This is a genomic window from Microbacterium sp. (genome assembly GCF_031179285.1).
In the GTDB taxonomy this organism is placed as follows: domain Bacteria; phylum Actinomycetota; class Actinomycetes; order Actinomycetales; family Microbacteriaceae; genus Microbacterium.
In genome coordinates, this window is record NZ_JAPSHY010000009.1 from 1 (window position 1) to 110,473 (window position 110,473).

The 110,473-nt window shown below is 68.6% G+C and carries 114 protein-coding genes (1 of these 114 cut by a window edge); 71 read left to right on the forward strand and 43 right to left on the reverse strand.

Features of this window, described 5'->3' with window-relative positions:
• The first annotated feature begins 196 nt into the window (after positions 1-196).
• The 3 genes from RIN18_RS07410 to RIN18_RS07420 are packed head-to-tail and all read left to right on the forward strand — an operon-like array spanning position 197 to position 2,641.
• Entirely contained in the window at positions 197-1,069 is an 873-nt protein-coding gene (locus RIN18_RS07410; protein WP_309103319.1) for a sugar ABC transporter permease, read from the forward strand.
• Complete coding sequence (locus RIN18_RS07415; RefSeq protein ID WP_309103320.1) at positions 1,066-1,956, forward strand: carbohydrate ABC transporter permease; 891 nt, start codon at positions 1,066-1,068, stop codon at positions 1,954-1,956. Before RIN18_RS07410 ends, RIN18_RS07415 begins: the two co-directional genes overlap by 4 nt.
• 1 nt (position 1,957) lies before the next feature.
• Entirely contained in the window at positions 1,958-2,641 is a 684-nt protein-coding gene (locus RIN18_RS07420; protein WP_309103321.1) for an alpha/beta hydrolase, read from the forward strand.
• Between the two features lie 7 nt (positions 2,642-2,648).
• Here RIN18_RS07420 and RIN18_RS07425 read toward each other — a convergent pair whose 3' ends face one another.
• The 3 genes from RIN18_RS07425 to hisD (RIN18_RS07435) are packed head-to-tail and all read right to left on the reverse strand — an operon-like array spanning position 2,649 to position 5,472.
• Complete coding sequence (locus tag RIN18_RS07425) at positions 2,649-3,389, reverse strand: aldolase/citrate lyase family protein (protein WP_309103322.1); 741 nt, start codon at positions 3,387-3,389, stop codon at positions 2,649-2,651.
• The gene (locus RIN18_RS07430; RefSeq protein WP_309103323.1) at positions 3,389-4,147 is read right to left on the reverse strand and encodes an SDR family oxidoreductase; all 759 of its coding nucleotides are present in this window, start codon (positions 4,145-4,147) and stop codon (positions 3,389-3,391) included. Before RIN18_RS07430 ends, RIN18_RS07425 begins: the two co-directional genes overlap by 1 nt.
• Complete coding sequence (gene hisD / locus RIN18_RS07435; RefSeq protein WP_309103324.1) at positions 4,144-5,472, reverse strand: histidinol dehydrogenase; 1,329 nt, start codon at positions 5,470-5,472, stop codon at positions 4,144-4,146. Before hisD (RIN18_RS07435) ends, RIN18_RS07430 begins: the two co-directional genes overlap by 4 nt.
• 96 nt (positions 5,473-5,568) lie before the next feature.
• Here hisD (RIN18_RS07435) and RIN18_RS07440 point away from each other — a divergent pair, with 96 nt between their 5' ends.
• The 4 genes from RIN18_RS07440 to RIN18_RS07455 all read left to right on the forward strand — a co-directional run bounded on the left by RIN18_RS07440 (position 5,569) and on the right by RIN18_RS07455 (position 9,782).
• Positions 5,569-6,567, forward strand: coding sequence for a LacI family DNA-binding transcriptional regulator (locus tag RIN18_RS07440; protein WP_309103325.1), 999 nt, complete (start codon positions 5,569-5,571; stop codon positions 6,565-6,567).
• Positions 6,568-6,723: 156 nt separating this feature from the next.
• Complete coding sequence (locus RIN18_RS07445) at positions 6,724-7,704, forward strand: ester cyclase (RefSeq protein ID WP_309103326.1); 981 nt, start codon at positions 6,724-6,726, stop codon at positions 7,702-7,704.
• A 30-nt stretch (positions 7,705-7,734) separates the two neighbouring features.
• On the forward strand, positions 7,735-8,904 hold the full coding sequence (locus RIN18_RS07450; RefSeq protein WP_309103327.1) for a hypothetical protein: 1,170 nt from the start codon (positions 7,735-7,737) through the stop codon (positions 8,902-8,904).
• A 65-nt stretch (positions 8,905-8,969) separates the two neighbouring features.
• Positions 8,970-9,782: a nitrilase-related carbon-nitrogen hydrolase gene (locus tag RIN18_RS07455; RefSeq protein ID WP_309103328.1), complete on the forward strand. Its 813-nt coding sequence runs from the start codon at positions 8,970-8,972 to the stop codon at positions 9,780-9,782.
• Here the strand turns inward: RIN18_RS07455 and RIN18_RS07460 are convergent.
• Positions 9,776-10,726, reverse strand: coding sequence for a LysR family transcriptional regulator (locus RIN18_RS07460; protein WP_309103460.1), 951 nt, complete (start codon positions 10,724-10,726; stop codon positions 9,776-9,778). The genes RIN18_RS07455 and RIN18_RS07460 overlap by 7 nt on opposite strands.
• A 76-nt stretch (positions 10,727-10,802) precedes the next feature.
• On the opposite strand from RIN18_RS07460, the gene hisD (RIN18_RS07465) reads away from it, so the two are divergent.
• Positions 10,803-12,119 (forward strand): histidinol dehydrogenase, encoded by a 1,317-nt coding sequence (hisD, locus tag RIN18_RS07465; RefSeq protein ID WP_309103329.1) that lies wholly within the window; start codon positions 10,803-10,805, stop codon positions 12,117-12,119.
• Positions 12,120-12,175: 56 nt separating this feature from the next.
• On the opposite strand, the gene RIN18_RS07470 is transcribed toward hisD (RIN18_RS07465), so the two are convergent.
• Genes RIN18_RS07470 through RIN18_RS07480 form a run of 3 tightly spaced genes read right to left on the reverse strand, consistent with a single transcriptional unit; the run spans position 12,176 to position 14,716 of the window.
• Positions 12,176-13,297, reverse strand: coding sequence for a thiolase family protein (locus RIN18_RS07470; RefSeq protein ID WP_309103330.1), 1,122 nt, complete (start codon positions 13,295-13,297; stop codon positions 12,176-12,178).
• Positions 13,290-14,387, reverse strand: a complete 1,098-nt coding sequence (locus RIN18_RS07475) for an AMP-binding protein (RefSeq protein WP_309103331.1) — start codon at positions 14,385-14,387, stop codon at positions 13,290-13,292. Before RIN18_RS07475 ends, RIN18_RS07470 begins: the two co-directional genes overlap by 8 nt.
• A 47-nt stretch (positions 14,388-14,434) precedes the next feature.
• Positions 14,435-14,716, reverse strand: coding sequence for a hypothetical protein (locus RIN18_RS07480; protein ID WP_309103332.1), 282 nt, complete (start codon positions 14,714-14,716; stop codon positions 14,435-14,437).
• A 77-nt stretch (positions 14,717-14,793) separates the two neighbouring features.
• Between RIN18_RS07480 and RIN18_RS07485 the strand changes: the two genes are divergently transcribed.
• Both RIN18_RS07485 and RIN18_RS07490 read left to right on the forward strand, forming a co-directional pair.
• Positions 14,794-15,387, forward strand: a complete 594-nt coding sequence (locus RIN18_RS07485) for an XRE family transcriptional regulator (RefSeq protein WP_309103333.1) — start codon at positions 14,794-14,796, stop codon at positions 15,385-15,387.
• A 72-nt stretch (positions 15,388-15,459) separates the two neighbouring features.
• Entirely contained in the window at positions 15,460-15,987 is a 528-nt protein-coding gene (locus RIN18_RS07490) for a GNAT family N-acetyltransferase (RefSeq protein WP_309103334.1), read from the forward strand.
• On the opposite strand, the gene RIN18_RS07495 is transcribed toward RIN18_RS07490, so the two are convergent.
• Both RIN18_RS07495 and RIN18_RS07500 read right to left on the reverse strand, forming a co-directional pair.
• A complete protein-coding gene (locus tag RIN18_RS07495) occupies positions 15,971-16,459 on the reverse strand; it encodes a GNAT family N-acetyltransferase (protein ID WP_309103335.1) in 489 nt (162 codons plus the stop codon). The genes RIN18_RS07490 and RIN18_RS07495 overlap by 17 nt on opposite strands.
• A 188-nt stretch (positions 16,460-16,647) precedes the next feature.
• Positions 16,648-17,388, reverse strand: a complete 741-nt coding sequence (locus RIN18_RS07500; protein WP_309103336.1) for an alpha/beta hydrolase — start codon at positions 17,386-17,388, stop codon at positions 16,648-16,650.
• A 75-nt stretch (positions 17,389-17,463) separates the two neighbouring features.
• Between RIN18_RS07500 and RIN18_RS07505 the strand changes: the two genes are divergently transcribed.
• Positions 17,464-18,162: a YafY family protein gene (locus RIN18_RS07505; RefSeq protein WP_309103337.1), complete on the forward strand. Its 699-nt coding sequence runs from the start codon at positions 17,464-17,466 to the stop codon at positions 18,160-18,162.
• A gap of 206 nt (positions 18,163-18,368) precedes the next feature.
• Here RIN18_RS07505 and RIN18_RS07510 read toward each other — a convergent pair whose 3' ends face one another.
• Positions 18,369-18,935, reverse strand: coding sequence for a TetR family transcriptional regulator (locus RIN18_RS07510; protein WP_309103338.1), 567 nt, complete (start codon positions 18,933-18,935; stop codon positions 18,369-18,371).
• Positions 18,936-19,013: 78 nt separating this feature from the next.
• Between RIN18_RS07510 and RIN18_RS07515 the strand changes: the two genes are divergently transcribed.
• The 6 genes from RIN18_RS07515 to RIN18_RS07540 all read left to right on the forward strand — a co-directional run bounded on the left by RIN18_RS07515 (position 19,014) and on the right by RIN18_RS07540 (position 24,612).
• A complete protein-coding gene (locus RIN18_RS07515; protein WP_309103339.1) occupies positions 19,014-19,589 on the forward strand; it encodes a dihydrofolate reductase family protein in 576 nt (191 codons plus the stop codon).
• A gap of 26 nt (positions 19,590-19,615) precedes the next feature.
• Entirely contained in the window at positions 19,616-20,404 is a 789-nt protein-coding gene (locus tag RIN18_RS07520; RefSeq protein WP_309103340.1) for an ABC transporter ATP-binding protein, read from the forward strand.
• Complete coding sequence (locus tag RIN18_RS07525) at positions 20,392-22,269, forward strand: hypothetical protein (protein WP_309103341.1); 1,878 nt, start codon at positions 20,392-20,394, stop codon at positions 22,267-22,269. The genes RIN18_RS07520 and RIN18_RS07525 overlap by 13 nt, the downstream gene beginning before the upstream one ends.
• A 74-nt stretch (positions 22,270-22,343) precedes the next feature.
• Positions 22,344-23,144 carry a GNAT family N-acetyltransferase gene (locus RIN18_RS07530; protein ID WP_309103461.1) on the forward strand — a complete coding sequence of 267 codons (801 nt, stop codon included), beginning with the start codon at positions 22,344-22,346 and terminating at the stop codon, positions 23,142-23,144.
• A gap of 114 nt (positions 23,145-23,258) precedes the next feature.
• A complete protein-coding gene (locus RIN18_RS07535; RefSeq protein ID WP_309103342.1) occupies positions 23,259-23,630 on the forward strand; it encodes a helix-turn-helix domain-containing protein in 372 nt (123 codons plus the stop codon).
• 1 nt (position 23,631) lies between these two features.
• On the forward strand, positions 23,632-24,612 hold the full coding sequence (locus RIN18_RS07540) for an SRPBCC family protein (protein ID WP_309103343.1): 981 nt from the start codon (positions 23,632-23,634) through the stop codon (positions 24,610-24,612).
• Positions 24,613-24,836: 224 nt separating this feature from the next.
• On the opposite strand, the gene RIN18_RS07545 is transcribed toward RIN18_RS07540, so the two are convergent.
• Both RIN18_RS07545 and RIN18_RS07550 read right to left on the reverse strand, forming a co-directional pair.
• Positions 24,837-25,226 carry a DoxX family membrane protein gene (locus RIN18_RS07545; RefSeq protein WP_309103344.1) on the reverse strand — a complete coding sequence of 130 codons (390 nt, stop codon included), beginning with the start codon at positions 25,224-25,226 and terminating at the stop codon, positions 24,837-24,839.
• Positions 25,227-25,276: 50 nt separating this feature from the next.
• A complete protein-coding gene (locus RIN18_RS07550; RefSeq protein ID WP_309103345.1) occupies positions 25,277-25,834 on the reverse strand; it encodes a TetR family transcriptional regulator in 558 nt (185 codons plus the stop codon).
• Between the two features lie 37 nt (positions 25,835-25,871).
• Here RIN18_RS07550 and RIN18_RS07555 point away from each other — a divergent pair, with 37 nt between their 5' ends.
• Positions 25,872-27,155, forward strand: a complete 1,284-nt coding sequence (locus RIN18_RS07555) for an FAD-dependent oxidoreductase (RefSeq protein WP_309103346.1) — start codon at positions 25,872-25,874, stop codon at positions 27,153-27,155.
• On the opposite strand, the gene RIN18_RS07560 is transcribed toward RIN18_RS07555, so the two are convergent.
• The gene (locus RIN18_RS07560) at positions 27,113-27,886 is read right to left on the reverse strand and encodes a ribonuclease H (protein ID WP_309103347.1); all 774 of its coding nucleotides are present in this window, start codon (positions 27,884-27,886) and stop codon (positions 27,113-27,115) included. The genes RIN18_RS07555 and RIN18_RS07560 overlap by 43 nt on opposite strands.
• A 129-nt stretch (positions 27,887-28,015) precedes the next feature.
• Here RIN18_RS07560 and RIN18_RS07565 point away from each other — a divergent pair, with 129 nt between their 5' ends.
• A complete protein-coding gene (locus RIN18_RS07565) occupies positions 28,016-28,663 on the forward strand; it encodes a GrpB family protein (protein WP_309103348.1) in 648 nt (215 codons plus the stop codon).
• Here RIN18_RS07565 and RIN18_RS07570 read toward each other — a convergent pair.
• The 3 genes from RIN18_RS07570 to RIN18_RS07580 all read right to left on the reverse strand — a co-directional run bounded on the left by RIN18_RS07570 (position 28,660) and on the right by RIN18_RS07580 (position 31,349).
• The gene (locus RIN18_RS07570; protein WP_309103349.1) at positions 28,660-28,923 is read right to left on the reverse strand and encodes a hypothetical protein; all 264 of its coding nucleotides are present in this window, start codon (positions 28,921-28,923) and stop codon (positions 28,660-28,662) included. The two genes, RIN18_RS07565 and RIN18_RS07570, sit on opposite strands and share 4 nt — an antisense overlap.
• A 92-nt stretch (positions 28,924-29,015) precedes the next feature.
• Positions 29,016-30,170: a thiolase family protein gene (locus RIN18_RS07575; protein ID WP_309103350.1), complete on the reverse strand. Its 1,155-nt coding sequence runs from the start codon at positions 30,168-30,170 to the stop codon at positions 29,016-29,018.
• 21 nt (positions 30,171-30,191) lie between these two features.
• Positions 30,192-31,349, reverse strand: a complete 1,158-nt coding sequence (locus RIN18_RS07580; protein WP_309103351.1) for an acyl-CoA dehydrogenase family protein — start codon at positions 31,347-31,349, stop codon at positions 30,192-30,194.
• 127 nt (positions 31,350-31,476) lie between these two features.
• On the opposite strand from RIN18_RS07580, the gene RIN18_RS07585 reads away from it, so the two are divergent.
• The 5 genes from RIN18_RS07585 to RIN18_RS07605 all read left to right on the forward strand — a co-directional run bounded on the left by RIN18_RS07585 (position 31,477) and on the right by RIN18_RS07605 (position 36,648).
• Positions 31,477-32,058 (forward strand): TetR/AcrR family transcriptional regulator, encoded by a 582-nt coding sequence (locus tag RIN18_RS07585; RefSeq protein WP_309103352.1) that lies wholly within the window; start codon positions 31,477-31,479, stop codon positions 32,056-32,058.
• A 165-nt stretch (positions 32,059-32,223) separates the two neighbouring features.
• On the forward strand, positions 32,224-35,016 hold the full coding sequence (locus RIN18_RS07590) for a hypothetical protein (RefSeq protein ID WP_309103353.1): 2,793 nt from the start codon (positions 32,224-32,226) through the stop codon (positions 35,014-35,016).
• 167 nt (positions 35,017-35,183) lie between these two features.
• The gene (locus RIN18_RS07595) at positions 35,184-35,528 is read left to right on the forward strand and encodes a metalloregulator ArsR/SmtB family transcription factor (RefSeq protein WP_309103354.1); all 345 of its coding nucleotides are present in this window, start codon (positions 35,184-35,186) and stop codon (positions 35,526-35,528) included.
• Positions 35,528-36,028: an SRPBCC family protein gene (locus tag RIN18_RS07600; RefSeq protein WP_309103355.1), complete on the forward strand. Its 501-nt coding sequence runs from the start codon at positions 35,528-35,530 to the stop codon at positions 36,026-36,028. Before RIN18_RS07595 ends, RIN18_RS07600 begins: the two co-directional genes overlap by 1 nt.
• On the forward strand, positions 36,028-36,648 hold the full coding sequence (locus RIN18_RS07605) for a dihydrofolate reductase family protein (protein ID WP_309103356.1): 621 nt from the start codon (positions 36,028-36,030) through the stop codon (positions 36,646-36,648). Before RIN18_RS07600 ends, RIN18_RS07605 begins: the two co-directional genes overlap by 1 nt.
• A gap of 13 nt (positions 36,649-36,661) precedes the next feature.
• Here the strand turns inward: RIN18_RS07605 and RIN18_RS07610 are convergent, their stop codons facing one another.
• The 8 genes from RIN18_RS07610 to RIN18_RS07645 form a co-directional block, all read right to left on the reverse strand.
• Complete coding sequence (locus RIN18_RS07610) at positions 36,662-37,453, reverse strand: CoA ester lyase (protein WP_309103357.1); 792 nt, start codon at positions 37,451-37,453, stop codon at positions 36,662-36,664.
• Positions 37,453-37,938: a MaoC family dehydratase gene (locus tag RIN18_RS07615; protein WP_309103358.1), complete on the reverse strand. Its 486-nt coding sequence runs from the start codon at positions 37,936-37,938 to the stop codon at positions 37,453-37,455. Before RIN18_RS07615 ends, RIN18_RS07610 begins: the two co-directional genes overlap by 1 nt.
• Positions 37,935-40,037, reverse strand: coding sequence for an acetyl-CoA carboxylase biotin carboxylase subunit (locus RIN18_RS07620; protein ID WP_309103359.1), 2,103 nt, complete (start codon positions 40,035-40,037; stop codon positions 37,935-37,937). The genes RIN18_RS07615 and RIN18_RS07620 overlap by 4 nt, the downstream gene beginning before the upstream one ends.
• Before the next feature lie 5 nt (positions 40,038-40,042).
• Complete coding sequence (locus RIN18_RS07625) at positions 40,043-41,620, reverse strand: carboxyl transferase domain-containing protein (RefSeq protein WP_309103360.1); 1,578 nt, start codon at positions 41,618-41,620, stop codon at positions 40,043-40,045.
• Between the two features lie 289 nt (positions 41,621-41,909).
• Positions 41,910-42,236, reverse strand: a complete 327-nt coding sequence (locus tag RIN18_RS07630) for a hypothetical protein (RefSeq protein WP_309103361.1) — start codon at positions 42,234-42,236, stop codon at positions 41,910-41,912.
• Positions 42,237-42,246: 10 nt separating this feature from the next.
• Positions 42,247-42,567: a protealysin inhibitor emfourin gene (locus RIN18_RS07635; protein ID WP_309103362.1), complete on the reverse strand. Its 321-nt coding sequence runs from the start codon at positions 42,565-42,567 to the stop codon at positions 42,247-42,249.
• Entirely contained in the window at positions 42,542-43,612 is a 1,071-nt protein-coding gene (locus RIN18_RS07640; RefSeq protein ID WP_309103363.1) for a M4 family metallopeptidase, read from the reverse strand. Before RIN18_RS07640 ends, RIN18_RS07635 begins: the two co-directional genes overlap by 26 nt.
• Before the next feature lie 90 nt (positions 43,613-43,702).
• Positions 43,703-44,530: an NAD(P)H-binding protein gene (locus tag RIN18_RS07645; protein ID WP_309103364.1), complete on the reverse strand. Its 828-nt coding sequence runs from the start codon at positions 44,528-44,530 to the stop codon at positions 43,703-43,705.
• Between the two features lie 235 nt (positions 44,531-44,765).
• On the opposite strand from RIN18_RS07645, the gene RIN18_RS07650 reads away from it, so the two are divergent.
• Entirely contained in the window at positions 44,766-46,277 is a 1,512-nt protein-coding gene (locus tag RIN18_RS07650) for an SDR family NAD(P)-dependent oxidoreductase (RefSeq protein WP_309103365.1), read from the forward strand.
• 368 nt (positions 46,278-46,645) lie between these two features.
• On the opposite strand, the gene RIN18_RS07655 is transcribed toward RIN18_RS07650, so the two are convergent.
• The 3 genes from RIN18_RS07655 to RIN18_RS07665 all read right to left on the reverse strand — a co-directional run bounded on the left by RIN18_RS07655 (position 46,646) and on the right by RIN18_RS07665 (position 48,955).
• Positions 46,646-46,906, reverse strand: coding sequence for a hypothetical protein (locus RIN18_RS07655; RefSeq protein ID WP_309103366.1), 261 nt, complete (start codon positions 46,904-46,906; stop codon positions 46,646-46,648).
• A 254-nt stretch (positions 46,907-47,160) separates the two neighbouring features.
• On the reverse strand, positions 47,161-48,267 hold the full coding sequence (locus RIN18_RS07660; RefSeq protein WP_309103367.1) for a HAMP domain-containing sensor histidine kinase: 1,107 nt from the start codon (positions 48,265-48,267) through the stop codon (positions 47,161-47,163).
• A gap of 10 nt (positions 48,268-48,277) precedes the next feature.
• Positions 48,278-48,955, reverse strand: coding sequence for a response regulator transcription factor (locus RIN18_RS07665; protein WP_309103368.1), 678 nt, complete (start codon positions 48,953-48,955; stop codon positions 48,278-48,280).
• 102 nt (positions 48,956-49,057) lie between these two features.
• Between RIN18_RS07665 and RIN18_RS07670 the strand changes: the two genes are divergently transcribed.
• The 3 genes from RIN18_RS07670 to RIN18_RS07680 are packed head-to-tail and all read left to right on the forward strand — an operon-like array spanning position 49,058 to position 51,863.
• Positions 49,058-49,735 (forward strand): M15 family metallopeptidase, encoded by a 678-nt coding sequence (locus RIN18_RS07670; RefSeq protein ID WP_309103369.1) that lies wholly within the window; start codon positions 49,058-49,060, stop codon positions 49,733-49,735.
• Positions 49,732-50,874, forward strand: a complete 1,143-nt coding sequence (alr, locus tag RIN18_RS07675) for an alanine racemase (RefSeq protein WP_309103370.1) — start codon at positions 49,732-49,734, stop codon at positions 50,872-50,874. Before RIN18_RS07670 ends, alr begins: the two co-directional genes overlap by 4 nt.
• Positions 50,871-51,863, forward strand: coding sequence for a D-alanine--D-alanine ligase (locus RIN18_RS07680; RefSeq protein ID WP_309103371.1), 993 nt, complete (start codon positions 50,871-50,873; stop codon positions 51,861-51,863). Before alr ends, RIN18_RS07680 begins: the two co-directional genes overlap by 4 nt.
• Positions 51,864-51,876: 13 nt before the next feature.
• Here RIN18_RS07680 and RIN18_RS07685 read toward each other — a convergent pair whose 3' ends face one another.
• Both RIN18_RS07685 and RIN18_RS07690 read right to left on the reverse strand, forming a co-directional pair.
• A complete protein-coding gene (locus RIN18_RS07685) occupies positions 51,877-54,363 on the reverse strand; it encodes a DUF3516 domain-containing protein (protein WP_309103372.1) in 2,487 nt (828 codons plus the stop codon).
• Between the two features lie 123 nt (positions 54,364-54,486).
• Positions 54,487-55,338: a sigma-70 family RNA polymerase sigma factor gene (locus tag RIN18_RS07690; RefSeq protein WP_309103373.1), complete on the reverse strand. Its 852-nt coding sequence runs from the start codon at positions 55,336-55,338 to the stop codon at positions 54,487-54,489.
• 93 nt (positions 55,339-55,431) lie between these two features.
• On the opposite strand from RIN18_RS07690, the gene RIN18_RS07695 reads away from it, so the two are divergent.
• Complete coding sequence (locus RIN18_RS07695; protein WP_309103374.1) at positions 55,432-56,208, forward strand: NAD(P)H-binding protein; 777 nt, start codon at positions 55,432-55,434, stop codon at positions 56,206-56,208.
• A gap of 165 nt (positions 56,209-56,373) precedes the next feature.
• Positions 56,374-57,885 carry a sodium/proline symporter PutP gene (gene putP / locus RIN18_RS07700; RefSeq protein ID WP_309103375.1) on the forward strand — a complete coding sequence of 504 codons (1,512 nt, stop codon included), beginning with the start codon at positions 56,374-56,376 and terminating at the stop codon, positions 57,883-57,885.
• A 115-nt stretch (positions 57,886-58,000) separates the two neighbouring features.
• Here putP and RIN18_RS07705 read toward each other — a convergent pair whose 3' ends face one another.
• On the reverse strand, positions 58,001-59,038 hold the full coding sequence (locus RIN18_RS07705) for an FUSC family protein (RefSeq protein WP_309103376.1): 1,038 nt from the start codon (positions 59,036-59,038) through the stop codon (positions 58,001-58,003).
• Between the two features lie 85 nt (positions 59,039-59,123).
• On the opposite strand from RIN18_RS07705, the gene RIN18_RS07710 reads away from it, so the two are divergent.
• Together RIN18_RS07710 and RIN18_RS07715 are read left to right on the forward strand one after the other, a co-directional pair.
• Entirely contained in the window at positions 59,124-60,188 is a 1,065-nt protein-coding gene (locus RIN18_RS07710) for a DUF998 domain-containing protein (RefSeq protein ID WP_309103377.1), read from the forward strand.
• A gap of 84 nt (positions 60,189-60,272) precedes the next feature.
• Positions 60,273-60,728 (forward strand): SRPBCC family protein, encoded by a 456-nt coding sequence (locus RIN18_RS07715; protein ID WP_309103378.1) that lies wholly within the window; start codon positions 60,273-60,275, stop codon positions 60,726-60,728.
• 72 nt (positions 60,729-60,800) lie between these two features.
• On the opposite strand, the gene RIN18_RS07720 is transcribed toward RIN18_RS07715, so the two are convergent.
• Complete coding sequence (locus RIN18_RS07720) at positions 60,801-62,144, reverse strand: FtsX-like permease family protein (RefSeq protein ID WP_309103379.1); 1,344 nt, start codon at positions 62,142-62,144, stop codon at positions 60,801-60,803.
• Positions 62,141-62,893 (reverse strand): ABC transporter ATP-binding protein, encoded by a 753-nt coding sequence (locus RIN18_RS07725; protein ID WP_309103380.1) that lies wholly within the window; start codon positions 62,891-62,893, stop codon positions 62,141-62,143. The genes RIN18_RS07720 and RIN18_RS07725 overlap by 4 nt, the downstream gene beginning before the upstream one ends.
• A 124-nt stretch (positions 62,894-63,017) precedes the next feature.
• Between RIN18_RS07725 and RIN18_RS07730 the strand changes: the two genes are divergently transcribed.
• From RIN18_RS07730 to RIN18_RS07750, 5 genes are all read left to right on the forward strand, one after another.
• Positions 63,018-63,941 (forward strand): histidine kinase, encoded by a 924-nt coding sequence (locus RIN18_RS07730; RefSeq protein ID WP_309103381.1) that lies wholly within the window; start codon positions 63,018-63,020, stop codon positions 63,939-63,941.
• Positions 63,875-64,273: an ATP-binding protein gene (locus RIN18_RS07735; protein WP_309103382.1), complete on the forward strand. Its 399-nt coding sequence runs from the start codon at positions 63,875-63,877 to the stop codon at positions 64,271-64,273. Before RIN18_RS07730 ends, RIN18_RS07735 begins: the two co-directional genes overlap by 67 nt.
• A 3-nt stretch (positions 64,274-64,276) precedes the next feature.
• On the forward strand, positions 64,277-64,942 hold the full coding sequence (locus tag RIN18_RS07740) for a response regulator transcription factor (RefSeq protein WP_309103383.1): 666 nt from the start codon (positions 64,277-64,279) through the stop codon (positions 64,940-64,942).
• A gap of 88 nt (positions 64,943-65,030) precedes the next feature.
• A complete protein-coding gene (locus tag RIN18_RS07745) occupies positions 65,031-65,267 on the forward strand; it encodes a hypothetical protein (RefSeq protein ID WP_309103384.1) in 237 nt (78 codons plus the stop codon).
• A gap of 92 nt (positions 65,268-65,359) precedes the next feature.
• Complete coding sequence (locus tag RIN18_RS07750) at positions 65,360-68,239, forward strand: AAA family ATPase (RefSeq protein WP_309103385.1); 2,880 nt, start codon at positions 65,360-65,362, stop codon at positions 68,237-68,239.
• A gap of 202 nt (positions 68,240-68,441) precedes the next feature.
• Here the strand turns inward: RIN18_RS07750 and RIN18_RS07755 are convergent, their stop codons facing one another.
• The gene (locus RIN18_RS07755; RefSeq protein WP_309103386.1) at positions 68,442-68,714 is read right to left on the reverse strand and encodes a hypothetical protein; all 273 of its coding nucleotides are present in this window, start codon (positions 68,712-68,714) and stop codon (positions 68,442-68,444) included.
• 105 nt (positions 68,715-68,819) lie between these two features.
• Between RIN18_RS07755 and RIN18_RS07760 the strand changes: the two genes are divergently transcribed.
• The 11 genes from RIN18_RS07760 to RIN18_RS07810 all read left to right on the forward strand — a co-directional run bounded on the left by RIN18_RS07760 (position 68,820) and on the right by RIN18_RS07810 (position 79,994).
• Positions 68,820-69,023, forward strand: a complete 204-nt coding sequence (locus tag RIN18_RS07760) for a cold-shock protein (RefSeq protein WP_102193879.1) — start codon at positions 68,820-68,822, stop codon at positions 69,021-69,023.
• A gap of 182 nt (positions 69,024-69,205) precedes the next feature.
• Positions 69,206-70,237: an iron-siderophore ABC transporter substrate-binding protein gene (locus tag RIN18_RS07765; protein ID WP_309103387.1), complete on the forward strand. Its 1,032-nt coding sequence runs from the start codon at positions 69,206-69,208 to the stop codon at positions 70,235-70,237.
• Positions 70,234-71,280, forward strand: a complete 1,047-nt coding sequence (locus RIN18_RS07770) for an iron ABC transporter permease (protein ID WP_309103388.1) — start codon at positions 70,234-70,236, stop codon at positions 71,278-71,280. Before RIN18_RS07765 ends, RIN18_RS07770 begins: the two co-directional genes overlap by 4 nt.
• A gap of 47 nt (positions 71,281-71,327) precedes the next feature.
• Positions 71,328-72,341: an iron chelate uptake ABC transporter family permease subunit gene (locus RIN18_RS07775; RefSeq protein ID WP_309103462.1), complete on the forward strand. Its 1,014-nt coding sequence runs from the start codon at positions 71,328-71,330 to the stop codon at positions 72,339-72,341.
• Positions 72,338-73,138 (forward strand): ABC transporter ATP-binding protein, encoded by an 801-nt coding sequence (locus RIN18_RS07780; RefSeq protein WP_309103389.1) that lies wholly within the window; start codon positions 72,338-72,340, stop codon positions 73,136-73,138. Before RIN18_RS07775 ends, RIN18_RS07780 begins: the two co-directional genes overlap by 4 nt.
• On the forward strand, positions 73,128-74,081 hold the full coding sequence (locus RIN18_RS07785) for a siderophore-interacting protein (RefSeq protein WP_309103390.1): 954 nt from the start codon (positions 73,128-73,130) through the stop codon (positions 74,079-74,081). The genes RIN18_RS07780 and RIN18_RS07785 overlap by 11 nt, the downstream gene beginning before the upstream one ends.
• A 102-nt stretch (positions 74,082-74,183) precedes the next feature.
• Positions 74,184-74,522, forward strand: coding sequence for a metalloregulator ArsR/SmtB family transcription factor (locus RIN18_RS07790; protein ID WP_309103391.1), 339 nt, complete (start codon positions 74,184-74,186; stop codon positions 74,520-74,522).
• The gene (locus RIN18_RS07795) at positions 74,515-75,819 is read left to right on the forward strand and encodes an alpha/beta fold hydrolase (protein WP_309103392.1); all 1,305 of its coding nucleotides are present in this window, start codon (positions 74,515-74,517) and stop codon (positions 75,817-75,819) included. The genes RIN18_RS07790 and RIN18_RS07795 overlap by 8 nt, the downstream gene beginning before the upstream one ends.
• A gap of 195 nt (positions 75,820-76,014) precedes the next feature.
• Entirely contained in the window at positions 76,015-76,875 is an 861-nt protein-coding gene (locus RIN18_RS07800; protein ID WP_309103393.1) for an ABC transporter ATP-binding protein, read from the forward strand.
• A 39-nt stretch (positions 76,876-76,914) separates the two neighbouring features.
• Positions 76,915-77,949: an iron-siderophore ABC transporter substrate-binding protein gene (locus RIN18_RS07805; protein ID WP_309103394.1), complete on the forward strand. Its 1,035-nt coding sequence runs from the start codon at positions 76,915-76,917 to the stop codon at positions 77,947-77,949.
• Positions 77,946-79,994 (forward strand): iron ABC transporter permease, encoded by a 2,049-nt coding sequence (locus RIN18_RS07810; protein WP_309103395.1) that lies wholly within the window; start codon positions 77,946-77,948, stop codon positions 79,992-79,994. Before RIN18_RS07805 ends, RIN18_RS07810 begins: the two co-directional genes overlap by 4 nt.
• A gap of 276 nt (positions 79,995-80,270) precedes the next feature.
• On the opposite strand, the gene RIN18_RS07815 is transcribed toward RIN18_RS07810, so the two are convergent.
• On the reverse strand, positions 80,271-81,113 hold the full coding sequence (locus RIN18_RS07815; protein ID WP_309103396.1) for an alpha/beta hydrolase: 843 nt from the start codon (positions 81,111-81,113) through the stop codon (positions 80,271-80,273).
• A gap of 93 nt (positions 81,114-81,206) precedes the next feature.
• Here RIN18_RS07815 and RIN18_RS07820 point away from each other — a divergent pair, with 93 nt between their 5' ends.
• The 5 genes from RIN18_RS07820 to RIN18_RS07840 all read left to right on the forward strand — a co-directional run bounded on the left by RIN18_RS07820 (position 81,207) and on the right by RIN18_RS07840 (position 85,173).
• Positions 81,207-81,770 (forward strand): TetR/AcrR family transcriptional regulator, encoded by a 564-nt coding sequence (locus RIN18_RS07820; protein WP_309103397.1) that lies wholly within the window; start codon positions 81,207-81,209, stop codon positions 81,768-81,770.
• Between the two features lie 62 nt (positions 81,771-81,832).
• On the forward strand, positions 81,833-82,519 hold the full coding sequence (locus RIN18_RS07825; protein ID WP_309103398.1) for a GTP pyrophosphokinase family protein: 687 nt from the start codon (positions 81,833-81,835) through the stop codon (positions 82,517-82,519).
• Positions 82,520-82,601: 82 nt separating this feature from the next.
• Positions 82,602-84,215: a molybdopterin-dependent oxidoreductase gene (locus tag RIN18_RS07830; RefSeq protein ID WP_309103399.1), complete on the forward strand. Its 1,614-nt coding sequence runs from the start codon at positions 82,602-82,604 to the stop codon at positions 84,213-84,215.
• A gap of 38 nt (positions 84,216-84,253) precedes the next feature.
• Positions 84,254-84,739 (forward strand): MogA/MoaB family molybdenum cofactor biosynthesis protein, encoded by a 486-nt coding sequence (locus tag RIN18_RS07835; protein WP_309103400.1) that lies wholly within the window; start codon positions 84,254-84,256, stop codon positions 84,737-84,739.
• Positions 84,739-85,173, forward strand: coding sequence for a molybdenum cofactor biosynthesis protein MoaE (locus RIN18_RS07840; protein ID WP_309103401.1), 435 nt, complete (start codon positions 84,739-84,741; stop codon positions 85,171-85,173). Before RIN18_RS07835 ends, RIN18_RS07840 begins: the two co-directional genes overlap by 1 nt.
• Before the next feature lie 12 nt (positions 85,174-85,185).
• Here RIN18_RS07840 and RIN18_RS07845 read toward each other — a convergent pair whose 3' ends face one another.
• From RIN18_RS07845 to RIN18_RS07865, 5 genes are read right to left on the reverse strand one after another with little or no spacing between them, the layout of a single operon-like run.
• A complete protein-coding gene (locus RIN18_RS07845; protein ID WP_309103402.1) occupies positions 85,186-85,419 on the reverse strand; it encodes a MoaD/ThiS family protein in 234 nt (77 codons plus the stop codon).
• Positions 85,416-85,931, reverse strand: a complete 516-nt coding sequence (moaC, locus tag RIN18_RS07850; RefSeq protein WP_309103403.1) for a cyclic pyranopterin monophosphate synthase MoaC — start codon at positions 85,929-85,931, stop codon at positions 85,416-85,418. Before moaC ends, RIN18_RS07845 begins: the two co-directional genes overlap by 4 nt.
• Positions 85,928-87,181, reverse strand: coding sequence for a gephyrin-like molybdotransferase Glp (gene glp / locus RIN18_RS07855; RefSeq protein WP_309103404.1), 1,254 nt, complete (start codon positions 87,179-87,181; stop codon positions 85,928-85,930). Before glp ends, moaC begins: the two co-directional genes overlap by 4 nt.
• Positions 87,178-87,951, reverse strand: coding sequence for a HesA/MoeB/ThiF family protein (locus RIN18_RS07860; RefSeq protein WP_309103405.1), 774 nt, complete (start codon positions 87,949-87,951; stop codon positions 87,178-87,180). Before RIN18_RS07860 ends, glp begins: the two co-directional genes overlap by 4 nt.
• 53 nt (positions 87,952-88,004) lie before the next feature.
• Entirely contained in the window at positions 88,005-88,736 is a 732-nt protein-coding gene (locus RIN18_RS07865) for a TetR/AcrR family transcriptional regulator C-terminal domain-containing protein (protein ID WP_309103406.1), read from the reverse strand.
• 124 nt (positions 88,737-88,860) lie between these two features.
• Here RIN18_RS07865 and RIN18_RS07870 point away from each other — a divergent pair, with 124 nt between their 5' ends.
• The 4 genes from RIN18_RS07870 (at position 88,861) to RIN18_RS07885 (ending at position 93,573) form a co-directional block, all read left to right on the forward strand.
• On the forward strand, positions 88,861-89,637 hold the full coding sequence (locus RIN18_RS07870; RefSeq protein ID WP_309103407.1) for an ABC transporter ATP-binding protein: 777 nt from the start codon (positions 88,861-88,863) through the stop codon (positions 89,635-89,637).
• Positions 89,637-92,150, forward strand: a complete 2,514-nt coding sequence (locus tag RIN18_RS07875; protein WP_309103408.1) for an ABC transporter permease — start codon at positions 89,637-89,639, stop codon at positions 92,148-92,150. The genes RIN18_RS07870 and RIN18_RS07875 overlap by 1 nt, the downstream gene beginning before the upstream one ends.
• A 71-nt stretch (positions 92,151-92,221) precedes the next feature.
• Positions 92,222-92,980 (forward strand): VOC family protein, encoded by a 759-nt coding sequence (locus RIN18_RS07880; protein WP_309103409.1) that lies wholly within the window; start codon positions 92,222-92,224, stop codon positions 92,978-92,980.
• The gene (locus RIN18_RS07885; protein WP_309103410.1) at positions 92,977-93,573 is read left to right on the forward strand and encodes an SRPBCC domain-containing protein; all 597 of its coding nucleotides are present in this window, start codon (positions 92,977-92,979) and stop codon (positions 93,571-93,573) included. Before RIN18_RS07880 ends, RIN18_RS07885 begins: the two co-directional genes overlap by 4 nt.
• Before the next feature lie 72 nt (positions 93,574-93,645).
• Here RIN18_RS07885 and RIN18_RS07890 read toward each other — a convergent pair whose 3' ends face one another.
• Positions 93,646-94,203 carry a peptide deformylase gene (locus tag RIN18_RS07890; protein ID WP_309103411.1) on the reverse strand — a complete coding sequence of 186 codons (558 nt, stop codon included), beginning with the start codon at positions 94,201-94,203 and terminating at the stop codon, positions 93,646-93,648.
• A 69-nt stretch (positions 94,204-94,272) separates the two neighbouring features.
• Between RIN18_RS07890 and RIN18_RS07895 the strand changes: the two genes are divergently transcribed.
• Together RIN18_RS07895 and RIN18_RS07900 are read left to right on the forward strand one after the other, a co-directional pair.
• Positions 94,273-95,472, forward strand: a complete 1,200-nt coding sequence (locus RIN18_RS07895) for an MFS transporter (RefSeq protein ID WP_309103412.1) — start codon at positions 94,273-94,275, stop codon at positions 95,470-95,472.
• Complete coding sequence (locus RIN18_RS07900) at positions 95,469-95,882, forward strand: RidA family protein (protein WP_309103413.1); 414 nt, start codon at positions 95,469-95,471, stop codon at positions 95,880-95,882. The genes RIN18_RS07895 and RIN18_RS07900 overlap by 4 nt, the downstream gene beginning before the upstream one ends.
• A 29-nt stretch (positions 95,883-95,911) precedes the next feature.
• Here RIN18_RS07900 and RIN18_RS07905 read toward each other — a convergent pair whose 3' ends face one another.
• Positions 95,912-96,307 (reverse strand): VOC family protein, encoded by a 396-nt coding sequence (locus tag RIN18_RS07905; protein WP_309103414.1) that lies wholly within the window; start codon positions 96,305-96,307, stop codon positions 95,912-95,914.
• 133 nt (positions 96,308-96,440) lie between these two features.
• Here RIN18_RS07905 and RIN18_RS07910 point away from each other — a divergent pair, with 133 nt between their 5' ends.
• From RIN18_RS07910 to RIN18_RS07935, 6 genes are all read left to right on the forward strand, one after another.
• Positions 96,441-96,833 (forward strand): TOBE domain-containing protein, encoded by a 393-nt coding sequence (locus RIN18_RS07910; RefSeq protein WP_309103415.1) that lies wholly within the window; start codon positions 96,441-96,443, stop codon positions 96,831-96,833.
• A 1-nt stretch (position 96,834) separates the two neighbouring features.
• A complete protein-coding gene (modA, locus tag RIN18_RS07915) occupies positions 96,835-97,605 on the forward strand; it encodes a molybdate ABC transporter substrate-binding protein (RefSeq protein WP_309103416.1) in 771 nt (256 codons plus the stop codon).
• Positions 97,602-98,390 carry a molybdate ABC transporter permease subunit gene (gene modB, locus RIN18_RS07920; protein ID WP_309103417.1) on the forward strand — a complete coding sequence of 263 codons (789 nt, stop codon included), beginning with the start codon at positions 97,602-97,604 and terminating at the stop codon, positions 98,388-98,390. Before modA ends, modB begins: the two co-directional genes overlap by 4 nt.
• On the forward strand, positions 98,387-99,463 hold the full coding sequence (locus RIN18_RS07925; RefSeq protein ID WP_309103418.1) for an ABC transporter ATP-binding protein: 1,077 nt from the start codon (positions 98,387-98,389) through the stop codon (positions 99,461-99,463). The genes modB and RIN18_RS07925 overlap by 4 nt, the downstream gene beginning before the upstream one ends.
• A gap of 99 nt (positions 99,464-99,562) precedes the next feature.
• On the forward strand, positions 99,563-100,645 hold the full coding sequence (moaA, locus tag RIN18_RS07930; protein ID WP_309103419.1) for a GTP 3',8-cyclase MoaA: 1,083 nt from the start codon (positions 99,563-99,565) through the stop codon (positions 100,643-100,645).
• 95 nt (positions 100,646-100,740) lie between these two features.
• The gene (locus RIN18_RS07935; RefSeq protein WP_309103420.1) at positions 100,741-100,992 is read left to right on the forward strand and encodes a hypothetical protein; all 252 of its coding nucleotides are present in this window, start codon (positions 100,741-100,743) and stop codon (positions 100,990-100,992) included.
• Positions 100,993-101,033: 41 nt separating this feature from the next.
• On the opposite strand, the gene RIN18_RS07940 is transcribed toward RIN18_RS07935, so the two are convergent.
• Together RIN18_RS07940 and RIN18_RS07945 are read right to left on the reverse strand one after the other, a co-directional pair.
• Positions 101,034-102,248 (reverse strand): amidohydrolase, encoded by a 1,215-nt coding sequence (locus RIN18_RS07940; protein ID WP_309103421.1) that lies wholly within the window; start codon positions 102,246-102,248, stop codon positions 101,034-101,036.
• 28 nt (positions 102,249-102,276) lie between these two features.
• Positions 102,277-102,948, reverse strand: a complete 672-nt coding sequence (locus RIN18_RS07945) for a TetR/AcrR family transcriptional regulator (protein ID WP_375163511.1) — start codon at positions 102,946-102,948, stop codon at positions 102,277-102,279.
• 133 nt (positions 102,949-103,081) lie between these two features.
• Between RIN18_RS07945 and RIN18_RS07950 the strand changes: the two genes are divergently transcribed.
• From RIN18_RS07950 to RIN18_RS07975, 6 genes are all read left to right on the forward strand, one after another.
• The gene (locus RIN18_RS07950) at positions 103,082-104,746 is read left to right on the forward strand and encodes an ABC transporter substrate-binding protein (protein ID WP_309103423.1); all 1,665 of its coding nucleotides are present in this window, start codon (positions 103,082-103,084) and stop codon (positions 104,744-104,746) included.
• Positions 104,747-104,810: 64 nt separating this feature from the next.
• Positions 104,811-105,635, forward strand: a complete 825-nt coding sequence (locus RIN18_RS07955) for an ABC transporter ATP-binding protein (protein WP_309103424.1) — start codon at positions 104,811-104,813, stop codon at positions 105,633-105,635.
• Positions 105,632-106,435: an ATP-binding cassette domain-containing protein gene (locus RIN18_RS07960; RefSeq protein WP_309103425.1), complete on the forward strand. Its 804-nt coding sequence runs from the start codon at positions 105,632-105,634 to the stop codon at positions 106,433-106,435. Before RIN18_RS07955 ends, RIN18_RS07960 begins: the two co-directional genes overlap by 4 nt.
• Positions 106,432-107,520, forward strand: coding sequence for an ABC transporter permease (locus tag RIN18_RS07965; RefSeq protein ID WP_309103426.1), 1,089 nt, complete (start codon positions 106,432-106,434; stop codon positions 107,518-107,520). The genes RIN18_RS07960 and RIN18_RS07965 overlap by 4 nt, the downstream gene beginning before the upstream one ends.
• A 1-nt stretch (position 107,521) precedes the next feature.
• Positions 107,522-108,613, forward strand: coding sequence for an ABC transporter permease (locus tag RIN18_RS07970; RefSeq protein WP_309103427.1), 1,092 nt, complete (start codon positions 107,522-107,524; stop codon positions 108,611-108,613).
• A protein-coding gene (locus RIN18_RS07975; RefSeq protein WP_309103428.1) for a glycoside hydrolase family 3 N-terminal domain-containing protein crosses the window boundary here: on the forward strand, positions 108,610-110,473 show its 5' portion. Its footprint extends 383 nt past the window's final position; the window shows 1,864 of its 2,247 coding nt (coding positions 1-1,864); the start codon lies at positions 108,610-108,612; its stop codon lies beyond the right edge, outside the window. Before RIN18_RS07970 ends, RIN18_RS07975 begins: the two co-directional genes overlap by 4 nt.

A 110,473-nucleotide genomic window follows, 5' to 3' on the forward strand; every position in this document is an offset into this window, starting at 1 on the left:
CTCGCCCATCCTCGCGGACGTCACCAACGAGATCCGCCCGATCCTGGTCGAGATCCTCAACGGCAACATCCCCGTCGACGAGGGTCTCGCGCAGATGCAGGCCGCCGGCGAGAAGTTCGCCGGCTGACCCGATCAGCCGACGACTGTGGCCTGAACGCGCTGTTCAGGCCACAGTCCCGTCCAAGGAAGGACGCACATGAAGGCACGTGAGTTCTGGCTGCTCTTCTTCCCGAGCCTGCTGGTGATGGGTGCGCTCCTCGTGCTCCCGCTGGTGCGCACGGTGCAATGGAGCTTCGAAGAGGTCCGCTACGGCACCCCCGGCCTGTTCGTCGGCCTCGGCAACTTCGCCGAAGCCCTCACCGATCCGCGGTTCCACCGGGCGGTGATGTTCACCGTCACCGTCACCGTGGTGACCACCGTCATCCTGCTCGTCGCGGGATACATCATCGCGACGGGGATCAACCGGATCACGACATCTCGCCCGCTCGTCCTCGGCATCATGCTGGTGTCGTACGTGCTGCCGAACCTCGTCGGTGCCGTCGCCTTCTCGTGGCTCTTCGACGACAACTTCGGCGGGGTGGTGAACCGGCTGATCGGGTTCTTCGGCGGCACGCAGGTGCTGTGGTTCACCGACCAGGTGCCCAACGCCATCCTCGTCACCGCGAACACGGTGTGGCACATGCTGCCGTTCGCCATGCTCATCATCCTCGCCGGCCTCCAGGGCGTGCCGGCCGAGCTGAAGGAGGCCGCGAAGATCGACGGAGCGAGCGGACTGCAGACGCATCTCCACGTGATCATCCCTACGATCCGCGGTGTGCTCGGGTTCGTCACCCTGATCACGATCATGGATGTGCTCCGCATGTTCGACAACCTCATCCCGCTGTCTCCGCAGGCGCAGTCCATCGGCAACGAGTCGATCATGCTGTACGTCTACTCGGTCGCCTTCGCGGACGGCGCGGAGCGGCTGGGCCTGGGCAGCGCGATCAACGTGCTCACCATCCTGCTGATCCTCATCATGCTGATCCCGTTCATCCGGGGCATCTTCAAGGAAGCGAAGGCCGAACGATGAGTCTCACCTCCGCCGAGCTCTCCACGAGGGCCATCGTCACCGGCGGTGCGTCCACGCGCAGGCGCGCGGGTCGCCGTCCGCCGGTCATCACGGGCCTGCTCCTCGGCATCCTGTGCCTGGTGATGCTGAGCCCGTTCATCTGGATGACGCTCTCGGTCACCAAGCCGACCGATGTCGCGTTCGCCAACCCCCCGGTGCTCTTCGGCTACGAGGCCACCTTCCAGGCATTCGTCGACCTGTGGGAGACGACCTATTTCGCCGACTACCTCGTCAACACGCTGGTGGTCGCGGTGGTCTCGACCGTCGTCGCGCTGGTGATCGGCATCCCCGCCGCCTATGCGCTGTCGCGGTTCCCGAGTTACGTGTCGGCGATCCTGCTGGTGCTGGCGCTGATCTTCCGAGCGCTGCCCCGCTTCGCGGTCGTGCTGCCGATGTATGACATCAGCCGGGCCATGGGAATCTATGACACGACGTTCGCTCTGGCGATCGCCCTGGTCGCCATCAACCAGCCGTTCACCATCTGGCTGCTGCGCAACTTCTTCGCCGAGATTCCGCGAGAGCTCGATGAGGCCGCGATGATCGACGGCTGCACCAGGATCGGAATGCTGCGTCGGGTGATGATCCCGCTCATGGGTCCAGGCATCCTGACGGCGGGCATCTTCGTGTTCCTCTTCGCCTTCCAGGAGTACCTGACCGCGCTCGTGCTCACCGACACGTCGTCGAAGACCGTTCCGGTGTTCATCGCCACGCAGCTCGGGCAGACGCTGCCGATGCTGCAGCAGGCGGGTGCCGCGTCGATGCTGCTCACCATCCCGGTGTTCGTCATCGCGTTCATCGCGCAGAAGTACCTCGTGGCAGGACTCAGCGACGGCGCCGTGAAGGGCTGACATGCTTCCGCTCGTGCTGCTGGCCGGCATGAACTGCACCCACGAACTTTGGGCGGATGCCGGTCTGGACGAGGCCATCCGCCCAGAGCTCGAGTGCGAGACGATGGACGAGCAGGTGGCGGCGCTGGGTGACGCCCTGCCGGAGCGCTTCGCGATCGCCGGGCTCTCGCTCGGCGGAATCGTCGCGATGGAGCTGGCACTCGCGATGCCCGGACGAGTCGCCGGGCTGTGCCTGATCTCGACGAACGCGAAGGCACCGACGCCCGGCCAACTCGAGGGCTGGCAAGCCTGGACGGACAGACTCGACGCCGGAGAGGATCCGCGCTCGCTGCAGCACAGCATCCTGCCATCGCTGCTCTCGCCCGGCGCGCATCATCGGCCGGACCTCGTCGAGCGGGTGCTCGCGATGGGAGACGCGACGGGAGCAGCGACGCTGCGAGCGCAGCTTCGGATGCAGGCGACCCGGGTGGATCTCCTGGGAAGGCTGTCGTCGCTGCGGATGCCGGCGCTGGTGGTCTCAGGCATAGACGACGTGATCTGCCCGCCGCGCTTCCACACCGAGATCGTCGACGAGATCGAAGGCGCGCGACTGGTCTCGTACGACGCCGGGCATCTGCTTCCGATCGAGCGGCCGCATGAGTTCGGCCGGCTGATCCGCGCGTGGCACGCGCGGTTGCGGGACTGAGCGGGCCTCAGCGCCGAGCGCCTGACAGATCGCGCAGGTGTCCCATGAGGGAGTGGGCGAGGTTGTAGACGACGAGGCCCGCACCGGCTTCGAACGCCGCTTCGGCGGCTTCGCGACTTCCCACGATGTCCATGCGCAGCGACCGCGCCCGGGCGAGCTCGGCGTTGACGGCGGCGATCGCCGCGGGAACCGGTCGGTCGTTCGCGCGTGAGGATGCGGCGAGGTCGGCCGGGCCGACCATGATCCCGTCGAGACGGGGAACCCCGATGATGTCGGCGGCGTTCTCGACACCCGACGGCGACTCGATCATGCCCAGCACGAGCGTGTTCTCGAGGTATCGCTCCCGGTGCGTTTCGGCATCGATCTCGCCGAAACGGCCGGCTCGGCTGTAGGTCGCGAAGCCCCGATGGCCGAGGGGCGGGTAGAGCGCGGCATCGACGACGCGCTCGGCGTCAGCCGCGGTGTCCAGGTGCGGGGCGAGAATCCCCTCGGCGCCCTGATCCAGCACACGCAGGATCTGTCCCGGGTCGTTCTCGCCCACCCGCACGACGACGGGAACACCGTGCAGCGACGCCAGGGCGATGTGATGGCGCAGGGCGATCACATCGGCGGGTCCGTGCTCGCAGTCGATCAGCACGTAGTCGTGACCCGCGACGGCGACCATCTCGACGAGCTCCTCCGACGGCATCCGCAACAGTGCGCCGATGAGTCGCTCGCCGCGGCGGGCGCGGGTGCGAAGCGAATCCATCACGCGACCATTCCGGCCGAGAGATCGATGTCGGCGCCGCACATGCCCGGCATCCCGAGCATCGCCACGACCGCGGCACCCACCTCGTCTTCCGTCACCATGCGACCGAGCGCGGCGCGCGAGACGAACGCCTGTTCCGCGTCGTCGACGCTGGATCCTGAGCGCTCCGCCTCGAGACGGAAATTGCGCTCCATCCGAGGACCGGCGACCGGGCCGGGCGAGAGGGTGTTGACGCGGACGCCGGCCGGGCCGACCTCGAAGGCGAGCGTCGATGTGAGGCCGATCACCGCCATCTTCGATGCGCAATAGGGCGTGCGGTGCGCCAGCGGACGCTTACCCGACACCGAGGCGACATTGATCACGTCGCCGTCGCCCCGCTCGATCATCCCGGGGAGAAGCGCACGGCACATCAGGTACGTTCCCCGCACATTCACGGCGAACACCTCGTCCCAATCCTCGACCGAGACATCGGTGAGGGCCGCGACCGGACCCGGGATGCCGGCGTTGTTGACGAGGATCGACACGTCGGTGCCGACGAGCGCATCTCGCAGTCGATCGACGGATGCCGCGTCGGCGACATCGCAGGACAGCCAGCGTGCGCGGTCGCCGAGTGCGTCGGCCACGGCGGCGAGCTTGCGCTCATCCCGGCCGACGAGGATCACCGAGGCTCCGCGCGCGTGCACTGACCGGGCGATCGCGGCGCCGAGGCCGCTGCCGCCGCCGGTGATGACGGCGTTGCGACCGGTCAGGTCGGTCATCGCGCGCTCGCCTCGACAGCGTGCGCGTCGTCGATCCAGCCGAACGTCTTCCCGGTGTGACGCCAGGCGCGCGCGTCGCCGGAGCGAGCGTGGCCCTCGAAGAACTCCACCCTGGCGGCGCGGCCGCAGATCTCGCCCAGCTTTGCGGAGGATGCGTCGTCGGTGATCTCCTGATAGGTCACCGTGCGCAGGTATTTGCCGACCCAGAGGCCGCCGGTGTAGCGGGCGGCGCCCAGCGTCGGCAGCACGTGATTGGTGCCGATCACCTTGTCGCCGTACGAGACACATGTGTCCTCACCGAGGAACAGCGCGCCGTAGTCGTGCATACGGGTGAGGGCCTCACGGGGGTTCGCCGTGAAGATCTGCACATGCTCGAAGGCGAACTCGTCGGCGATCCGGTAGGCCTCGTCGAGGTCATCGGCCACGATCACCTGACCCCAGTCCCGCCACGCAGGCTCTGCGTAGTCGCGGGTGGGGAGGTTCGGCAGCAGCCGCTCGATCCAGTCGATGACCTGCTCACCCAGTGCGCGCGACGTCGTCACCAGCACGGCCGGGGACTCGGGACCATGCTCGGCCTGTGAAAGCAGGTCGACAGCGGTGAAGAACGGATCGGCGCTCTCATCGGCGACGATGAGGATCTCGGTGGGGCCTGCGAAGAGGTCGATGCCGACCTCGCCGAAGAGCTGACGCTTGGCTTCGGCGACATACGCGTTGCCGGGACCGGCGATGAGGTTGACCGGGGCGATGGTGTCGGTGCCGACGGCCATCGCCGCAACCGCCTGCACGCCACCGAGCACGTAGATCTCGTCCGCGCCGGCCAGCTTCATTGCGGCGATGGTCGCCGCAGGGATCTCGCCGCGGATCGGCGGGGTGCACGCGACGACGCGCGGGACTCCCGCGACCTTCGCGGTGATGATCGTCATATGGGCGGATGCCGTGAGGGGATACTTGCCGCCCGGGATGTAGGCACCGGCCGCCCGCACCGGCACATGCTTCTGGCCGAGCCGTACGCCCGGAAGCGTCTCGATCTCGATGTCGGTCAGCGAGTCGCGCTGCGCCTGAGCGAAGCGGCGCACCTGAGCCTGGACGAACTCGATGTCGGCGATCACCTGCGCATCGAGCGTGCCCATGATGCGCTCGACCTCCTCATCGGAGAGGCGGTACGACTCCGGGCTCCAGTTGTCGAACTGCTCCGCATACCGGCGCACGGCCACGTCGCCGTCTTGCCGGATGTCGTCGATGATGGCGTGCACGCGCTCGGCGACATCCCTCTGCGCGGTGTCCGCGAAGGTCTTCGTCGGTGCGCTCTTCAGGTACTGAGGCATGTCCGGTCCTTTCGTTGCATACGTATGTCGCAATTATGACCGCGTATGCATTCGCGGGTCAAGGGATAGAATCCGATGAGCCCAGGGAGGTGTCTGATGGTGACGAGTCGGGATGTCGCGCGGCTGGCCGGCGTATCGCAGCCGACCGTGTCGCGAGCTCTGCGCGACGACTCGCGGGTCTCTGAGGCGACGAAGGTGCGCGTCAGAGACGCCGCGCGGCTGCTCGGCTATGTGCCCAGCGAGGCGGGTCGCGCACTGTCATCGGGGCGGACCCGACGGATCGGACTGCTTCTCACCGAACTCGACAGCCAGTTCTACTCGCACATCATCGCGCCGCTGCATCGCGAGCTCGAGCAGCTGGGTTATCAGCTCATGCTCCACACCGAGACGGCCGACAACGACACGATCGCCGAGCGTCTGGTGGCCAACGGCCTGGACGGCGTCGTGCTCGCGACCACCATGATGGACTCGGTCGTCCCGCTGAGGCTCAAGGATCGTGGACTCCCGTTCGTGTACTTCAACCGCACGAGTTCGCTGATCGATGCGGATGCCGCCGTCGTCGACCCTGCGCCGGGGTATCGAGACGCGGTCGAGCACTCCGTGCGTCTCGGGCATCGCCATGTCGGGGCCGTCCTCGGACCGCGCAACACGAGCACGGCGCAGAGCCGTGAGCGGGCACTCCGAGCGGCGCTCACCGCGCAGGGCCTGAATCTCGACGAGGCCGACGTACGCAGGGTCGCGTATTCGGCCGAGGCCGGGGAGGCGGCGACGGCGGAGCTGCTCGCGAGCAACCGCGTGCCGACGCTGTTCTTCTGCGGCAACGACGTCATCGCATACGGCGCGCTGAACGCGGCACACCGCGCGGGACTGCGCGTGCCGGAAGACCTGTCGGTGATCGGTTTCGACGATCTGCCCGAGGCCGCCTGGCCGATCGTGGACCTCGCGACGGTCGGCTTCGATATCGCCGGGATGGCACGCGCCGCTGCCGACCTGATCGTGCGACGGATCGAGGATCCGGACGCAGAACTGGAGCGGGAGCGGTTTACCTCATCGTTCCGGTTGCGGCGCACGCTGGCCGCCCCCGCTGTCCGCTGACGATTCGCTCACTGTGCGAGGCGCCGCGTCATCGGGACAGCCGTGTGCCTCACTTGACGCTCTTGCATACCGCTGTGCATACGCATACACTGCCAACAACGACACCCTGCGACCACCGAGGATCGCAGGCGACGATGTCTGAAGGAGTGAAACAGCGTGCCTCTCGATCCGGTCGCCTACCAGCCATACAAAGATCCCGACGACTTCATCCGTGAGGTCACTGACCTCATCTGGGTCGACCGGTCGATCAGCTACATCCGCGAGAACTACGAACCCGACTCGATCGTCCACGGCGCGTACGGAACCTCCACCACGCGCGATGAGGTCATCGAGGGCACGCTGATGCGCATCTCGGCCACGCCCGACCGCACCGGTCAGGCGGAGGACGTCATCTGGGAGGCGCGCGGCGACGACGCCTTCCTGAGTTCGCACCTCGTGCTCTCCGGAAGCCTGCTGACCTCGCAGCACAGCCGCACGATCGCGAACTGCCTGTACCGGCGCGGACGCATGGTCGAGGAGTGGGTCGTTCGTGACACGCTCGCCGGCGCACTAGAAAACGGGGATGACCTCGATGAGCTGGCACGCGCGCAGGCCTTCCGCGGCTACACCGGCTCGTGGACGGAGTCGGCGCCGGCCGACCCGATCGCTGTCGGCGACTCCGGGCCCCGCCCGGATGAGCACCGGTCCGAGGTCGAGACGGTGCTCGACATGATCCAGACCGTCTGGAACGAGCGCGACCTGCAGAAGGTCGAGAAGTTCTTCCACCGTGACCTGGTGCTGCAGACCGTCGGCAATCGCACGATCATCCGCCCCGAGGGCTACCGACGTGCGCTGCTGCGGTTCCTCGAATCGTTCCCGGGCGGTCGGTTCGAGATCCGCGACATCCAGACGAACTACGACGTGCGCTACGCCGGCCTCCGGGTCGCGGTGACCTGGAAATTCGTCGGCGACTACAACGGCAGGCCGAACTACGGACCCCTCACCGGCAAGCCGGTCGACGTGCTCGGCATCTCGCAGTTCACGCTGCATCAGGGCGCGCTGGTCAAGGAAGTGCGCATCTGGGACGACATCGCCCTGCGCGCGCAGATCGCCGGGTCACGCGGAGACGAGCCGGTCGGCCCGTCCAACATCTACTGATCAACGAAAGATCGACAAGGAGAAGAAGAAATGAGTGACGTCATCGTCGACAACCGCGAGGTCATCGTCGACACGACCGAGATCGAGCGACGCACGATCCGCCGCACAGACTGGGTTCCCTGCAACTCGGCGTTCATCGACTGCCGTACGCCGGGGTCGGACCAGAAGGAGAACTATGCCTTCATCGGTGCCGGAGTCTCGCAGAACGCCAGCCAGTACGTGAACCTCGAGGAGAAGCACGGGTTCAACACCGGTGCCGCGGGCATGCCCAACGGCATCTCGAACAACCTGCACCTGCACTTCACGGCGGAGGTCTTCATCAACCTCGGCGGCGAGTTCCGCCTGCGCTGGGGTGTGGACGGCAAGCAGGGCGAGTACGTCAGCCACGACGGCGACGTCATCACCATTCCGACCTGGATCTTCCGGGGGTTCACCAACGAGGGGCCGGACGACGGCATCCTCTACACGGTGCTCGGGCGCGACGACAACGGCGGCATCATCTGGGGTCCGTCGGTGCTTCGCGAAGCGGAGTCCTACGGCTTGCACCTGACGGCCGACAACCGGCTGATCGACACCGTCGCGGGCGATGAGCTTCCGGACGACGTCGCGCTCATCACGCCCATGAAGCAGCACTACATCGACGAGCTCACCGCCTACACGGTCGAGGACATGCGCTCACGGGTGATCCAGCCGGGGGACCGCAGGTATTCCTCCGCGGCGCTGCTGTGCGCTGCGGTCGACGGTGGGCGGGTGGAGCTTGCCACCGTGATCGGCTACGGCATGTCCGAGAACCGCCGCCAGGTGCCGAACGTGCACGAGCCCCACTCGTTCAACCTCGCATGGGTCAAGGCCGAAGCAGGGCAGGGCGTGCTGCGGCACCGCCACGACAAGACGCAAGCGCTGCTGTTCAAGACCGGTCGCTGGGAGGTCACGCTCAATGACGACTTGTTGACGGCCGTGAACCTCGGCCCCGGCGACGCCTTCTCGGTGCCCGAGGGCGCGTGGCGCTCGTACCGCTGCGTCGAGGGGGATGAAACCGGCAGCGGCACGGTGCTCGTCATCAACGGCGGTGATGATCGCGTGTACCTGGAGTGGGCGCCGGAGGTCGTCGAAGCGGCCGCCGCCGCTGACTGGACGATCGACCCCAACGGCTACCTCGCCCCGCTCGGCGTGATGGTGACGGCCACCGAAGACGACTGAGAACGACGATGCGCGAGGAGCCGACGGCTCCTCGCGCTTCGCCGTCTCTGAGGGGAGATGAGAAAGTGACGTCTGCAGATGTCGACGAGGTGCGGGTCGCAGCTCTGTCGCCTGAGATCCTGATCGGCGACCTCGATGGGAATCTCGGCCGCATCCGGGACGCGATCTCGGCCGCAGCCCTTCGTGGAACGCGCCTGATGGTGCTGCCGGAACTCGCGACCAGCGGGTACATGTTCGCGGGTCGCGCGGAGGCCGAGAAGGCCGCGCTCACGTCGGACGATGCGCGCTGGGGTGCGGTCTGCGACGCGATTCCCGAGCGTGCGGTCGTCGTGGTGGGCTATGCCGAAACCGCCGGCGGCAGGCTCTACAACACCGCCGCGGTGCTGACCCGCGATGGCCGACTCGCCGACTACCGCAAGTCGCACCTGTGGGGGATCGAGAAGCTCGTCTTCGACCAGGGCACCGAGGCCGGGATCGTGGTCGACACCTCATTCGGGCGCCTTGGCGTGGCGCTCTGCTATGACAACGAGTTCCCGGAGGTGCCCCGTCGGCTCGCGCTCGCCGGGGCGGATGTGCTCGCACTGCCGGTCAACTGGCCACTGGTGCCGTGTCCCGCGGGCGAGCACGCCCCCGAGCTCATCCAGGCGATGGCCGCGGCGCGGTCGTCGCGGCTGCCGGTGGTGATCGCCGATCGCTGGGGGTCCGAGCGAGGTGTGGACTGGACCGACGGAACGGCCATCGTCGACGAGCAGGGCTGGATCGTCGCTTTCCGCGCGGTGATGGGCGCCACGGCCGTGCTCTCTCTCGCATCCGCGCGCGAGAAGTCCCTGCCCCCGCACAACCACCTCTTCGACGACCGGCGGATGGACATCTACTGATTCGGCGACGGCGGGCGTTCCTGAAGTGGGATGCGCCCCCGGTGCTCGGGCAGGCGCTCGCGCAGCATCTGCTCCGCGAGCTCAGCGAGCCGGTGCGTCGCCGGCGACAGCAGCATCCCCTCGCGTCGAACGAGCGCGATCGTGTCGTGCACCGGCTCGGCAAAAGAGAATGTGCGGATGCCGGAGGGAAAGCCTTCGGATTCGGCGATCGACCGCGATACGACGGTGTCGGCGGTTCCGGCCGCGACAAGGTCGAGTGCTGTCTCGACGTTCTCGACCTCGATCGCGGGATCGATCGTGAGGCCGCGAAGGCGCGCGCGCTCGAGCAGCTGCCGACGCGTGGGATCGTCCCACCCGGCGAACGCGTCGTACAGCACCAGCTTCGCCGCAGCGATCTCGTCGATGGTCACGGGGCCCGCATCAGCGGGTCGCGCCGCCGATGCGTACAGCACCTCGTCGCGGAACAGCGGGCGAACCTCGAGGCCGTCCTCGTCGACGGGAAGCACGAGCAACCCCGCTTCGAGCTCTCCGCTCGCGATCGAGCGCGCCACGTGCGCGGAGTTGATGCCGACGAGCCGCAACCGCACATTCGGGTACCGAAGGTGGAACGTCTCCGCGAGGTCGGCCAGAGCGTAATAGGCCGCGTTGCGGAGCACCCCGAAGGTGCAGGTACCGCGATCGAGAGAGTTCAGAGCGCTGATGGTGTCGATCCCGTTCTGAACAGCGCTCACCGCCTGATTCGCGTGGGGGCGAAGCTCGAGCGCCGCCGCCGTCGGCACGAGCCGCCTGCTGCCCCGCGTGAACAGGGTGACGCCGAGTTCGCGTTCCAGGCGTCCGACGAGCTCCGACACCGACGCTTGCGTCATCCTCAGGTTCGTCGCCGCCGCGGTGAAGGAGCCGTGTTCGAGCGCGGCCAGGAACGCGGTCAGCTGGGTGATGGTCACAAGCAATGGTAAACCCTATGGATCGCGTCGTATCATCAGGCTTGTCGGATATCCGCAACCGATCTAGCCTTCCTGCATGCGCTACTCGACACCAGTCCTCGAACGCCTCGAAGGCTCCTTCCATCACCTGAAGACCCCAGTCGTCGACGCTCCCGCCGCTCAGCGGGATCCCGCGGTCATCGAGACGGTGACCGCGATGCTGGGCGACATTCAGTCGCGAGGCATCGATGCCGTGCTCGACTATGCGCGCAAGCTCGACCGGTACGAGGGCGGCGACATCGAGCTCACAGCCGACCGGATCGCCACGAGCGGCGAGCGCCTCAGCCCCGAGCTCCGCAAGGCCATCGAACTGGGTGCCGAGCGCACGCAGGCGTTCGCGCGCGAGCAGCGTGCGCACCTCAGCGACTTCGAGACGGAGCTCGTCCCGGGACTCGTGACCGGCGCGAGGTACATTCCGGTCTCGCGTGTCGGTGCATACCTCCCCGCCGGGCGTTTCCCGCTCACGGCGAGTGCATTCATGACGGTCGGCGTGGCGAAGGCCGCAGGCGTCCCGACCGTCATCGCCTGCACCCCGCCGCAGCCCGGCGGCGGGGCGAATGATGCCGTCGTCTATGCCGCTCACCTCTCCGGTGTCGACCGCGTCTTCGTGCTCGGGGGAGTTCAGGCGCTCGCCGCGATGGCGTACGGGCTGCTCGGAGACCTCCCCGTCGACATGCTCGTCGGCGCCGGCAACGCCTTCGTCGCCGAGGCGAAGCGCCAGCTCTTCGGAGCGGTCGCCATCGATCTGCTGGCCGGCCCGAGCGAGGTCGCCGTGATCTCGGACGAGACCGCCGATCCCGAACTCGTCGCGGCCGACCTGCTCGGCCAGGCGGAACACGGGCCCAACTCCCCGGCCGCCCTCGTGACGACGTCAGAGGAGCACGGCCGCGCGGTGATCGCCGCCGTGGACCGGCAACTCGAGACGCTGGCGACGGCCGACATCTGCGGTCCTGCCTGGCGCGACTATGGCGTGGTCACCGTCGCCGCAGACCGTGAGACGGCGGCCGCTCTCATGGACGATCTGGCGCCCGAGCACCTCGAACTGCTCACCGCAGACGACTCGTGGTACCACGAGAATCTCCGCAACTACGGCTCGCTGTTCATCGGCCCCTGGAGCACGGTGGCGTACTCGGACAAGGGCATGGCCGGTACCAACCACGTGCTGCCGACGGCGGGCGGCGCCAAGCACAGCGCCGGGCTGTCGGTCTCGCGCTTTCTCAAGCCGCTCACCTACCAGCGCATCGCCCGCGAGGCCACGCCCGAGCTCGCGCACGCGGTGCAGGTGATCTCAGATTCCGAGGGGATGGCAGCGCACAGCGCCACCGCGACGCGTCGCCTCGCGATCTTCGAGTGAGTTCGCCCACGGTTCGGGGTCGCCCGATACTCTCCGCACGGATCCGAGACGGATCTTCATCGCACCACCTGAACGACGGCGGCGATTCCCAGACCGCCGCCCACGGAGGCCGCAGCGACCCCGAGTGACCCGGCGGACGCGCCGCTTCTCGCCAGTCGGGTGTACAGCCTCACGAGAGCGATCGCGCCACTGGCGCCCCAAGGATGTCCGAGCGCCAGGGCACCGCCGTCCGCGCAGACCCGTGGGTCGCCTTCGGCGATGCCGAGACGATCCAGGACGGCGAGGCTCTGTGCAGCGAAAGCTTCAACGATCTCGAACGCTGTGACGTCGGCCACCGAAACCCCCAGCCTGCGCAGAACCTGGTCGATGGCGGGCGCCGCTCCGACTCCGGGGAGCGCGGGGTCGCAGCCGATGACGGCGGATGCGCGTACGGCGAGCCCCGGCGCGACACCCGGGGGAGCGACGACGACCGTCGCCGCACCGTCTCCGATACGGGTAGAGGTACCGGCGGTCACGGAGCCGCCGAGGAACAGCGGAGGCAAGCGAGCCAGCAACGGTTGGGCGCCGCCGATGGCATCGTCGCTTCGGAGCCCGGCAAGTGCCACCAGTTCCGCATCGAAGCGACCCGCGTCGCGCGCAGCACGGGCGCGAGCATGGCTGCGTGCGGCATGATCGTCCTGCCGTCGCCTGGAGATTCCATCATGACGCGCGAGGTCCTCCGCGGCCCTCGTCATGTCGGGGTCGGGAAAGCCATCCGGCGCGAAGGCGGCGCGATCGTACGCCACCCCTCCCACGCTGCGTATCGGGGCTGTGGACGCGCTCTCCACACCCCCGGCGATCCGAACGCGCCGGTCTCCCGCACGGATCGCGGCGACGGCGTCCACGACCGCAGCCAGCCCGCTTCCGCATTGGCGGTCGACCGTCCCGCCCGGTACATCGACACCGAGTCCGCTCGCCAGCGCGGCGACTCGAGCCGGATTGCCCCCCGGGCCCATGCAGTTGCCCAGGAGAACATCCGCGACTTCGAGCGGTGACCGGGCAGCCGATTCAGCGTCGGCGAGAGCGGCGACGATCGTGGGTGCAGCGAGTTCTTCCACCCGCAGCCGCGCCAGGGCTCGTCCTCGAGTGCCGATGGGGGTGCGGCGGGCGGCGATGATCACGGGATCCTCGTCAGACATCAATCCGCGGCACCTCTTTCGCCATCACCCGGCGCACCGCCTCTTGCCGTGCAGGTTTTCCCGAGGAGGTGCGTGGGAGCCGCCCGGCGAACCACTGCCGTGGCATGTGCGCGGGCAACAGCCTACCGCGGGCGAACTCGCGAACCTGCGAGAGGTCAGCGTCGTCTGCGAGTTCGACCAAGGCGCCGACCAAGAAGCCGATGCGTTCCTGCGGCAGGCCGAACACGACGGCATCCACAACTGCCGGAATGGATCGCAGGACTTCTTCGATCTCTTCCGGAACGATGGTCGCGGAGGCGCTCAGGATCGCGTCATCGCCGCGCCCCAGCAATCGCAGCCGACCTTCCCGGAATTCGGCGCGATCGCCGACGGTCGCCCACCCGTTCTCGTGCCGCAGAGGTCCGCCAGCGCCCACGTATCCTGAGGCGACGAACGGTGACTGCACCCACAGCACGCCCTTACGGATGCTCAGTTCCACACCGGGGAACGGCCGCAATCCGTCCCCCTGATCGACCGCGACGAACGAGAGCTCCGCTGCCCCGTAGTACGCGGTGAGGCGGATCCCCGCCGCCCGCGCGCGGTCAGCGAGCGCCTCATCGAGATGAGAGCCACCCACCAGCGCGGCTTTCAATGCCGAGGGAGGACCGGCGTCCAGCACGGCGCGTAGCGCCTGCGGCGTCCCGTGCAGGCATGTGACGCCGCTCTGGACGGCAGATCCGAGCGCCGGCCGGGGGCCGTCCGCGAGGGCGTGCGCCAGCGAGAACAGGGTCAAGGACGCCGACGGAGGTGCCGGCAACGCGACCACGTCGTCAGTGCCCGCCTCCAGAAGTGAGGCGACCGTGCCGAAGGAATCCGCCCACGAGGCGGAGGTGCGAAGAACGATAAGCGGCGAACCGCTGCTGCCTGAGGTCAGAGTCGCCCACGCTGTGCTCGACGGGACATCAGCAGCGGAGGCGCGGGCACTGATCTCCTGCCAGAGGGCTGACGGCCAGCGTGCATCCCCCACGAGGGGAACGTCGCCCGCCGATCGGATCGTCTTCAGCCGGTCAAGGAGGGCGGGTGTACCGCCGTCGACGGGAACGATCATCATCGTTCGCTCCTGTCCCGACTACGCGATCACGGTCTCCTGAACAGTGTTCAGTGTACCTCTCGCGCTCTGCGTGTGTAGAGCGTGCGGCGGATGCTGTGCAGCTGGGGCATGAGGCCGTACACGACGACAGGGACGGCGATGGTGACCAGGATTACGGTGCGGAGGGCCGAGGGGATTCCCGCGAGGAGCTCGCCGAGAAGGAGATTGAGCACAGTGAGCGTCGGAAGCACCGCGACCCAGATCATGAGTGCGAGTTCATGCTTCGTCGGTGGCGGGATCGGCACGGGGGCGGTGGTGCCCTCGGCAGGGGTGAGCGGCATTTGAGACATGGGTGAAGGTTGCCTGCCCGGCTCTTCGGTTGGCAAACCCCGTTGCTGATCCTGGGAAACGAGCCCATACTCGCACCATGAGCGGACACGAGGATGTCGAGGTGGCGTTGGAGGCGGTGGGTCCGCGCCTGAAGTGGTTGCGACAGCAACGGGGACTGACGCTGACCGCCCTGGCGGAGGCGACCGGAATCTCCAAGAGCACGCTCTCGCGGTTGGAGACCGGCCAGCGCGAGCCCAGTCTGAAGCTGCTGTTCCCGCTCGCTCAGGCTCACCGCGTTCCGCTCGATGAACTCGTCGGTGCGCCGGAGGTCGCAGACCCGCGTGTGCGGTTGAAGCCGCGCCGGATCCGCGGTCGTGTCGTCATCCCGCTGACGCCGCACGCGGGCGCTGTGCAGGCATGGAAGATCCTCATCCCGGGCAGCCAGGTGAGATCGCAGCCGCGCACGCACGAGGGGTACGAATGGCTCTACGTGCTCAGCGGAACCATGCGACTCATGCTCGGCAGGCATGATGTGAGATTGGGCCCCGGCGAGGTCGCCGAGTTCGACACGCACGTGCCCCATTGGTTCGGGAGCGCTGACGGTATGCCGGTCGAGGTGCTGAGCCTGTTCGGCCGCCAGGGCGAACGCGCCCGTGTCAGGACGGACGCCGATCACCGAAGCGAGCAGTAAGGATTGCGGGGCCTCAGGCCGGGGAGAGGGCACCTGACCGATCATCGAATCCGGGTATGGGAGAGTGGGGGCGTGCTCGCGGACCTGATTCTCCCCGTCGATCTGCCCGTTCGAACCGGTCGGGTCACGCTTCGCCGGGCAGGCAACGACGACGTGGACGCCCTGGTGGACCTGATCGTCGATGATGCGGTCGCTCGCCGTCGAGGCGACCGCGACGACGACGATGCGGCCTACCGCAACGCGATGGAGGAGATCCTCTCCGATTCGAGCAACGAGCTGGTCGTCGGCGTCGACGCTGAGGGTCGTGTCGTCGCGACGTTCCAGCTGACGCGCATTCCGGGGCTCGCCCGTCGAGGTGCGACTCGGCTGCAGATCGAAGCCGTCCGGGTCAGCCGTGAGTGGCGGGGACGCGGGGTCGGTTCGGCGATGATGCGCTGGGTGATGGACGTCGCCGCCCCGGCAACCGGGTCGTCTCTGGTGCAGCTGACATCCGACGCCGCCCGCGAGGATGCGCATCGGTTCTACGAGAGGCTGGGCATGGCCGCCTCGCATGTGGGATTCAAATACGCGCCGGGTCGACCGGTCACTGAGCGCGTGTGACGTCGCGGGACATGTGCAGGATGGGGTACGGGCGACCGGCTTCGTCGTGATCACTGCGCCCCACGATGACGAACCCGCGGGACGTGTAGAAGTTCACCGCGGCGGGATTCTGCTCGTTGACGTCCACCACGACGACTCCCTCTTCGCGCACCACGTGTCCGATCAGCGTCGAACCGACGCCGCGTCCGCGCATGGAATCGTGCACGAAGAGCATCTCCAGCCTGCGGTCGCTCGTCCCGGCGAATCCGACCGGCCGGCCGTCGATCTCTGCAACTGTCAGTCGGACCGCCGGCAGGTACTCCGACGCCAGAAGCGCTTGGATGGACTCCCGGTCCACCTCGGGGAGGAAGTGGTGCGTCGCGTCGACGGCGCTGCGCCACACGCGTACCAGTGCGGGAAAGTCGTCCCTGTGCCCCGCGCGTAGGGTGGCGGCGGCTTCCCCGAGGTGTTCGGACGGCACTCCGACTGCCATAGCGAGACTCTCTCGACGTGTGATCCGGCGCCCGCCGGAAAGAACGATGTGCGCGAGCCCAATTCTAGGGAGACCTCCCCCGAGGAGAGGCCGAGTACGGGCTCGATCGATACGACGACCCGGCGCACCTCAGTGATGTCATCCGCCAGGACCTGCCTGCGCGGCTGACCCCCAAGCGCCTCTGCACGTCAGTCGGTTCGTGACGCTGCTGACCGGATGACCTCTGCGAGGTCTGCGGGTCGGCTCCACATCGGCCAATGGCCGGTCGGGAGGTCGACGACTTCGAGGGCTTCGAGGTTCGCAAGTTCAGCGAACATGGGATGCCCCTCCCGGGCCATATCCAGCACCGATGCGCTAGAGATCGAGCAGCACACCAGGGTGGTCGGGACGGAGTTGCGGGCGTCGTTGACAAGCTCGACGGGCTGACGAAGCACGGGCCCAGGTTGCGGGACTGCGCGGGTGCGGAAGCGCTCGAGCACCTCGGGGCTGAGGCCGTCCAGACTCGCCTGCTGTGCGAGGTCGTCGAAGGGTGGGAGGGGAAGCTCTTCGAGCTGCTGAGGGAAGTCGGGGGCGAAGGCCATCCCTGGCGCCGCCGGACCTGAGTCGACCCAGACGACGCGACGAACGAGCTCGGGATGGCGGTCCAGGACCACGCTGACCGGGGCGTTGGCCCCGCTGTGGGCGACGAGCGTCGCGGGTTGTTCCGCGGACGCGTCGAGCCGGGCGAGCACGTCGCTGACGGCGTCGACCTGGTCGTCGAGGGTCCTGGTCGAACGCGCAGGATCGTCGCTATCGAGGCCCGGCAGGGTGATCGCGGTGGCCCTGGTGTTGTCGGCGTTCAGATGTTCGAGAACTTCATCCCACGCCCAGGCACCGAGCCAATGGCCGGCGATGAGGACGATGGGTGAGCTGGTCGTCGTAGTTGTCATGGAATCACTTTCTTGGATGATGTGGGCAGGTGTATGTCACTATTTGTGTCTCTGATTTTGCGGAGGTGGTGAGCAGTGAAGCGCGTGGAGCGACTCCAGGCGATCTCGGAGATGCTGCGCCGCAGCGGCTCGCGGGGGTGCTCTGCGCAGCGGCTGGCGAGAGAACTCGAGGTCTCTGTGCGTACCGTCAAGCGGGACCTCGCTTCGTTGGAACGCAGCGGTGCACCGATCTGGTCACGTCCTGGCCCCGGAGGCGGCTACGGGATCGCGGTCGGTGCGTCGTTGCCGCCGGTGAGCTTGTCGGCCCCGCAAGCCGTGGCACTCATGGCTGCCATATCCGCCGCACCCGATGCCCCCTATGCCGATCTGGCTGCAGCAGGTGTTCGGAAGATCCTGGACGTCCTCGACCCCCGGACCAGGGCCCGCGCGGACGAGCTTGCCGGCCGCGTCTGGGTCAACGCCCCTCCCTCGGCTTCTCGCGCGATCAGGTCGGCACTGGAGGAGGCGATGTCGGAGCAGCGAGTCGTTCGCATTCGCTACGTCTCGCGGGACGGGGCCACGACGACCCGTGACGTCGAGCCCGTGCTGTTCGCCTCGACCGGAGGCCTGTGGTACCTCGTTGGCTGGTGCCGACTGCGTGAGGCGATGCGATGGTTCACTGTTACGCGGATTGAGCGGGCCGTCGTGACCAAGGTGCTCTGCGGCGAGCACACCGTCGATGAGGTCGGACCGCCTCCGAAGAATGCCAGACCGGTGCACGGTCGCAGCGAGTGAGTCGGTCACCACGTGAGGGACGGGGCCCAGGGACGAACCCCGGCCAACCTCCCCCACGGTGAAGCGCGAGGTCCGCGCACTGCGTTCGACTTGGGCGGCCACACCAGACGGTTCCGCACCGGTGACGTGCATGGGGCCGGTGGATGCGATCGTCATGAGCTCCTCCTGGATCGCAGATTGCGCGGGGTCGAGGGTCGGCCGCGGGGTCACGCAAGCAGTCGGGTGACGAGGTCCTCGACGATGTCGTCGGTGGGGGTCTCCGGGTCGATCGGCACAGTGAGGCGGTCCAGCATGAGCCCGTCGATGGCGTAGTGGAACAGCGCGATCTCTCTGCGCGTGCCGGGTAGTCCGGCCTGGGAGGTGAAGTCCACGTCGCCTTCGAACGCCTGGCGGCGCCAAGCTCCCAGCGACTCGGCGACGGACGGGCGCCGTGCCGCCTCCAGCCGCAGCTCGAACAGGGCGAGCGACACGTCCGGATCTGTGCTGAGCCGGACGATCACGTCACGGATGTACGTGGCGAACAGCGCTCGGGTGGGCTTCTGCGTCGCGCGGGACGCCAGCAGCTCCGGGTCGGGGGTGAGGCGTTCCCCGATGCGGCTCACCAGCTCGGCGATCAGCGCGTCGCGTGTCGGAAAGTAGTTCGACGCTGTGCCGCGTGGAGTGCCGGCTTCGGCGTCGACGGCGCGGTGGGTGAGGCCGCGCGCACCGGACTGAGCGAGTACGCGGATGCCCGCGTCCGCGAGGACGGCTCGACGGTCGTCGTTTCTGGCCATGATCCGAGACTAGCGCAAACCACAACAGATGTCGTAGTATCTGTTGGACCACTACTCATGTCGTGATTGGAGCGCGAATTGCGCGAACTTGTTTACTACGTAGCCGTCTCCCTGGACGGCCACATCGCCGCCCCCGACGGCGGTTTCGATGCCTTCCTCGTGGAGGGGGACCATTCCTCCGTCATGTTCGGGGAGCTGGGGGACGCGATCCCCAGCCACGTTCTGGCAGCGCTCGGCCTCGAGGCGCCCGGGACACGGTTCGACACCGTCGTGATGGGCTGGAACACCCTGCTGCCCGGCATGGAGATCGGGATCGACAGCCCGTACCCGCACCTGCGTCAGTACGTCGCAAGCCGCAGCGACAAGCAGGTCGCGGAGGGCATCACGCTGATGCGCGACCCCGTCGCCACAGTGCGCGAACTCAAGCAAGATGACGGCCTGGACATCTGGCTCTGCGGCGGCGGTGAGCTCGCGGGAGCCCTCATCGAGCAGATCGACCGCCTCGTGCTCAAGCGCAACCCGTTCGCTTTCGGATCCGGCATCCCGCTGTTCGGTCATGCACCGTACGCACCGCGACGGTTCGACCTTGTCTCGGCGCGACCCTTCGAGTCGGGGGTCGTCGTGGAAGAGTACGTCGCCCGCCGCGACGTCTGAACACCTCGACGCAAGGCCGAACACCGATGACACGCACACCACCCGCTCCCACCGTCGCCAGCCCGGCGCTGTCCGTCAGCGGGCTGCGCCGTGCCTTCCGAGACAGGGTCGCCGTCGACGGCGTCGACCTCGTCGTCGAGCCGGAGTCGTTCACCGGGCTTCTGGGCCCGAACGGGGCGGGGAAGTCCACGCTGATCGGTTGCGCCGTCGGCCTGGACCGACCTGACGCCGGGTCGTCGAAGGTGCTCGGCCTTGACGTCTGGACCCAGCCGCTGGATGCGCGGCGACTGCTGGGCGTCCTGCCCGACAACCTCGCCCTGCCCGAACACCTGTCCGGGAGCGAATTGCTGGGCTACTGGGGACGCTTGCACGGCATGACGCCCGACACCGTCGACGCGCGAGCGAACGACCTGTTGCAGCTGCTGGAGTTGGATGGCTCCGTTTCTCGCACCTTGGTGCGGGACTACTCCACCGGCATGCGCAAGAAGATCGGCATCGCGGTCGCCCTCATCCACGCCCCACGCGTTCTCGTCCTGGATGAGCCCTTCGAAGCGGTCGATCCGCTGTCAGCGATTGCCATCCGCGGGATCCTCGAGCAGTTCGTCGCAGCCGGCGGGTCGGTGGTGATGTCCAGTCACTCCATGCTCCTGGTGGAGCACCTCTGCGATGCCGTGGCGATCATGGTCGCCGGTCGCATCGTGCGCACCGCGTCGATGGCCGATGTCGTCAGCGAGGGAACTCTCGAAGAGGCGTTCATCAGCGCGGCGGGCCGAACGCAGGACGACGGGAACCGGGAGCTCTCATGGCTGACGTGATCGTGCAACTGAACCGCACCCTCGTGCACAATCGCGTCGCCAGCGGCAAGACCCTGCAGCGGGCGCTGGGAGCGACCCTCGGCTTTTCACTCGCGGGCATCACGCTCTTGCTTCCGCTGTTGGAAATCCCTGCCGCGGCCCGACGCGATCTCGTCTGCCTGGCACTGGGGCTCTGGCTGGTCGGGTGGCTGGTAGCGCCGAGTTTCACCGGCGGACCCGAGCTGACAGGGCAGTTCTTCCGTCTCCACCCCGTCAGGCCCAGCATCCTGACGCGAGGGTTGCTCGTCGCTGCCGGCACCGGGTTGCCTGCCATGGTCGGGCTGGCCGCTTTCGCCACGATCGTCGTCGCTGCCATCCCCCAGGGGCTGGCCGCGATCGTGGTCTCAGTGCCGGCAAGCCTGCTGAGCGTGCTGGTCCTGATCGTCGCTGCCCGTCTCACAGCGATCTGGTTCGCCGCTGTGTCGAAGTCGCGCGTGGGGGCGGTGATCAGCTCCATCGTCACCGCCGCCATCATCGTGCTCGCTCAGCACAGCTGGATCCTCCTGATCGCCATCATGATCCACGTCGAGTCCGGTCTTCCCGCAGCTCTCGCCACCGTGCTCGCCGCCCTGCCGAGCAGCTGGGGACTGCTCGCTGTCGACGCTTCGGGCGATGGCGACTGGGGCCTCGCCCTCACGGGGATCGGCGCCCTGGCCGCCCTCGCTGCGCTGCTCTACCTCTGCTGGACACGCGTGGTGACCATCGCTCCTCTTCGCGCCTCGGTCGTCAGGGCCCCGAAGCATGAAAGCACGCCACCGGTCAGCGGGCTCCGGAAGGAGCTTCTCGGCTGGAGACGCGACTCCCTCCGCTTGCAGGACGTCGTACTCCCGGTGGCGTATGCGATCGGGACGACCACCCTGCCGCTGGTCATCGGTTTCGGAGGGCTGCTTCCGTTCACGGGCGTGGCGCTGGTGCTGCTCGGCGCGGCGACCACCTGCAACCTCTACGGCGCGAGCGGCACCTCCCTCTGGATGCTGCTCCTGAGCCCGGGCGCACTGCGTGAGGATGTACGTGCCCGGCAGGTGGCATGGCTGATCGTCTTCGGCGGCCTGGGGGCCGTCTTCACGGCGATCGGGTGCCTTCTCTCTCCCGATCCTGCGTTGCTCCCTTGGGCGCTGTGCTCGTTCCTCGCACTGATCGGCGCCGGCTCGGGCCTGGCCGTACTCCTCTCGGTGCACGCCCTGGTGCCGGTCGCCGACCCTCACACCACCAGGCACGCCCCGGCGGGTCACAGCGACCTCACCGGGCCAGCATTCGTGGCGATCGCCGCGGCTCTCACGCTGACCGCCCCTACCGCAGGACTGCTCACGGCTGCAACCCTCACGAACGCCGAATCGTTGTGGTGGGGCTCGATCGCGATAGCCGGCGCGACCGCCGTGCTCACCCCTTGGGTGCTCGGATCGGCGGCAATTCGCCGACTCACGCTGAGGGGCCCCGAACTGATGCACAAGATGCGGTCCGGCTCCTCCGGCAGCGCAGCGGACCCGGGCACCCATGCTCGCCAGATCGGCAGCGACGACGTCCCCGCAGCCAAGGACCGCTCTCCACGCGTGTCCGGATTCGAGAGCATGGGCCCCATCGAGAGCGTCGGGTTCTGGACCCTGTTCATCGCCGCCATCCTCGCGGCGGTGCCCCAGGGGCTTGTCGCGGTCATCCATCTGCTGGCTGACAGCGGCGTCACCGGCTGGTTCATCGCCCTCTCCCTGCCTGAGGACGCCCAGCTGCCCGCCGCGGTATCGTTCCTACTTCTCGGACTGGTATTCGCCGCCGGTGCTACCCGGATCTTCACGCGCGCTCGTACTCGCACAAAGGAGCAGAAACAGTGACATCATCTCGCCCCGAAGGTCAGGTGCACAGCGCATCGGCGGCCGCAGCGTCCGCTTTCTCGAGCGTGAGCCGGATGGATCCCGCTGCGCTGTTGAGCGCTTACGATGACCAGCTTCGAACCGGCGCTGAGGCACCCGGCGTCGCCTCTACTTCGCTGGGACCGGTGCGGCTGGTCGAGTTCACCGCCGGTCGCGGCTTCGTCACCTACCGGAACCTCGGCGACGCTGACCCGACGCGGATCCGCCAGCTGGTCGCGGCAGCGCGAGAGTTCTTCCGGGCCGATCCGACCATCGAGGAAGTCGAGTGGAAGACCCGCGGTCACGATCACGCCCCCGGGCTGCACGAGGCACTCCTCGCGCACGGATTCCTACCAGAGGAACCCGAGTCGATCATGCTCGGGGTAGCTGAGCTTCTCGCCGCCGATGTTCAGTTACCCGAGGGCGTCACGTTGCGCAGGGTCGAACACGAGAAGGACGTCAGGGCCATGAGCGCCATGGCCGATGAGGTCTTCGGTGGCCCCGTCTCCGAGGCACGAGCAAACGCCCTGTTGCAGCGCCTGGAAGCGGGTGACGGTATGGAGATCTGGGTCGCCGAAGCCGGAGGGGAGATCGTCAGCTCGGGACGACTCCACCCCGTTCCTGGCAGTGATTTCGCCGGCATCTGGGGCGGATCCACGCGCCCCGAATGGCGCGGCCAGGGAATCTATCGCGCCCTGACCGCTGCTCGGGCCCGCTCGGCACTGCGCCTGGGCAAAACCCTCATCCACAGCGACTCGACCGAATACTCACGACCGATCCTGGAACGGTCTGGCCTGGTCAAGGTCTCCACCACAACGCCATACGTGTGGCGTCGCGCTGGAGGTCCGGACTCCTAGCCACTTAAGCTCCTTCGTGCCGGCGTGGCGCCGCCTCTGTGTTCCTGGACCAGGCGGTGCCGACACACAGGAATGCCTTGACAGGGCACCCACTTCGTCGTAACGTACAACCAAATGGTTGTACAAAGAGAACTCAGCGAAGCGGAGATCGACCGTGTGTTCCACGCATTGGCGGCCTCGACCCGACGTGACATTCTGCGTCGGACGATCGAGCGAGAGCAGTCGGTGTCGGCGCTCGCGGCCGACTACGACATGTCATTCGCCGCAGTGCAGAAGCACGTTTCGGTGCTCGAAGCCGCGGATCTCATCATCAAGCGCGCCGAAGGACGCGAGCGGTTGGTCCGCGCGAATCCCGAGATGATCGCCCGCGCCAAAGCGCTCCTCGCGCGCTACGAAGAGCTCTGGCGATCCCGCATCGCCCGGCTCGACGACCTGCTGGCCGAACCGCCGGCATCCCAATCCGAACGAACCGAACAAGGAGACTGAAATGCCTGTCACCGATGTCACCACCGATACCGAGAACCTGACCATGACCGTCGTCGCCGACTTCGACGCCCCCGTTGAGCGGGTATGGAGCGCCTACAGCGATCCGCGCCAGCTTGAGCGCTTCTGGGGTCCTCCCGGATGGCCCGCGAGCTTCACTGCGTGGGACCACTCGGTCGGCGGCCGCGCCCAGTACACGATGAATGGTCCGCGCGGAGAGCGTTCCTCGGGCTCGTGGGAGTTCCTCGCGATCGAGGCGCCCCACCGGTTCGAGGTGCTCGACACGTTCGTCGACGAAGACGGCAAGCCGCTCGAGGACTTCCCTGCGCAGCGGATGTCGTTCACCTTCGAGCCGACCGAATCCGGCACGCGCATGGTGACGACAAGCCATTTCGCCTCGGTCGACGCCATCGAACAGGTCGTGTCGATGGGCCAAGTCGAGGGCGTCAAGCTGGCGATGTCGCAGCTCGACGTCGTGCTGCAGGACCTTCGCGAATATGCACAGGGTAAGGGCACGCGCGTCGAGAAGCTCGACGACACGCACGTGCGCATCACCCGTCTGGTCGAGGGTCCGCGCGATCTGGTGTGGCGTGCGCACCACGACCCGGAGCTGATGCGCCGGTGGATGCTGGGACCCGACGGCTGGGAGATGACGGAGTGCATCACCGCCACGGAGCCGGGGCAGACCTACCGCTACAGCTGGGCACCAGTGGGCGACACCGTGGGGGAGGCCTTCGGATTCGAGGGCGAGGCGCTGCTCGTCGATGCGCCTCGACGTGCGGTGACGACCGAGAAGATGCAGGGCATGGAGGGGCCATCGGTTCTCAACGACCTCAACCTCTATGAGGAGGACGGCGCGACGCTCATCACGTCGCTCATCGAGTACCCCGACAGGGAGACCCGCGACATGATCCTCGCCACCGGCATGGCCGACGGGATGGAGGCGTCGTACGCCCGCCTCGAGCAGGAGTTGCTCACGGTCTGACCGTTCACAACTCCTCAGAAATCGGCCGGCTCCCCTCGGGGCCGGCCGGTTTCTGCTTGTCGGCCGGGGATATTGAGGAGTTGTGAACCGCGAGCGGCAGCGGTCAGGAGTTGTGAACCGCGAGCGGCGGGGATCAGGCCTTGTGAACCGCGAGCGGCGGGGATCAGGCCTTGTGAACCGCGAGCGGCAGCGGATCAGGAGTTGTGAACCCGAGCGGCGGCGGATCAGCGCCGTGCGCCGCGGGTCGACCACAGCGCCAGCGCGACGAGCACCGGCTGGAACAAAAGGCGGACGAAGCGCTTCATGTCGGTGTCGAGCCCGAATCCGTCGCGGTGGTGCATCCACTGCGCGATGTTGCCGGGGAACACGGCGACGAAGAACAAGGCGGCGATCGTGCCCGCGAGGCGCCGGTGGCCATGAGCGAAGAGCAGGGAGGATCCGATACCGATCTCGGCGACGCCGGAGGCCAGCACCGTCACGTCGGCGTCGATCGGGATCGACTGCGGTACCTGCGCCTGGAACTCACGGCGAGAGAAGGTGAGGTGCGAGATGCCAGCGAACACGAGAGAAGCGCCAAGGAACACTCGGCCGAACGTGCGCGCGGATGACGACATGGTGCGAGTGTACGCGCGGGCCGGCCCCAGGTACACGGGTGCCGGTACCGTCAGCGCAGCATTCCGAGAAGGTGTCGGCCGACCTCGTTCGGCGAGAGCGCCCTCATCGCCGGCAGCTCCAGAATGTAGCGCGCGAAGATCACGCCGATGATGGCGGTCGCCATGACGCGTGCGCGCTCGCGGCCGAACTCCGTGACCAATGCATCGAAGACGGTGTGCTGCAGATATCCGAGCAGCGCGCGGGAGCGCTCGCCGCCCGACGCCAGGGAGCGCGCGAAGGCGACGAGACGCGGACCGTGCTCGGGGTGCTCCCAGATCGACACCAGGCCCTGAACGAGTCGCGGCACGTCGAGACGCCCGTCGGCGCTTCTCGCGGCGTCGACGACATGGTGCGGGGCCACTCGCAACGACAACGCCGCCGCGATCAAGGCATCCTTCGAGCCGAAATGGTAATTGACCAGTGTGTGGCTCACGCCCGCCTCAGCCGCGAGGCGACGAGACGACACAGCCGCGAGGTCGCCCTCGTCCCAGTGAGCCTGCGCCACCTTCAGCAGGCGTTGCCGCGCATCGAATCCCCGCTCGGGCCGCCCTGCCGATCTATTGACCATGCTCGCATCATGGCATGCGGCGCGCGATGGTTGCCGCATGAGCATTCACCTGGAGACGGATTGCGTGATCGCCGGCGGAGGCCCCGCAGGGCTCATGCTCGGACTGCTGCTCGCCCGCGCCGGCGTCGATGTCGTCGTCGTGGAGAAGCACGCCGACTTCCTCCGCGACTTCCGCGGCGACACCATCCACCCATCGACGCAGAACATCCTCGACGAACTCGGCCTTCTCGACGACTTTCACGCGCGACCGCACGCCGATACGGATCGTGTGACGCTCAGCTGGCGCGGCACCGAGATCACCCTCGCCGACTTCACCCGCCTGCCCGGACGCACGAGAGTGCTCTCCTTCATGCCGCAGTGGGACTTCCTCGACCTGCTCGCCGACGCCGCCGACCGGCATCCGAACTTCCTGCTGATCCGGTCGACGAAGATCGAGCGGGTCATCCGGTCGGGCGACCGCATCGTCGGAGTCGCGGGCACCGGCACCGACGGCGACGTCGAGATCCGTGCGCGCCTCGTCGTCGGCGCAGACGGGCGCGACTCGACCCTCCGCGAGGCCGCCGGGGTGGATCCGATCGTGATCGCGACATCGATGGACGTGCTGTGGTTCCGGCTGCCGAAGACGCCGGGCGACCGGCATCCGTTCGTGCAGGCCGGAGACGGCCTGCTCATCACGATCGATCGCGGCGATTTCTTCCAGGTCGCTCACGTGATCGGGGCGGGCACCTGGGCGGGTGACGATCGGCTCAGCCGGATGAAGGAACGCGTGGCGCGCATCTCGCCACCGGTGTCGGATGCCGTCGACGCGCTCGTGCTCGAGGACGTGCACCTGCTGCGCGTACGTCTCGAACGGCTGCGCCGGTGGTACACCGACGGGCTGCTGTTCATCGGCGATGCCGCCCACGCGATGTCGCCGGCCGGAGGCGTCGGTATCAACCTGGCGATCCAGGACGCCGTCGCCGCAGCCCGGCTGCTCGCTCCGATTCTCGTCCGCGGCGAGACGCCCCGGCCGTCGGACCTCCGACGGGTGCAGCGCAGGCGGAGCTGGCCGACGCGGGTGACGCAGTTCGTGCAGCGGCGTATCCAGGGCCCGCTGCTGTCGACCGGCTCCCGCAGGATGCCGGTGCCGCTGCGGTTGCTCGGGAGATTCGGTGTGCTGAGTCGAGCGACCGGCAGGCTCGTCGGTCTGGGCGTTCGTCCGGAGCGGGTCGGGGTCGAGTCGCTCCGGCGGGGACAAAGCGTTGCCCGGAGGACCGGCACCCGGTCGACCGGCCTCGGTCAGATGAGCCGGCGCAGCGCCTCTTCGAGCGAGATGCCCTGAGCGGCGGCTCTGTCCTGCAGACGGGCGTGCTCTTCTGCGGAGAGAACGAGGTGCAGCTCGACCGGATCGGCCGCGGGCGCATCGAGTCCCTCGAGCAGGTCGGATGCCTCGGCCCACAGAGTCTGCGCCGGCGCGGCCTGACGAGTGGTTGCCGCGGGGCGCTGATCGGAGATGCCGGAAGGGGTCGAGCCGCCGGCATCCGGTCGTGCTGTCTCTGCCCCGGCTGAGACCGCAGCCGCCGCGGCGACGGCGGCGCCCGCACCCTCGGCCTTGACGAATCCGGGACCTCTGCGCGGCTCTTGCTTCTGCTGATACGCCTTGGCCGCAGCGTTCGCGCGTTCGTCGGCCGCCTCGTTCAGGGGGTGGCCGGCGTGACCCTTCACCCACGAGAACTCGACATCACGCCCGCGGATCGCCTCATCGATGCCTTCGAGCAGTTCGCGGTTGAGGACCGGCGCGCCATCGGCCTTGCGCCAGCCGCGACGCTTCCAGCCCGGCATCCACTTCGTCACCGAGTCGATCACGTAACGGCTGTCGCACTCGATGATCAGCTTCTCGTCGATTCCCGCCGTCGCCCGCAGCAGCTCGAGCACCGCCTGCAACTCGCCCTGATTGTTGGTGCCGTGCGGTGACCCGCCGGCCGCCCAGGTGTCGTCGTCGATGTACCAGGCCCAGCCGTTCGGTCCGGGGTTGCCCAGGGCCGAGCCGTCTGCGGCGGCGATGATGGTCATCCCTCCACCGTATCGGTGGCCGCGAACCGGGCCGGCCCGATCCGTGTTCGGTCAGGCCCACGCGAACCCGCGACGCCGCGCTGCTACGTTCGAGATCGCGCGGAGAGCTTCCCCATGAGAGAAGGAAAGATGACGAACGATGCTGACTTCACGACCCCCGGCACGGCCTCGTGGCCGGAATCGGTGACCCGTCGGCTGCAGAGCACGCCCGAGCAGATGGCAGAAGCCGTGGTCGGCCGCATCCCTGCTTCTCGCGCAGAGGTCGACGTGGTGGAGTGGAGCGCAGACTGGGCCGCTCGGTTCGCGGACCTGAGCGCTGCGATCAGCAACGCGTTGGGACCGGTCGCGCTCAGCATCGAACACGTCGGGTCGACGTCCGTGGAGCAGTTGGCTGCGAAACCCATCATCGACATCGACGTCACCGTTGCGGATGCCGATGCGGAGGATGACTACCTTCCCGCTCTCGAATCCCTGGGGATGTGGATTCTGATCCGCGAGCCGTGGTGGCACGGTCACCGCCTGTTCGTGAACGAGGCGGGGGACTGCAACGTGCACGTCTGGCCTGCAGGCGCCGGCGAACCCATCCGGCATCTGCTGTTCCGCGACTGGCTCCGAACGCACCCCGAAGACCGCGAACGGTACGCCACGATGAAGCGCGAGCTCGGCGATATGCACCGATCTGATCCGGATCGATACAACCTCGCGAAGAACACCGTCATCGACGAGATCTACGCCCGGATCTTCGCGGCAGGCCCGCAACCGGGCGCGCCACTCTAGACCTCCGAGTGGTCCGGGCCATCCGACGGCGCCGGCTCCTCCGGATTCTCCGGCTCGGCGTTCTCGAAGACGACGGCTTCCGGCGTCGGCGGCGCGACGGGGAACACGATCGAGGTGTACGAGGCGCCGAGGCCCACGGTCAGCGGGTCGACGGCCGTCACGGCCAGGTCGTCGACGGCGTCCTCGGTTCCGCGCGGCTCGGCGGGTAGACCCGCCCAGACGTTCTCATGTTCTTCCGGCCGGTGCTGGAACAGTCCCATGCGTCCATTGTGCGGCCGCCACGGACGATGCCGGCGGGTTCACACCGGATTGCTCGAGAGCGGCGAGAGCGGCGTGAGCGGCCAGCGCAGGCTCAGAGCAGTTCGTAGATCGTCGCGTTCGCCATGCCGCCGCCCTCGCACATCGTCTGCAGGCCGTAGCGGATGCCGTTCGCGCGCATGTGGTGCAGGAGGGTCGTCGTCAGTCGTGCGCCGGACGCACCGAGCGGGTGCCCGAGAGCGATCGCGCCGCCGCGCGGATTCACGATCGCCGGGTCGGTGCCGGTCTCGTGAAGCCACGCACCGAGCACGGACGCGAACGCCTCGTTGACCTCGAACGCCCCGATGTCGGACATGCTGAGCCCTGCCCGCTCCAGCACCTTCGCCGTCGCAGGGATGGGCCCTGTCAGCATGAGGATCGGGTCGGATCCCACCACGGCCACACTGTGCACGCGGGCGATCGGACGCAATCCGAGCGACGCGGCCTTCGCGCTCGTCATCATGAGCACCGCCGCCGCACCGTCGGAGATCTGCGAGGCGTTGCCGGCCGAGATCACGCCGTCCTCCCGGAACGGCGTCGGCAGCGTGGCGAGCTTCTCGACCGTGCTGCCGGCCCGGATGCCCTGATCCGTCGTCACCTCGCCGACCTCGGTCGGTACCGGAACGATCTCTTCGTCGAACAGGCCCTGCTCCACGGCATCCGCCGCCCTGGCATGCGACTCGACGGCGAGGCGATCGAGCTCGGTGCGGCCGAGACCCCACTTGGCGGCGATGAGTTCGGCACCGACTCCCTGGTTGCCGAGGTCGGGATACCGCTCGTGCATGAGCGGGCCGAACGGGTCGCGACCGCCGGTGCTCGAGAACATCGGCGTGCGCGACATCACCTCGACGCCGCCCGCGATCACGACGTCGGCGTATCCGGCGATGAGGGATGCCGCGGCATCCTGGATCGCCTGCTGGGAGGAGCCGCACTGCCGGTCGACGGTTCGCCCCGGCACCGATTCGGGAAGGCCCGCAGCGAGCGCGGCGTTGCGCCCGACGTTGAACGACTGCTCCCCGACCTGCGAGACGCAGCCCCAGATGACGTCTTCGATCAGCGCCGGATCGACACCGGTCTCGGCGAGCACGGCGCGGATCGGGTGGGTCGACAGATCGACCGAGTGGATGCCGGAGAGGCTGCCCTTCTCGGGCTTGCCGACCCCGACCGGCGTGCGCTTGGCGGCGACGATGACGGCGTCATTGCTGCTCATGGGGCGAGCCTACCCGCCGCTTCAGAGCCCGAGGCCGCGGGCGATGAGCATCAGCTGCACCTCGCTCGTGCCCTCGCCGATCTCGAGGATCTTCGAGTCGCGATAGTGGCGGGCAACGACGTATTCGTTCATGAAGCCGTTGCCGCCGAAGATCTGCGTGGCATCGCGGGAGTTGTCCATCGCGGCCTCGCTCGCGATGAGCTTCGCGATGGCCGCCTCGTGCTTGAAAGGCTTCCCCGCCAACAGCAGGGCCGCCGCCTGATAGTAGGCGCGACGCGCCACATGAGTCCGAGCCTCCATCCGCGCGATCTTGAAGGCGATCGCCTGGTGGCTGCCGATGTTGGTGCCGAAGGCGCGGCGCTCCTTCGCGTAGCGCACGCTCTCATCGACGCAGCCCTGCGCCGCACCGACGGCGAGGGCGGCGATCGCGATGCGGCCCTCATCGAGGATCCGCAGGAAGTTCGCATAGCCGCGGCCGCGCTCGCCGAGGAGGTTCTCACGGGGGATCCGCAGGTCGTCGAACGACAGACCGTGCGTGTCGGAGGCGTTCCAGCCCACCTTGTCGTACGGCGGAGCGACCGTGAGGCCCGGGGTGCCGGCGGGCACCAGGAAGGTGGAGATCTCCTTGCCCTTCGCGTTCTCGCCGGTGACTGCAGTGATCGTGATGAGCGAGGTGATGTCGGTTCCCGAGTTGGTGATGAACTGCTTGCTGCCGTTTATCACCCACGCGTCTGCGTCTTCGCGCGCCGTGGTGCGCGTGCCGCTGGCGTCACTGCCGGCGTCCGGTTCGGTGAGGCCGAACGCGCCGAGCTTCTCGCCCGAGGCGAGTTGCGGCAGCCACTGCTGCTTCTGCTCCTCGGTGCCGAAGCGGTATACCGGCATCGCCCCCAGCGAGACTCCCGCCTCGAGGGTGATCGCGACGCTCTGGTCGACCTTGGCGATCTCTTCCAGAGCGAGGCAGAGCGCGAAGTAGTCGCCGCCCATCCCGCCGTATTCCTCGGGGAAGGGCAGGCCGAAGAGGCCCATGTCGGCCATGCCGGCGACGACCTCATAGGGGAAGGAGTGCGCTCGATCGTGCTCGGCCGACACCGGCGCGACGACCTGGTTCGCGAAGTCACGCACCGACGCCGACAGCTCGCGGTACTCGTCGGGCAGCTCGGACTGCAGCGACTCTGACATGGGGACCCACTTTCCTCGGGGGTGCGCGTGGCGACATTGCCCCGCCACTTGGTGAATGGGCGATAACTGAAATACAGGTTATCGACCGTTCACCGGAATGTCCAGACAGCGATAGCATCGGGACGTGATGGCAACGGCGCGAGCGACAGGAAAAGCGCGGACGCGTCGGCGATTCCTCGACGCGGCGGCGCGGCTGTTCGCCGAGCGCGGGTTCCACGCCGTCTCGATCGGCGAGCTCGGAGCAGCCATCGGTGTCAGCGGCCCGGCGCTCTACCGTCACTTCCCGAGCAAAGAGGCGATGCTCGAGGAGATCCTCCTCGGCACGAGTGAGTACCTCCTGCAGGGTGCGCAGGACATCGTCGAGACGCCGCACGAGTCCGACGATGCGCTTCTGGCGGACTTCATCGACTTCCACCTCGAGTTCGCTCTCGCCCACCGCGACGTCATCCGCGTGCAGGATCGCGAGCTGGGTACCCTCCCGAATGACGCGAACCGCCGAGTGCGGATGCTGCAGCGGCAGTACCTCAACCTCTGGGTCGACGTCGTCAGCCGCATCCGCCCTGACGTGCCGGTCGCGCATCTGCAGATCGTCATGCATGCCGTCTTCGGTCTGCTGAACTCGACCTCGCACAACGCCGACATCGCCGAATCCGGCGACGTGCGTGAGATCCTCACCACCGCGTCGCTGCGGGTGCTGCTGCCGTCCTGATCTTCGTCGCGCCGCGAAAGGGGCACGGCCGGGTGTATGTCGTTCGCGCTGGTGTGGTTGGATGAAGAATCTTCGTGTCGCGAGGATGGACGTCCCCCGGGGAGGTCGCAGATCGGTCGGCGCTGCGCGACATCGCTCAGGGCCCCCTTCGCAAGGTAGGTCTTGATGCCCGCGTTCCCGTCCGGCCGCGCAGCCGACATCACATCGAATTCATGGCCGCAGCGCGCCTTCGCTCTCGTCGTGGCCGTACTGCTCGGACTCGTCGCACTGGTGGTGCCGTTCGCGGCGCCGGCTGCGCACGCCGAGTCGTCTCCCGACAACACGTTCATCCGGAATAATGGCACGTTTCACGCGTACGTCGAGGCGGGCGAGACGGTCGATGTGAGCTTCATCCAGTCGCACTTGACGCAGTTCGGCGGTGAGGCCACCGTGACCGTCAGCCGGCCGGGGGCTACCCCGGACACGTGCGTCATCCCGGCCACGGCGACGGAGGGCTTCGAGTGTGGCTTCGACGGGTTGACCGCTGCGTCGGATGGGATCTGGGCGATCAGCTACATCGCGGCTGACGCCGCCGTGGGCGGACGGGTCGTCAGCTGGGACATCACCGTCCGCGACGCTGGTGTCGAGGTGCCGGGACGCGTCTGGACGAACGGGTACACGATGTTCCAGGCCGGGGAAGAAACCGCCGACTTCACGTTCCACTACCAGGCGGTCACCGGTGACCAGTACCGCGCGACGTACTTCGGCTTCAACGGCGTGGACTCGATCTTCCGGGCGAATGCGATCGGCGTCCGTGATGCGCCGAACTGCGCACCGATCTACGAGAGCGTGCAGGCGAACTTGGGCCCGTTCGCGACCCCGTACACGATCGCAGGCACCGACTGCGGCCCGCAGTACAAGCTCTTCTTCGACGAGCCTGCCGCCGACCTGCCCGCCAGCGCCACGCGATTCGACGGTACGACGGACTGGATCCTCCCGCCCGTGGTCGAGCCGGACATCACGAACCTGACCTTCACGCCGACGTCGGGCACGGAGCAGGCGGGCGTGGTGACGTTCGACGTCGTCAACTTCGTCGGCACGCTGAACATCGCCATCGATGCGAACGGCAACGGCAGCTACGACGACCCCGAGGATCGAACGATCCCGTACGCGGCTGTGACACCGGACGGTTCCTACACGTTCGACGGCCTCGACGGCCTGGGCAATCCGATCCCTGCAAGCCAGCCGATCACCGTTCGCGCCGACATCGACCGCGCGGGCGAGATCCACTTCACGAACAGCGACGTCGAGGTGCGCACGGGTGGCATCGAGGTCGTCTCGACGCGAGGTCCCGACGCGGGCAACTCGACCCTGTACTGGGACGACACGGTGATCAACACGCAGCAGGCTGCGCGTTGCTCGGGACCGCTGGACGCCGCGAGCGCACTCGAGGGTGTCGACTCCTCCGGTGGGGTGCATGGCTGGGATGGCTGCGGGACGATGCTGCTGTCCAACCGGAACGACGGCCTGAACGGCTCCTACGGCGACACGCGAATCGTGCAGGAGTGGACGTACCGCACGGTCGCCGAGGTCGAGACGGTCGCCGTCGCCGCGCGTGCACCCGAGATCGTCGTGACGAAGTCCGCAAACCCGGCGCCCGGGTCGACCGTACTCGCGGGGGAGACGGTGGAGTACACCGTGACGTTCCAGAACACCGGTGACGCCGATGGCGTGGTCGACTACGACGACGTGATCGACGGCGTGCTCGACGACGCGACGGTCACGGCAGCTCCGGTTGCCTCGGATGCGGCGCTGACCGTCTCGGGCATCGTTGATGGCCGGTTCTCGGTCGATGGCACCTTGGCCGCGGCCCAGGTCGTCACGGTCACCTATTCGGTGATGGTGAATGCGGATGGTGAGCGTGGTGACAACGCGCTGAGTAACTTCGTGGTCCCTGGTGGCGAGCTGCCGCCGGAGGAGTGCGTTGAGGGCTCGACCCTCTGCACCGAGCACTACGTGCCCGAGATCGTCGTCGACAAGTCGGCCGACCCCGAGTCCGGCTCGACCGTCGTCGCGGGCGAAGTAGTGACCTACACCATCACGTTCGAGAACATCGGCGCAGCGAGCGGACTCGTCGACTGGGACGACGTGATCACGGGTATCCTTGACGACGCCACGATCACGGCCGCTCCGACCGCCTCGAATGCGGCGCTGACAGTCTCGGGCATCGCCGATGGCCGGTTCTCGGTCGATGGCACCTTGGCCCCGGACCAGGTTGTCACGGTGAGCTACTCGGTGATGGTGAACGCCAACGGTGAGCGTGGTGACAACGTGCTGAGCAACTTCGTCGTACCTGGTGGCGAGCTGCCGCCGGAGGAGTGCCTCGAGGACTCGGTGCTCTGCACCGAGCACCCGGTATCCGAGATCGTCGTCGACAAATCGGCCGACCCCGAGTCCGGCTCGACCGTCCTCCCGGGCGACGTCGTGACGTACACGATCACGTTCGAGAACGTCGGCGCCGTGAGCGCCGACGTGGACCGCGACGACGTCATCTCGGGCGTGCTCGACGACGCGACGATCACGGCCGCTCCGGTCGCCTCGGACGCGGCGCTGACAGTCTCGGGCATCGTCGATGGCCGTTTCTCGGTCGACGGCACCTTGGCCGCCGGCCAGGTCGTCACGGTGAGCTACTCGGTGATGGTGAACGCCGACGGTGAGCGTGGTGACAACGCGCTGGGCAACTTCGTGGTCCCTGGCGGTGAACTGCCGCCAGAGCAATGCGTTGACGGCTCGGCGCTCTGCACGGTGCACAACGTGCCGCCAGCGCCTGCACCCCCTGCACCGTCCGACGGAGGGCTGGCTGTCACCGGCGGCCAGGTCGCCGGCGGCCTGGTTCTCCTCGGCGTGCTGCTTGCAACCCTCGGCGCTGGCGCGTTCGTCACGTCGCGACGCCGTGCCGAGGTGCACGCCGCGGAGTAGCGTACAGCTCGCATCCTGACGGGCGACACTCTCCAGGATGCGTACCGCCCTCTGGGTAATAGCGAAGTGGCGGCACCATACCGGTGCCGCCACTTCGTGTTTCGTCCAGCGGAGTTCGCCGAGGACGCCGCTAGTAACATCTACCCATATGGGTATATGTTAACGACATGGCACGAGCAGCAACGACCTCCGATGTCTTCAATGCGATCGCGGAGCCGCGGCGTCGGGAGATCCTGACGCTGCTGCGCGCCGGCGAGCGTCCGGTGGCAGAGGTCGCCGAAGAATTGGCGATGCCCCAACCCGGGGTGTCCAAGCACCTTCGGGTGCTGCGAGAGGTCGGGCTGGTGCGAGACCGCAAGGCGGGCAAGCAACGGGTCTACGGTCTCGACGCTCGGGGGCTGCGGGCCGTCCACGAATGGACCGGCGGCTTCGAGCAGTTCTGGAGCGAGAGCTTCGACCGGCTGGATGCGTACGTGCAGGAACTCAAGCAGGAACGGCAAGGAGAAAGCTGATGATGACGACCGGACCACAGGCGCAGTCCGACACCGCAGAACGGGAGATCGTGATCTCGCGCGTGATCGATGCCCCGCGCGAGCTCGTGTTCGAGGCCTTCACCGAGGTGCGGCATCTGTCCGCGTGGTGGGGGCCCGAAGGATTCACGACAACGACGCGTTCGTTCGAGTTCCGTCTCGGCGGCGAGTGGGTCTTCGTCATGCACGGCCCCGACGGCACCGACTACAGCGAATGGATCACCTGGACCGAGATCGTCGTCCCCGAGCGCATTGCGATGCTTCACGGTGAGCACCGCGATGACCCGAACGCCTTCGAGTCGGTCCTCACCTTCGCGCCCGAGGGCGACAGCACTCGCATCGAGATGCGGACGCTCTTTCCCACCACGGAGCTGCGTGACGAAGCCGTGTCGACGTACGGAGCGATCGAGGGCGGCCGGCAGACCCTGGGCAACCTCGCCGCCTACGTGGAGCGGGCGCTTCGGGATGGGCAGCAGAACTGATGGCCGGGACCGTCTTCTTCAGCGTGTCGATGTCGCTCGACGGGTACATCGCACCGGAGTCCTCCGAGGAACTCATGGGTCAGCAGTGGATGGAACTGCAACAATGGGTGTTCCGGCAGCGGCACTTCCGCGAGAACCTCAAGATCGGCACCGGTGGCGAAGAGGGGCGAGACAACGACATCGTGCGAGAGACGTTCGAGCGCACCGGTGCGAGCGTGATGGGCAAGCGCATGTTCGACGCGGGCGAGCGGATGTGGCCCGAGGAGGCACCGTTCCACACGCCCGTGTTCGTCGTGACCCACGAGAGGCGCGAGCCATGGGAGCGGCCGGGCGGCACCACCTTCCACTTCGTGAATGACGGCATCGGGTCGGCACTCGATCGAGCTCGCGAGGCGGCCGGCGACAAGGACGTTCGCATCTCCGGCGGCGCCGATGTCATCCTGCAGTACCTCAACGCCGGACTGATCGACGAGTTCCACATCGCGCTCTCACCCGTGCTGTTCGGCGCGGGCGTGCGCCTGTTCGACGATGTGGACGCGGAACGGATAACCCTTCAGCTCGTCGGCTCAGAGCCCTCGCCGAAGACGACGCACCTGCGCTACACCGTGCACATGCGTTGAACGCGGCGGCCCGTCACCGGCCGAGGATGGCGCGGGCCTGGCGCAGCACGGGCTCGTCGACCATCTTTCCCTCGAAGCGGAAGACGCCCGGCTGCCGATCGGCCTCGGTGAGGACGCGCTCGGCCCAGGCGATCTCACCGGGCGTCGCCGCGTAGCCCTCACGGATGACGGCTGCTTGGGAGGGGTGGATGCAGGCCGTGGCATCGAAGCCGCTCGCGGCGGCATCCGCCACCTCTTCCCGCAGTCCGTCGACGTCGGCGATGTCGACGTGAACCGCATCGATCGCGAGTTTGCCCGCGGCCTTCGCCGCAACGAGCACGCGCGAGCGAGCGTATCGGGCGACGTCGCGGTAGCGGCCGTCGTCGTACCTGCTCGAGCGTCCGCCCATGCTCGCGATCAGATCCTCCGCGCCCCACATCAGCCCGATCACGGCGGGGTGGGCGGCGATCTCGCCGGCACGTTCGACTCCGAGTGCGGTCTCGCAGAGCGCCAGCACGCGGCATCCGCGCTCGTACAACGTGTCGACGTCGGCGGCGGACTCGGTCTTCGCGAGCATCACGGTGCGGTACTCGGTGTGGGCGAGGGCCTCGACATCGAGCGCGTGCTCGGTACCGGATGCCGGATTCGCCCGAACGATCACGCGAGAAGGATCGAGAGCGGATGCCGCCAGCTGCTGTCGCGCTGCCGGTTTGTCGTGCGGCGCGACGGCGTCTTCGAGATCGATGATCACGGTATCGGCCGCCGCCAGCGCCTTCTCGTAGCGGTCGCCGCGGTCGGCCGGGCAGAACAGCAGCGCGGGCCCCATCACCGCGCCTCGCCCTCGGGAAGGCACTGCATGAGCGTCGACCTGGTGGCTGTGGCGACGACCGTCCCATCCTGATTGCGCATCGTGTGCTGGAACGTAACGATGCCCTGGGTCGGCCGCGACGACGAGCGACGCTTCGACGCGATCACGGTCTCGGCGTAGAGCGTGTCACCGACGCGCACCGGCGCCGGGAACGCGACCTCGTCGAATCCGAGGTTGGCGACGATCGTGCCCATCGTCAGCTGAGAGACCGACAGCCCGACAAGGGTCGACAGCGTGAACATGCTGTTCACGAGACGTTCTCCGAATTCGGTGCCCTCGCTCCAGGCCGCGTCGAGGTGCAGCGCCTGGGTGTTCATGGTGAGGGTCGTGAACAGCACGTTGTCGGCTTCGGTCACCGTGCGCCCCGGCCGGTGCAGGTAGGTCGCGCCCTCCTCGAACTCCTCGAAGTAGAGCCCTCGCTGCTCGATGCGGCGGTCGCTCATGGTGTCGTCCCCCTGGTCTCCTCGTTCGTCGCAGCATCCGCCGTTCCTGCGGCATCCGCCACTTCTGCAGCATCCGCCGTCGGAGTGATCACCGCCAGCGTCTGCCCTCGCGACACGGTATCGCCTCGCCCTGCGCGCAGCGCGACGGTGCCTGCGACAGCCGCGCGCAGCACGTGCTCCATCTTCATCGCCTCCACGACGATCACCGCATCTCCCACCTCGACGTGCGCACCGTCGTCGACGGGAACGAGCACGACGGTTCCGGGCATCGGGGACTCCAGCTGCGGCTCGGTGGCCGCGTCGTCGCCGGCGCCGTGGGCGCGTCGCTCGACGACCACCTCGAACACCGCGCCGCCGTGAGCGATCGCCACCCGGTCGCGGCCGGGCAGGGCCGTGACGGAGCGCGTGTCGACACCGACCTGGATCGCGTAGCGGTCGCCGTCGAGCGGGCGGACGGATGCCGCGACGCGATCGGCGTCCGGGACGGCAGCGGCACCCGAGGCGTTCGGCGTGGTGACCTGCACGGAGAGCTCGGATCCGGACCCGGCGACGAGCACGACGCGCCTCTGCGACCCGACATGCAGCACGTAGCGCCGGGGAGCCGCGGCACCGAGGCGCCAGCCGTTCCCTCGATGCCACGGACCCGCGCCGGTGCCCTCACGGGCGGACGAGTCCAGCAGCAGCGCCGCCTCGGCGAAGACGCGGTCATCGACCTCGGCGAAGGCCATGTCGTCGAGTCGGCGTGCGATCAGCCCGGTGTCGAGGTCGCCCGCGGCGACCTCGGGGAGTTCGAGCAGCAGCCGCATGAACTCGACGTTCACGGGAAAGCCGAAGACGGCCGTCTCGTCGAGCGCTCGCACCAGGCGTCGCCTGGCCTGCTCGCGATCCTCACCCCACGCGACGACCTTGGCGAGCATCGGGTCGTAGTCGATCGACACGTCGAGTCCCGAATCGATCGCCGTGTCGACGCGGATGCCGGGTCCTGACGGGTGCGACACCAGGTCGACGTGGCCGCCGGTCGGCAGGAATCCCGCCGCGGGATCCTCGGCGTAGACCCGCGCCTCGATGCTGTGTCCTCGCAGCACCACATCGGACTGCGTCAGCGAGAGGCGCTCGCCGGCGGCGATGCGAAGCTGCTGCTCGACGAGGTCGATGCCGGTGATCTGCTCGGTGACGGGGTGCTCGACCTGCAGCCGGGTGTTCATCTCCATGAAGAAGAACTCATCCGGCCGCGTCGCCTCGACGATGAACTCGACCGTGCCTGCCCCTTCGTAGTCGACACTCCGGGCGGTCTGGCAGGCCGCCTCGCCGATCGCGGCCCTGGTGGCCTCGTCGAGCAGCGGAGACGGCGCCTCTTCGATGACCTTCTGATGGCGGCGCTGCAGCGAGCACTCGCGTTCGCCGAGGTGGATGACGTTGCCGTGCCGGTCGGCCAGCACCTGCACCTCGATGTGCCGGGGAGTGGTCAGGTAGCGCTCCAGGAACAGCGCGTCGTCGCCGAAACTTGCCAGCGCCTCGCGGCGGGCGGCCGCGATCGCGCTCTCAAGCTCATCGGCGCGCTCCACGACGTGCATGCCCTTGCCGCCACCGCCCGCCGACGGCTTGATGAGCAGCGGGTATCCGACGCTCTCGGCCGCATCGATGAGGTCCGCGTCGCTCAGTCCGACCCTGGCGATGCCGGGCACCGTGGGCACCGAGCGCTGCTCGACCGTCTGCTTGGCGGTGATCTTGTCGCCCATCGTCCTGATCGCGTCAGCGCTCGGGCCGATGAAGACGATGCCGGCGGCGGCGCACGCCTGGGCGAACTCCGCGTTCTCGGCGAGGAATCCGTACCCGGGATGGATCGCCTGGGCGCCGGTCGCCTGTGCAGCGCCGATGACCGCCTCGATGCTCAGGTAGCTCTGGGCCGCGGGGGCGGGGCCGATGCGGATCGCGACATCGGCCAGCGCGACATGGCGGGCACCGGCATCCGCATCGCTGTACACGGCGACGGAGCGGATGCCCAGGCGGCGCAGCGTCGCGATGATGCGGCAGGCGATCTCGCCACGGTTGGCGATGAGGACGGTGTCGAAGAGCGCGACCGGCTCGGTGGTGTGCATCTCGCTCACATCCTGAAAACGCCGTAGCGCGGCTCATCGAAGGGCACCCGCATGATCACGTCGAGCGCGAGTCCGAGGACGTCTCTGGTCTGGCCGGGTTCGATGATCCCGTCGTCCCAGAGCCGCGCCGTCGAGTAATACGGGCTTCCCTGTTCCTCGTACGCGGCGCGGATCGGAGCCTGGAACTCGGCCTCCTCATCGGCCGACCAAGTGCCGCCGGCCGCCTCGATCTGGTCGCGTCGCACGGTGGAGAGTACGGATGCCGCCTGCGGCCCGCCCATCACCGAGACACGCGCGCCCGGCCACAGCCACAGGAAGCGCGGCGAGTACGCCCGGCCGCACATCGAGTAGGTGCCGGCGCCGAACGAGCCGCCGACCACCACCGTCAGCTTCGGAACCGTCGCGCACGCGACGGCGTTGACCATCTTCGCTCCGTGCTTGGCGATCCCACCTGCCTCGTACTCCCGCCCGACCATGAAGCCGGTGATGTTCTGCAGGAAGATCAGGGGGATCCGACGCTGGTCGCACAGTTCGATGAAGTGAGCGCCCTTCATCGCGGATTCGCCGAACAGCACGCCGTTGTTGGCCACGATGCCGACGCGGTGACCGTGGATCCGCGCGAACGCGGTGACGAGCGTCGTGCCGTACTCGCGCTTGAATTCTGTGAAGGCGCCGCCGTCGACGAGTGCGCGGACGATCTCGCGAGCGTCGTACGGGACGGTGAGCTCGACGGGCACCACGTCGAGCAGATCGACGGATGCCGGCTCTTCGACCGCATCTTCCGGGTCGACGACGTAGGGCGGCGACGGCGGCAGGGTCTCTACGATGTCGCGGACGATCTGGAGGGCGTGAGCGTCGTCGTCGGCGAGGTGATCGGCGACACCGGAGACCCGGGTGTGCACCTCGCCGCCGCCGAGGTCTTCAGCGGTGACGACTTCGCCGGTGGCCGCCTTCACCAGCGGCGGCCCGCCGAGGAAGATCGTTCCCTGCCCGCGCACGATGACGGTCTCGTCGCTCATCGCCGGCACATAGGCACCTCCGGCGGTGCTCGAGCCGAGCACGGCCGCGATCTGCGGGATGCCGTCGCGAGACATGCGCGCCTGGTTGTAGAAGATGCGCCCGAAGTGGTCGCGGTCGGGGAACACCTCGTCCTGCATCGGCAGGAAAGCACCGCCGGAGTCGACGAGATACACGCACGGCAGCCGGTTCTCGGCCGCGATCTCCTGTGCGCGCAGGTGCTTCTTGACCGTGATCGGATAGTACGTGCCGCCCTTGACCGTCGCATCGTTCGCGACGACCATGACGTGCCGGCCGTGGATGAGGCCGATGCCGGCGACGACGCCACCGGCGGGGCAGTCGTCGTCATACAGCTCGTAGCCCGCGAGAGGGCCGACCTCGAGGAAGGGGCTCCCGACATCGAGCAACTGGTCCACCCGGTCGCGTGCGAGCAGCTTGCCGCGTGCGACGTGCTTCTCGCGGGACTTCGCCGGTCCCCCCAGTCGCGCCTGGGCCGTGCGCTCGCGCAGTTCGGCGACGAGGTCGCGATACGTCGGTGTCGCCGTGGGTGCGGGCGAGTTCGGCACGGTGACCCTCCATCGTCGGATGCGATTTAGATTACTGATCATTAACCGAGATGTCCACCGCCGGGGGCGGTGTGGGGCGCACAGTCGGCCGGCGGACCAGTCGGCAAGGGCGTCGGAGTGGCGTCGCTTCCGGTACGGATGCACGACGAATACACGGATGCAGGGGGAATCGCCGTGGTTCGGTCGTGCATCCGTTCCTTGTCCCTGCAAGTGTGCGGGCACGTCGATACCCGCGTCGGACCCGCGGTGTCCGGTCCTGGCATCACGGTGGGGTCGGGCCGAGCCGGACTCAGGTGCGCCGGAAGGTGAAGTAGCCGTTGACGGTGCCGTGGTTCACCACGCCGGTGCCCGTGCTCAGCATCCGTGCCGAGGTGGTCGCGCCGGCCTCGACGAAGGTGTATCCGGTCTGCTCGAGTCGCCAGCCGACGGCCTCCACTTGGCCGAGGAAATAGCCGATGCTCTCATTGCTCGCCAGGGCGTTCTCGGCGGATCCCCACGCGGATCGCTCGCCCGTGAGCCGGCTGACCTCCACCTGGAGGTGCAGGATGACATCACCGCGCGTGCGGGCATCGTTCGCGTGCTGCAGCAGCCGGGCGGCTTCATCGGCGGTGAGCATGGGCTTCCTTTCAAGCGTTGTCTGACATCTTCTTCGCGCGGCGCACCGCGTCGACGAGTTCTCGCCAGGGCCCCGAGAGCTGGGAATCCGGCAGGTCGCGCTCGTGCTTCTGCGATGGCGTGCGGGCGCGGATGGTCCACATGAAACGGTCGGCGCCGGAGTCGTCCCCGCTCTCGTCGTCCCAGGGGCAGCGTTCGATGAGCGCGATCCACTCCGAGGTGTCGTCGGGGTCGGGTTCCACCTGCCAACGACGACGGATGCCGGCGATGCCGCCCGTGCGCACCACCGCGATGACGACCCGGGGGTCAGTCGATCGGGGGGACTCGCTCATCCTCATAGACTCCCACGGCTGCCCACGCGCGTCGAGCGGCATCCGCAGTGGCCTGGTCGATCTCGGCGGCAGCGGCGGTGGTCGCGTCGGCGAACTCGGTGAACGTCGCCGTGCTCGACAGCCCGCCGGTGAGCGCCCGGTACCAGACCGTGCCCGCCCGCTCCCAGGCGTTGCCGCCGAGGTCTGTCGCGAACAGGGCGAAGGCGCGGTTCGGGATGCCGGAATTGATGTGCACCCCGCCGTTGTCTTCCGTGGTCTTGACGAAGTCGCGCATGTGCGCCGGCTGCGGGTCCTTGCCCAGTTCGTCGTCGTCGTAGGCCGTGCCCGGCTCGATCATCGAGCGCAGCGCCCTGCCCTGCACGGCCTCCGTGAAGATCTCGGCACCGATCAGCCAGCTCGCGGCATCCGCCGTCTGGCCCCTGAGGTGCTGTTCGGTGAGGGCGCCGATGACGTCGGCGATCGATTCGTTGAGAGCGCCGGGCTGGCCGTGATACTCGAGGTTCGCCGTGTGCTGGATGACACCGTGCGCGAGTTCGTGGCCGATGACGGTGACCGAGCCGGTGAAGCCTTCGAACACCTCACCGTCGCCGTCGCCGAACACCATGCGCTGGCCGTCCCAGAAGGCGTTGTCGTAATCGACGCCGTAGTGGACGGTGGCGTCGAGCGGGGCACCCGCATCGTCGAGAGAGTTGCGGCCGAACGCCCCGAGCAGCAGCTCGAACGTGGCTCCGAGGCCATCGAAGGCCTCGTTGACGGCGGCGTCGTCGGATGGCGGATCGTCTTCGCCGCGCACGACAATCCCAGGCAGCTCCTGCGTGTTGCCGGCGTCGCTGACGGTGCGGTTCGGGGCGTCGGACAGCGATGCGACCAGCGCGCCGGACTCGTCGATCGAGAGGTCGATCCGGGCCCGGAACGGAGGCCGGCCGGCGGTCAGCGTCTGGCGCGCGGCCGCAGCGGCCCGAGGAAAGCGGCCGGACTCGGCCAGCCGCGCGAGCAGGTAGGAGGGGATGACCCCGTGACGTTCTCCGAATGCTGTGCTGCTCATGCTGCGACCATACGCCGGGGAGCCGACACCCGCATCCGGCTTGACACAGGCCGTCGTCCGCAGGCCCGAGGGGAACCTGCGGACGACGGGTCAGGATCGGAACAGCTCGACGTTTTCCTGCGCCCACTGCGCGAAGGTGCGCCCCGGCCGCCCGGTCAGCCGCGGTACGGTGTCCTGCACGACCTGGCCGATAACGGGAGGATTCTTCGCGAGCTCGATCCCGAACTCGACATAGTCCTCGTCATAGCCGAACGATCGCAACCGCTCGCGTTCTTCGTCTTCGGTGAGCTGCAACCAGGTCACCTCTTCACCCAACGCCGCGCCGATCCGTGCGGCGCGTTCGGCGGGAGTCAGCGCTTCCGGTCCGGTCAGTTGATAGGTCTGCCCGCCGGTGAGGTCACCGCTTGCGTCGAGCAGCACCTGCACCGCCACCGCCGCGATGTCCGCTTCGTGCACCATGGCGCTGGGCCAATCCGCCAGGGTGCGCACGCGCCGATCCGAGACGATCTCGGGTGCCCATTCTCGCGCGTTCGCCATGAACTCCACCGGAGCGAGCAGTGCCCACGGGAGGTGCGCCGACTCGAGCGCAGGCTCGAGCGTGCTCTGGTCCCACCCGCCGAGCACGCTCGCACGACGCACGCCCGCCTTTTCTGCGGCGGCGATGAGTTCCGGCCCGTTCGTCAGAGGTTCGCCGAACTCGCCGGTGAACGTGATGAGGTGCACGGCCTCGCACCCGTCGACCGCTCGACCGAAGGACTCCGCGTCCGCGAGGTCGCCGCGGATGACCTCGACCTGGTGGGGGAGATTCGCCCTCTGGGGGTCGCGGCTGAGCGCGCGAACGCTCTCGCCTCGGTCGAGAAGTTGCCGGACGACATGGCGTCCCACTGTGCCCGTGGCACCGGTGACCAGGATTGTCATGTGGATTCCTTTCCTCGTTTGTCCCTCACTCTCCCGGTCAACCTGGACACTTTCTGTCCTCGATCGCTGTCTTCCTTGGAGGGGCCCTGCCAACAATTCGAGGTAAAGAGGACGATCCGAGGTGTGATCTCCGGAAATTACGCCTCGAATCGTCCGTCCTACTCGGATCGTCGCAACCAGGCGTGCGGACGCCACCCGGACCGAAGGCCCAGGACGCTCGCGTAAAATCGGCACAATGACCGACACCGCAGCCTCCTCCGACCTCGGTGCCGGCATCGACCCCGATGACCTCGCGACGACGCTTCGGGTGTTGAAGCAGATGGATCAGCTCGACGAGGAGCATCCCGACTTCGTCACCGTGCGCCGCGCCACCGCCGCCATGTTCAAGGCCGTCAAGCGGGTGCGCCGCAAGCAGATCAGGGATGCCGTCGCCGAAGCCGACCGGGCAGTCGTCGCCCGCACCGCGACCGGAGCACCCGACCGGATCGACGATGAGACTCGCGGGATCGAGCTCGCCACGAGCGTCGATGCTCCCATCGCCGGCGAGCTGCTCAAGCCCCGCAACTGCTACATCTGCAAGCAGCCGTACACACTGGTCGACGCCTTCTATCACCAGCTCTGCCCCGACTGCGCGCGCTTCAGCCACGGCAAGCGCAACGCGCGCACCGATCTCACCGGCAGGAGGGCACTCCTCACCGGCGGACGCGCCAAGATCGGCATGCACATCGCCCTGCGGCTGCTCCGCGACGGTGCCCACACGACGATCACGACGCGTTTTCCGCGCGATGCCGTTCGGCGATTCTCGGCCCTGCCGGATTCCGCGGACTGGCTGCATCGCCTCCGCGTCGTGGGCATCGATCTGCGCGACCCCGCACAGGTGATCGGTCTCGCCGATTCGGTCGCAGCGCAGGGGCCCCTCGACATCCTCATCAACAACGCAGCACAGACGGTTCGCCGCTCGCCCGGTGCGTACTCACTGCTGGCGGATGCCGAGCTCCAGCCGCTCCCCGACGGACCGCTGCCCGAGATGGAGACGTTCGGGCACACCGCCGATCCGCACCCGCAGGCGCTGCAGGCGTCTGTTGACGCGCATCCGCTGCTGTCGGTCGCTGCCCTCGGCGGCACGGTCGCCGAGCAGGGTGGGCAAGCCCTGACGGCCGACGACCTCGCCCGGCTCGCGATGGCGCCGGGATCGTCGTCGCTTCAGAAGCACGCCGACGGCACCGCGATCGACGCCGGAGGGCTCGTTCCCGATGTCAACCGCGTCAACAGCTGGGTGCAGTCGATCGACCAGGTCGACCCGCTCGAGATGCTCGAAGTGCAACTGTGCAACACCACGGCGCCCTTCCTGCTGATCAGCCGACTGCGTCCGTCGATGGCGGCGTCGTCTGCGCGACGGAAGTACGTGGTCAACGTCTCGGCGATGGAGGGGCAGTTCTCCCGCCGCTACAAGGGGCCGGGGCATCCGCACACGAACATGGCGAAGGCTGCGCTCAACATGCTCACCCGCACCAGCGCCGGCGAGATGCTCGAGACCGACGGCATCCTGATGACCGCCGTCGACACCGGCTGGATCACCGACGAGCGCCCGCACTACACCAAGGTCCGCCTCGCCGAGGAGGGCTTCCACGCGCCGCTCGATCTCGTCGACGGTGCCGCCCGCGTGTACGACCCGATCGTGCGCGGCGAGGCCGGCGAAGACATCCAGGGTGTGTTCTTGAAGGACTACGAGCCCAGCCCCTGGTGAGCGGGGCGCTTCCCCTCTTCTGCGCCCTGCATGCCCCGCCACCTCGCGTGAGACACCACGTCGCGCGTGAGACACCACGTGAGGTGTGATTTTTCACGCAGAATGTGTTGTCTCGCGCGAGAGGTTGAGGTGGGACACCACTCCGTGCGTGAGACGGCATCCCGTGCACCAGACACCATTTCACGCCTCAGACACCAGATCACGCACGAGACACCACGTGAGGCGTGGTTTCTCACGCAGGATGTGATGTCTCACGAGATGCGTGGTGTCTCTCGCAGCAGCGCCGGGGTCCAGCAGCGCCGGGCGCCAGCAGCGCTGGGCCCCAACAGCGCCGAGGCCCCGCAGCGCCGGGGCCCGGCCGGAAGCGCTCAGCGCAGCATCCTGACGAACTCGCGGATGTCGTCGACGAGCATCTCGGGCTCCTCGAGCGCGGCGAAGTGCCCTCCGCGCCCTTCGACGTCCCTCCAGCGCACGATCGTGTTCGCCTCCTCAGCGAACCGCAATCCCACGTCATGGGCGAAGGCGATGACCGCCGACGGCACTTCGGAGTCCTGCTTCTGCACGCCCCACGCCGCAGGCTGCGCCGCGGGGGCGAACTCACCCGAGGAGTTCGCGCTGTACATCGGCATGTGCGGCATCGAGTTCGAGCTGCTCGACGGCGAAGACGTCCGGCGGGCACTGATTGAGATGGCCCAGCGCTTCACGAAGGGTGCGGGACAGGCCGCATGAGACACACCTCGCCGCGTGAGACGCTCTTTTTGGCGTGAGACACCACTCTCGACGTGAGACACCATGCGCGGCGTGATGTCTCACCCGAAAACTGATGTCTCACGCGGAACCTGATGTCTCACGCGGAAACTGATGTCTCACGCAGACGGCGACCTCACCCGCGCGGCAGCGGCGCCGGGTACGGATGCGGCAGCCACACCGTCACGTTCAGCCCGCCGTTCGCTCCCGGTGACAGGTGCAGTGAGCCGTCGTGAGCCTGGGCGATGCGTTGAGCGATGGCGAGCCCGAGACCGACGCCGACGTGGTCATCCGCTCGACCGTGCCCATCCGCACGACCGCGTTCCGCACCCCGACTGCGTTCGGCTCCGCGCTGGAACGGCTCGGCGAGCATCGCCACCCGATGCGGCGACAGCTGCTCGCCGGTGTTCTCGACCACCACGGCCACCGCTTCGACCCGTGCATAGGTGCGCACCGTCACCGTGCCTCCCTCGGGCAGATTGTGCACGATCGCGTTGTGCACCAGGTTCGTCACCAGCTGCTGCAACAGCGCCGCAGAGCCCAGGGTGCGCGCCGGGTCGCCGCCGACGTCGAGAGCGACCCGACGCCGGTCGGCCAGCGGTGCCAGTGTCTCGACCGCATCCTCGGCGATGAGCGAGAGGTCGACGGTCTCCCGAGCGAACACGCGACGATCGGCGCGGCTGAGCAGCAGCAGCGCCTCGGTGAGTTCGATCGCCCGCGTGTTGACCTCGAGCAGACGGTCGATGAGCTCATCGACATCCCGGTCGGGATCATTACGAGCGACCTCGAGCAGGGCCTGCGAGATCGCCAGCGGGGTGCGCAGTTCATGAGACGCGTTCGCCGCGAACCGTCGCTGTTCCTCGACGTGCGCCTCGAGCTGCTCGAGCATGGCATCGAACACGTCGGCGAGGTCGCGGAACTCGTCTCGGGGCCCTTCGAGCGCCACCCGGTGCGACAGTGACCCCTGCGCCGTCAGCTGCGCGACGCGCCCGATCCGGTCGAGCGGTGCCAGCATCCGCCCGGCGAGGATCCATCCGCCGGCGAACCCCAGCCCGAGCAGCACGATCATCACCACCGTCGCCACCGGCACGAATGCGCGCAGCAGGTCGGAGCGATTGGGGAAGAAGTCGACGGTGTCCGGCACGTATCGCAAGAGGAACAGCCCGACGGTGGCGAGCAGCAGCGCCCCCGACACCACGACGATTGCGGCGTAGCTGAGGGTGAGCTTCAGCCGCGCGCTCATCCCTCGACGCCTATGCACCGGCATCCGCCCCGGTGTCGATCCGGTACCCGGCACCGGGCACGGTGAGGATGAGCCACGGCTCGCCGAGCCGCTTGCGCAGCGATGACACCGTGATCCGCACCGCGTTCGTGAACGGGTCGGCGTTCTCATCCCATGCCCGCTCGAGCAGCTCCTCGGCGCTCACGACGCCGCCCGCGGCATCCATCAGCACTTCCAGCACGGCGAACTGCTTGCGCGTGAGCGCCACGTAGCGGTCGTCGCGGAACACCTCGCGCCGGAACGGGTCCAGCCGCAGCCCCGCGATCTCGTGCACCGGCGGCCGGGCGCGCACCCGGCGACGGTCGAGCGCACGCAGCCGGAGGACGAGTTCGCGCATCTCGAAGGGCTTGGTGAGGTAGTCGTCGGCTCCGAGTTCGAATCCCGAGGCCTTGTCGTCGAGGCGGTCGGCGGCGGTGAGCATCAGGATCGGGATGCCGCTGCCGGACGTGACGATCGAACGGGCGACCTCGTCGCCCGACGGCCCGGGGATGTCGCGATCGAGAACCGCGACGTCGTAGGAATTGATGCCGAGCTGCTCGAGCGCCGTATCGCCGTCGCCGGCGATGTCGGCGGCGATCGCCTCGAGCCGGAGCCCGTCGCGGATGGCTTCGGCGAGATACAGCTCGTCCTCGACGATCAGCACACGCATGTGTCGGCTCTCATTGCTCAGATCCTACGCACCCGGGCATATCGCGAACATATCGAAAACCGCATACGGCGTCGCAACCGGCCGGTGCGTTGACTGATCGACATGAACACCACGTCTGTGCCCGCCGGGCAGCTCCTCCGGCGCCGCATCATCGCCGCCGGCGTCGCGCTCGGCCTCGCCACGGGGGGAGTGATCGCCGCGCAGCAGGCCGTGCTGGCGGCATCCTCGGCGACGGCCGCGGACAGCTCCCCGACGTCTGTCGCACCGGGGGATGCGACACCTCCGGACGTCGGGGAGCCGGACGGTTCCACCCTCGCGCCCAGCGAAGCCGACGGGGTGATCCGCGACGACAGCAAGCCGACTGTCTTCGATGACACCCTCCCGGCGATCAGCAAGCTCGACCCCGCCCTCCTCTCTGCGCTGCGGGAGGCGGCGACGGATGCCGCCGACGACGGCGTGGAGTTCCGTGTGAACAGCGGATGGCGATCCGCAGCCCTCCAGCAGAAGCTGCTGACGGATGCGATCGCCGACTACGGCTCGATCGAGGAGGCATCGCGGTGGGTGGCCCCACCGGAGGCCTCGGCGCATGTGACCGGCGACGCCGTCGACCTCGCACCGGTCGACGCGCTCGACTGGCTCGCCCGCAACGGTGCCGAATACGGGCTCTGCCAGACGTACGCGAACGAAGCCTGGCACTACGAACTGCGCCCGGAGGCGATCGACGACGGCTGCCCGCAGATGTTCGACGACGCCGGTGACGACCCGCGGATGCACCCATGACCATCGCGCAGAAGACGGGTCCGATTCTCGGCACGGCGCTCCAGGGCCCGACCCTGCACACGATCCCGTCGTCAGTCGCGGCGAACGTCGCTGCCGTGCGAGCGTGGACACGAGCGCGGATCATGGCCGTGGTCAAGGCCGACGGCTACGGCCACGGCGCGGTGCCTGTCGCACTCGCCGCCGTCGCCGCGGGCGCTGAGCAACTCGGGGTCACCGATGCCACCGAGGGATCCGCACTGCGTACAGCGGGCCTCACCGTGCCGATCGTCGCGTGGCTGCATCCGTCCGGCATCGACGCGGAACGGGCAGCGGCCGACCGTATCGACGTCGCCGTCGGCTCCGTCGACGAACTGCGTCAGCTGATCGCGGATGCCGGATCCCTCGGCGAACCCGGCATCCGTGTGCACCTCAGCGTCGACACCGGGATGGCTAGAGGAGGCTGTCCGAGCACGGACTGGGAGGAACTCTTCCGCGTGGCACGTGCCGGTCACGGCCTCGGCAGGATCGAGGTCGTGGGCCTCATGGGGCACCTGCCGCTCGCCGACCGTGCCGAACCGGGGCTGAACCGGCCGGCGGTCGCGCGGATGGAGGCGGCTGTGCGGTCGTCGCATTCGGCAGGCCTCGGACGGCTGACGAAACACCTGGCGGCGACGTCGGGGGCTCTCACGGATCCCGCAACCCACTTCGACATGGTCAGGATCGGCGCAGGGCTCGTCGGAATCGATCCGTCCGGCAGCGTTGCGCTGGCGGGCGCGTCCCGGCTGACCGCACCGATCGTGCACACGGCATCGGTGGGGCAGGGCACGGCAGTCGGCTACGGGTGGAGTCATGTCAGCGCCCGGCCGACCCACCTGAGCGTGGTGGGACTGGGTTATGCCGACGGCATCCCGAGGGCGCTCTCCCGCCGCGCCGCAGTGCACGTCGACGGGCGCCGGCATCCGATCGTGGGGCGGGTGTCGATGGACCAGATCGTGATCGACACCGGCGACGTCGCCTACCCGCGCGGCACCGTGGCGACCGTGTTCGGCCCCGAGGGCGGAGCCGTCCCGAGCATCCACGAATGGGCCGCGTGGTCCGACACCATCCCGCACACGATCGTCACCGGCATCGGGCCGCGAGTGAAGAGGAGCATCACATGAACGACGACATCCTGGTCATCGGCGGCGGGCAGAGCCCGGAGCACGAGGTGTCGCTCGCATCGGCGGCAGCCGTCGCGACCGCGCTCCGCGGCCGAGGCTTCGCGGTCACGGCGGTCACGATCGCCGCGGACGGCACCTGGATGCGGGACGGCGTCGCGCTCGGGAACGGGGCATCCGGATCGCTGGCGGCGGCGGTCGAGCTCATCGGGCGAGCGGATGCCGTCTTCCCGGCGCTGCACGGCGCGCTGGGCGAAGACGGCACGCTGGCGGCCCTCTGCGCGCTCGCGCACACACCGGTCGTGGGTTCCGGACTCGCCGCCGGTGCGATCGCGATGGACAAGTGGGCGACGAAGCTGGTGGCCGAGGCGGCGGGTCTTCGCACGGCCCCTGGCATCGTGCTCACCGCCAGGGACATCGAGGATGCGGAGTTCGATGAGGATGTCGTGGTCAAACCGGTCTCTGCCGGATCCAGCTTCGGCGTCACCCTCGTGCAGGACGCCGAGCAGTTCGTGCCGGCACTGCGCGCCGCAGCGGAGTACGACGACCGGATCCTCGTCGAGCGCGTGATGCACGGACGGGAGATCGACGTCGCGGTGCTGCGCGAGGCCGACGGCTCGGTGTGGGCGCCGCCCGCACTCGAGATCCAGACCGACGGACTGTTCGACACCGCGACCAAGTACGACGGCTCTGCGCGATTCGTCGTCCCCGCTGAGTTGAGCGACGGGGACCGTCGTGCGTTGACGGCGGCGGCTGTCACGATGTTCGAGGCGCTCGGATGCGCGGGCGTGGCGAGGATGGACTTCTTCCTCACCGACGCCGGTCCGGTGCTGAACGAGGTCAACACGATGCCGGGGATGACCGCGGCCTCGCAGGTGCCGCGCATGCTCCAGGCGGCCGGGGTGGCATACCCCGAGCTCGTCTCGCGGCTGGTGCAGGCCGCGATGGCGGCATCCGCTGTGGGTGCGGACACGGCCGCGGCCGTGCGCTGACGCGCTCTCCGGGTCAGAGCCGGTCGACAGCGGTGACGGTGACGACGGCGGCGCCCGCCTCATCGGATGCGGCGAGGTCGACCGTCGCCGTGATTCCCCAGTCGTGGTCGCCGGCCGGGTCGTCGAGGATCTGCCGGGCAGTCCATACCGGGCCCGTCTCGTCGAGGATGAGGAGCTGCGAGCTGCGCGCATCGGGCCCGGTGCGGATCTCGTCGTGCTCGGCGTAGTACGCATCCAGTGCATCCGACCAGGCATCGGCCCCGAATGAGGGGTCGATCTCGGCCAGTGCGTCGACGTTCTCCCGTGAGGCCAGCTGCACCCTGCGGAACAGCTCGTTGCGCACCAGCACCCGGAAGGCCCGGGCATTGCTGGTGAGGCGCTTGGGCGCGGGCGGGACGATCGGTTCGTCGTCCGGGCTCTGCAGCCTGCCGTTCACGAGCTCCTCCCACTCGTCCAGCAGGCTCGAGTCGACCTGGCGGACGAGCTCGCCGAGCCATTCGATGAGGTCGCGCAGATCGTCGGTCTTGAGCTCTTCGGGAATGGTCTGCGACGCGGCGCGGTATGCGTCGGAGAGGTAGCGCAGGACCACGCCCTCGGAGCGGGCGATCTTGTAGTAGGCGACATATTCCCCGAACGACATGGCGCGTTCGTACATGTCGCGGACCACCGACTTCGGGTGCAGCTCGAAGTCACGGATCCAGGGTTGCGCGGCGCTGAACGTCTCGAAGGCGGCGGTCAGCAACTCGTCGAGCGGCTTCGGGTAGGTCACCTCTTCGAGCAGTTCCATCCGCTCGTCGTACTCGATGCCCTCGGCCTTCATCGCTCCGATCGCCTCACCCCGGGCGAGGAACTCCTGCTGGCTGAGCACAGCCCGCGGATCGTCGAGGGTCGCCTCCACGATCGAGATGATGTCGAGCGCGAAGCCGGGGGACTCCGGGTCGAGCAGCTCGAACGCGGCGAGGGCGAAGGGGGACAGCGGCTGGTTCAGCGCGAAGTTCGGCGCGAGGTCGACCGTCAGCCGGATCTCGCCGTCGGGCGTGCGCTCGACCACACCGGATTCGCGCAGCGTGCGGTAGATGCCGATGGCGCGGATGGCGAGTTCGCGCTGGCGGACACGCGGCTCGTGGTTGTCGTATACCAGCGCGCGCATATTGGCGAACACGTCACCACCACGTCCGACGACGTTGAGGATCATCGCGCTCGTGATCTGCATGTGCGAGGTGAGCGTCTCGGGCACCGCGTCGATGAGCTTGCGGAAGGACGGCTCGCCCCAGGAGACGAACCCGTCCGGGGCCTTCTTGCGGATGATCTTGCGCTTCTTCTTGGGGTCGTCGCCTGCCTTGCGGATCGCCGCCATGTTCTCGGTCTCGTGTTCCGGCGCCTGTGCGACGACGGTGCCGGCGGTGTCGAAACCCGCGCGACCGGCACGACCGGCGATCTGATGGAACTCGCGCGCGTTCAGCTGACGCATCCGCGTGCCGTCGAACTTCGTCAGTGCCGTCAGCAGCACGGTGCGGATCGGCACATTGATGCCGACCCCGAGGGTGTCGGTGCCGCAGATGACGCGGAGGAGCCCTCGCTGGGCGAGCTGTTCGACGAGGCGGCGGTACTTCGGCAGCATTCCGGCGTGGTGCACACCGATGCCGGCGCGCAGGAACCGCGACAGCGTCTTGCCGAACGCGGTGGTGAAGCGGAATCCGCCGATGAGCTCGGCGATCACATCCCGCTGCTCCCTGGTCGCGATTTTCGTGCTCGACAGCGCCTGGGCGCGCTCCATCGCCGCGGACTGGGAGAAGTGCACGACATAGACCGGCGCCTGCCCGGTGTTCAGCAGATCCTCGATCGTCTCGTGGATCGGCGTCGTCTCGTAGAAGAAGTGCAGCGGCACCGGGCGCTCCACGCCGGTGACCGTCGCTGTCTGGCGCCCGGTGCGCCGGGAGAGATCGGCGGCGAGCTCGGTGACGTCGCCCAGCGTCGCCGACATCAGCACGAACTGCACCTGCGGCAGCGTGAGCAGCGGCACCTGCCACGCCCACCCGCGATCGGGATCCGCGTAGAAGTGGAATTCATCCATCACGACCTGACCGACGTCGGTCGAGGGCCCCTGCCGGAGGGCGACGTTCGCGAGGATCTCGGCCGTGCAGCAGATGATGGGTGCGTCGGGGTTCACCGCTGAATCGCCGGTGACCATACCGACGTTCTCGGCGCCGAAGACGTCGACGAGCGCGAAGAATTTCTCGCTCACGAGCGCCTTGATCGGAGCGGTGTAGTAGCTGCGGCGTCCGGCGGCGAGGGCGGCGAAGTGCGCACCGATCGCGACGAGCGATTTGCCCGTTCCCGTCGGGGTGCTGAGGATCAGGTTGTTGCCGGAGACGATCTCGATGATCGCCTCGTCCTGCGCCGGGTAGAGGCTGATACCGGTCGACTCGACCCAGTCCGCGAACGCCAGATACACCGCATCAGGATCGGCGTCGGAGACGGCGGCGGAGTCGAGGAGCATCCCCCGATCCTCTCACCGTTCACAACTCCTCAGATTCCGGTGGCACGCCGGCGGAAAGCGGGCAGCAGCCTCTGGAGGTGAAGATTCTGAGGAGTTGTGCGCAAGCCCGCGCCGCGGCAGGGTTCAGATCACAACGTCCGCAAGGCGCGCAGGGTCGGCGAGGACGTGCAGGCCGATGATCCGGGCGTCCTCGATGTCGAACGACATCAGCGAGACGACGCGTCCGCCGAACGTCGCCGCCACTCCAGGACGACCGTCGATCAGCACCGGGGTGGAATGGGCGGCGAGGCGTGCCGACAGCACGGCCTGAGCGGCGATCTCAGCCGCCCCCGCAAGGTTCTGGCTGCTCGTGCCGTAGTCCGCACGGAGCATCGCATCCTCGTGCAGCAGGCCGAGCAGCGCCTCCAGATCACCCTGCTGCGCCGCGGTCAGCCACGCCTCGACGAGGGTGCGACCGCGGGCACGGTCGGCTCTCGCGGGCACGGTCGCGTCACGCAGCCGACGTCGCGCTCGGGAGGCCAACTGCCTGGCGGCCTCGGGGGAGCGTTCCATGGCGGTCGCCACTTCATCGAACGGCTGACCGAAGACGTCGTGCAGCACGAACGCGATGCGCTCGGCGGGGCTCAGGGTGTCGAGCACGACGAGCAGCGCCACGTTGACGCGATCGGATCGGTCGACGAGGTCGGCGAGGTCGGGTGCTGGGTCCACCGGCTCGTCGCGCCACGGCTCCACCTGCCACGACCGTTCGCGCGTCGACCGAGGGGCCCGCAGCATGTCGAGGCTGATTCGCGAGACTACGGTCGTGCACCAGGCGTCGATGTTGTCGATCTCCGCGGCATCCGATCGCGCCAGTCGCAGCCACGTCTCCTGCACCGCATCGTCGGCATCGGCGTGCGAACCCAGCAGCCGTGTGGCGATCGCACGCAGGCGCGGCCGAGCCGCCTCGAACCTTCTCGCGAGTGCTTCGTCATCCATGTCACATCTCCTCATCGACGCTCGTCGTGATGTCGACGAATGCGATAGCCGGTATGTGACAGGCCGTCGCGACACCTGAAAGGACGACGAATCATGAGCACTCCCATTCTGGTCACCGGCGGCACCGGGAACATCGGACGCCACACCGTCGCGCTGCTGCGCGCCGCAGACCGAGATGTCCGGATTCTCACCAGGAGCTCCCGCGCCTCGCAACCGGGGATTCGCTATGTCCAGGGAGACACGGTCAACAACGTCGGTCTCGACGAGGCGCTCGCGGGTATCGAGACGGTGCTCCATCTCGCGGGCGGCGCCAAGGGTGATGACGTCGCGGCGCGGAACCTCGTCGCGGCGGCTCGCCGCGCGGGAGTCCGACACCTCGTGCTCATCTCGGTGATCGGAGCGGATCGGATGCCGATCGGTTACTTCCGGATGAAGCTCGCCGCCGAGCAGGAATTCGAGCGCAGCGGCATCCCGTGGACCGTGCTCCGGGTGGCTCAGCTCCATGACTTCGTGGTCCCCATCGCGAAGGTGCTGTCGGCGATGCGGATCGCGCCGCGTGGGCTGCGCTTCGAATCGGTCGGCGTGGAGGAGGTGGCCGAGCGGCTGGCCGAGCTCACGCTCAGCGAGCCCGGCGGACGGGTGGCAGACCTCGCCGGCCCCGAGGCGCAGGACGTGCGCGACCTGGTGCGCGCCTTCGACCTGGCGCGTGGGCGCACGCGGAGGCTGCTGCCGCTTCGGATCCCCGGAGCGATCGGCCGCGCCTACCGGGCCGGAGAGAATCTCGCACAGGAAACCGCGCGGCGCGGCGACCAGACCTGGACGGAGTTCCTCGCCGAGCGCGCGACGACCAGGGTCGCGGGTGAGGGCTGAGGGCTGAGGGCTGAGGGCTGAGAGCTGAGGGCTGACGGTCGGCGCCCGGCGTCCGACGGATGCCGGGGGCGCGGCGCGCCGCGGCCGCACTGGCCGACGGCATCCGTCTTTGAGATCATCGGAGCACCACGCGTGCGGTGAGACCCACCGCCGGGAAGGACGCCGATGTCTGACCAGATCTTCACCTTCGCAGCCCTCGGGCTGTACTTCGCCGCGATGCTCCTCATCGGCTACATCGCCTTCCGGCGCACCGCCGACCACGAGGACTACATGCTCGGCGGACGAAACCTGCCGCCGTGGGTGGCCGCGCTCAGCGCCGGCGCCTCCGACATGTCGGGCTGGCTGGTGATGGGTCTTCCCGGAGCGATCTACGTCTCGGGTCTCATCGAGGCGTGGATCGCGATCGGCCTGACCATCGGCGCGTACCTGAACTGGCTCATCGTCGCCCCGCGCCTTCGGGCCTACACGCAGGTCTCGCGCAACTCGATCACGGTGCCGAGCTTCTTCGAGAATCGTCTTCGCGACACCACGCGTCTGCTGCGCATCCTCTCCGGCGTCGTGATCCTCGTCTTCTTCACGCTGTACATCTCCTCGGGGATGGTCGCGGGCGGCGTCTTCTTCGAGAGCTCGTTCAACGGCGACTACCTGACCGGGATGCTGCTCGTGACGGGTGTCACGCTCGCCTACACGCTTTTCGGCGGATTCCTCGGTGCATCCTTCACCGACGTCGTTCAGGGCCTGATGATGGTGATCGCCCTGATCGTCATCCCGATCGCCGCCGTCATCGCCGTCGGCGGATTCGGCGAGATGGGCACAGTGCTCGACGACGCCGCCCCCGGTCACCTTTCTCTGCTGGGCGGCACGGCGCTGACCGGCGGCACGGTGCTGGCCATCGTCTCGTCGCTCGCCTGGGGACTCGGCTACTTCGGTCAGCCGCACATCATCGTGCGCTTCATGGCGCTGCGCAGCCCGCAGCAGGCGAAGAGCGCTCGCCGCATCGGCATCTCATGGATGGTCGTGTCGCTCGCCGGTGCAGTGTTCTCGGGGCTGGTCGGTGTGGCCTACGTCGCCAAATCCGGTTTCGACCTGTCGAACCCCGAGACGGTGGTGCTGATGATGTCGCAGACGCTGCTGCATCCGTTCGTCGCCGGTCTCGTGCTGGCCGCGGTCCTCGCGGCGATCATGAGCACGATCTCGAGCCAGCTGATCGTGAGCTCGTCGGCCCTTGTCGAAGACCTCTATCGGGTGCTGCGCAAGGATCCACCCGAGTCGAAGCGGCTCGTCCTGATGGGGCGCATCGCCGTGCTGCTCGTCGCCGTGGTCGCGGCGGTCCTGGCGATCAGCCCGAACGAGACGATCCTCGAACTCGTCTCCTTCGCCTGGGCGGGATTCGGCGCGGCATTCGGGCCGATCATCCTGCTGAGCCTGTTCTGGCGGAAGCTCACCAACTGGGGCGCGCTGGCGGGCATGTTCGTGGGAGCCGCGACGGTGTTCATCTGGAAGGCGCTGAACACCGGGCTCTACGAGCTGCTCCCCGCCTTTGTGCTTGCCTTCGTCGCCGCTGTCGTTGTGAGCCTGTTCACCTACAAGCACGACGACGAGATCCAGCAGGAGTTCACCGACACCGGCACGATGGTCGCCCTGCCGCAGCCGCGTGCCGTCGGCGACACCCCCTGACCACGGCGTCGTCCGCCGCGAGCGCACGAACCGCCCTTCCCGAGGCTCGCGAAGGGCGGTTCGTGCGTTCTCGATGACGCGAGATCGAAGTGGCCGACGCGAAGAGGCAGTCGCGTCAGTCATCTCCGACGAGCTGACTTCGGATGCGGCGGAGATCCTCCATCAGTGACCCCACGAGGACCCAGTGCGCCGACGCCGGAGGGCGCACGACCAGGGGTGCGGTCAGCGCCGGGATCGCCGACGTCAGCGTCTCGGGCTCCGGCGAGACGTCCGCGATCTGCACGGCGAGGCGCACGTCGTGACCTGCGCGACGCAACTGCTCGGCGATCGCGGCGATCGCGGGCTCATGGCCGAGCGAGTCGTCGTAGTGGTCGAAGTACGCTCGGGTCATCCCGATCACCTGGGTCACGATCGGCGACAGCCGCTCCAGCAGTTGCTTCATCTCGCGGAGCTCTGCGCGGTGGGTCGACCGTCTCGGATTCAGTGTCAGCGATTCCTCGCCCGCCGTGATGGATGCCTCCGCCGCATCCCTCATCGGGCGCAGCAGCCGCGCTTCGAGCATGATCTCCTGCAGCTCTGCCGGTGTCTGCACGGATGGCAGTGCATCGGCCAGACGATCCAGGCTCGCGGCGAGTTCGCCGCCGAGCAGCCCGATGTCGCGCCGCGCCGGCGCGACCAGCACCGGGGGGACGATCAGCGCGTTGACGACGATCCCGATGACCACACCGATGAGCGTCTCGGCGATACGTGCGAACGCGTACTCCGGGCTGGACGAGCCGAGGGCGAGCACGAGCATCGCCGATATCGCCACCTGATTGCCTGTGCCCGGTGTCGCCCGCAGCACCCAGGCGGCGAGCATCGCGACCACGATCGCGAGCAGGACGATCCAGCTGGGCGAGCCGAGGAGCAGCCCGAGGGCGACCGCGATGATGACGCCCATGATGACGCCGATGCTGCGCTCCAGCGCCTTCGACAGCGACTGGTTGACGCTCGGCTGCACGACCAGAAGGGCGGCGATCGCGGCGAACACCGGCAGCTGGCCGGGAAATGCCCAGCCGGCGAGCAGCCACGCGGCGATCGTCGCCGCGGCGGATTTGACCACCTGCAGCAGCGGAGCCCGCTTCGAGGCTCGGACGCTGACCGGGATGCGCATGTGGGCAACGGTACTCGCGGGGCGACCCGCTCGTCGCCCGATGTGGGAGCGACACGTCGTCGGCCGCCCATGCTTCGATGGAGGCATGGATCAGGCACAACGGCTGCGGCAGGAGACCAGGGCGATCTGGGCGACGGCACTGTGCTTCGTCGTGGGCACCCTCGCAGGAACGCTGCTGCTTCGCGGCGTGCCGCGACCGCTGGCCGGCGACGGATCCGTCGTGCTTCCGGTCGCGGTCGTCGCCGCGGTCTGCGCAGCCGCGGCATTCGTCGTCTCGACCCTGATGCACCGCCGTGGTGAGACCGGACGGATGCCGCGCTGGCAGGCGCAGGCGTCGGATGCCTCAGCGGTGGCGCTCACTATCGCCTTCGCCGGCGTCACCGCGATGGGAGTGCTGCTGGCGGGCGAGATCCTCGGCGTCGGACTGCAGGGCGTCGAGCTCCCGGCGGTAGGCGGGGGTGTGCTCGCCGGTGTCGCGAGTGCGATGGGCGGGCGATTCGCCTTCGGCGCCGGCGTGGGCCTGCGCACTGCAGACCTTGCCGGGCTCCTGTTCGCGTACCTCGTGATCGGCACGCTCTTCGCGATGCTCACCGCGGCCGATCCGCGCTGGTGGGAGCTCAACTTCTCGCAGCTCGGCGCGGGCGCCGGCGCCTGGGCCTTCAACGGCACCCTCGTCGTCGCAGGACTCCTCGTGGCGACCGTCGGATCGTACATCGGGCGGGATCTTCATCGACTGCGGGGCGATGCGGCGCTGCGCCGCATCGGATGGGTGGTGGCGCTCTGGGCCTTCGCCGGGGTGCTGCTCGCGGCCGTCGGACTGCTGCCCCTTCACCTCACGCCGATCCCGCACAACATCTCGGCCTTCGGTGCACTCGCGCTTTTCGCCGCCGCGGGAGCGGCCACGACGTTCACGATCCCGAACGCCCCGAGGGCGCTCGTCATCACCACCATCGCCATCGCGATCCTCATCGCGGCGGCGGTCATGCTCTCGATGGTGTTCCGGCTCTTCTCGATCACGGCGCTGGAGGCGATCGTCATCGGACTGGGCCTGGTGTGGATGACCACTCTCGTGCGCATCCTCGCTGTCATCGTCCCCGAAGAATCGCGGCCATCGCTGCGTGCCACGCTTCTGCGACCGGCGGCTCGCTAAACGCAGGTTGCGCGGATGTCAACCCGGTCGCCGAACTCGTCAAGCTGGTGCTGAATGGACGGACCAGACAGTGAGGAGCATCCCGTGGTGCAGATCATCGAGACCATCGACGTCGACGTGCCCATCCGGACGGCGTACAACCAATGGACCCAGTTCGAGAGCTTCCCCGAGTTCCTGGACGAGGTCGAATCCATCACCCAGATCGACGACACCCACACGCGGTGGAAGATCAACGTCGGCGGCGCGACGCGAGAGTTCGACGCCGAGATCACCGAGCAGCATCCCGACGAACGCGTGGCATGGAACAGCATCGGCGGGGAGACTGAGCACGCCGGTGTGGTCACGTTCCACAAGCTGACCGAGACCTCGACCCGCGTGACCGTGCAGATCGACTGGGAGCCGGAAGGCCTGCTCGAGAAGGTCGGTTCGCTCGTGGGAGTCGGGTCGCACGCCGTGAAGAAGGACATGAAGAACTTCAAGGAGTTCATCGAGAGCCGTGGGGTCGAGACCGGCTCCTGGCGCGGCGACGTCGACCAGTAACCGCGACGACACGAGAGGCCCGCGCCCCTGCCGACGGCTGGTGGCGCGGGCCTCTCGCGCGTCAGGGGCGGGTCAGATCGCGGCCAGCCGCGACGCCACCGGTTCGCGCAACCGCATCATCACCGGGATCGTCGTCGCGAGCACCGTGAGCCCGAGCCCGATCAGGGCGAGCGGCCCCGCGACCCCTGGATCGATGACGGGGACGGCCAGGGTGAACCGCGAGAGCGCGACGATGCTCACCAGGGCGGTGGCGAGCATCACCGTCAGCGCGAGCAGCAGCGCGGTCACGACGTGGATCAGCGCCTGCCACAGGGCCGAGCAGATCACGGTGGCGTCGGACGCGCCCCCCGCGCGCAGCAGCGCCTGCTCGTGTCCCTGCGTGCGGTTGCTCATGAACACCACCACCGCCGCCCCCACCGCGGCGAGGCCGATCGGTCCGCCGGCGATCAGCAGCACCTGCGGGACGCTGAGGGTCGCGAGGTTCTGACCGCCCGCGAGGAACGATGCGTTCGTCGTCGCGGCCATGGTGAACAGTCCGCCGACGAGCGCGGTGCCCGCGAACAGGGGCGTGATGGATGCCGTGCTGCGCGAGAGGTGATAACGCGCCTGATGCCGCGCCAGATACCACGATGACGACGCCGAGGCCGGGATGATCGACGTCCAGGCGTGCAGGATGAGCGGGTACAGCGCGGGGCCCGCGGCGAGCAGCGGAACGGTCAGGTACACCGGGATGAGCACGGACTGCGACATGAAGGATCCACGATCCGAGGTGCCGAGCACCGATGCCAGACCGGATGCCGCGCCGATCGACACGATGAGCAGCATCGCCCAGCGCCACCAGCGCATCCGTTTCGCCGAGGTCTCGGGTTCGCGCAGCGCCGCCAGGGGAGAGCCTCGTCCCGCACCGCGCGCGGCGCGGAGGCCGCCGATCAGCGAGACTGCGGCGGTGAGCGGCACGACGACCACGAACGTGAGCGCTCCCGTGACGATCTCCACCTCGCTCAGCGGGGACTGAGAGTTGAAGCCCGCCCGGATGAGGGGCGCCGCGGCCAACGGCGTCGCAGCGAATCCGATGATTCCGCCGATGACACCGGCGGCCGCCAGCTGAAGGCGCACGACCGACGACGCCTGCGACGGCGACACCCCGGCGAGTTGCCAGCGCGCGTAGGAGGCTCGCCCGAGATCGACGGCGAGACGCGCGACGGCCGCCACCACGGCCATGCCGCTGGGTATGGCGAAAAGCAGGACGGTGCCTCCGAGGCTGTTGAACGCCTCTTGAAGATCGCCCGCGCGCGCTCCCGTCTCGAGGGCACTGAGTCCGATTCCCGCGGCCACGGCGAGAACGGCGCCGAGCAGGACCACACCGATCCACGCGGCCCAGCCGGAGCGCAATTCGGCGATCATCAGCCGGTTCATGCCGCACCCCGATCGCGCACCGACTCGCCGCGGGTGGCGGCGAGGATGTCCAGCGCCGAGGGGCGAAGCAGGATCTCGACGATTGCACCGTCTCGCAGCACGATGGTGCGGTCCGCGCGAGCAGCAGCATCCAGATCGTGGGTGACCAGCACGACGCTCCGGTCGGCGCCGGCGTAGGAGCGAAGCAGGTTCAAGACATCCGCCCCGGTCGCCGAGTCCAAGGCGCCGGTCGGCTCGTCGGCGAAGACGATGGGCGGCTCGGCCGCCAGAACCCGGGCGATCGCCACCCGTTGCTGCTGCCCCCCCGACAGCGCTCCAGGGCGCTTGCGTTCGTGCCCGCTCAGTCCGACCGCTGCCAGCGCCGCCGCCGTGTCGGGCCGGCTGCGGCGGGCGAGGCGAGCGGGAAGGGCGACGTTCTCCTGCACGGTGAGCGAGGGGATCAGGTTGTAGCTCTGGAACACGAAGCCGATCCGGTCTCGGCGCAGACGCGCGAGCCGAGCGGGGGAGGCTCTGTCGATCCGCTCGCCGCCGACCGCGATCGCTCCCGCGTCCGGTCGCTCCAGTCCCGCGAGGCAGTACATGAGCGTGGACTTGCCCGATCCGCTCTGGCCGACGATGCTGACCATCTCGCCGGGGAGGACGTCGAGGTCGATTCCGCGCAGGACGTCGACCCGCGCCCCGCCGTCGAGGGGAAAGCTCTTGGTGATGCCGCGGGCGGTGAGGGCGGCGCCCGGAAGGAGATCTGTCATGGTCCCATCACAGCCGGGCCCGGTCGACCGCGCAGCGGAGCAGGCACGACCGCGCAGGTAGCGTCAGCGCTACTTCCGCGCCAGGGAAGGCCCGGTCACCGCACGGTCTGCGTAGTCTGAGCTGGTGCGAGCGACGACGGTATGGCAGGCGCTGATGCTGCCGCCGTGGCGGCTGTTCGTCACTCGCTGGCCGTGGGTGGCCCTGCTCTATGCGATCTCCGGCGTGCTGATGACAGTCGTGCTCGTTCCCGCGCTGATTCTCACGCTGGTCGCCCTTCCTCTGTGGGGCATGCTCGCCGCCGTCTTCGAGCGCAAGCGGCTGCGCCTGCTCGGTGCAGAGCGCCCGGCAAGCGCGCATGTCAGCGTCCCGCCCGGTGAACGGCACCATTGGCTGACGATCCGTCTCACGGAGCCGGCGACCTGGCGCGAGACGCTGGCGATGCTCGGGGGCATCGTCTTCGGAGCGGTGAACCTGTGCTCGCTGTTCGCCCAGGCGGTCATCCTCATCGTTCTCGTGGTGCTGCCGCTCCAGGCTCGGGTCGCACCCGTCGATGTGCTGGTGTTCGCCGATCTGCGGATGCGCCTCGGCCCGGGAGACTGGTGGATGCCGCTGCTGCTGCTGCCCGTCTTCCTCGCGGTCGCCGCCTACATGAACCTCGCGCTCGCCGCCGCGCAGGGCGTTTACGTGCGCTGGCTCCTCGACCCACGTGCCGACGAGATCGATGCCCGCGTCGCGCAGCTGACGCGCTCTCGCGCGGCCATCGTCACCGCCCACGAGAGCGAGCGCCGCCGCATCGAGCGCGATCTGCACGACGGCGTCCAGCAGGAGCTCGTGGGGATCGCCGGCGTCTCGGGATCCTCGACCTCGAGCTGGCAGCGGGGGATCCGACCGCCGCGCGCACCGCGCTGCAGCAGGCGCAGGATCAGACGGAGCGTGCGCTGGAGATGCTCAGGCAGACCGTACGCGGCATCCATCCCGCCGTGCTCACCGATCACGGCATCGGTGCGGCGCTCGACGAACTCGCCGGCCGCACCGCGATCCCGCTGACCATCGACGGCGCCGGCATCCCGAGGTTCACAGCCGAGGCCGAAGCCGCCGCGTATTTCTTCGTCGCCGAGGCGATCACCAATGCCACCAAGCACACCACGGCGACGCGCGTGCGGGTGCGACTGGATGCCGTCACCGGCGGGTGGCGCGTCACCGTGTCGGACGACGGTCGAGGGGGAGCCGACCCGCAGCGGGGCACGGGCCTGCAGGGCATCATCGAGCGGGCGGAGGCGCTGGGCGCGTCGGTGCGCGTCTCGAGTCCCGCCGGCGGTCCGACGGAGTTGTCGTTGCACCTGCCGGACGGGCTCGCGCGAGCTGCGGAAGGTCGCTGAGTCATGCGCATCCTCCTGGCCGACGACGCCACGCTCCTGCGAGAAGCCCTCACCGCTCTGCTCGACCGTCTCGGGCACGACGTGGTCGCTGCGGCCTCGTCGGCGACCGAGCTCATCACAGCGCACCGAGCGCTCGCACCGCCTCCGGACCTCGTCGTCACGGATGTCCGGATGCCGCCTGGCGGGGCCGATGACGGGCTGCGCGCCGCCCTCGATATCCGCGCGAGGCAGCCGCGCCAACCGGTTCTCGTACTGTCGCAGTACCTCGCCGACCGCTACGCGAGGGAGCTGCTCACCCTGCCGGAGGGCGGGGTGGGCTATCTACTGAAGGAACGGGTGAACCGCGTGTCGGATTTCGACACGGCGCTGCGGGCCGTCGCCGCAGGAGGCACGGTCATCGATCCCGAGGTGACGCGTCATCTGCTCCGGGCTCGCGAACCCGGGCCGCTGGCAGGCCTCACAGCTCGAGAGCGCGAGGTTCTCGGACTCATGGCCGACGGCGCCTCGAACAGTGAGATCGCCGGCCGCCTCTTTCTCAGTGTCGCCGCCGTCCGCAAGCACGTCGGCAACATCTTCGCCGGTCTCGGTCTTCAGCCCGCCGACGAGAACCGCCGCGTCCGCGCGATCCTCGTCTACCTCCAGAGCGCGCCGGATCAGAGCATGGAGTGAGCCGAAGATAGGGCATTCGTCCGATGTCGTCGGGGTACCTCAGAGCGGACTCTAGGGATAGAGCAGAACGCTGAGAAGGAGACCCACCATGTACGAACACCCCTATCTCGCCTACCGTGCCACCGAACTCGACCTCGAGCAGCTGGAGCGGGCGGCAGAGCACCGCCGCTTCATCGAGGAGCACGCCGATCAGATCATCCGCCGCCCTGAGGGCGCGTTCCGTCGCGCCGTCCGTCGGATGACGGGCGGCGCCCGCCGCGCGGCGGCCGCCCCCGCGGCCCCGCGGTGCGCCGAGGGAGTGTGCGAGCTGGCGCTGGCTCGTTGACCCTCGCACAGGCGGAGCCGTCTTCTGCAGCGGTGACGGTCGCGCTGTCTCGAAACGCCCCCGATGTCGGAAGGGAGTGGGACGATGAGTTCATGCTCCCTTCCGTGTCCAGCGCGGTGATGGTCGGCCGCGACGCCGACCTGGCGCTGCTGCACGAGCATTTCTCGCGCGCGGCCGAGGGCACGCCGACGGCCGTCCTCGTCGAGGGCGAGGCGGGCATCGGGAAGTCCCGGCTGCTGCGTGAGTTCGGCGACCGGATCGCGACCCGCGCCGACGTGCACGTCGGCTGGTGCCTGGATCTCGGCTCGGCGCGGAGCCCTTACGGCCCCCTGACCGGCATCCTTCGCTCCCTGGTCGCGCTGCTGGGGATCGAGCAGTCCCGCGCGGCCGTCGGTATCGGTACCGAGGCACTCGGGATGCTGCTCCCCGAGCTCGTCGACACCCCCGCCGACCGTGAGCGCACCAGCCCGGAGCGCCTGCGCGACGCCATCGCAACTCTGATCGAGGCGGCGGCCGATCGTGCCCCTCAGGTGCTGATCGTCGAAGACATCCACTGGGCCGACGATTCCACCCTCGCGATGCTGTCGTTCCTGTTGCGCTCCCTCGCGCGGGGCCGCATCCTGCTGGTGATCAGCTGCCGCACCGACGACATCCGTCGAGGCGATGCCGTGAGCGGATTCATCGGCGAGGCGAGCAGGGCGAGGCTGCTCGAGCGTGTGGCGCTCAAGCGGCTCGATGACGGCGCAGTGCGCCGGCTCGCCGAGCAGCTGACCGGTCTCGCCCTCACCGACAGTGCCCTGTCGCGGATGCAGGAGCGCGCCGAGGGTGTGCCCTTCTTCATCGAGGAGATCGCCTGTTGCGCGTCCGGCCCGCTGCCCGATCGTCTTCGCGATCTGCTGCTCGGCCGCTTCGACCGGCTCAGCGACGACGCCAGACGCGTGGTGCAGGTCGCTTCGGGATCGGAGCGCGTGATCTCGCATGCGCTGCTCTCCGAGTTGGTCGACTTGCCGCCGACCCGGCTGGACGAGTCCCTGCGCGAGGCGACACACAGCGGGATCATCGTCGTGGTCGACGACGGCTACCGCTTCCGCCACGCCCTCCTGCGCGAGGCCGTGCACGACGATCTGCTCCCCGGCGAGCGTTCCCGCCTTCACCGCGCATACGCCGAAGCGCTCGAAGCCCGATCGGAGGCCGCTGGCGGCAGCGACGCGGCCGCGCTCGCGTATCACTGGCAGCTGGCGCAGGATGACCGTCGCGCACTCACTGCTGCGGTGACGGCGATGGGGCACGCGAAAGCGCGTTACGCGTTCGCGAGCGCCGCCCGTTTCGGCGAACTCGCGCTCGAACTGTGGCCGCGCGTTCCGGATGCCGCCGAGGCCGCCGGTACCGGGCGCATCGCGCTTCTGGGACAGCTCGGCTCGATCCTGCGCAACGCCGGTGACAGTGAGCGTGCGCTGGCCGTGGTCAACATCGCGCTCGGTGACATCGCAGAGGCCCCCGCCGATCCCTGCACCCACGCGCGCCTGCTGCGAGACAAGGCTCTGTATCTGACCCAGCTGGGCCGTCCGGGTCCCATCGAGCTGCTCGAAGAGGCGCTCGCCGTGCTCAAGACCGAGGGCGGAGACGATCGTCTGCGCGCGACGATCCTCAATCACCTCGCCAGCAGGAACATGATCGCCGGTCATCGGCAGAAGGCTCTCGGCATCGCCGCGCAGGCGGAGGAGTACGCAGAACGTGCCGGGTCGCAGACCGAGCTCTCGGTCGCGAGCAACGTGCGCGGAGCCTGCCTCATCCATATGGGTGACGTGGCCGGTGGCATCGCGGCCTACGACACCGCGCGGGAGCGGGCGGGCGACACGAGCGCGGAGCTGCGCTACCGCGTGAACTTCTCCGACACGCTCACGCTGCTCGGTCGCTATCGCGAAGCCGTCGACGTCGCGGAGGAAGGACTCGTGCGGGCGCGCGCCTTCGGCGTCGAGCGAACATCCGGGGCGATCCTCACCCAGAACATGATGGTGCCGCTTCTCGAACTCGGGTTCATCGAGCGGGTCGAGCGCCTGCTCGCCCGCGATCTGCAGAACAGTCCGCCGCGGGTCTTCCGCATGTACACGACGATGTCGCGGGTGCGCGTGCTGGCGTGGAGGGGGCGGCCGGACGAAGCGGCCGAACTGCTGCGCGAGTGGCGGCCGGCGTTCCTCGAGACCGGGGCGGTGGAACGCCAGATCTGGTACGACCGCTTCGTGATGGAGGTCGCGGTCGCCGAGAGCGCCGGCGATCACGAAGGGGCGCTGCGCGCGATCCTCGACATGCTTCGCGAAGACGGCCCGGTGCTCCTGCATCAGCGCCGCCTGCTGCTGGAGGCCGGGTGGGTCATCGCCGAGCTGAGGGCGAAGGACACAGGCGTCGCAGACGCCGTAAACGCCATCCGATCCGCGTGGGACGGTCAGCCAGAGCAGCTGCGCGGAGGCTCATGGGCGTCGATACTCGACGCGCTGCTCGCGCCGTCCGAATCGGCGCTGCGCGTCGCGGTGACGGCAGCCGACGGCGATGACGTGCCGATGCTCTTCCGGGCCATCACCAGGCTGGAACTCGGTCGGTTCCTGGTACGGGACGACGACCGGGCCGCTGCCGGTGTGGTGCTCGCAGAGGCGACAGCGATCGCCGAGCAGCTCGGTCACGCGCAGCTCCGCACAGCCGTCAGCTCCTTCGCCGGCGCAGCGGGGCTTGCCCCGAGTGCGGATGCGGTCGCCGCCGAGCGCGACCACCAGCTCACGGCCAGGGAGCAGCAGGTGCTCGATCTCATCGCCGAAGGGCTCAGCAACCGCCAGATCGGCGAACGCCTCTACATCAGCGTGAAGACGGTGAGCGTGCACGTGTCAGCCGTGCTTCGCAAACTCGGAGTCAGCACCCGAACCGAAGCGGCGCTCGCGGCGCAGCGAAGAGCCGAGGCCGGCGATCTCGTCGTCAGCTGAGTCCCTCGGTGCCGGCTTCACGGAGAACGGCCGGTTCGGATTCGGCTCCGACGTGCTACTGTGGATGCGTCCCTCCTACCGGAGGCTTCATACATCACCGGCCCGCGAACGCATTGTGCGACGTGTGTGGCCCTATACCTGGATCCGAATCTCTGTGCACCGCTCGGTTCGGCACGGATCCCACCGAAAGCTTCTTCACTTGTCATACGCAGTCGGCTGCGGTGCATGCGCACCCAGCCAAGAACTCCACTGGCGCGACGCCGACGTCGACGTCCGAGTGGCCACCCGAGCCGGCGAATACGCCGGCCACATCGTCGTCGAGTTCGACGGCGTCTCCGCCTTCGGCGCGCGCGGTGAGCACCTCGGTCATCACGATTCCGCGCTCGACGCCGAAGCCGCCGTCGCGGCATCGGTCTCGGCTGTGCTCGTCGCCGCCCACCCCGGCGCTGAAGGCCACGTGCTCAGCGCCCCTCATTCCGTCGCCTCGCTACACGAGAGCGTCCCCGCACGTGCCCGCCGGAGGTTCCGGCGCGGCGCTCAAGGCCGTGCAAACGGCCCGATCAACAGAAAGAAGAAACACATGGCCACTGGCACTGTGAAATGGTTCAACTCGGAAAAGGGCTTCGGCTTCATCGCTCCCGATGACGGCTCGGACGATCTTTTCGCCCACTTCTCGGCTATCTCCGGCTCTGGCTTCAAGGAGCTCCGCGAGAACCAGAAGGTCGAATTCGACGCTGAGCGTGGCCCCAAGGGCATGCAGGCTGCGAACATTCGCCCGCTCTGAATGCGAGAGAGTCGCTCCGAGTCTGACCTCTGAGCGCTTCAAGCCGGTCGTTGCCTTCGGGCAGCGGCCGGCTTTTCGCATACCTGGGAGTGAGGTCACCCTAAGCTCTGATAAATTAGGGCAGGCTTACCAAATCTGGCGCATCCGCGCCCTCTCCCGACCCTTACCCGAAGGGAACGCCTGTGCGTACCTCCCGACTCCTCGCCCTCGGTGCCGCCGCCGCTCTCACTCTCGGTCTTGCGGCCTGTTCCACCCCGAACGCCGGCCCCGGTTCCGTCCAGGGCACGGCGAATCCGGCATCCGACGACGCCTTCCCGGTGACGGTGGAACACGCCTTCGGCGAGACCACCATCCCCGAGAAGCCGGAGCGTGTCGCGACCGTCGCCTGGGCGAATCACGAGGTGCCGCTCGCCCTCGGCATCGTGCCGGTCGGCATGAGCAAGGCCACCTGGGGTGACGATGACGGCGACGGGGTGCTGCCCTGGGTCGAGGACAAGCTCGAAGAGCTCGACGCCGAGACCCCGGTCCTGTTCGATGAGACCGACGGCATCGACTACGAGGCCGTCGCCGACACGCGTCCCGACGTCATCCTCGCCTCTTACTCGGGTCTCACCGAAGAGGAATACGACAAGCTCTCCAAGATCGCTCCCGTCGTCGCCTACCCCGAGATCCAGTGGGCGACATCGGTCGACGACATGATCACCATGAATTCGACGGCTGTCGGTCTCGCGGAGGAGGGCGAGGCGCTGATCGAGGAGCTTCGGGCCGAGACGGATGCAGCGCTGGAAGCGCACAGCGCACTCAAGGACAAGAAGCTGCTGTTCGCCTCCATCGACCCGAACGACCTCAGCCAGATCCTCTACTACACGGCGATCGACACGCGTCCCGGATTCCTCCACGACATCGGCCTGCCCCTCCCGCAGATCGTCGAGGACAACAGCGACAGCGAACAGTTCTACCTCTCCGTCAGCTCCGAGGAGGCCGAGCTCTTCGCCGACGTCGACGTCTTCGTCAGCTACGGAGACGAGTCGACCGTCCCGCTCCTGCAGGCCGACCCGCTGCTGTCCAAGATCCCCGCGATCGCGGAGGGACGCATCGCCGTGCTCGGTGACGCGACACCGCTCGCGGCATCCGCCAACCCGTCGCCGCTGTCGATCTCGTGGGGGATCGACGAGTACTTCGCCGCACTCGAAGCGCCGCTGATCTCCGAGTGACCGCACTCGCCCCGACCACCTCACCGGGCGCCGCCGACCTGCGGCGTCCGGTGAGCGCGCGCACCCTCTGGCTGCTCGCGGGGGTCGGGGTCGTCATCGCCGCGTCGCTGCTGTCGGTGTCGTTCGGGGTGCGTGCGGTGAGCGCCGAAGACATCGTGGCCGCTCTCGGCGGACACTCCGACACCGTCGAGCAGGCGGCGATCCTCAAGCGCATCCCGCGTACCGTGCTGGCGATCGTCGTCGGCGCGGCCCTCGCACTCTCGGGTGCCACGATGCAGGCGGTCACGCGCAATCCGGTCGCCGAACCCGGCATCCTCGGCATCTCGAACGGCGCTTCCCTCTTCGTCGTCATCGGCATCGCCTTCTTCGGTCTCGCCGACACGTGGGGCTACATCCTCGTCGCTGTCATCGGCGCGGCAGCCGCCGGGATCTTCGTCTACACGGTGGGCTCGATGGGGCGCGGGGGAGCGACGCCGCTCAAGCTCGCCCTCGCCGGAGCCGCCACGTCGGCCGCGTTCGCATCGTTGATCAGCGCGATCATGCTGCCCCGGGTGGATCTGCTGCAGGTGTTCCAGTCCTGGCAGATCGGCGGCGTCGGCGGCGCGGACTGGCCGAAGATCGCCGTGCTCACGCCGGTGCTCGCCGCGGGCGCGCTGATCTGCTTCCTCTCTTCGCGCGGCATGAACTCGCTGGCACTCGGTGACGACATGGCCGCAGGCCTCGGCGAGCACGTCAACCGGACCCGGCTGCTGTCCGCCATCGGATCCGTCATCCTGGCGGGAGCCGCCACGGCGGTCGCCGGGCCGATCGGTTTCGTCGGACTCGTGGTTCCTCACGTCTGCCGCATGCTCATCGGCACCGATCACCGCTGGCTGCTGCCGTTCTCGGCGGTCGCGGGCTCGGCGCTCCTCGTGCTGAGCGATGTGATCGGCCGTGTCGTGTCGCCCACGTCCGAGGAGTTGCAGGTGGGCATCGTCACGGCGATCATCGGGGCGCCGTTCTTCATCTGGATCGTCCGCCGGCAGAAGGTGCGTGAGCTGTGAGCGCCGTGTCGACCGCTCCCGCCGCGCAGGCGCCCGACCGCACCGCGATGATCATCGCGGGCCGCCGGTCTCGCCACCGCCGCCATGCCACGGCATCGATCGCGCTGGCGGTGCTGCTCGTCGCACTGATCGCGGTCGCCCTCATGGTCGGCAACACCTTCTACGGGCCCGTCGAGGTGGCGCAGGTCATCGTCGGGATGCCGGTGCCGGGTGCGTCGTTCACGGTCGGCGAGCTGCGACTGCCGCGCACGGTGCTCGCCGTTCTCTCGGGTCTCGCCTTCGGCATCGCCGGCGTCTCGTTCCAGACGCTGCTGCGAAACCCCCTCGCCTCTCCCGACATCATCGGCATCTCGTGGGGCGCGAGCGCCGCCGCCGTGGTCGGCATCATCGTGCTCTCGCTCGACGGTCCGCTGGTCTCGCTGATGGCGCTCGGCGGCGCACTCGTCACCGCCGCCGCGATCTACCTGCTCTCGAACAAGGGGGGCTTCGCCGGCACCCGGCTCATCCTCATCGGCATCGGCGTCGCGGCGATGCTGCAGAGCGTGGTGTCGTACCTGCTCTCGCGTGCCGCGCAGTGGGACATCCAGACGGCGATGCAGTGGCTCACCGGAAGCCTGAACGAAGCATCCTGGGAACGCATCGTGCCGCTCGCCATCGCCTCGGCGGTCATCCTCCCTGCGATGTTCTCGCAGGGCCGATCGCTCGGGGCGCTGCAGCTCGGCGATGATTCGGCCGCCGGACTCGGGGTGCGCGTGGAGGGCACGAGGGTGCTGTTCATCCTCGGCGCCGTCGCCGTGCTCGCCTTCGCCACCGCCGCCACCGGTCCGATCGTGTTCGTCGCGTTCATGGCAGGTCCCATCGCCGCGCGCATCACCGGACCGGGCGCGAGCCTGCTGCTGCCCGCCGCGCTCGTCGGTGCCCTGCTCGTGCTGGGCGGCGACCTCATCGGGCAGTTCGCACTCGACGGGCGCTACCCGGTCGGCGTGATCACCGGTGTGCTCGGGGCGCCGTACCTCATCTACCTGCTCATCCGCACCAACCGCTCGGGAGGCTCGCTGTGACCGAGGCGCACACATTGACGGCCGAGGGCGTCACGCTGTCGTACGGAGACCGGATCGTCATCGACGCGCTCGATCTGCGGATCGCGCCCGGAAGGATCACGACGATCGTCGGGGCGAACGGCTGCGGCAAGTCCACGCTCCTGCGTGCGCTCGCACGGCTGCTGAATCCGCGTACCGGCCAGATCGTGCTCGACGGCAAGTCCGTGCATGCCCGCCCGACCAAGGAAGTCGCCCGGATCCTCGGTCTGCTGCCCCAGTCGCCGGTGGCGCCGGAGGGCATCGCCGTCGCCGACCTCGTCGGCCGTGGCCGGCATCCGCATCAGAAGGTGCTCTCGCGGTGGAGCACGCACGACTACGAGGTCGTCGCCGATGCCCTGGCAGCGACCGGCATCACCGACCTCGCCGATCGCAGCGTCGACGAGCTGTCCGGCGGCCAGCGGCAGCGTGTCTGGATCGCGATGGCGCTGGCGCAGGAGACCGACATCCTGCTGCTCGATGAGCCGACCACCTTCCTCGACGTCGCCCACCAGGTCGAGGTGCTCGACCTGCTCACCGACCTCAGCGTCTCGCGCGGCACCACGATCGTCATGGTGCTGCACGATCTGAACCTCGCCGCCCGTTACGCGGACGAACTCGTCGCCATGAAGGACGGCCGCGTGCACGCCATCGGTGCGCCGAGTGAGGTCGTCACCTCAGGCCTCGTCGAAGAGGTCTTCGGCATGGCCAATCAGATCACCACCGACCCGGTATCAGGAAAGCCGATGGTCACACCAATCGGGAGGCATCATGTCCGCTGAGACCACCACGACTGAGCGTCCGACCTACGCCCTCGCCCGCGCCGAGGTGCGCCGGGTCGAACGCGTCTCGCCGAACTTCGCGCGGGTGACCTTCGGCGGTGGACAGCTGTCGGAGTTCGGCACGCCGGGTGAGGTCTTCGACGCTCGCATCAAGCTCGTCTTCCCGCCGGCATCCGGCATCCTTCCGCCACTGGACGGCGACGGCGATGACTGGTGGGGCTCGTTCCTCGCCGTTCCCGAGGCAGAACGCGGGTCGATGCGCACGTACTCGGTGCGTCAGCTGCGGGTGACGGATGCCGGGACCGAGGTCGACGTCGATTTCGTGCTGCACCTCGAGCCCGGCCTCTCGGGTCCGGCGTCGCGGTGGGCGAGTGCGGCGACCGTCGGGCAGGAGCTGTTCCTCATCGGCCCGCGTCGAGGCGTCGCCGACCACGGCGGCATCGAATACGCGCCGGGGAACGCCGGGAGTGTGGTGCTCGCCGGCGACGAGACCGCCGCTCCCGCGATCGCGCGCATCCTCGAAGACGCTCCGCGAGACCTGACGGGCGTCGCGTTCATCGAGGTGCCCTCGCCGCCCGACGTCCTGCCGATCGACGCCCCGGCCGGCGTCGAGGTCCGGTGGCTGCCGCGCACACCGGGTCAGCTCCACGGCCACGAGCTCATCCCCGCGGTGCTCGGCTATCTCGGCGATGCCGATGCCGACGACGAGATCACCGTGAAGGACATCGAGGGAGAAGAGCTGCTCTGGGAGACTCCGGCGCACTCCAACCTGGGGGAGGAGTTCGCCTCGGCGGATGCTCCGGCCGAACGCTACTTCTGGATCGCCGGCGAGAGCGGCGTCGTCACCACTCTGCGCCGCCACCTGGTGAAAGACCTCGGCGTCGACCGCAAGCAGGTCGCCTTCATGGGCTACTGGCGCCGCGGCGTCGCCATGCGGGGTTGAGCTGAGAGTTCCACGCAGAAGCCGCAGCGCCGCGACTCACTCCCACATTCGCAACCTAAATATATAGTTGCGTGTATATAACGTTGGCTATATATTCGTTACATGCCCAGCATCGTTCAGCAGCAGTTGACTGTAATCTCGGAGCCGACTCGGTTCCGGATCGTCGAGTTCCTCAAGGATGGCCCGCGGTCCGTCGGCGGTATCGTCGACGACCTGAACATGGGTCAACCTCAGGTGTCCCGGCACCTGAGGCTGCTTGCTGAGGCAGGCGTGGTCGATGTGACGAAGCGTGCACAGCAGCGGATCTATGAGCTTCGTCCGGCCGCTATGCAGGGTCTGAGTGATTGGACCCAGCAGTTCGCCGGCCTATGGTCGGAGCGACTGGATCGCCTCGGCGCCTTCCTCGATGAGACGAGCAGTGGAGGCGCGGACGATGCCTGACAATGGCATCTTCATAGATCGGGATCGCAACACCGTACGCATCAGCCGCACCTACGCTGCGTCGGTCGATCGGACATGGTGGGCATGGACCGACCCTCACGCCATCGCGCAATGGTGGGGGCCGACGGGCTGGGCGGCGACCGTGTACGAGATGGATGTACGCGCCGGCGGCAGGTGGCGATTCCAGCTCGCCCCGGAAGACGGATCCGCCCCGCCGATCCGCGGTGTCGCGACCTACAGACTCGTGAACCCGCACATCGAACTGGCGTACGAGGACAGTTTCGCCGATGACGCCTGGCAACCCGACGAGTTGGGCACCTTTCCGACATCCGTCACCTTCGAACCGGGACGCACTGGCTGCCGCGTTGCGGTCGAAGCGACCTTCCCCGACAGCAATGCCCTGCGACGGGCGGTCGAGCTGCAGATGGCCGACGGCTATGCCGAAGCACTCGAGCGGCTCGACGACCTGCTGGACACAACCCAAGGAGAAACGAACATGCAGACCCTCACTTCCGCCGACGGCACCACGATCGCCTATCAGCAGGCCGGCGCGGGCCCGGCGATCATCATTATCAGCAATGTCGCCGAGGATCACACGGCGGTGGCAGGCCTCAGCACCGCGCTGTCCGAGCACTTCACGGTGATCAGCTTCGACCGCCGCGGACGCGGAGAGAGCGGCGACCCGCAGCCCTATGACCCGGCCCGTGAACTCGAAGACATCGCCGCGCTCGTCGAGGTCGCGGGTGGCTCGGCTGCCCTGACGAGTGGCTCCGGCGGCTGCGCGATCGCGCTGGACGCTGCGACCGCGCTCGGCGACAAGGTCATTGGGGTCTACCTCTACGACCCGCCATTCTTCGTCGACGATTCCCGCCCGCCGGCACCTGCTGACTACGTCGAGCACGTGGAAGAACTAGTGGGTTCGGGCAGGCGTAGCGAGGCCGTCGAGTACGTGATGACCGAGATGGTCGGTGTCCCGGCCGAGTACATCGGTCCGATGAAGGAGGATCCCTCGTGGGATGAAATGGTCCGGTACGCCCACACGTTCGCATATGAGGGCCGAATCCTGCGCGGCCTCCAGGACGGCAAGCCACTGCCCGCCGATCGGTGGTCGATCGACGCCCCGGTGGCGGTTGCTGTCGGTGGCGACAGCGAGTCCTATTTCCGACTGGCCGCCGATGCGCTGGCCCACCTCCTGCCGAATGTCACTGTGCTGACTCTGCCTGGGCAAGGTCACGGCGCGTTCTGGGCGGCGCCCGAGCCGATCGCCGAACAGATTCGCGAGTTTCTGCTCGACTGAGCGAGAGATGTCCGGCTCGACCTGAGTGGTTGTGCCGTCAGGCGCCAGCCGCGGCCGCTGAATCACGCTCCATGCGATCAGTGGGGCGGTCGATCGCCGGTCGCCGACTTCCGCGTCCGCTCCGCCTCGGTCGCCGACTGAAGCACTGTGACGCCGAGATGTGTGATCGACGCGAATAGGTTAGGCTCTCCTAACGTGTCTACCCGTGATCTCCCGATACCCGGCAGTGAGCTTCGTGGCGACGGCCTCGTGCTCTCCTACGGACGTGCCCGCGTCGTCCACGACGTCTCGCTCCGGCTCTCGCCCGGCACCGTTACGGCGCTGATCGGACCAAACGGCAGCGGCAAGTCCACGGTGCTGCGCGCTCTCGCCCGGCTGCACCGCACCGAGGAGGGGCAGGTGCAGATCGGCGTCGACAGCGACCTCCGCGACTCGTCGGCGCTCTCGGCGAAGGAGTTCGCCCGCACCGTGGCGATGCTCTCGCAGTCGCGTCCGCACCCTTCCGGCATCGAGGTGCGCGACGTGGTCGCCTACGGCCGTCACCCTCACCGCGGCCGGTTCTCGGGATCGACGGATGCCGATCGCGCCGCCATCACGCGCTCCCTCGCCCTCGCGGGCCTCACCGACATGGCCGATCGCGCGGTCGACCAGCTCTCCGGTGGCGAGTTGCAGCGCGTGTGGCTCGCCACCGCGCTCGCTCAGGACACCGGCATCCTGCTCCTCGACGAGCCCACCAACCACCTCGACCTGCGCTACCAGATCGAAACCCTCGACCTGGTGCGCGATCTGGCGGACGATCACGGCACCGCCATCGGCGTCGTGCTGCACGATCTCGACCACGCCGCATCCGTCGCCGACGAGGTGGTGCTGATGCATCAGGGCCGCGTGCACGCCGCCGGCGACCCGGCCGACGTCCTCACCGGCGAGAACCTCTCGTATGTCTACGGCCTGCGCATCGAGACCACCGTCGACCCGGTCACCGGGCGCGTGCACGTGCAGCCGCAGGGCCGGCACCACAGCAGGATCCGACGGCTCCCCCTCGCGGCATCCGCCTGATCTCCCTCGACCCACACCCGACCACCCTTTGAGGACACCATGAAGAAGACTCCCTTGATCGCGCTCGCGACCGGCGCAGCGCTGCTGCTCGCGCTCACCGGCTGCGGCACCACGCAGCCGACGACCTCGACCGGCTCCGACGCACCCGCGGCGGCGACCAGCGAGGACTGCGAAGCCGACACGACGGCGACCTCGACCGACCCGGTCACTCTCACCGACGCGTTCGAACGCACGATCGAACTCGACGAGCCGGCCGAGCGCATCGCCGTGCTCGAGTGGCAGCAGGTCGAGGATGCCCTCACCCTGTGCGTCGCGCCGATCGCGGTCGCCGACGCCGAAGGGTTCGGCACCTGGGTCAAGGCGGAGGAGCTTCCGGCGGACGTCATCGACGTCGGAACGCGTCAGGAGCCGAACCTCGATGCGCTGTTCGCCGCCGAGCCCGACCTCGTCATCGTCGAGGCCTACACCCGCGACGACGCGATCATCGGCCAGCTGGAGGCCTACGGCGTCCCGGTGCTCGCGACCCTCGGCGCCGACGCCGCCGACCCGCTCGCGCAGATGCTCGAGACCTTCGAACTCATCGCCCAGGCGACCGGCCGCGAAGAGCGCGCCCAGGTCGTGACCGAGGAGTTCGAGACCCACCTCGCCGACGCCAAGGCGAAGCTCGCGAGCGATGCAGCCGATCTCGACAGCTTCGTCTTCTTCGACGGCTGGATCGACGGCAGCAACGTGTCGCTGCGTCCGTTCGGGCAGGGATCCCTCGTCGGCGAGATCGGGGAAGGACTGGGGCTGACCAACGCCTGGATCGGAGAGGTCGATCCCGCGTACGGGCTCGGCCAGACCGACATCGAGGGCATGACCGCCGTCGGCGATGCGACCCTCATCTACTCCGGCACCAAGGAGGAGGACGGCAGCATCTTCATGGATGCTGTCGAGGGCAACGCCGTGTGGGATTCGCTACCCGCGGTGAAGGACGAGCGAGTGCGGGCGTTCCCTGAGGGCATCTGGATGTTCGGCGGCCCGCGTTCGGCCCAGCAGATCATCGACGCGTACCTCGAGGTGCTGTCCCAGTGACCGTCTCCGAGGCGCGGGAGACGACGGTGGCGGCACCGCTTCCCACCGGACGTTCCTCGCGCCTCGGCGGCGCCGGCATCCTTCTGGGCCTGGCGATCGTGCTGGTCGCGGTCGGATGCTGGCACCTCACGCAGGGGACGAGTGGCGCTGTATTCGCCAACGCCGAGATCCTCGCCGGGGCGCGCATCCCGCGGCTCGCAGCGGGGACGGCGGTGGGGGTGGCCCTCGGGGTCGCGGGCGTCCTGCTGCAGTCGCTCGCCCGCAACGCGCTCGCCTCGCCCGACACCCTCGGCGTCACCGCCGGGGCGTACCTCGCGGTCACGGCGGTCACCGCCCTCGGGATCGCGATCCCGGTGTGGGCCTCGGGCGCCGTCGCCTTCGCGGGTGGCATCGTCGCGGCCGGCATCGTGCTCGGGCTCGCGGGCGGAGCGGGATCGTCGACGACGCGCCTCATCCTGGCAGGCTCCGCGCTCGCCCTCGCCTTCCAGGCCGGCACCTCCACGCTGCTGGTGCTGTTCGACGAGGAGACCAAGGGCCTGTACGCCTGGGGAAGCGGAAGTCTCTCGCAGCTCGGGCTCGAAGCCTTCGTGCAGTCGGCACCGATCATCGTGGTGGTGACGATCGCGGCGATCGTTCTCGCTCGCCGCCTCGACGTCCTGGCTCTCGGCGATGACACGGCGTCGTCGCTGGGCGTTCCGATCCGGTCGACGCGCGTCATCGGCATCCTGCTCGCGGTCGTCCTCATCGCAGTGTCCGTGGCGCTGGCCGGTCCCATGGGTTTCGTGGGGCTCTGTGCTCCGGTGCTCGCTCGCCTGCTCGCGCGGGTGGTGCCGAGCCTTCACCGCCACGCGATGCTCATCCCGACAGCGGGGCTCATCGGCGCGATCATCGTGATCCTCGCCGATGCGGTCCTTCGGATGCTGATCGGCGCCGAAGCCGCGCTGGCTGTGCCGACCGGGGTCGCCACGACGCTGGTCGGCGCGCTCGTTCTCGTGCTGATGGCCCGGCGGCTCCGCGACTCCGGCCCGACCCGTGAACCGCCGAAGGTGCGCTTCGGCGTACGCAGCTCTCGTCGCTTCGCGATCGTCGTCGCGGTCTCCGTCGCCGCGCTCGCCGGCGCCGTCGTCCTCGGACTGCTGGCGGGAAGCACCTGGCTTCTCACCGGTGACATCGCGCTCTGGCTCAGCGGAGAGGCTCCGCCCCTGATCTCCTTCTCCCTCGACGAACGCGCACCACGGGTGGTCGCGGCGGTCGTGGCGGGTGGGGCGCTCGCGCTGTCGGGCGGCATCTTCCAGGCCGTGAGCCGCAACCCGCTCGCCGACCCCGGCATCCTCGGTGTCACCGGCGGTGCCGGTCTCGGAGCCGTGCTGGTGGTGACCAGTGCCGTCGCGTCGACGGCCGGGATGATCGCAGCGGCGCTCGCCGGATCGCTGCTCGCCTTCGCGCTCGTGTATGCGCTGGCGTGGCGGCGGGGTCTCAACGCCGACCGGTTCATCCTCATCGGCATCGGTGTCGCGTACGGCACGACGTCGCTCACGACCTTCTTCCTGTTGCGCGCGAACCCATGGGACACGCCGAGGATCTACACCTGGCTGGCCGGCACCACCTACGGACGGGTCTGGGAGCAGGTGATCCCGGTGGCGATCGTCCTCGCCATCGCGCTTCCGGTCGTGTTCGCCGCCCGCCGCGACCTCGACGTCATGTCGCTCGATGAGGACACTCCGCGGCTCGTGGGCATCAGGCTGGAGCGCAGCCGCCTCGTGCTGCTCGTCATGGCCGCGGTGCTCGCCTCGTTCAGCGTCGCAGCGGTCGGTGTCATCGGCTTCGTCGGCCTGGTCGCCCCTCACGCTGCCCGCGCCCTCGTCGGCTCACGGCACACGCGGGTGATCCCGGTGGCAGTGTTGCTCGGCGCAGTGCTCGTCGCTCTCGCCGACACCCTCGGACGCACGATCATCCTGCCCGCCCAGCTGCCGGCGGGTCTGCTCGTCGCGCTGCTCGGAGCGCCCTACTTCGTCTGGCTGCTCTGGCGCTCGCGCGACGCCTGACCCACTGGGTCGGTCCCCTTCGCCCGTCGGTCCCGGCCACTGGTGCCGAGATCAGGAGAAGTGCCCGAATCAGGGCGATTCCCGTCATATCCTCCTGACCCGGGCATCCGCCCGAGCGGGCCGGCCGCCCGGGACTTCTGCGGCCCGGACACACTTCTGCGGCCAGATCCGAGGATTTTGGCCGCAGAAGCTCGGATTGGCCGCAGAAGTTGCGCGGCGGACCGCAGAAGCCGGGCGGGCGCGGGAGCGGGGAGAGCGCGGATGCCGCCGCACGCCCTACTTCGCCAGGAACTCCTTCAGCGCTGCGTTGACCTCGTCGGCGTGGGTCCAGAGCAGCCCGTGCGGTGCACCCTCGACCTCGACGTAGTCGGCATCCGGCACCGCCTGGTGGAAGCGACGGGCGGTGACATCGATGGGCAGGATGTTGTCCTTCGTGCCGTGCAGGATCAGCGTCGGCCTGCCGGCGGCGCGGACGGCCTCGACATCGTCGCGGAAGTCCTCGATCCAGGATGAGACCACGGCGTAGGCCGCGACGGGAGCGCTGCTGATCGCGACGTTCCAGCTGCCGGTCACCGCTTCCTGGCTGATGCGAGAGCCGAGGTTCTCGTCGAGGTTGTAGAAATCGTTGTAGAACTGCGTGAACCAGGCGAAACGGTCGCCCTTGGCTGCCGCCTCGATGCCGTCGAAGACATCCTGCGGCACGCCCTCGGGGTTGTCGTCGCGCTGCACGAGGAAGGGCTCCAGCGAGGCGAGGAATGCGAGCTTGGCGACACGCTCGTGGCCGTACCGCGACACGTACCGCGCCAGTTCTCCCGTGCCCATCGAGAAGCCCACCAGGATGACGTCCCGAAGATCGAGGGTCTCCAGCACCGTGTTGAGGTCGGCCGCGAAGGTGTCATAGTCGTATCCGCTGCCGACCTTCGAGGACTGCCCGAATCCGCGGCGGTCGTAGGTGATGACGCGGTAGCCGTCGGCGAGGAGCTGACGGGTCTGACGCTCCCAGCTGTGCCCGTTGAGCGGGTAGCCGTGGATGAGCACGACCGGCTGGCCCGCTCCCTGGTCTTCGTAGTAGAGCTCGACGGGTGTGCTGTTCTCGTCTCCGACAGTGATGTAACCCATGATTCGATCCTCTCATCAATCCGAGAACGCTCGTTCTCGCTGGTAGGTCCCACAGTAGAGAACGTCCGTTCTCATGTCAAGTACACTGTTGTCATGGTCGAAGACGAGGCACGCGAGCGGATCCTCTCCGCCGCCGAAGAGCTCTACTACCGCAAGGGATACGCGGCCGTGGGGATGGATGAGTTGCGCGCGGCCGCCGGCGTGTCGCTGAGGCGCCTCTACTCTCTCTTCCCCGCGAAGACGGACATCGTCGCCGCGGTCCTCGCACGCAGGCACGCGGAGTGGGAGTCGTCGCTGTCGGGTGCCGTGGCGGATGCCGGGCCCGATGCCCGCTCGCGGCTGCTCGCCGTGTACGGCTACCTCGAGGAGTGGTTCTGCACCGACAGCTTCCGCGGCTGCGCGTTCATCAACGCGTTCGGCGAACTCGGCGGCACCCACCCCGATGTCGCTGCCGCCGTCCGCGAGCACAAGGCGTCGTTCCAGCGGTACATGGCAGGGCTGGTCGACGAGATCGGGGCGCCGCCGGTGCTCGCGGCGCAGCTTTCGATTCTCGCTGAGGGCGCGCAGAGCACCGCCGCGATCTCCGCCGACCCGCGGGTCGCGGCGCAGGCGCGGGATGCCGCGGAGGTGCTGATCGACGCCGCGATGTCACGCTGATCATCGTCCGCTGCTCGCGAACACCCAGCCGATTCCGATCACGGATGCGTAACGTCACCATCATGACCACGGTTTCCGTCGACGAGCAGGCCATCTCCGAGGCGAAAGAACTCCGCGATCAGTTCCAGCGGTTCCTGCGCGAGTACGAGTTCGGGATGCGCGAAGTCGAGACGAAGATCTCGATCCTCCGCGATGAGTTCACCCACAACCACGCGTACAACCCGATCGAGCACGTGAAGAGCCGCATCAAGTCGCCCGACAGCATCGTCGAGAAGGTGGCACGCAAGGGCATCGAGCCCGATTTCGACACCATCAGGGCCGAGGTCACCGACATCGCGGGCGTGCGCGTGACGTGCAGCTTCGTCGCTGACGTCTACCGTCTGTTCGATCTGCTGACGCAGCAGGACGACGTCACGGTCCGCGTGGTGAAGGACTACATCGCCGATCCGAAGCCCAACGGCTACAAGAGCCTTCACACCATCATCGAGGTACCGGTGTTCCTCTCCACCGGCCCCATCGCGGTCCCCGTCGAGGTGCAGTTCCGCACGATCGCGATGGACTTCTGGGCGAGTCTGGAACACAAGATCCACTACAAGTTCCAGGGGCAGATCCCGGGGCATCTGGTCGACAGCCTCACGGATGCCGCGGATGCCGCGAGTGAACTGGATCTTCGGATGGAACGCCTGCACCGCGAGGCCCATGGCGTCCGTCCCCGCGAACTCGCACCGCCCCGCGTCATCGCGGTCTGAACACCTCCGCGCCGATCGTCGCGATCCGTTCGCGCTGCGGCTCCGAACAAGCAGGGAGCACACCGGGAACAGGGAGAAGACCATGGCGCAGCAGAGCAGTGGCAGGCGGTTCATCGTGTGGGCGGCCCTCGCGGGCGTGATCGGAGGCGCCGTCTTCCTCGCGACAGCAGAGCTGTTCGCCCTGCTTCTCGCGCGATCGGCAAGCCCGATCCTGGCGGTGGGCGGATTCGTCATCGACATCGTGCCGCAGCCGTTCAAGGAGTTCGCGATCGCCACGTTCGGCGAGTACGACAAGATCGCTCTCCTCGCCGGTCTCGGCCTCGCCGTCGTCATCGCCTCGGCGATCGCCGGGATCCTCCAGCTGGTGCGGCCGCCGCTCGGCGTCATCGCGCTGGTCGTCGCGGGGGCGCTCTCGACCGCGGCGATCGTCACTCGCGCCGGCGTGACGGCGCTCGCCTTCCTCCCGCCGCTCCTCGGCACGATCGCCGGGTCCGTCCTCCTCGTGCTTCTCAGCCGCCGCCTGCGCGCATGGCGGGTGTCGACGCTCAGCGACGACGCGCCGGACAGCGCCGCCGCCGACCACGCCGCAGCACCGACCGCTGCCGACCACGCCGCAGCACCGACGGGCGTCGACCGGCGCCGCTTCTTCGTGCTGGCGGGGATCGCCGGAGTGTCCGCCGTCGTCGTCGGCATCGCCTCTCGCACCGTGAGCATGGCGGTCGCTTCCGTGGAGTCGATCCGCAGCGCCCTGCGACTGCCCGCCCCGGGGACGACGGTGACCGTCCCGGCCGGAGCCGAACTCGACATCCCCGGGCTCAGCCCGCTGTTCACCTCGAACAAGGACTTCTACCGCGTCGACACCGCCCTCACCGTCCCCACCATCGACCCCGCGACCTGGCGCCTCGTGATCGACGGCATGGTCGACCAGCGCGTGGAGCTGACCTTCCAGGACCTCCTCGACATGGGGATCGATGAGTACGCGATCACGCTGACCTGCGTCTCGAACGAGGTCGGCGGTGAACTCGTCGGCAACGCGATGTGGCTCGGTGTGCCACTGCGTGACGTGCTCAAGAAGGCCGGCGTGAAATCGGGAGCCGACATGGTGCTGTCCCGCAGTGTCGACGGCTACACCGCCAGCACCCCTCTGGCCGCCCTGACCGACGACGACCTCGACGCGATCCTCGCGGTCGGTATGAACGGCGAGCCGCTGCCGCTCGAGCACGGCTTCCCCGTGCGCATGGTGGTGCCAGGTCTCTACGGCTATGTGTCGGCGACCAAGTGGCTCACCGAGCTCAAGGTCACCACGTTCGCCGACGACGAGGCCTACTGGACCCCGCGCGGCTACAGCGCCAAGGCTCCGATCAAGTTCTCATCGAGGCTCGACACCCCCAGCATCGGCGAAGCGGTTCCCGCCGGTCGCATCCCGATCGCAGGCGTCGCGTGGGCGCAGTCCGTCGGCATCGAGCGGGTCGAAGTCCAGATCGACGACGGCGACTGGATGCCGGCGACGATGTCGACACCCATCAACGACGACACCTGGGTGCAGTGGTTCATGGAGTGGGATGCCACCCCGGGGACGCACTATGTCGCGGTTCGCGCGGTCAACAAGAACGGCGACCTGCAGATCGAGGATCGAGCCCCGATCGCGCCCGACGGTTCGTCCGGCTGGCAGCGCTCCCTCATCCGCGTCACCTGACCCGTGCGCATCCGGTCCCCAGAGCCTAGGGTGGGGCCATGACCCCGCTCACCGCGTCCGTGATCACGGTTTCCGACCGGTGCTTCGAGGGCGTTCGGGAAGATCGCGGCGGGCCGCTGGCGGTCGGACTCCTGCGAGAGGCGGGATTCACCTGCGGCGAGGCCGAGATCGTTCCGGACGGCGCGCGCTCGGTGGAGGACGCGCTGCGCCGGGCCGTGGCGGCGGGGGCACGGCTCATCCTCACCACGGGCGGCACCGGGGTCGGGCCGCGGGATGAGACGCCCGAGGGCACGCGAGCGGTCATCACCCGCGAGATCCCGGGGATCGCGGAGGAGCTGCGCCGCAGCGGGCTCGCCGACACCCCCCTGTCCGTGCTGTCACGCGGCCTCGCCGGCATCGTCGACCCCGAGGGGGCGCTGGTCGTCAATCTGCCCGGATCCACTCGCGCCGTCGCCTCCGGCGTTCCCATCGTGCTCGCGGTGGCCGTGCACACAATCGAACAGGTAGCGGGCGGAGATCACTGATGAACGACGTACGACTGGCGGCCATGTCGGACGAGCCCCTCGATCTCGACGCCCATCTCGCCGCGGTCGAGGATCATCGCCTCGGTGCGGTGACGACCTTCATCGGACGGGTGCGCGACAACGACCCGGACGCGACGACACCCGTCGTCGGCCTGGACTACAGCTCGCATCCGGATGCCGAGGCGACGCTGCGCAGGCTCGCTGAAGAGGCGGTCGCCGGCAGCGGCGCGCCCGCTCTGGTGGCGGTCAGTCACCGCACGGGCCGGCTGGACGTCGGCGATGCCGCTGTCATCATCGCCGTCGCCTCGGAGCATCGTGCCGAGGCGTTCGACGTGTGCCGTGCTGTCATCGAGGCGATCAAGCGGGACCTGCCGGTGTGGAAGCGTCAGCTGGAGTCCGATGGGTCGAGCTCATGGAAGGGGATCGGCGGCTGAGCCGCCTCGCACTCACCCGCCCGCGAACGGGGGCAGCACGTCGATGAGGCGTGCCTCATCGAGCCGGCGATCGTCGTCAGCGCGCACGCCGTCGACGAGCACTGCGCACCGCGGCAGGATGTCGGCGAGAGCCGGATGCTGCTCGATGACCGCTGCACGCAGTGCCAGCAGGGTGCGCTCGTCGCGCTCCTCGGTCTCGCGCCCGGCCGCCTCCGCCGCCGCGGCGAAGTACCGCACGAGGGTCATCGCGACTCGTCCGACGCGGGATACGCCGCTTCGGGCGACGGTTCGCCGGGGCGGACCCAATCACCGGAGCGCCCGCCGGATTTCGCGACGATGCGCACGTCTTCGATGATGACGGCACGGTCGATGCCCTTGATCATGTCGACGACCGCGAGCGCCGCCACCGACACGGCGGTCAGGGCCTCCATCTCGACGCCGGTGCGATCGGCGGTGCCGACGGTCGCCTCGATCTGCACCCCGGCGTCGACGATCTCGAGTTCGACGCTCGCCCGGTGCACGCCGATCACGTGCGCGAGCGGAAGCAGGGCGGCGGTGGACTTGGCGGCCTGGATGCCGGCGATGCGAGCGACCGCGAGAACGTCGCCCTTCGGCGCGGTGCCGTCACGGAGAGCGGTGATCACGTCGGCACCGGCGCGCACGAACCCGCGGGCCGTCGCCGTGCGCACGGTCGGCTGCTTCGCGGTGACATCGACCATGTGAGCGCGTCCGGCGGCGTCGAGGTGGGGGAAGCTCATTCGACCAGCATGACATCGATCGCATCGCCGACGGCGACGGCATCCACCTCGGCCGGCACGATCGCGAAAGCGCGTGCGCGGGCGAGACCTCCGGCGAGATGCGACCCCGACCCGCCGGCGGTCGCCGGCCGCACCGTGCGCGCTGCGACGTCGACGACGGCGGGGAGGTACTGACGACGGCCGGGAGGAGTGGTCCACGGGGTGTCTGCCGTGAAGGGAGCGAGCGGGCGATGGATATCGGTGCGTCCCTGCATCGCGAGCAGCGCCGGGCGCACGAACACCTCGAACGAGACGGCGACGCTCACCGGGTTGCCCGGCAGGCCGAACACCAGGCAGCCCGCACCCAGCACCCCGAACGCCTGCGGCTTCCCAGGCTGCATGGCGACGGGAACGAACTCGATCTCGCCGCCGCCGTCGAAGGCCGAGCGCACCGGTTCGTATGCTCCCGCGCTCACCCCGCCGGTGAACACGATCACGTCGGCGCCGCGTTCGAGAGCCTGCGCCGTCACTTCCGTGACGGCGTGCGCGTCGTCGGGGATCCGCGCGGCCAGCACGACCTCGGCACCCGCACCGCCCACCAGCTGCTCGAGAAGGGGACCGTTCGAATCGGGGATACGACCGCGCGCCGGCGCCTCACCGGGCGCGAGCAGCTCGCTGCCGGTCGACACCACCGCCACGCGCGGTGCACGCGCCAGCGTGACGACGGAGACACCCGCGGCGACCGCCGCCGCGACCTGGAAAGGGCCGATGCGGTCTCCCGCGGGCACCAGTTCGTCGCCCGCGCGCAGATCCGCACCTCGTCGGCGGATGAACGCCCCGGGTTGCGCCGGCGCCCGCAGCACCCGCACTTCGCGCAGCGAGTCGGCGAGTCCGCCGGCGGTGTCCTCGAACGGCACGATCGCATCGGCGTCGGTGGGTGCCGGCGATCCGGTCATGATGCGGGCAGCGTCGCCCGCGCCCAGCGCCGGGTCAGCCGAGACCCCGGCCGGGAGGTCGGCGACGACCCGCAACGAGACCGGACTCTCGGGCGATGCGCCGGCGACATCGGCCGCGCGCACGGCGAAACCGTCCATCGCGGAGTTGTCGAAGAGGGGGATGTCGTGTGCCGCCGTCACAGACTCAGCCAGCGTCCGCCCCGCCGCATCCGCCACATCGAGCGTCTCGGCCCCGAGCACGCGTACGGCGTCGAGCACGCGCGCCAGCTGCTCCTCGACGGAGCGCAGATTCCTCGTGCCGGACGCGCCGTTCACGCCGGCACCGCCGAGGCGGGGCGGATCGCGATCTCGTGCTGGCGGGCGGTGAGGGCATCGATCATCGCGAGGCGGCCGAGAAGGGGCTCTCCCGCTCCGGTGATGAGCTTCACGACCTCACTCGCGAGGACGCCCCCCACCTGAACGCACAGCGCCCCCAGCACGCCGACCTGGGCGCAGCTGGGAGGCTCGCCCTCCGTTCCGACGGGAAAGAGGTCGGCGAGCACCACCGGCTCGCCGACGATGGGACGCGCCCAGAACACCGTGGCCTGTGCGTGCCATTCCTGCACGGCGCCCCACACCAGCGGCAGTCCGAGAGCCTCCGTCGCCGAGGCCGCGTGCCGGCGCGTCTGGAACGAGTCGCTCGTGTCGACGACGACGTCTGCCCCGGCGAGCAGGCGTTCGGCGTTGCCGGCATCCAGGCGTTCGCCCACCTCCCTGACGGTCGCATGGGGAGCGAGGGCCGTGATCGCACGGGCAGCGGATGCCGTCTTCGGCGTACCGATGTCATCGACACGGTGCGCGAGCTGGCGCTGCAGGTTCGTCAGCTCGACGACATCGTCGTCGATCACCGTGATCGTGCCGACTCCGGCCGCCGCGAGCGCCAGCAGCACGGGTGAGCCGAGGCCCCCGGCGCCGATCACCGTCACGCGAGCCGCCGACAGCCGGCGTTGTCCTTGTTCGCCGATGCCCGCGAGTACGGCATGGCGGGCCGTGCGGACGAGTTCGGCCGGCTCCAATGCCGGAGCGGGAGCGACGAGAGGGTCCATGGCTTCAGGGTATGCCTCCCCACCCCGGCGGCGCGCCGTGATGGCGGGAGCGATCAGCCGGCGATACCGCGCAGAATCCGTTCGAGTCCGTACTCGAAATCGGCATCGTGCGTGGCGATCGTCGGCTCCTGATACTGTCCGGCGCCGAACAGCGCGGCGACGCGGCGATATCCCCGTGCATCGATCAGCGGAGCGACCTGCTCGACGACGTCGCGATCTGAGAGCGGGTGCTCGGTCCAGGCTCCGAGGTCTCGCTGCGTGATGAACTGGAAGCGGACGTAGCCGTCGAGCAGGGTGGCAGCGCGAAGGATGTCAGGCGCTGGCAGCGGGCTGCTCTCGAGTGCCGCCAGCAGCGCCTCGAGCCAGCCCAGGGCGTTGGGTGTGATCGGTACGGTGAGCGTGAGATCCGCCAGCCACGGATGCCGCAGATACCGCTCGCGAAGCGCGCCTGCCCACTCGCGTGTTGCGGCGCGCCAGTCGTCGGTCGTCGCCGTGAGCGGGGGATCGGCGAGAGCGTACTCGCGCAGCAGCACGTCGAGCTCTTCGCGCGAGTCGACATAGCGATACAGCGCGTTCGTCGTGACGTTCAGAGCGTCGGCGAGCCGCACCAGTGACACCGACGCCATCCCGCCGGTGTCCGCAAGTCCGGCGGCCTGCGCGACGATCGTCTCGAGCTCGAGCGAGGGACGCCGTCCGCGCTTGCCGGGCTGCTGCGGCATGCCCCAGGCGCGGCGCAGCTGCGGAGGCAGGAGCCTCGGCGGCTCGGGAGCATCCGTCTGGGTCATCCCTCGATGTAATCACGCTTCGAGGCGCGGCGCGCTCTGCATCCGCGGCCACCGTCTGTCATTCCTCGCCGGAATCGGTTATTGTGCATGGGTCACACAATAATCCATCCTGAGGACGGGAACCATGAAGAAGAAGATCGCCGACGAGCTCGACGATCGCGGCGGCCCCGCGATCGCCCTCTCCGATGTGCGGAAGGTGTACAACTCGGGAGCCCGCACCGTGCAGGCGCTGCGAGGAGTCACCCTGGACGTCGCACGCGGGTCTTTCACCGCGGTGATGGGTCCTTCCGGATCCGGGAAGAGCACGCTTCTGCATTGCGCCGCGGGCCTCGATACTCCCTCGTCCGGATCCGTGCGGCTGGCGGGCCGCGACCTGGACGGCCTGTCGGACGATGCGCTCACCGAGTTCCGCCGTGAGCACGCCGCTTTCATCTTCCAGTCCTTCAATCTGATGCCCGCGCTCACGGTGCGGCGCAACGTCGCACTGCCGATGATCCTGGCCGGCAGACGCGTCGATGACGCCGCCGTCGATCGGGCGATCGAACGCGTGGGGCTGGCAGACCGGGCGGACCATCGACCGGGAGAGCTCTCCGGCGGTCAGCAGCAGCGTGTGGCGATCGCGCGCGCGCTCGCCGGCCGTGCGGACGTTCTGTTCGCCGACGAGCCGACGGGGGCGCTCGACACCGCCACTGCGGCCAGCGTGCTCACCCTCATGCGGGAGTCCGTGACCTGGCACGGCCAGGCCATCCTGATGACGACACACGATCCGATCGCCGCGTCGTATGCCGACCAGGTCGTGGTCGTGGTCGACGGGCAGATCGCGACGACGCTGTACGGCCCGACGCCCGAGAGCGTCGCGGCCGAGCTCACCAGGGTCGCAAGCCGGATGGCGGTGCGCTGATGTGGAGTATCGCTCTCAGCAGCATCCGGCACCGCCTGGCCGCGTGTGCAGCAGTCTTCATCGCCACGGCTCTCGGCGCGGCACTGGTCATGACCGCTGGCGGGTTCTTCGAGACGGGCATCAGGCTCACCGCTCCCGCCGATCGTCTGTCCGCAGCCGAGATGATCGTCATCGGCAGCCCCGACTACGTCATGCTGACGCCGGAAGGCGATCCCACGACGGACTATCGCCCGTACCCCGAACGCCACCGGGTCCCCGCGGAGGCGGTCGCCGACATCCGTGATCTGGCGGGCGTCGACGCAGCCGTGCCCGTCCACTTCCTCGAGGGCAGGATCCAGCACGGCGATGAGCTGATCCCCGTCACTGCGCAGAACGCGTCATCCGCAGCATCCGGCCCGTTCGGTGTCGATGCGGGTGAGCTCCCGACGGGCTCGGCAGTCGCGATCAGCGCGTCCTTGGCCGAGCGGATGTCACTCTCCGTCGACGACTCCGTCACCGTGGTGCTCGGCGGCGAACCGCGAGGCGCACGGGTCGCGGGCGTCGTCGGCGACTCGAACTCACCGCCGACCCTCTTCGTCTCCGACGACGTCGCCACCGAGGTCGCCGCAGGCGAGGTCGTCGACGCCGTCGCCGTGCATCCCGCCGGCCAGGCAGACCTCGCTGAGCTGCGCGGGCGGATCCACGCGGCGGTACCCGGGGCCGTGATCCTGGAAGGAGGCGGGCGCGGCGCGGCGGAGAATCCCGCAGTGTCCGCCTCGCGCATCCCCGCGATCGTCACCGGTGCCGTGTTCGCGGGCATCGTCCTCGTGGTGCTCGGGACGATCGTCTCGGGAACGGTCTCGCTGTCGGTGCGTCAGCGATCGCGCGAGATCAGCCTTCTGCGTGCGACGGGTGCTACCGGCAGGCAGGCGCGACGGGCCATCATGATCGAGACGATGGTGGTCGGGATCTCCGGCATCATCGTCGGCGTCGGCGTGGGATTCCCGATCAGCGCCGGAGTCTTCGCGATCGTGTCCGCCGCAGGGCTCTTCCCGCCGGTCCTCGAGCTCGAGGTCGGTGTCATCCCGGTGGCGATCGCGGCCGTCGCTCCGCTGCTCGTCCTCTTCCTGGCGACGGCAGCCGCTGCGCGCGGCGCCCGTCGATCACGGGCGATCGACGCCCTGCAGGAGGCCGACATCCCGAAGGTGCGCATGGGTGTGGCCCGGTGGATCTTCGGCGTGGTCTTCGGTCTGGGCGCGATCGCGCTCGCGGTGATCACCTGCCTGATGCCGCCGGCGCTGGTGACGGCGACGAGCGGGCCCGCCGTGCTCGCCGGCAGCATATCTGCGGCACTGCTGGCGCCGGTCTGGCTGCGGCTGGGCAACGTGATGCTTCGACCCGTTCTGCGTGCGACCGCCGGCCACCTCGGAGTGATCAGTTCGGACAGTCTCCGGCTGAGGTCCGGACAGCTCAGCGCGGTGACGGCATGCATCGCCCTGGTGGTCGGCATCGGCGTCGGAAACCTGGCGTCTCAGGACATCCAGCGCGAAGCCGCGCTGGCGGCCGCGGTCGCACCGTTCCGAGCGGGCGCGGTGCTCGACTCGGCAGGGCAGCCGGATGCGGTCATCGAGCGCGCCGCCGCGCTCGATGTCGTCGGTGCTGCAGGCGCGATCGTGCTGAGCGGCGGGTGGATCGAGAAGCCGTACGATCCCTCGCATCCGGATCGCCCCTGGAGCGTCGTCGGCATCACCACGGCCGATGTGACGAACTTCGACGCCGACCAGGGAACGCTTGCGGATCTCTCGGGAGACACGATCGCGCTGCCGAGACGGAACGCGGACCAACTCGGCCTGTCCGTGGGTGACGAGATCGCATTCCGTTTCGGCGACGGCGCGGGAGCGACGCTCCGGCTGGTGGCCACCTATCCCGACCGCGTCGGCTACGAACGTCTGCTGCTGCCGGCCGACCTGCTCGCGCGCCACACCACCACGCGGGAGGCGTCGACGATTCTCGTCACCCCGGCGGACGGCGTCTCGGACGCGTCGTTGCACGAGGCGCTTCGCGCGGAGTTCGACGGCAGCAGCGTGTCCGTGCGCGACGGGCGCTCGATCGCCTCGGTGGCCGCTTCGGGACTGGGAGTGCAGACCATCATCAACACGCTGATGGTGGCGATCACGGTCGCCTACGCCGCCATCGCGGTCATCAACACCCTCAGCGTGACGATCCTCGCGCGCCGTCGCGAACTGGCCCTGCTCCGCCTCACGGGTTCGACGCGACGACAGGTTCTGCGAGTGCTCGGGTCGGAGACAGCCGTTCTCGCGACGACCGGGACCGTGCTGGGGCTCGTCGTCGCGCTGGCCGCCGTCGCCCCCACCGCACTCGCCGTCGGCGGTTCTCTGATCACGGGAGGAGCGCTCGGGATCGTGGTGGGCACGCTGGCGGTCGTGGCACTTCTCGTCCTCCCCGTCACCGGCGCGATCGGACGGCGGGCGACGGTCGATCGCCCCGTCGAGGACGTGACGAGAGCAATGTGACATTGACAGGCAAGCGCTGGCTTGCATATCCTGGTCAGGCAAGCCCCCGCTTGCCTGACCAGGAGGGTGAGATGGACGTCTTCAGCGCATTGTCGGATCCGACACGTCGTGCGATCGTCGACGAGCTGCAAGCGAAGGACGGCCAGTCGCTCTTCGAGCTGTGCGCGCGTCTGGTCACCAATCACGCTCTCACGTCGACGCGGCAAGCCGTCTCGCAGCACCTCGAGGTGCTGGAGAGGGTCGGCCTGGTCACGTCGAGGCGCGAAGGGCGGTACAAGTTGCTCTTCCTGGACACCTCCCCGCTGCGGCCGGTCATCGATCGCTGGCTCGAGCAGACGCCCGAAAGGCGCAGCGGTCCGGCGGAATCCCGCGAGGAGCTGAACCCCAGAAGGACCGGGATGCGCGTGACCTGGGTGACCCTGTTCGTCGACGATCAGGAGAGGGCCCGCCGGTTCTACACCGAGACGCTCGGATTCCTCGTCAAGCACGACGTTCCGCTCGGGGCCGATCGCTGGCTGACACTCGTCTCGGCGACAGATCGTGACGGTGTCGAGCTCGTTCTCGAGCCGGCCGCGCACCCGGCGGTGACGCGGTTCCGAGCGGCGCTCGCCGCCGACGGCATCCCGGCGCACTCGTTCGCGGTGGACGACGTCGACAGCGAGTACGAGCACCTGCGCAGCCTGGGTGTCCACTTCACCCAGCGGCCCGCCGTCATGGGGGCGACCACCACGGCGGTCTTCGACGACACCTGCGGGAACCTGATCCAGATCCATCACCACGTCGACCAGAGATCGGCGCACACCCATCGAGAAAGAGGAGAACACGCATGAGTGACATCGCGAACGAGGAAGCGAGTCTGCACGCGATCGAACGAATCGTCACGCGTCGGAACATCGAGGACGGGCCCGCGCACGCGGTGGTGCTCCGTCGCCGTTTCGAGGCGCCGATCGACGAGGTGTGGGTGGCCATCACGTCACCGGATCGCATCGATCGCTTCTTCCTGCCCGTGAGCGGAGACTTCCGCGAAGGAGGGCACTACGCGTTCGAAGGACAGGCGAGCGGACGCATCCTCGTCTGCGAGGCCCCGAATCTCCTCCGCCTGGAATGGCTCCCGCCCGACCGCGGTGAAGCCGACGAGGTCGAGGTGCGCCTGGTCGACGACGGCGACGACGCGACATGGCTCGAGCTCGAGCATGCCTCGGTCGCCGACGTCTTCCACACCGATCTCTCCGGGGACAAGTTCAGCCCCGCCATCGGGTGGGAAGGGCCACTGCACTACCTGGGGGAGTTCCTTCGTGGTGCACTGCCCGACCAGCCCGCTGATCAGTGGTACGTCTTCGATGAGACCGAGGAGATGCGGCTCGCGAAGCTTCGCGCTGCGGAGTGGGCCGAGGCGGAGGCGCGGTTCGCGAAGCAGCGCTGACGATCGTCAGACGAGGGTATCCCACCCCTGAAACCGGGGGCGTCGCTGAGCGGCGCTCCCGTTTTCGCGTGTCTATGCCGGCCAGGTGGCGGGGTAGTGCGCGGCGTTTCTTCTCATCTCGCGACGGAGTTCGCGGCGCTGCTCCACCGACAGCCGATCCGCCATCACGATCCCGTTCACGTGATCGCTCTCGTGCTGCAGGCACCGGGCGAGAGTCCCCGTGCCTCGGACGGTGATCGGATCGCCGTACTGATCGTGCCCGCGACAGACGGCGAAATCCGGTCGTGCCACGGGCACGGCGGCGCCCGGATACGACAGGCATCCCTCGAGGTCTGTCGCGTCGACCGGGTCGGCGGCGAGGTCGATCGTCGGATTGCAGACGAGGCCCTGCCGGCGCCGACCGAAGGCGTCTTCGCAGTCGTAGACGAAGACCGAGAGATCCGCGCCGATCTGGGGTGCCGCAAGCCCCGCCCCGTCCGCGGCGGCATTGGTCGCGAAGAGGATGCCCAGCAGGTCCCACAGCTCCGGTCCGAAGTCCGTCACCGGCCGGCACGGTCGATGCAGCACCGGTTCTCCCCACCGTGTGATGGGGACGGCGCGCCCGAGCGTCATCAGCTCTTCGAGCGGCATCCGTATCGCCTTTCTGATTCCGGTGACCGCCTCTTGATGTTCGGTGCGGCCACCGGAATACTATCGTGCATGGGTCGCACAATTACGAATCCGCCAGCGGAGGCGGGCGCTCGCCTTCGCGTCGCGCCCCTGCTGCTGCTGGCGGCCGCCGTGTGGGCGACGGTGACCGTCGAACTGGTGCCGGCCGGGCTCCTGCCCGACGTGGCCGCTGAGTTCGGCATCCGCGTCAGCGCCGCCGGGCTGATGGTGTCGGCATGGGCGGTGACGATCGCCGTCGCGAGTCTTCCGCTGGCGCGGCTGCTGCGCCGACTCGACCGTCGCGCGCTTCTCGTCGGAGCGCTCGCCGTGATGGCGCTCGCCAACATCGCCCTGGCGCTGGCGCCCACGTTCGAGGTCGTCGCTGTCTGCCGGATCATCGCGGCGGCGGCGCACGGCGCATTCTGGTCGACCGTCATGGTCTTCGCCGCCGCGATATCCCCACCCGCTCACACCGGCCGGGCGGTGACGATCACCGGCGCCGGAGCGGCTGTGGCGGTGTTCCTCGGCGTGCCGCTGGGCACCTTCATCGGGCAGGCGGCGGGCTGGCGTTCGACGTTCTGGATGCTCGCAGCGCTGCTGGCCGCCTGCGCCCTCGTCATCCGCCTGACATTGCCGGCCATCGCCGGATCTCGTGCGGACAAAGGAGACCGGAGAGGGTCGGACGCCACGCTCGTTCCTGTCATCCTCATCGTCTTCGTACAGCTCTTCGTGGCGTTCGCGCACTTCTCCCTCTACACCTACGTCTCGCCGTTCCTCACAGATCGCGTCGGCATCCCCGAGCAGGCCGTCGGCGTGCTTCTGCTCCTCTCCGGCGTCGGGGGGCTGATCGGGCTCGTCATCGTGACCTTCGCCGCGGACCGCGTTCCGAGGGCGGCCATGATCGCCGCCCTCGCGCTGCTCTTCGTCGCGCTCCTGGCGCTCGCTGCGGGCGCCGAATCGCTGCCGGCCGCGATCGTGTCGTTCGTGGTGTGGGGAATCGCCATCGGCGCCCTTCCACCGTTGTTGCTGGCGAGAACCCTCCGGTTGGCGAGCGACCGGCTGCGTACGGCGGCGAGCGCCATGGCCGTCGTCGCCTTCAACGCCGGGATCGCGATCGGCGCCTGGTCGGGTGCGCTGATCGTCGACGGCCCAGGGCTGACTGTGCTGCCCGTGGTCGCCGCCTCGGCCGCTGCGGTGGCGCTCGCGATCTGCCTGCTGTCCCTGCGTCTCGATCGAAAGGAGCCTCGATGACATCGATCCGATTCATCTCTCCGGCGGGCCTGGTGCAATCGCCCGCCTTCAACCATGTGGCCGTGGTTCCACCGGGGTTCGCCACGGTGTTCGTCGGCGGGCAGAACGCCGTCGACGGCTCGGGCGAGCTCGTCGGGGCCGGCGATGCGGCCGCTCAGGTCGGCAGGGTGATGGAGAACCTCCGCGAGGCGCTGCGGGCAGCGGATGCCGACATGCAAGACCTCGTCTCGATGACGATCATCATCGTCGACGGCGTCGATCTCGTCGCGGCCTACCCCGTCGCGGCGGCAGCCCTCGGCGGCGCGGCGCCGGTGGTGAGCGTCGTCACGGTGACAGGTCTCGCCGTGCCGGGCGCGCTCGTCGAGGTGAGCGCGATCGCGGCCGTCCCCGCCGCCGACCGGGCCGGGTAGCGACGCGCGAGAGCTCGCGGATCCGGCGGTCAGCTCGCCGCGAGCACGGAGAGGACGTTGCCTGCGGGGTCCTTGAACCAGGCGATGTCCGGCCCCTGGCCCGGACCGCCGTGCGAGATGCCCTTGGCGTCTGTCCCGGAGTCGGGGTCGGTGTAGATCTTGGTCACGACGCCGCGTGCGTTGAGATCGTCGACGGCGGCCTCGACATCGTCGACGGGGAAGTTCAGGATCGTGTAACTCGCCGGAGAGTGATCCGGCTTCTCGTAGACGAAGATCGACCCGCCCTGCGGAAGGGCGATGTTGAGGAAGCCCATCGCGTCGGTGGTGACCTCCATGCCGAGTGTGTCGCCGTAGAAGGATCGGGCGGCGTCGATGGAATCGACGCTGAAGCCGCTGAACGCGTGTGTCGTCTGAAACGCTGTCATGTGGTCATCATGCGCCCCGTCGAGCGGCGTGTCCAGGGCACAGCGGTCGCCGGCAGCAGCGGGTCGACGAGGTGGCTGACGCAGAAGCGGATGATTCTCCCGTCTGAGACCGCATCTGCGGTAGTATGCACCGATGGAGAGCTATCGCATCGCCCGCGCAGCCCAGCTCCTCGGAGTGAGCGATGACACGGTGCGGCGCTGGGTGGACCAGGGTGTGCTGCCGGTCACCGATGCGGTGCCCGCTGAGATCCCAGGAGACGCGCTCGCCGAACGCGCGATCGCACTCGCCACCGAGTCTCCGGATCCGATCGACGCCCGCTCCAGTGCTCGCAACCGGTTCGTCGGAATCGTGACCCGCGTGCAGATCGACGGACTGATGGCGCAGGTCGACATCCAGGCCGGCCCCCACCGGGTGGTATCGCTGCTGTCGGCCGAAGCCGCGCGCGAACTCCGGCTCGAGGTCGGGTCGCTGGCGACGGCCTCGGTCAAGGCGACCCAGGTCACGGTCGAGGTTCCGAAGGGCTGACATGAGCCGTTCCCTGCGTCGTTCAGCCGTCGTCCTCGCCGCCGCTGCCGCAGCGGTGCTCGCGGGTTGCTCCGCAGGTGCCGCGCCGACGCCGGACGGGGCGGAGCGCGCCCCGAGCGGCGACCTCGTCGTGTACGCGGCAGCGTCGCTCTCCGCCGCGTTCGACGCGATCGGCGACGCCTTCACCGCCGAGCATCCGGGGGTGAAGATGAGTCACGTCTACGACGGCTCGCCGACGCTCGTCACGCAACTGCTCGAGGGCGCTCCCGCTGACGTGATCGCGACGGCCGACGACGACACCATGGCCCAGCTCGACAGCACAGCCGGCGAGCCGAGTGTGTTCGCCTCGAACACACTGGTCATCGCCGTCCCCACCGGCAACCCCGGCGATGTGCAGACCCTCGCCGACCTCGCCGACGGGGTCACCGTGCTCTGCGACGCCGCGGTTCCCTGCGGCGCGGCATCCGCGACCCTCCTTGAAAACGCCGGCATCGCACTGGAACCCGCCAGCCTCGAGCAGAACGTGACGGCCGTGCTCACGAAGGTCACCGCCGGCGAGGCCGATGCCGGACTCGTGTACGCCACCGATGCGATCGGTCGTGACGACGTCGAGACGATCGTCCCCGCGGGCGCGGAGGAGGTTGTGGTCCGCTACCCGATCGCGACACTCACGGACGCACGCAACCCGGGCACCGCTTCGGCGTTCGTCAACTTCGTGCTGTCGGATGCCGGGCAGGCGATCCTGGCCGACTTCGGGTTCGGAACGCCGTGAGCGCCGCCGACACGAGCGGGTACGCCCCCCGTGCGCTCGCTGTCCCGGCATCCATCGGGCTCGCCTTCCTCGTGCTGCCGCTCGCGGCACTGATCGCGCGCGTCGAGTGGTCGACGTTCGTCGCCGATGTGACCTCCGACGCCGCCCTGTCGGCACTCGCCCTCTCGCTGGGCACCGGACTCACCGCCACCGTGCTGTGCATCCTCATCGGAGTGCCGCTGGCGCTGTTCATCGCCCGCTCGAGCCCGCGGCTCGCGGCCGTGCTGCGCGCGGCCGTGACGGTGCCCCTGGTGCTGCCACCCATGGTGGGTGGCGTCGCTCTGCTGTATCTCTTCGGACGCGCGGGTTGGCTGGGAGGCTTCGGGCTGTCGTTCAGCACGCCCGCCGTGGTGCTCGCGCAGACGTTCGTCGCCCTGCCGTTCCTGGTGCTCGCCGTCGAGGGGGCCGTGCGCACATCGGGTGTCGACTACGAGCGCACGGCGGCGGCTCTCGGCGCAGGCAGATGGACGATCCTGCGTCGCATCACGCTTCCGCTCGCGGCTCCGGGGATCGTCGCGGGCATCGTGCTCTGCTTCGCTCGGGCGATCGGCGAGTTCGGCGCGACGGCACTGTTCGCCGGTAATCGCCCCGGCGTCACGCAGACGATGCCGCTGGCGATCTATACCGCATTCAACGGGGCCGGAGTGTCTCGGGGTGCGGCCGTCGCCCTGTCACTGCTGCTGCTCGCCGCCGCGATCGCGGTGCTGCTGCTCGTGCGTGGCTGGCGACCGGGTGCGGCCCGATGAGCGTGGGGGACGGCGCCGAGGTGCCGGGTCTGTGCGCTCATATCGTTGTGAAGCGGGAGCACTTCACCGTCGACGTCGCGATGCGGGCCGCCACGGGGGAGACGCTGGCCGTGATGGGGCCCAGTGGGGCCGGCAAGTCGACCCTTCTCCAGGCGCTCGCGGGGCTGCAGAAGCTGACGGCCGGGGAGATCTCGGTGGAGGGACGCACCGTCGACCGCGTCGCCGCGCCGCGGGTGCGTGCGACGCCGATGGATCGCGGTGTCGTGCTGCTCGGTCAGGACGCGCGTCTGTTCCCCCACCTTTCCGTCCGCGAGAACGTCGCCTTCGGCCCCCGCTCGAAAGGGGCGGCCGCCCGCACGGCGCGTGACACAGCCGAGGAGTGGCTCATCCGCGTGGGGCTCCCCGGTGCCGGAGACCGGATGCCGCGCGAGCTCTCGGGCGGGGAAGGACAGCGCGTCGCCGTCGCGCGCGCGTTGGCGGCATCCCCCCGCGTCGTGCTGCTCGACGAGCCGCTGGTCGCGCTCGACCCCGAGACCGCGGGAGACATCCGGCGGATGCTGCGAGACCAGCTCGCCGGCACCACCACCGTGGCGGTCACGCACGACGCCGCCGACGCCGTCGCGCTGGCGGATCGGCTGATCGTGGTGGAATCGGGTCGCGCCACGCAGGCAGGGCCCGTTCGGGAGGTGCTCTCGGCACCCGCGTCCGATTTCGTCGCGTCGATCGCCGGGGTCAACCGGCTCGTCGGCATCGCCAGCGAGGGCGCGTGGCAGAGCGGCCACATCCGTCTGACCAGTGCGGATGCCGAATCGCGCGCGCTCGCCGCTGACGGTGGCGCCCGGATCGCAGCTGTGTTCCGTGCGGATGCGGTTCGGATTCTCGCCGCGGACGCGCCAGATGGATGGGAGACGACCATCACCCGCTTCGAACCCACCCTCGCCGGTGTGCGGGCGCATACTCAGTCCGGTTGCGCGGTCGACCTCTCTCTTCACGAGGTAGCGGGACGAGTACCGGGCGACGTGATCCGGCTGCACGTGGCTCCCTCGGACGTGCGGCTCGTCCCCGCAGTGTGACCCGCCGCCCTGGCAATGTGCCGTTCATCGACGCACGAACGATCCCGCCGGTTCTCGCGCGGGCTACGCTCAGGACATGACGGGGTCCGAGGCGATGCGATGAGGGCCGTTCCGGTCGTCATCGGTGTTCGGACTTCGAGCGCCGCGCCCGTCGCCGCGACGAAAGCCGCAACCGGCCCACTCGTCGACACCCACGGTCGCGTGCACCGCGACCTACGCATCTCGCTGACCGACCGCTGCTCGCTGCGGTGCACCTATTGCATGCCCGAGCAGGGCAACGAGTGGCTCGCTCGCACCAGCATCCTCTCGACCGATGAGATCGTCGAAGTCGCCGAGGTGGCCGCCTCGCTCGGCATCCGCACGTTCCGTCTCACCGGTGGTGAGCCGCTGCTGCGCGCCGACATCGTCGAGGTCGTGCGACGGATCGCCCGCATCGAGGGCGCCGAAGGGCCTGTCGAGGTCGCGATGACGACGAACGGCATCAGTCTCGCGGCGAAGCTCCCTCAGCTGATCGACGCCGGACTCACGCGCCTGAACATCAGCATCGACACGATCAACCGGCAGCGCTTCGCCGACCTCACCCGGCGCGACCGGCTCGACGACGTCTTCGAGGGCATCGCGGCAGCCGCAGCATCCGAACTCCGCCCTCTCAAGCTCAACGCGGTCGCGATGCGCGGGGTCAACGACGACGAACTCGTCGACCTTGTCTCCTTCGCGATGGATGTCGGGGCGGAGCTGCGATTCATCGAGCAGATGCCGCTGGACGCCGGCCATACCTGGGACCGCGCGACGATGGTCACGCGTGAGGAGATACTCGCGAAGCTCGGCGAACGGTGGCAACTCGAACCTGTCCCGGGCCGCGGCGGTGCGCCCGCCGAGAAGTGGCGCCTCGACGGCGGACCTCACGAGGTCGGCGTGATCGCCTCGGTGACGGCGCCGTTCTGCGGCGCGTGCGACCGACTGCGCCTGACGGCCGACGGCCAGCTGCGCAACTGCCTGTTCTCGATGGCGGAGTACGACCTGACCGCGCTGCTTCGCGGCGGCGGCTCCGTCCCCGGGCAGCGCGCCGGTGACATCGCCGCGCTACTGCGTTCGTGCGTGCTCGGCAAGCTCCCCGGCCACGCGATCGACGACCCGTCGTTCCTTCAGCCTGCACGCGGCATGAACGCGATCGGCGGCTGACCGCGTAGATCGGGCCGAGCGGCCTTGCGGCCGGCAGGCGAGCTCTGGGAGCATCACCTGGGAAGCGTGGAGGCGAGGCGACGATGGGTCAGGCGATGATCAGCGCGGACGAGGCGGTCGACGTCGACGAACTCACCGGCATCGACCGCGGACGCCAGCGCTGTGAATGCGATCACGGTGACGAGGCAGCATATCAACCGTGCGGGCGGCGGGCGAAGTGGCGCGTCAGCATCGATTGCGTCTGTGGGGAAGGTCATCCGTGGCGCGTCGAGATCCTCTGTTCGCGGTGCCTGCGCTCCGCGCGGCAGGCATACGACCGTGAGTCCATCGCCGTTCGCCCGCTGTGAGACCGCGTGACGCCGGCTCGGAGCCCGTCCCGGACGCCGCGTCAGCCGAGGAACTCGCGCGCCGCCGTTGACAGTGCCGTCACGCCGACATCGATCGTCGGGTGGATCTCGGGCGCGAAGAACGGCGAGTGATTCGTCGGGATGTCGCGGTCGAGCGTGCCGGCCGCCGTTGCCGCGGCGAACCGAGCGGGGTCGATGCCGCCCCAGAACCAGAAGACGAGTGGGGCACCGGTGTCACGGGCGAACCACGACACGTCCTCGCTGCCCGTGAACATTCCCGGGTCCATCACGGAGGCCTCGCCGAGCACCCGTTTGAGAGCGGCGGTGACGCGTGCCGTCGCATCCTCATCGTTGATCGTCGGCGGCAACGTGTGGTCGGTGCGGATCTCGGGCTGCTTCTCGGCGCCCGATGCGGCGGCCTCAGCGCGCACGATGCGCTCGACGCTCGCCAGCACTCTGTCGCGCATCTCGTCGTTCGGGTAGCGCAGGCTGAGTTCGAGCTTCGCCTCGGCGGGGATGATGTTGTTCTTGAGGCCCGCGTGGATCGAGCCGACGGTGACCACCGCGACATCGCGCGGATCGACCTCGCGCGAGGCGATCGTCTGCAGGCGCATGACCGTCGCCGCCGCCATCACGATCGGATCGATCGTCGAGTGCGGGCGTGAGCCGTGGCCGCCACGGCCATGAAGCGTCACGGTGAGTCCGTCGGATGCCGCCATCTGCGTGCCGGGGCGCACGCCGATCGTTCCGGCGGGAAGCGGAGTGACGTGCTGGCCGAGCACCACGTCGGGCTTCGGATAGCGGTCCATGATGCCGTCGGCGAGCATCGCGCGAGCGCCGGCACCGTACTCCTCGGCCGGCTGGATCAGGACGACCAGCGTGCCCGACCAGTCGTCACGGTCGGAGACGAGCTTCTCGACCGCGCCGATCATCGCCGTCACGTGCATGTCGTGGCCGCACGCGTGCATGACCGGCACGGTGTTTCCTGCTGGGTCCACCCCCTTGGCCGTGCTCGCGTACGCGAGGCCGCTCTGCTCCTCGACGGGCAGCGCATCCATGTCGGCGCGCAGCCACACGACGGGCCCGTCGCCGTTGCGGAGAATCCCGACGACACCCGTCACACCGACACCCTCTTCGATCTCCAGCCCCAGATCGCGCAGGTGCGCGGCGGCGATGCCGGCCGTTCGCGTCTCCTGGAACGACAGTTCCGGATGCTGGTGCAGGTCGATGTAGAGCGCTTCGAGGTCGATGGCCATGCCGACGAGCCTATCGCCGCGCCCGCGCTCAGTCAGGGCGACGGTAGGTCGCAAGCTCCGGCCCCGGCCGCAGCACCGCATTGACGATCGCGCGGATCGCGAACTCGCTCGCCTCGCCGAGCTCGATCACCTCGGGGTGCAGCAGCCACTGCAGCTGCAGTCCGTCCATGACGGCCAGGATGCTGGCGGACGCATGATGGATCACGTCGGGCTCGGTGACGCCCTCCTGAGCGCAGAGCGCGCGGAACGCGGCGTTCACCTCGCGGCGAAGGGTGACGTACCTCTCCTCGAAATACTCGCGCGCCGGATGATCGTCGGTCACGGACTCTGCCGAGAGCACCGCGTACGCCTGCACGATGCCCGGCCGGTGCGCATTGGCGAAGGCCGTGCGCACGAGGTGCAGGAACAGCTCGGGACCGCCCGGGATGTGCTTCTCGACGAGGTCGGCCACATCGGTCTCGTCACGATAGGCGAGAACTTCGAGAAGCAGCTTCTGCTTCGACCCGAAATGATGCAGCACCCCGGCGTGGGTGAGACCGACCTGCTCGGCCACATCGGCGAGTGTGCCGTTCGTCGAGCCTTTGTTGCCGAAGATGTCGACAGCGGCCTTCAGGATCTGCTCCCGCTTCGCACGGGTGGCTGGGCGCACACGCGACGGCTCATCGATGTCTGTCACCGCTTCGCTCCCTTTCGTCGGCATCCGTGCTTGCCATTCTACTTACCAATGAGTAACCTCGCGTTAGCTTACTTTCTCGACAGTAAGTAATACAGCGAAGCGAGGCGATGCCGTCCCGTCGCCGCGCAGCACAACGACCCGTGCCCAAGGAGAAGCAATGAAGCTCAGAAAGTCCCTGATCGCCGCCACCGCGATCGCCGCCCTCGGTGTATCGGCGCTCGCCGGTTGCGCCGGCGGTGGCTCGAACGGAAGCGGTTCCGGCGAGTCACCCGCGCTCACGATCGCCAAGCCCGACGGCGCGATCACCACAGAATCCAACAACCCGTACGTGGGCGACTCGTCGGCATCGAAGTACGGCTACGGCAAGGTCATCTTCGAGTCGCTCGGACTCGTCAACCAGACCGGTGACCGAGGTGTGACCCCGTGGCTCGCCGAGAGCATCGAGTGGAACGACGACTACACCGTGCTCACGATCGTGCCCCGCAAGGACGTGACGTGGAGCGACGGCGAACCGTTCACCGCTGACGACATCGTCTTCACGTACGAGCTCGTCTCCACGCCCGCGCTGGACACCGCCGGGCTCAAGTTCGAGGGGGCCGAGGTCGATGGCGACACCGTCACCCTCACGTTCGGCGAGTCGAAGTACGTCAACCAGGCACGCGTCCTGCACGTCCCGATCGTCCCGAAGCACATCTGGGAGAACCTCGAAGACCCGGCCACCGACCCCGTCAAGGGCGACGACCTCGTCGGAACCGGCCCGTACGAGCTCACCAACTGGTCGACCGAATCCGTCACGCTCGCCGCACGCGACGACTACTGGGCAGGCGACCTCGCCGTGCCCGAACTGCATTACGTCTCCTACGGAGACAACACGGCCCTGACCACGGCCCTCGCTCAGGGCGAGGCCGACTGGGCGCAGGCGTTCATCCCGCAGGTGCAGGAGCAGTTCATCGACGCCGATCCTGAGCACAACAAGTTCTGGGCGGCACCGACGACGGGTTCGGCGACTCTGTTCATGAACCTCCACCAGAAGCCGTTCGACGACCCGGCCTTCCGTCAGGCTCTCGCCTGGGTGATCGATCGCGACGCGTATGTCGACATCGCCCGTGAAGGTGCCAGCGAACCGGTCTGGTCGGTGACCGGCCTCTCGTCGATCCTCGAAGACGAGATCCAGCCCGAGTTCCAGGGCCAGGAGTACTCCGTCGACCCCGACAAGGCTCGCGAGCTCCTCACCTCCGCCGGGTACACGTGGGAGGGCGACGCCCTCATCGACCCGGACGGCGCACCGGTGTCGTTCACTCTCTCGGTGCCCTCCGGCTGGAGCGACTGGAACACCGCACAGGAGCTGATCGCGGAAGACGTCAAGGAGTCGATCGGTGCCGAGGTCAAGATCGACATGCCGGATTGGGGTGGCTGGGCGGACCCCCGCGACAACGGAACGTTCTCGGCGATCATCCACTGGCTCGAGGACAGCGGCACGGCCTACGGCCTCTACACCTCGACCATGGACCCGCGCTGGATCTCGCCCGAAGGCGTCGCCGGCTTCAACTTCGGCCGCTTCGAGGACCCGGCGGCGACCGAGGCTCTGAACACGTACGCGAACGCGTCGTCCGACGAGGAGCGCACGACCGCGCTGCAGACCCTGCAGCAGATCTTCGTCGAGCAGGTGCCGGCGATCCCGCTCGGTGCTCACCCGTTGCTGGGCGAGTTCAACACGCGCAACTACGTCGGCTGGCCTTCCGATGAGGATCCCTACGCCTCTGCCGACCCGACGCAGCAGAACATCGTGCAGATCCTGACGAAGCTGAAGCCCGCGGAGTAGGAGCTGCGGGTGGGGAGCCGGGGCCACGGCTCCGGCTCCCCACCCCTCGACGAAGGACACCCCCATGCCAGACCCCCTGCTCAGCGTGCGCGACTTCTCGGTCGTGTACGACGTCGACCCGCCCGTGCCGGCGGTGAAGAACGTGACCATCGAACTGGAGCGCGGCGAGATCCTCGGTCTCGCCGGCGAGAGCGGATGCGGCAAGACGACGCTCGCGTACGGATTGCAGCGCCTGTTGCGCGCCCCGGCGGTGATCACCGGCGGCACCGTCACCTTCCACGATGCGTCCGGGATCGACGTCGACATCAACGAACTCGGCGTCGACGCGATGCAGCGCTTCCGCTGGGACAAGGTCTCGATGGTCTTCCAGGGGGCGATGAACGCGCTGAACCCTGTCGCGACCGTCGGGTCCCAGCTCGAGGACGTGTACGAGGTGCACCGCCCGCGGTTGACCCGCAGGCAGCGCAGAGCCGAGGCGGAAGAGCTGCTCGAGGTCGTCAAGGTCGGCCGGCACCGCATCGACTCGTTCCCTCACGAGCTCTCCGGCGGCATGAGACAGCGCGTGATGATCGCGATGGCGCTCGCCCTGCGACCCCAGCTGATGGTGATGGACGAGCCGACGACGGCTCTCGACGTCCTGGTGCAGCGCGAGATCCTGGCGCAGATCTCGCAGCTGCGTCACGAGTTCGGCTTCTCGGTGATCTTCATCACCCATGACCTCCCGCTGCTGCTGGAGATCAGCGACCGGATCGCGATCATGCGCGAGGGCGAGATCATCGAGCTCGCGACCGCCGAGCAGATCTGGACTCAGCCGCAGCACGAGTACACGAAGACCCTGCTGTCCTCCTTCCCCCGGCTGACCGGACAGCGAGGAGTGCTGACGCGATGACCACCCTCGAGTTCAAGAACGTGACCAAGACCTACAACCTGCGCGGAGCGGGCCAGCTCAAAGCGCTCGATGACGTGAGCTTCACGCTGGTGTCCGGGCAGACGATCGGGCTCGTCGGCCAGTCCGGCAGCGGCAAGTCGACCATCGCCAAGATCCTCACGCAGCTCGAGACACCCACCAGCGGGGCGGTGCTGCTCGACGGCGCGCCGATACCGCGCCGAGGCAAGGCGCTCAGGCGATACCGCCAGCAGCTGCGCATGGTGTTCCAGGATCCGTTCGCCTCGCTCAATCCGTACCACTCGATCCGGTATCACATCGAGCGCCCCCTCCGGCTCGACGACGTGGTGCCGAAGAATCAGACCGACGACGAGGTGCGGCGACTCCTCGCGCGCGTGCGTCTCGACGCGGATGCCGTCATCGATCGTCGTCCGCACGAGCTGTCCGGCGGTCAGCGCCAGCGGGTCGCCATCGCGCGTGCCCTGGCGTCGCGGCCCTCGCTGCTCGTCGCCGACGAACCGGTGTCGATGCTCGATGTGTCCATCCGGCTCGGCGTGCTGAACCTGCTCGCCGATCTGCAGCGCGAAGAGGGCCTCGGGGTGCTCTACATCACGCACGATCTCGCCACCGCACGTCACTTCAGCGACGAGATCATGGTGCTCAATCAGGGCCGGGTCGTCGAGTACGGCACCGCCGACGACGTCATCCTCAATCCGCAGAATCCCTACACGCGAGAGCTGCGCGCCGCCTCCCCCGATCCGGAGAAGCACTTCGCGTCCGCCTCGACCGGAGGTGCACAGTGACCACCGCAGCCCCCCAGCTCGACCAGGACGGCGAGGTCGAGCGCGACGCGATCGATGTCGGAACGACCGCGACGGCCGCCGAGCCTGGCAAGCGCCGCGTGCCGTGGCGCTTCTTCACGGGGCGCGCCGCGTTCTATCTGTTCACGTTGTGGGCCGCGATCACCATCAACTTCTTCCTGCCGCGGTTCATGAAGGGCGACGCGGTCAGCTCGTATCTCGCGCGCAACCGCAACATCAGTCCGGAGGCGGCGGACGCGCTGCGCATCCTGCTCGGCATCGACTCCGACAAGTCGGTCTGGCAGCAGTATGTGGAGTACTGGGCCATGCTGCTGCGTGGAGATCTCGGCATCTCGACCCTGCACGGCCTGCGGCCGGTGGGGGAGGTGCTCGCCTCGGCGCTGCCGTGGACGCTGGGCCTCGTCGGGCTCGCGACCGTGATCTCCTTCGCGATCGGTACGATCGGCGGGGCGATCGTCGGCTGGAAGCGGGGGAGCAGGCTCGACGCGCTCATCCCGATCACCACGTTCTTCAACACGATCCCGTACTTCTGGCTCGGTCTCATCGCCATCGCGATCTTCTCGTCGACGCTGAAGTGGTTCCCCTCCTCACATGCCTACGGCAAGGGCCAGTCGCCGGAATGGAGTCTCGACTTCATCGGGCAGGTGATCGCGCACGGCACGCTCCCCGCGCTGACGATCATCATCGCGTCTCTCGGCGGATGGATGCTCGGCATGCGCAACATGATGCTGACCGTGCTCGATGACGACTACATCACCGTCGCGCAGGCGAAGGGCATGCCGAACAAGAGGGTGCTGTGGGCGTACGCCGCGCGCAACGCTGTGCTTCCGCAGATCCAGAGCTTCGCGCTGTCGATCGGATTCATCGTCGGCGGCACGATCGTGATGGAGATGGTGTTCAGCTATCCCGGCGTCGGAAAGCTCCTGCTCGATGCGACCAACGCCAAGGACTACGCGCTCATGCAGGGCGTGTTCCTGGTGATCACGCTGTCGGTGCTGGTCGCCAACATCCTCGCCGACGTCGTCTACGCATACCTCGATCCGCGCACGCGCCAGACGGAGGCCTGAGATGACCGTTCCCACATCCACCGGCAGCAACGCCCCGGACGGCACCCCCGTCGTCACCGGGATGCCGGAGACGGCGACCCTTCGCGCCCCGGTCACCGCGGCGCCGCAGAAGACCTTCCGGACGCAGCTCGCACAGGCGTTCGCGATGTTCCGCAACCGCAAATCGATCGCCGGGCTCATCATCCTCGGGGTGTTCGTGGTCGTCGCGCTCCTCGCGCCGTGGATCGCACCCTACGGGCCGACGCAGAAGGACCGCACGGCGCTGAGGCAGCCGCCGTCGTTCGAGCACTGGCTCGGCACGACCCATATGGGAGAGGACGTCCTCAGCCAGATCATCTACGGCACCCGCGGCGTGATCGTCGTGGGCTTCCTCTCGGCGGTCATCGCCACGATCATCGCGATCGCGATCGGCGTCATCGCCGGCTATCTGCGGGGCTGGAAGAGCGAGTCGCTCTCGGCGCTGACCAACGTCTTCCTCGTGATCCCCGGCCTGCCGCTGATCATCATCGTCGCCTCTCAGTTCGACAACCCGCCGCTGATCGTGATCGCCGCGGTCCTCGGGATCACCGGGTGGGCATGGGGTGCCCGGGTGCTGCGCGCCCAGACGATGTCACTGCGCAACCGCGACTTCATCCAGGCCGCGCGTGCCAACGGCGAGCCGTTGCGCCGCATCATCGCGATCGAAATGCTGCCGAACCTGATGGCGCTGATCGCCTCGAGCTTCGTCGGCACCGTGACCGCGGCGATCCTCGGCCTCACGACGCTGGCGTTCATCGGCGTGATCCCCGTCAACAACCTCAACTGGGGAACGATCCTGTTCTGGGCGCAGCAGAACGGCGCCTTCCCGCGGCTGTGGTGGTGGTATGTGCCGGCCGGCCTCTGCATCGCCATCATCGGCGTCGCCCTTTCCCTCATCAACTTCGGGATCGACGAATACGTCAACCCCCGGCTCCGCTCGGCCGGAGACCGCGCCAGAGCGATGAAGAAGAAGGGGCTCGACGTGAACGACCCGGTGACGGCCGTGCGCGCCGTCCCCGGCATCCCCTCGAACACGAATTCCACGCAGAACACGACGCAGAACGCGAAGAGATGACCACTGACACCCTGACCGCTTCCCTTCCCTACCTCGATCCCGCACTTCCCATCCCCGAACGCGTCGCCGATCTCCTCGGCCGGATGACCCTCGAGGAGAAGATCGGGCAGATGCTGCAGCTCGATGCCAGAGACGACCTCGACGACCACGTTCTGCGTCGGCACGCGGGCTCCATCCTGCACACCTCGCCGGAGCGCATCGTGCGCGCCAACGCGCTGACTGCGCAGACCCGCCTGCAGATCCCGCTGCTCGTCGGCGAGGACTGCATCCACGGACACTCGTTCTGGCCCGGGGCGACCATCTACCCGACGCAGCTCGGGATGGCGGCATCCTGGGATCCGGCGCTCGTGGAGCGCGTGGCGCGGGCGACGGCCATCGAGGTCGCCGCCACTGGCGTGCACTGGACCTTCTCACCCGTGATCTGCATCGCCCGAGATCTGCGGTGGGGCCGGATCGGAGAGACGTTCGGCGAGGATCCGTTCCTGCTCGGTGAGCTCGCCTCCGCCATGGTGCGCGGCTATCAGGGTGACGGTCTCGACGACCCCACCGCCATCCTCGCGACGGCCAAGCACTTCGCCGGGTACTCCGAGACCCAGGGCGGTCGCGATGCCAGCGAGGCAGACATCTCGCGCCGGAAGCTCCGCTCGTGGTTCCTGCCGCCGTTCGAGCGGGTGGCGCGGGAGGGCTGCCGATCGTTCATGCTCGGCTACCAGACCATGGACGGCGTACCGATCACCACCAACGACTGGCTGCTCAGCGATGTGCTGCGAGGTGAGTGGGGCTACACCGGCACCCTCATCACCGACTGGGACAACGTCGGACGGATGGTCTGGGAACAGCGGGTGCAGCCCGACTACGCGCACGCCTCGGCCGCGGCGGTCAGGGCGGGCAACGACGTGATCATGAACACCCCCGGCTTCTTCGAGGGAGCGCTGGACGCCGTCGCCCGAGGCCTGCTCGAGGATGACGCCTTCGACGTCCCCGTCGGGCGGATCCTCACCCTCAAGTTCGAGCTCGGTCTGTTCGAGGACCGGCGGCTTCCCGCCGAAGGGCTGGAGCAGATCGTCGGCAGCGACGAGCACGCCGACCTGAACCTCGAGATCACGCGGCGCTCGATCGTGCTCCTGGAGAACGACGGCCTCCTGCCGTTGCGACCGGAAGCCGGCAGGCGGGTCGCCGTCGTGGGGCCCCTTGCCGACGACGCGCAGAATCAGCTCGGCGACTGGGCGGGCGGCTCGGGCCAGGCCGGCTGGCTGGACGGCCAGCCGCGGGAGATGATCACGACGGTGCTGGACGGCCTGCGCGAGATCGCACCGTGGGAGGTCACGTTCTCCCGAGGCGCGGACATCCTCACGCTCACTCCGGACCCGGCCGGGGCGACCTTCCCTGATGGGCAGCCGCGTCCGCCCATCGTCAAGCCCTGCGCGCCCGATGAGGCGCTCATCGCGGAGGCGGTGGCAGCGGCAGCCGGAGCCGACGTGGTGATCGCGGTCGTCGGTGACCGCATCGAGCTCGTCGGTGAGGGGAGGTCCACCGCGACGCTCGAGCTCATCGGCGGACAGATCGCACTGCTGGACGCCGTGATCGCCACCGGAAAGCCGGTGATCGTGGTGCTGCTGGCGTCGAAGCCGCTCGTGCTCCCGGCATCCGCCTCCCGGGCCGCGGCGGTCGTCTGGGCGGCGAACCCGGGGATGCAGGGCGGGCGCGCGCTCGCCGAGATCCTCACCGGGGCGGTCGAGCCGTCGGGCCGGCTTCCGATCTCGTTCGCACGTCACGTGGGACAGCAGCCGACGTACTACAACCAGATCCGCGGGCAGCACGGCGACAGATACGCCGACCTCACCCAGGCGCCTGCCTGGG

Excerpts from the sequence above, each read along its gene's own strand:
- RIN18_RS07485 (WP_309103333.1), top strand. The coding sequence starts at position 14,794 with ATGAGCGGACACGAGGATGTCGAGGTGGCGTTGGAGGCGGTGGGTCCG.
- RIN18_RS07410 (WP_309103319.1), top strand. The coding sequence starts at position 197 with ATGAAGGCACGTGAGTTCTGGCTGCTCTTCTTCCCGAGCCTGCTGGTG.
- RIN18_RS07425 (WP_309103322.1), bottom strand. The coding sequence starts at position 3,389 with ATGGATTCGCTTCGCACCCGCGCCCGCCGCGGCGAGCGACTCATCGGC.
- RIN18_RS07590 (WP_309103353.1), top strand. The coding sequence starts at position 32,224 with ATGCCCGCGTTCCCGTCCGGCCGCGCAGCCGACATCACATCGAATTCA.
- modA (WP_309103416.1), top strand. The coding sequence starts at position 96,835 with ATGAGCCGTTCCCTGCGTCGTTCAGCCGTCGTCCTCGCCGCCGCTGCC.
- RIN18_RS07660 (WP_309103367.1), bottom strand. The coding sequence starts at position 48,267 with ATGAGCGCGCGGCTGAAGCTCACCCTCAGCTACGCCGCAATCGTCGTG.
- RIN18_RS07885 (WP_309103410.1), top strand. The coding sequence starts at position 92,977 with ATGAGTGACATCGCGAACGAGGAAGCGAGTCTGCACGCGATCGAACGA.
- RIN18_RS07530 (WP_309103461.1), top strand. The coding sequence starts at position 22,344 with ATGGATCCCGCTGCGCTGTTGAGCGCTTACGATGACCAGCTTCGAACC.
- RIN18_RS07430 (WP_309103323.1), bottom strand. The coding sequence starts at position 4,147 with ATGACCGACCTGACCGGTCGCAACGCCGTCATCACCGGCGGCGGCAGC.
- RIN18_RS07690 (WP_309103373.1), bottom strand. The coding sequence starts at position 55,338 with ATGGATGACGAAGCACTCGCGAGAAGGTTCGAGGCGGCTCGGCCGCGC.
- RIN18_RS07580 (WP_309103351.1), bottom strand. The coding sequence starts at position 31,349 with ATGTCAGAGTCGCTGCAGTCCGAGCTGCCCGACGAGTACCGCGAGCTG.
- RIN18_RS07510 (WP_309103338.1), bottom strand. The coding sequence starts at position 18,935 with ATGGCCAGAAACGACGACCGTCGAGCCGTCCTCGCGGACGCGGGCATC.
- RIN18_RS07440 (WP_309103325.1), top strand. The coding sequence starts at position 5,569 with ATGGTGACGAGTCGGGATGTCGCGCGGCTGGCCGGCGTATCGCAGCCG.
- RIN18_RS07870 (WP_309103407.1), top strand. The coding sequence starts at position 88,861 with ATGAAGAAGAAGATCGCCGACGAGCTCGACGATCGCGGCGGCCCCGCG.
- RIN18_RS07670 (WP_309103369.1), top strand. The coding sequence starts at position 49,058 with ATGAACACCACGTCTGTGCCCGCCGGGCAGCTCCTCCGGCGCCGCATC.
- hisD (WP_309103324.1), bottom strand. The coding sequence starts at position 5,472 with ATGCCTCAGTACCTGAAGAGCGCACCGACGAAGACCTTCGCGGACACC.
- RIN18_RS07450 (WP_309103327.1), top strand. The coding sequence starts at position 7,735 with ATGAGTGACGTCATCGTCGACAACCGCGAGGTCATCGTCGACACGACC.
- RIN18_RS07950 (WP_309103423.1), top strand. The coding sequence starts at position 103,082 with ATGAAGCTCAGAAAGTCCCTGATCGCCGCCACCGCGATCGCCGCCCTC.
- RIN18_RS07595 (WP_309103354.1), top strand. The coding sequence starts at position 35,184 with ATGGCACGAGCAGCAACGACCTCCGATGTCTTCAATGCGATCGCGGAG.
- RIN18_RS07475 (WP_309103331.1), bottom strand. The coding sequence starts at position 14,387 with ATGATGATCGTTCCCGTCGACGGCGGTACACCCGCCCTCCTTGACCGG.
- RIN18_RS07585 (WP_309103352.1), top strand. The coding sequence starts at position 31,477 with ATGGCAACGGCGCGAGCGACAGGAAAAGCGCGGACGCGTCGGCGATTC.
- RIN18_RS07705 (WP_309103376.1), bottom strand. The coding sequence starts at position 59,038 with ATGCGCATCCCGGTCAGCGTCCGAGCCTCGAAGCGGGCTCCGCTGCTG.
- RIN18_RS07685 (WP_309103372.1), bottom strand. The coding sequence starts at position 54,363 with ATGCTCCTCGACTCCGCCGCCGTCTCCGACGCCGATCCTGATGCGGTG.
- RIN18_RS07790 (WP_309103391.1), top strand. The coding sequence starts at position 74,184 with ATGCCCAGCATCGTTCAGCAGCAGTTGACTGTAATCTCGGAGCCGACT.
- RIN18_RS07710 (WP_309103377.1), top strand. The coding sequence starts at position 59,124 with ATGGATCAGGCACAACGGCTGCGGCAGGAGACCAGGGCGATCTGGGCG.
- RIN18_RS07545 (WP_309103344.1), bottom strand. The coding sequence starts at position 25,226 with ATGTCGTCATCCGCGCGCACGTTCGGCCGAGTGTTCCTTGGCGCTTCT.
- RIN18_RS07845 (WP_309103402.1), bottom strand. The coding sequence starts at position 85,419 with ATGACCCTCGTGCGGTACTTCGCCGCGGCGGCGGAGGCGGCCGGGCGC.
- moaA (WP_309103419.1), top strand. The coding sequence starts at position 99,563 with ATGAGGGCCGTTCCGGTCGTCATCGGTGTTCGGACTTCGAGCGCCGCG.
- RIN18_RS07665 (WP_309103368.1), bottom strand. The coding sequence starts at position 48,955 with ATGCGTGTGCTGATCGTCGAGGACGAGCTGTATCTCGCCGAAGCCATC.
- RIN18_RS07935 (WP_309103420.1), top strand. The coding sequence starts at position 100,741 with ATGATCAGCGCGGACGAGGCGGTCGACGTCGACGAACTCACCGGCATC.
- RIN18_RS07825 (WP_309103398.1), top strand. The coding sequence starts at position 81,833 with ATGACCACGGTTTCCGTCGACGAGCAGGCCATCTCCGAGGCGAAAGAA.
- RIN18_RS07820 (WP_309103397.1), top strand. The coding sequence starts at position 81,207 with ATGGTCGAAGACGAGGCACGCGAGCGGATCCTCTCCGCCGCCGAAGAG.
- RIN18_RS07550 (WP_309103345.1), bottom strand. The coding sequence starts at position 25,834 with ATGGTCAATAGATCGGCAGGGCGGCCCGAGCGGGGATTCGATGCGCGG.
- RIN18_RS07940 (WP_309103421.1), bottom strand. The coding sequence starts at position 102,248 with ATGGCCATCGACCTCGAAGCGCTCTACATCGACCTGCACCAGCATCCG.
- RIN18_RS07645 (WP_309103364.1), bottom strand. The coding sequence starts at position 44,530 with ATGACAATCCTGGTCACCGGTGCCACGGGCACAGTGGGACGCCATGTC.
- RIN18_RS07600 (WP_309103355.1), top strand. The coding sequence starts at position 35,528 with ATGATGACGACCGGACCACAGGCGCAGTCCGACACCGCAGAACGGGAG.
- RIN18_RS07480 (WP_309103332.1), bottom strand. The coding sequence starts at position 14,716 with ATGTCTCAAATGCCGCTCACCCCTGCCGAGGGCACCACCGCCCCCGTG.
- RIN18_RS07720 (WP_309103379.1), bottom strand. The coding sequence starts at position 62,144 with ATGAACCGGCTGATGATCGCCGAATTGCGCTCCGGCTGGGCCGCGTGG.
- RIN18_RS07565 (WP_309103348.1), top strand. The coding sequence starts at position 28,016 with ATGACGAACGATGCTGACTTCACGACCCCCGGCACGGCCTCGTGGCCG.
- RIN18_RS07695 (WP_309103374.1), top strand. The coding sequence starts at position 55,432 with ATGAGCACTCCCATTCTGGTCACCGGCGGCACCGGGAACATCGGACGC.
- RIN18_RS07520 (WP_309103340.1), top strand. The coding sequence starts at position 19,616 with ATGACACGCACACCACCCGCTCCCACCGTCGCCAGCCCGGCGCTGTCC.
- RIN18_RS07900 (WP_309103413.1), top strand. The coding sequence starts at position 95,469 with ATGACATCGATCCGATTCATCTCTCCGGCGGGCCTGGTGCAATCGCCC.
- alr (WP_309103370.1), top strand. The coding sequence starts at position 49,732 with ATGACCATCGCGCAGAAGACGGGTCCGATTCTCGGCACGGCGCTCCAG.
- RIN18_RS07575 (WP_309103350.1), bottom strand. The coding sequence starts at position 30,170 with ATGAGCAGCAATGACGCCGTCATCGTCGCCGCCAAGCGCACGCCGGTC.
- RIN18_RS07745 (WP_309103384.1), top strand. The coding sequence starts at position 65,031 with ATGTACGAACACCCCTATCTCGCCTACCGTGCCACCGAACTCGACCTC.
- RIN18_RS07680 (WP_309103371.1), top strand. The coding sequence starts at position 50,871 with ATGAACGACGACATCCTGGTCATCGGCGGCGGGCAGAGCCCGGAGCAC.
- RIN18_RS07495 (WP_309103335.1), bottom strand. The coding sequence starts at position 16,459 with ATGGCAGTCGGAGTGCCGTCCGAACACCTCGGGGAAGCCGCCGCCACC.
- RIN18_RS07955 (WP_309103424.1), top strand. The coding sequence starts at position 104,811 with ATGCCAGACCCCCTGCTCAGCGTGCGCGACTTCTCGGTCGTGTACGAC.
- RIN18_RS07605 (WP_309103356.1), top strand. The coding sequence starts at position 36,028 with ATGGCCGGGACCGTCTTCTTCAGCGTGTCGATGTCGCTCGACGGGTAC.
- RIN18_RS07890 (WP_309103411.1), bottom strand. The coding sequence starts at position 94,203 with ATGCCGCTCGAAGAGCTGATGACGCTCGGGCGCGCCGTCCCCATCACA.
- RIN18_RS07785 (WP_309103390.1), top strand. The coding sequence starts at position 73,128 with ATGTCCGCTGAGACCACCACGACTGAGCGTCCGACCTACGCCCTCGCC.
- RIN18_RS07865 (WP_309103406.1), bottom strand. The coding sequence starts at position 88,736 with ATGACCCAGACGGATGCTCCCGAGCCGCCGAGGCTCCTGCCTCCGCAG.
- RIN18_RS07620 (WP_309103359.1), bottom strand. The coding sequence starts at position 40,037 with ATGCACACCACCGAGCCGGTCGCGCTCTTCGACACCGTCCTCATCGCC.
- RIN18_RS07655 (WP_309103366.1), bottom strand. The coding sequence starts at position 46,906 with ATGCCGATGTACAGCGCGAACTCCTCGGGTGAGTTCGCCCCCGCGGCG.
- RIN18_RS07925 (WP_309103418.1), top strand. The coding sequence starts at position 98,387 with ATGAGCGTGGGGGACGGCGCCGAGGTGCCGGGTCTGTGCGCTCATATC.
- RIN18_RS07560 (WP_309103347.1), bottom strand. The coding sequence starts at position 27,886 with ATGACCATCATCGCCGCCGCAGACGGCTCGGCCCTGGGCAACCCCGGA.
- putP (WP_309103375.1), top strand. The coding sequence starts at position 56,374 with ATGTCTGACCAGATCTTCACCTTCGCAGCCCTCGGGCTGTACTTCGCC.
- RIN18_RS07875 (WP_309103408.1), top strand. The coding sequence starts at position 89,637 with ATGTGGAGTATCGCTCTCAGCAGCATCCGGCACCGCCTGGCCGCGTGT.
- RIN18_RS07795 (WP_309103392.1), top strand. The coding sequence starts at position 74,515 with ATGCCTGACAATGGCATCTTCATAGATCGGGATCGCAACACCGTACGC.
- RIN18_RS07830 (WP_309103399.1), top strand. The coding sequence starts at position 82,602 with ATGGCGCAGCAGAGCAGTGGCAGGCGGTTCATCGTGTGGGCGGCCCTC.
- RIN18_RS07835 (WP_309103400.1), top strand. The coding sequence starts at position 84,254 with ATGACCCCGCTCACCGCGTCCGTGATCACGGTTTCCGACCGGTGCTTC.
- RIN18_RS07760 (WP_102193879.1), top strand. The coding sequence starts at position 68,820 with ATGGCCACTGGCACTGTGAAATGGTTCAACTCGGAAAAGGGCTTCGGC.
- RIN18_RS07895 (WP_309103412.1), top strand. The coding sequence starts at position 94,273 with ATGGGTCGCACAATTACGAATCCGCCAGCGGAGGCGGGCGCTCGCCTT.
- RIN18_RS07910 (WP_309103415.1), top strand. The coding sequence starts at position 96,441 with ATGGAGAGCTATCGCATCGCCCGCGCAGCCCAGCTCCTCGGAGTGAGC.
- RIN18_RS07970 (WP_309103427.1), top strand. The coding sequence starts at position 107,522 with ATGACCGTTCCCACATCCACCGGCAGCAACGCCCCGGACGGCACCCCC.
- RIN18_RS07650 (WP_309103365.1), top strand. The coding sequence starts at position 44,766 with ATGACCGACACCGCAGCCTCCTCCGACCTCGGTGCCGGCATCGACCCC.
- RIN18_RS07945 (WP_375163511.1), bottom strand. The coding sequence starts at position 102,948 with ATGCCGACGAAAGGGAGCGAAGCGGTGACAGACATCGATGAGCCGTCG.
- RIN18_RS07755 (WP_309103386.1), bottom strand. The coding sequence starts at position 68,714 with ATGAGGGGCGCTGAGCACGTGGCCTTCAGCGCCGGGGTGGGCGGCGAC.
- RIN18_RS07815 (WP_309103396.1), bottom strand. The coding sequence starts at position 81,113 with ATGGGTTACATCACTGTCGGAGACGAGAACAGCACACCCGTCGAGCTC.
- hisD (WP_309103329.1), top strand. The coding sequence starts at position 10,803 with ATGCGCTACTCGACACCAGTCCTCGAACGCCTCGAAGGCTCCTTCCAT.
- RIN18_RS07610 (WP_309103357.1), bottom strand. The coding sequence starts at position 37,453 with ATGGGGCCCGCGCTGCTGTTCTGCCCGGCCGACCGCGGCGACCGCTAC.
- RIN18_RS07750 (WP_309103385.1), top strand. The coding sequence starts at position 65,360 with ATGCTCCCTTCCGTGTCCAGCGCGGTGATGGTCGGCCGCGACGCCGAC.
- RIN18_RS07840 (WP_309103401.1), top strand. The coding sequence starts at position 84,739 with ATGAACGACGTACGACTGGCGGCCATGTCGGACGAGCCCCTCGATCTC.
- RIN18_RS07960 (WP_309103425.1), top strand. The coding sequence starts at position 105,632 with ATGACCACCCTCGAGTTCAAGAACGTGACCAAGACCTACAACCTGCGC.
- RIN18_RS07905 (WP_309103414.1), bottom strand. The coding sequence starts at position 96,307 with ATGACAGCGTTTCAGACGACACACGCGTTCAGCGGCTTCAGCGTCGAT.
- RIN18_RS07860 (WP_309103405.1), bottom strand. The coding sequence starts at position 87,951 with ATGGACCCTCTCGTCGCTCCCGCTCCGGCATTGGAGCCGGCCGAACTC.
- RIN18_RS07635 (WP_309103362.1), bottom strand. The coding sequence starts at position 42,567 with ATGAGCGAGTCCCCCCGATCGACTGACCCCCGGGTCGTCATCGCGGTG.
- moaC (WP_309103403.1), bottom strand. The coding sequence starts at position 85,931 with ATGAGCTTCCCCCACCTCGACGCCGCCGGACGCGCTCACATGGTCGAT.
- RIN18_RS07725 (WP_309103380.1), bottom strand. The coding sequence starts at position 62,893 with ATGACAGATCTCCTTCCGGGCGCCGCCCTCACCGCCCGCGGCATCACC.
- RIN18_RS07555 (WP_309103346.1), top strand. The coding sequence starts at position 25,872 with ATGAGCATTCACCTGGAGACGGATTGCGTGATCGCCGGCGGAGGCCCC.
- RIN18_RS07880 (WP_309103409.1), top strand. The coding sequence starts at position 92,222 with ATGGACGTCTTCAGCGCATTGTCGGATCCGACACGTCGTGCGATCGTC.
- RIN18_RS07470 (WP_309103330.1), bottom strand. The coding sequence starts at position 13,297 with ATGTCTGACGAGGATCCCGTGATCATCGCCGCCCGCCGCACCCCCATC.
- RIN18_RS07640 (WP_309103363.1), bottom strand. The coding sequence starts at position 43,612 with ATGAGCAGCACAGCATTCGGAGAACGTCACGGGGTCATCCCCTCCTAC.
- RIN18_RS07500 (WP_309103336.1), bottom strand. The coding sequence starts at position 17,388 with ATGACAACTACGACGACCAGCTCACCCATCGTCCTCATCGCCGGCCAT.
- RIN18_RS07570 (WP_309103349.1), bottom strand. The coding sequence starts at position 28,923 with ATGGGACTGTTCCAGCACCGGCCGGAAGAACATGAGAACGTCTGGGCG.
- RIN18_RS07535 (WP_309103342.1), top strand. The coding sequence starts at position 23,259 with ATGGTTGTACAAAGAGAACTCAGCGAAGCGGAGATCGACCGTGTGTTC.
- RIN18_RS07775 (WP_309103462.1), top strand. The coding sequence starts at position 71,328 with ATGATCATCGCGGGCCGCCGGTCTCGCCACCGCCGCCATGCCACGGCA.
- RIN18_RS07805 (WP_309103394.1), top strand. The coding sequence starts at position 76,915 with ATGAAGAAGACTCCCTTGATCGCGCTCGCGACCGGCGCAGCGCTGCTG.
- RIN18_RS07420 (WP_309103321.1), top strand. The coding sequence starts at position 1,958 with ATGCTTCCGCTCGTGCTGCTGGCCGGCATGAACTGCACCCACGAACTT.
- RIN18_RS07740 (WP_309103383.1), top strand. The coding sequence starts at position 64,277 with ATGCGCATCCTCCTGGCCGACGACGCCACGCTCCTGCGAGAAGCCCTC.
- RIN18_RS07540 (WP_309103343.1), top strand. The coding sequence starts at position 23,632 with ATGCCTGTCACCGATGTCACCACCGATACCGAGAACCTGACCATGACC.
- RIN18_RS07525 (WP_309103341.1), top strand. The coding sequence starts at position 20,392 with ATGGCTGACGTGATCGTGCAACTGAACCGCACCCTCGTGCACAATCGC.
- RIN18_RS07630 (WP_309103361.1), bottom strand. The coding sequence starts at position 42,236 with ATGCTCACCGCCGATGAAGCCGCCCGGCTGCTGCAGCACGCGAACGAT.
- RIN18_RS07615 (WP_309103358.1), bottom strand. The coding sequence starts at position 37,938 with ATGAGCGACCGCCGCATCGAGCAGCGAGGGCTCTACTTCGAGGAGTTC.
- RIN18_RS07415 (WP_309103320.1), top strand. The coding sequence starts at position 1,066 with ATGAGTCTCACCTCCGCCGAGCTCTCCACGAGGGCCATCGTCACCGGC.